The organism is Deinococcus betulae (assembly GCF_020166395.1).
Lineage (GTDB): Bacteria > Deinococcota > Deinococci > Deinococcales > Deinococcaceae > Deinococcus > Deinococcus betulae.
The window spans coordinates 57,672-173,014 of sequence record NZ_JAIQXU010000002.1 but is presented as its reverse complement, the minus strand read 5'-3'; the positions used below and the strand labels follow the sequence as shown (position 1 = coordinate 173,014).

The following is a 115,343-nucleotide window of genomic DNA, read 5'->3' as shown; positions in this document are numbered from 1 at the left end:
CCACACCGGGGCGCCAAACGAGGCCGCCACGTCGTGCACCCGCCGCGCTTCCAAGTGGCCGCCCACCCGCCCGACCTTGATGTTCACGAGGCGGCAGGCCCCGGTTTCCAGCGCCTTGCGGGCGTCCTGCGCGGTGGTGATGCACTCGTCCAGGCACAGCGGGGTCCGCATGAGGGCCTGAAGTTTGGCGTGGTCGCGTAGGTCGTTCCAGGCCAGCGGCTGCTCGATATAGTCCAGACCCAGCCCGTCCAGTTCCAGCAGCGTGTTGAGGTGCGCTGGCGTATAGGCGGCGTTCGCGTCTACCGTGACTGGCATGTCGGGTAAGGCGGCCTTCACGGCCCGCACGACCTCAACGTCCCAGCCGGGCTCAATCTTGAGCTTGATCCGCCTGTAGCCGCGCTCGGCGTGCGCGCGTGCTGTTTCGACCGTGGCCTGCACGCTCGGCTGAATCCCCAGTGAGACGCCGACCGGCACCGCGTCCCGCACGCCGCCCAGCAGGGCGGACAGCGGCCGCCCCAGGCTCCGGGCGTGCAGATCCCAGAAAGCCATCTCGGCGGTGGCCAGCGCCATGCGGTTGCCGCGCAGAAAAGAGAGGTGGCGCGTGAGTTCTTCGGGATTGACCCAGTCCCGGCCGAGCACCTCGGGCAGCACCGTTTCCCGCAGGAGGGCCAGTGCCCCCGACAGGGTTTCTTCGCGGTACTGCGGCCGGGCGTCCATCACCCCTTCGGCGGCGCCCTCCAGCCCCTCGCCGAACAGCCTGAGCAGCAGAAACGTCTTCTCGCTCACCACCCCGAAGCTGGTCCGGAAGGGTTGCAGCAGTGGCAGAGAAACGATGCGGAATTCAGCGCGGTCAAGCCTCACGGTCAACCTGGCCTGCGGGGACATCTACGGGCAACCATCGCAACTTGGGGCACAGGGACATGGGCAGCTCCTGGGGAAACCTAAGGCGGGAACAGTGGTGCAAACTGTAGAAGGTTTTGCAATACGGTACGCCTTTGCAGAAGCGTTTACAAGTGTTGACCTGAGTTCGGATGCCTGAAGGGCCTGTCAGGGTGCTGGTGAAACGCTGGTTGAGGCGACTCTGGGCGCAGTGAAGTGCTGTGGCAAGGGGTGGGCGGCAGAGGCGTGAGACGCTCTGCCAGTTCTTCCTCGCTCTGTCTGGGCATGCGAGCGGGCGCCGGGTTCACACTGCATCACCGTGCTGTGGGGGAGTGTTGGCTGGACCGGGGCGGCGTGACACGCGAAATACCCCGGAGCTGATAGCTCGGGTTGAAAGGTTTATTTACCCCCGGCGCCCGTCACCAAGACCTCCGCCGGACCTTCCGGAAAGCCGCGGTAAGGTGAGGCAGCCCCATTCTGGAGGACTGCCTTCAACGCCCTCAAGACGACCAAATCTTTCTTCAGTTAGGGGCTCTGTGCGCGGTCACCCGCTTCCCCTCAGGTCGTGGATGTTGAGGCCGACGAAGCAGCGCTCTGCGCCTGCTGATCTTCCAGTGCCTTGTAGGCGCAGACCGCTGCCAGGCCGGCGACTTCCAGGGGCACGCCGCTGACGCTCAGGTCCACATCTTTGCCCTCAAACCGGCCGCCAATCCGGCCCTGCAGGCGCGCGCCGTCCTGAGTCAGGACCACATCCTTGCCGTCCAGACGGCCAGAAAACCGGCCGTGGACCTGGCCACTGCCAATCTGAAGATGCACGTCGTCCCCATCAAGGCGGCCGCCCAGACGCACATGAACCGCCTGGGGGGTCACCTCTCCGTCAGCATCGAAGCCCGCGAAGGTGCCGCCAATGCGGCCATCTACGTCACCTGCGCGCACTGTCAGGTGAATGTCCTTGCCTTCAAAGCGCCCACCAATGCGGCCCGAAAGACGCTGACCGTCCCAGTCGGCATGCAGGTCGTAGCCATTGGTCAGGCCGCCGATGCGTCCGTGCAGTTCACTCATGCGTGTGGGTACGCGGCCTGGGGCCCGCGGGTTGCGTGGCGGCCAGTGCCACACCTGCCACGCACAGCCCCAGCCCGGCCAGCGACCACAGGCTCAGCCGCTCGCCGTACAGCACAAAGGCTTCCAGAACGGCCAGGGGCGGCACCAGATAGAACAGACTCCCCACCTGCGCGGCTGGGAGATCGCGCAGCAGGCGCATGAGCAGCAGGATGGCGCCCACCGACAGCACCAGCACCAGCCAGGTCAGTGACAGGATAAATTCCGTGTTCCAGTGAATGGTGCCGCCGCCCTGGGCCAGCAGGATCAGCCCCGTCAGCAGGGCGCTGGCAAGGTACTGCACCGTAGTTCCGCCCAGGAGCGGCATCCCGGCTCCGTACCGGCGCTGGTACAGCGTGCCCGCCGTGGTGCAGGCCAGGGCGATGCCCGCCGCCAGTAGCGCGCCGGCGCTGAGGCTCCCGGTGCCCACCGGTCGGCCCACGACCACCAGCAGCACACCGACAAACCCCAGGCCCAGCCCGCTCCATTGCCGCGCCGTGACCACTTCGCCCAGCACCGGCGCCGACAGCAGCGCCGTCAGCAGGGGTTGCAGGCCCACCAGCACACTGGTAACGCCCGCTGGCAGCCCTAGATGGATGGCCACCGTGACGCCGCCCAAGTAGCCGGCGTGCAGCAGCAGGCCCGTGACCGCCGCGCGCCGGGCCTGGGCCGGCGTGGGCCAGGGGGCCCGCAGCGCAGCGGTCAGCAGCGCCATCAGCAGGGCCGCGAGCACGAACCGCACGCTCAGAAACGCAAATGGGTCGGCGTTGCGGGCCGCGCCCTTGGTGCCCAGAAAGCCGGTGCTCCACAGCAGCACGAACACCAGTGGCGCTGCGCCCAGGAGGGCCGTCTTCAGGCGCGGGGCTGAGTTCACAGCCGCCCGGCGATGGCCTGCACGGTGCGCCAGTTGCGGACGGTACACGGCACCCCCAGCACACGGGTCAGCACGGCCTGGGACAACCGCAGGTTCCGCGTACCTTCGGGCACCGTCTGGTACACCTGCGCGCCTATCAGGGCCCAGCGTTCGGGGGTCACGTCGCGCGCCTGTAAGGTGGCCACGGCGTCCGGTTGGGGCCCACGTGCCAGAAACGCCACGCTGACCGGCTCCGTCAGCAGGTCGGCGGGACAGTGCTGCGCGGCCTGCCGCCAGTCTTCGGCCGTTCGCAGGGTCACGGGAATGGTGAAGCCGAAGTGGGCGCCCAGAGCCGCTTCCAGGTTCTGGCCCAGGTGGGGGTCCGGATCGGCGTCGAACAGCGCGTTGCCACTCTGAATGTAGGTCTGCACGCCGGTCAGGCCCAACGTACCCAGGAGGGTACGCAGTTCGGCCATGCTGACCTTGCGGGTCTGGCCTAGATTCACGGCGTGCAGCAGGGCGACAAACCTCATGCCTGAGGTTGTATCAGGTTGTCGAAGGCAGCTTCGGCCATGACCGGGTACACAGCACCAGCCGGTAGCCGTCGGGGTCCTGTACCGTGACGCTCCACTCGTCCCAGTAGGGATTCAGAGCGGCCACGCGCTGACCTCCACACTGCTCCAGGCACTGAATGACCTCCGCTGGCACGGGCCCATCCAGGTACAGCACCAGCAGATCCTCGGCGGTCGGGGTGGGCGTCACAGTCTGGCCGCGTGCGTGCGTCAATTCTAGATGCCAGACTGCGCCCGGCAGACCCAGCATGAGCAGGTCGGCAAACCCGTCTCCTTGGCTCTGCCACAGCACCTGGAGGCCCAGGCCGTCCTGATAGAAGTGCTGTGCGGCGGCCAGATTCCGGCTGGGCCGCGCCAGCCGCAGGTGAAGGGTAGGCGACAGGGCAACAGAGTGGCTCACAGTTGACCATCGGAAACAAGCTGGAAGTTCGCAGAATGAGCGGTCCAGCCTTGCGGCGACGTGCGTGGGCCACGCTTGAAGCGGCTCGGTGCCCATTTGACGAGGAAAATCATCCAGCGTTCTGCCGGATGACTTCCGAATGGGGACAGGAGGTGCAAGGTGGATTCCGGTCGTGGCGTGGTCCCCTCGGGTCTGGCCCACGGCAGATGTATGAGGCCGTGCCTGGCCTGGGAAGGCGGCCCAGGGCCGTTCAGGCGCAGGCGCCGCAGAGAGGCTGTCGCCGCAGGAACAGAAAGGGTCATGCCTCTACCCTAGAACCTCAAGTACACTTGAGGTCAAGAGGTGACCTGCTTTGACTGTACTCACCCCAGCTGAAGTGTCGGCCCGCAGCGGCCTGGCCGTGAGCGCGCTGCACCACTACGAACGCGAGGGGCTGATTGCCAGCACGCGCACGGGTGGTGGCCAGCGGCGCTATGCCCGCGACACCCTGCGCCGCCTGGCGTTTATTCGTGCGGCGGCGCGGGTGGGGGTGTCGCTGGCCGAGATTCGCGCGGCTCTGGCCACCCTGCCCGGCGGGCGCGTGCCCACGGCGGCCGACTGGGAGGTGCTGGCGGCGCGCTGGCAGGCCGAACTGGACGAACGCATCGCCGCACTTCAGCGCCTGCGCAGCGACCTGAGCAGCTGCATTTCCTGCGGGTGTCTGTCGCTGGACACCTGCGCGCTGCACAACCCTGGTGACGACTACGCCCGCGCACACCCGTCAGGCAACCGCCTGCTGGGCCGAAACGAAAGCGGCGCTGAGGTCAGGCGCCGGGCAAGCGCACCGTAAATTCTGCGCCGCCCTCTGGATGGTTGCGGGCGTCCAGCTGCCCACCCTGAGCGTCGGTCAGGGCGCGGGCAATCGCCAGGCCCAGGCCGCTGCTGGCGCGGCCCTGTGGGTCCCGGGTGCGGCTTGCGTCGGCGCGGTAAAAGCGCTCGAAGGCGCGCGACAGGGCGCTGGGGGAAAATCCGGGGCCGTGGTCGCGCACGCTCAGTAGCCCCTGCCCGCCTTGAAGGGCTGCCCGAAGTTCCACCGGGCCCGGCGCGGCATAACGCAGGGCATTGTCCAGCAGGTTCTGAAGGGTCTGGCGCAGCCGGTCGGGGTCAGCCTGCACGGGCACAGGGCCGCCCGTTTGAACAGTGAGGGTGACGCCCACGTCAGCCGCCTGGCGGGCGTAGGTGTCGGCAAGCGTACGCAGCACTTCACCGGCGTCAACCACCTCTGGCTTCAGGGTCAGGGCGCCGCTTTCAGCCAGGGACAGCAGGCGCAGGTCCGTGACCAGCCGGGCCAGCAGCAGCACCTCGCCGTGCAGCCGCGCCAGGGCGGCGCTGTCCACGGGCTGCACGCCGTCCTGCATCGCCTCAATCTCTGAACGCAGCACGGCCAGCGGGGTGCGCAGGTCGTGGGCAATGTCGGCCACCAGCCCGCGCCGCCACGCTTCCTGCCGCGCCAGGCTCAGGGTGAGGTCATTAAAGGCCCGCGTCACGGCCCCCACCTCGTCCTGCCGGGGGGGCATGGGCAGGGCCACGTCCCGCGCGCCAGCCTGAAGACGCTGCGCGGCGTCGGCCAGGCGGCGCAGCGGCCAGGTGAGTTGCCGCGTCACCAGCGCCGCCACCACGGTGGAGAGCAGCGTGCTCACCAGCGCTGCCCGCACCGCGCCGCCCATGATGGTGTGCCCGGCATTGCGGACCAGCAGGTCCCATTCGGCGGTGGTCAGGGGCGCGGCGGTGTCGGGCCGGAAGTCGGCCAGCACGCGCAGGGTGGTGCCGACCGTCATACTGGTGGTCAGGACCACGGCCAGCAGCGCAGTCAGGGCAAAGGCCCGGCCCAGCCGCGCCCGCAGGCCCCAGGGCCGGCGCCCCTTGCGCCCCAGGCGGCGCTGGAAGCTGGGGGGCAGACCGGAGGAACGGCGGCGCATTACCCCGCGCCTCCGGTCTGCCACTGTAAGGTTGCCGGTGCCGTGCATCCCCCGGTGCCCTTGCTCAGGCCAGCCATAAGCGGTAGCCCACGCCACGCACAGTGTCGAGCAGCCCGGCGTCGGCCCCAAATTTGCGCCGCAGATTCTTGACGTGGGCGTCGACTGTGCGCTCATCGGTGCCGCGCTCCAGTCCCCCCAGCGCCGCCAGAAGCTCGGCGCGTGAGCGCACCACGCCCGCTTCCCGCGCTAGCAGGGCCAGCAGCCGGACCTCGGCGGCGGTCACGTCCAGGTCGGTGCCGTGCAGGGTGACCCGGAAGGCGGCGGGGTCCACGGTCAGCGGGCCCGCGTGCAGGGTGCCGCTCATGTCGGTGGCCGCGCTCGCCCGGCGCAGCACCGCTTTGACACGCGCCACCACCTCGCGCGGGCTGTACGGTTTGACCACATAATCGTCGGCGCCAATGCCCAGGCCCAGCAGGCGGTCAATTTCCTCGTCTCGTGCGGTGAGCATGATGATCGGCACGTTCGATTCGGCGCGCACCCGCCGCGCCACCTCCAGCCCATCCAGTTCCGGCAGCATCAGGTCCAGCAGAATCAGCGCTGGGCGGGCCGCGCGCCACAGTTCCAGTGCGCGGCGCCCGGTGGCAGCCCTTTCGGTGTGGAAGCCCTCGCGGCGCAGATAGCCGTCCAGAATGTCGGCCAGACGCGCCTCGTCTTCCACGATCAGAATCGTGCTCATCAGGAGTCCTATTGTTCACCAGAGCCGGGCAGCCTGCGGCGGGGCGTGACGAGCTGAACTGGGTGCTGCGTCCTGTCCGTCTCGCCGGCCTCCGCCGTCAGAGTTTCAGATCTCCCTCGGCCTCAGGTTGCCCGGACTGGCCAGGCTTGTGCTCACCGCTCAGGGTACGGCGCAGGGCCTCATACTCGTCGGCGTTGATCTCGCCTTTGGCGTAGCGCTCGCGGGCAATCTGCTGCGCCTGATCGGTCACGAAGCGGCTTCGGCCCTGGCGGAAGGTCTCGCGCAGGTGGCGAACCTCCTCGGGCATCTGGCCGGGGCCACCAAAGCGGTGCAGGCGTCGGCGCCTCAAAAAGAGAAAAGCGCCTATCCCCAGGGCCACCAGCAGGAAGCCGGGTGGGCCGTCGTGGCGTGGCACCGACAGGGGGCCATACCCGTAGGGCACACTTTGCAGGGGGAGGTAGGTCTGAGGAACAGCCTGAGCGGGGGCGTTGTTGACAAAAATATCCATTGAGAGAGCTCCTTTCGCGGGGCCAGGTGGCCTTCTCGCGTGCTCAGAAGGTACGGTCAGCGCCGTGAAGGGCGCGGGGAGCCTGTGTGAACTGGGCGTGAATGCGGACCCCGCTCTGGAGGAAGGCTCGCTGGTTCTGTCAACTGAACGCCAGAGCAAGCCGCGCTGAATTTGGTGTCACGTGGAAGGGTGTGGGCAATGGCGAGCTACAACAGTCTGCCTGGAGCGGCCCATTCGCGGCGTACCTCAGGCGAGTCATGAAGCGCACGGCGAAGATTGACCTTGCACATGTCACTTCCTGGTCATTCCCAGCCTGTCAGGCTCTGGGCATGACCGATCTCTCTTCCCTGCTGGCGGCTCTCCCTTCCCTCCGTACACCCCGCCTTCTTCTGCGGCCCCTCGGCCCCTCCTACCTCAATCAGGTCATGGCCAGCTTGCAAGACCCTGAAGCCATGCGGTTAACAGGGACGGCCACTCAGTTCACCGCCGACCAGGTGTCGCAGTTTCTGACCGCAGTTCAGGGTGCGGAGAACCGCGCCGACTGGGCCATTCTGCGGCTCTCTGACGGCCTTTACCTGGGAGAAGCCGTGCTGAACGATCTAGATGCGGGGAACCGCAGCATGAATTTTCGCATCGGCCTGAGTAGTTCTGAAGTCTTTGGTCAGGGCTACGGCAGCGAAGCGACGCAGGCGGTGGTGCGCTACGGGTTTGACCACCTGGACCTTCACCGCATCAGCCTCGGGGTCTACGCCTTTAACCCGCGTGCGCGCCGGGTGTATCACAAATGCGGCTTTATAGATGAAGGGTTGGAACGTCAGGCCCTGCACTGGGAGGGGGTCTGGGTGGACCAGCACCGAATGGCCCGGCTGGCCACTGACCCGGCGGGCGAGATGGAGAGCATGCCCTACGAGGTGGTTTCCGAAGATTAAGAGTGTGGGGTGATGGGGCGCGGCGTTTCGCCCAAGCCCCTCTTAAGCCGCGTTGTAACAAGTTGCCGACTCAAGATCAAAGCGGCCAAGGCTCACCCTCGGCCGCTTTCAAGACTGTTGCCAGAACAATGCTGGGCAGCCCTTCTGCTCAACTGCCCTGGCAGAAGCAGTTCGCATCCTGTTGGTTAAATCGAAGGCAGACCAGTCAACAGACTCGAATCTGTTTCCAAGCTATCTGGCCAGACCTACCCTGGCTCAAGGCTATCTCGGTGGTTGTAAACACTCCCCGAGTGAGCTGGTCAGCCTCCGTCAAATGAAACCAGACAGCAGAGTGGGAAACTCTGCTGCCGCAATTTCGGCAAGCTGTGCAACGCCATGCGTATGAAGGCCGGTCCAGAGCAGAGGCCCTAAGCATCGACTCTGGACTGGCCTCAACCTCCCAAGTCCTTACAGGCAGGCCGTTACTTCAAAGCACTCACGTCAAACAGCAGGGTGTGGCTGTAGCCTTCCTGAAAGACGAGAGTCTGCAGAGGGGTGCCGTCCGGCACTTCAAACACGTAGCGCGCCCGGTACTCTGCGCCAGGAGCAAGTTTCAGGCCTGGTCCCCCCTCGCCTCTGGCTTTAAGGACCGTGAGGTAGCGCAGCCGCTCTCCGTCGGCGTCCAGAATTTCGGGCATCAGGGTTTGCAAACCCAGGTAGCGCTCCTGCGGCGCTTGGTTCTTGAGCACCACGGTGGCCACAACGTAGCGGTGTCCACTGCGTGGAGCGCGGCCATCCAGCACTTCGGTGCTGAGGGCCGTCGTTTCCAGCCGCAGGTCAAAGCTCTCCAGGGGGTAGTTCTGGCCCACCTTGGCCGGCACGGCCCCCAACGCGCTGGCCCCACTGGCATCGGCAGGATCGGCGTAAGGCGCGGCCAGTGGGTTAGTCACCCGGCGCAGATCGTAGCGCAGCACGCCAGTGCCGGCTTCGTGTTCCACGATCAGCTTGGGCACCACGCCCGCTGCGGGCACCATGATGGCCGTCACGAACTCCAGAACCTGAGAAGGCTTGAGCTGCAAACCCACCAGTTCGCCGGTGGAAGCCAGGCCCACGCTGCGCACCGAGGGGCGGTTGATGTTCTGGGCGTCGACCGCCGTGAAGGTGAAGGACCGTGAGTCAAAGTACACGTCTTTCTTCTGGGGATTGGCCACGCGGAAGGTCAGGACCAGCAACTTTTGATCGGCCTTCGGGGTAAAGACCTCGTTCCCAACGATCACGCGCGAGACGCTAAAAGTGGCCTTTGTCAGGGTGAAATTGAGCGGACTGCTCTTGCCGAGGGTATAGGGCTGCTGGAGCGTCGCGTTCAGGCCCGCCAGCGGCACTGTCCCCTGTACGGCCGGTTTCTGTGTCGTCGGCGCCGCCGCGGCCTGGGCCGATTGACATGGATTCAGGAGGGCGAGGGTCAGCAGGGTCGTCCAGATCACCTTGTTCATGAGGCGACAGTAGAGGTGAGAGAGTGACACACCAGTGACAGGGGAGGGCCGTGCAGCTGTGCGGGGCCCGTTCCTGCTGACAGAGCCCAGGTCGGGCGATGTCACTCAGGCGTCACGCTGCTTTTCCTACCGTCGGAGCATGTGGCTTTCAGGTTTCCGATTTCTCTGTCTAGGCACTCTTCTGTCCTGCTGGGCGCACGGCGCTGGTCTGGCCGGTGCTGATCACGACGGCAACGGCATTCGGGATGATGTCGATGCGTATATCGCAGAACATACGCCAGCGGCGTCGCCTGAGCGGCAGGCTGTTCAGGACTACGCGCGCAGTCTTCAGCGTCTGGTGACAGGACAGCCACCTCAGGTTTCGCTGGACAGCAGCCCGGTGCTCTCTCTGGTTCGCAGTGGCAACAAGAACTGGGCGGAGTGGACACGGGAGGTAAGAAGTCGGACGGTGAATACAGGCGCGCGACTGGACGCTTATGCCGCAGCTGTGCAAAAGGCCGGGCCGCAGTTTCTTCCGCTCTACCCGATCAGCGAAGACGACTGCGCCAGCGGGCAGTGCACGCTTGTGATCTTCCAGAACGGGATTCTGACCACTGAGGAAACGGCGCTGAAGAGCATGCTGGCCCTGCGGCGGCTTCTGGGAGAGACGGCGGGGCCACAGCGCCTCCTGTACGCGCTGAACTACAACCCCACCGAAGGGCTCCTGGACCTTGTGGAGGTCTTCCGGCAGAAATTTGGCGAGCATGATCTGGGCGCCGCCCTGTTCGCCGGCACCTACGGAGAACCGGCGGCACTTTCAGCGGTCGCTACTTCCCTTCTGGAGGCGAAACTCAGGGCTCAGACCACAGATCAGCTGCCCACCACAGTCGGCGGCTGGATGACCGCCCTGACCAATCCAGGCAGCCTGCTCCCCAAAGCCAGACCTGTCCTGCCCACAGTTGACGAGGTCGCTGACATGACGCGGCAGTACGTTGAAGCCTACCTGGGGTCTCTCGTTCAGACGACGCTGCGCCTGAAGGACCGCGCAGCGAACTCCACGTACATGGACGACAATGCTCGGCAGTTGACCGACGGTGTCGAGGCTTATCTCCGCCGGGGTCTGCGCGTCGTGCTGGTCGCGCACAGTCAGGGCAATCTGTACGCCGAGGTGGTGAACCGTGAACTTGAGCGGCGCGGTGTGCCGACCCAGCACTTTGCGGTGGCTGGAATTGCTGTTCCCAATGGGCATTCCCCGGCGAATGGCCCATACGTGTCAACGCAGGCAGACCTCGTGATTGGCGCTCTTCGCCTCATTTTTCCTGTGCTGGCGGCCAACGACCACACTGTGCCGGCGGCTCAACCTGGAAGCGCATTTCTGGGGCACGCTTTTGTGGATGTGTACACCAGTCCGGGCTCGGCCGTCTCAAAGCGGGTCGCCGACGTGGTGCTACAGGCCATCGATCAGGTGAGTCGGCCATGAATCCTCTTGGTCACGTCACTTTGCGGTTGTAATCGCAACGTCACTTGGGTTTTCCTGTGGAGGCGCAGGCCGGGACGTTGGGAAGCCGGAGCGGCCTGCTGCAGCTTTTTGGGCTGGTCCTGACACCCTCCCAACGACCAAAACCCCAAGATGGCATTTGCATGACAGCGGCCAGCTGTGCGCCTGGGGCAAAGTTGGGCGAGGTCACACGGTCTGGAAAGCTGCACCATCAGTAGCTCCTGACGCTCCCCAACTGGGCACAACATGCGAAAAGCCCGCCGGGGACGCTCTTTTGAAGGCTGAGTTGCTGAGTCGCCGTGGCTGGGTCGTTCCCGATTTGACCTCTGCTGAGGGCATCATCCCCATGCCACCACTCAATTTCTAAAGTCTTTTTCAAGAGGAAGCCCCAGCGGCTTCTGAAGGAGGAAGACCCATGTTCCGATCACTGACTGTTACTTCTCTGCTGCTGTCTCTGGTTCTCGGCGCCTGCTCGACATCACCCGCAGGTGGAGGCGTGGTGCCGCCCGACCCGGTGCCCCTGCCGGGTGACCCCGGCCCCATACCCAACCCCACCCCTGGCCCTGATCCCACGCCTGGTCCCAACCCCACACCCGGTGATCCCGTTCCGCCGCCTCCCGGCGACACCACGGCACAGGGCTTCATCACGGGCCGGATTGTCAACCAGTATGGGCAGCCTGTGGTCAATGCAGAGGTGGTGGCCGACAACACGCTGGCCTATAACAGCAACCTCATTACCCACACGGATGCTGATGGCCGCTACAAGATCAGCGTGAACGGCATGCCCACCACCTTCAAAGTCAGCGCCAAAATCACGCTGAACTACCCGCCCTATAACCCGCAAGTGGATCTGGTGCCCGACGGCGAGACGGTGGTGCCTGGCAACGTGGGCGGCGTCGTAAACTTCACGCTCAAGCCTGGGACTTCTCAGTACGGCAACCTGGGCATGATTCAGGTAGAAAACGGCGCTGGGTACTTCGTCGATCTGTCCAAGGTCGAACTGACGGTCAACTCGGTTGGGACGCTGGCCGACGGCAGCAGCGGCGTGTCGTTCAAGGTCAAGCCAACCCACCTGTGGAGCTGGTACGTCATCAACGTGATGTACGGCACCTATACGGTCACCGCCACCGAAAACGGCGTCCCCCTGGACGTCCGCAAGAAGTTTGACGGCGGAGAGCTGTACGAATGGCACAGCAGCTTTACTGGCGGCTTTACCAAGGACATGTGGGCCCCCAACCCGGTCATGAACCTTCAGCTCCGGCCGCACAACGACGATCCCACTCCCTGAACTGCGCCCGCCCCCAGCCCCTCTCTAAGCCTTGAAGGCCCAGCCTCTCTCACGCCGCACCAGAACGTGGGAAAAGGGTGGGCCTCCGCCTGCATCCCAGGAGCTATTCACATGTCTATTCGTTCCGTGCTGGCCAGCGTGCTGGTTCCGCCCACCGCTTCGCGTTACCTGGGGCCGATGATCCTCCGGTCAGCTGTGCCCCTGCTGCTGTCTCTGGGGTCTGCGCAGGCGTCGCCTGACCTTTACGGTCAATTCTGGGGCGACGCCCTGCCCCTCCCACCTGCGGCCCAGCAGCGCGAGCAACTAGACCGCGACCGTCTGTGGGTCTGCCCGGTGGTCACGGGGGCCGACGTGCAGGCGGCGCTGAACCCGGCGGTTCAGACCTTGCAGGAGACCCTCGCCGGCATGGCCAAGGATGACCCCGCGAGGGTGGCCTTGCAGCAGACCCTTAATCAGCTCAAAGCCTCCGGCCAGAACGTCCCGCCGCCGGCAGCGCCCCGGCCCAGCGCAGCGCCCTTGACCCTGGCCCAGGCCCTGAAGAACACGCAGACCTGGCTGGGTCAGCATGAGGCGGCGGGGGTCCGGGCCCTGGCGGCCAGTCAAGAGGGGAAGTCGGCAGGGCGGGCGAGCGCCTTTGCGCTGCAGGCTACCCTTGCGGGTCGCCCGGAAGCGGCGCTGGCAGGCCTGCTGACGGCCCACACCCTGGAGCCCAAGAACGCCGATACCCTGGTCAACCTGGCCGGGGCGCTGGTCACGGTGAATCTACCCGCCGAGGCCCTGGCCGTACTGGCGCAGGCCGAGCGGCAAGGCATTGCGCCTGGCGGGGCCATGGGAATTTCGGTGCAGGCGGTCGCGCTGAACAACCGGGGCGGCGCCCTGGTCAAGCTGGGGCGATTTGCCGAGGCTGACAAGGTGCTGCGTCAGGCCCTGGCCCTGCAGCCCACCCTGACGGAAGCGGGCCAGTTGCTGGCCCACGCTCTGCTGTGTCAGGGCAAAACCGCCGACGCGGTGCAGGTGATGCGCCGCAGTGCGCGCCGCGCCCCAGGCACGGGTGCAGGCCAGGAACTGCCGACCTCGTCAGGCCCTGGGCCTTCAACCAGCCAGCCCACGCCGGCCAGTGCTGGGCAGATCGAGAGCCGCCGGCCAGCCCGCCAGGTCTTCGACATGACGCGTGGCCAGAGCATCACGCTCCCTGACCTGAAGATTGCGCAGACCCCGGCCCAGGCGGTGCAGCTGCTGGACCGTTACGTAGCGCTTGACGAGGAACTGAGTGAGCGGGGACTGGCGCTGGTTCGGCGGCAGGAAGCGGTCGAGCTGCAACTGCGCAACCGGGGGGAAGCTCTGCCGGCGACCCAGGCGAGACAGAAGGCGATCTGGTTAGCGCTCATCGCCTCGCGCGCCGAGCCAGAGCTGCGGGCGCTGGACACCCGTCAGGACCGCACAGGGGACGAGGTGGCCCGCATCTGGGGCGACTTCTGGCACTGCGAAGGCGGCTGCTCCATTGCCGTCATCATCGACAAAGCCCACGGCGACGAAGAGGTCTTTCGCAGCCTGTGTGTGCCCCAGTTGCAGGGCGCCCATGAACGCTGGCGCAGCGCTATGCACGCCTATGCCCATGACCTCGCCGCTGCGGCCAAGGCGGACTACCTCTACGAAACGGCCCTGGCTGCCAATTACAGCGACCCTCTGTGGCATCAGCGCGCGGCGCTGCAGGCAGAAATTGAGGCCACGGGCCGGTTTGGCATGCTGGTCAATGCCGCCCGGCTCTGGGCGCATGACGTCAAAAGTTTTGAGAGTGGTTGTGTCGAAGGCTCTGGTGGAGCGGCTGACTCGGTGCCAGTGGCCGCACCCCTAAAGGTGCCGCCGCCAGACGTGTGTAAGCCCCTGGTGGGCCTCTTCACCACATCGGTGTCGCTGGGCGTGGTGGATGCGGGCTTCAGCTGCGATAAGGTCTCGCTGAAAGTGGCGCCTTCTGGCCTGCTGACCTCCTTTGTCAAAGCAGAGCTGGATATGTCGGCCGAGAAGTGGAAAACGACGGTGATCATCGGCCTTCAAGGCGGCGGCAGCCTGAAGGAGGTGGCTGGACTTGGGGTCAAGGCGGCGGTGGGGGCCTATGTGTCCGCCACGCGCGACGGGATCAAGGATTACGGCATGGTCGGCGAAGTCAAATCGTCTATCGGCATCAATGTTGGGGAAAAGCTGCCCATCGGCCAGGTCAAGATTGGCGAGAGCGCGAAGGCCATTAATGCCCGCTGGAGTTTCGTGACTGGCGAAACCATCTTCGATGTAGGGCATTGATCGGGGCCGCGTTTGGCGTGCTGGAATGCAGGTGAAATCCAAGTCAGGGCACGAGGATGGTCCTCTCCTGCCCTGACTTCTGTTGTTAGTTTTGCTTCTCCTGTCTCTCAAACGGAAGGGTGTCGGTTCACGTACGCCTGGCCCGGTGTTTGCCTTTTTCCCGCTGCCCCTAATCAGTTCACCAGTGTTAAACCGCTGCCAACAAAGTCCCCCAAGCGGTTGTAAGCAACTATTGAGCAGCTGTTCATCAGAGCTGCCCCCTGTGCTGAAAGGCATCTCAGCAGGCCTTCTAGCGTTTAGCGCTGACTTCTCGAAAACAGTAGGAAAAGGCGTCAGCAAAGCTCATCAAGGCTGATCAGTCCCCTGGGCGTAGCGCCCTTTCATCCAGTTACCGTCTCAACTGCACAAAGCGCCCAACCGTCGGGCTGGGCGCTCTGTGAATTATGCGGGTCAGGCGGGGACAGACAGTGCCGCTTGCTCTGTTCGGTGCTGGCGTGCGGCGCGGCTCACGCGCAGGAGGGTGCCGGGCGAGACCAGTGCAGACGGCGGCCGAAGCAGGTGGGCCACCTCAAACAGCGCCGTGGCCAGGCTGGAATCGTGAAGGCTGGCGCGCTGGAAGTGGCCCATGTACCAGTTCATCGCCTTGATGAGCGCTGGCCGTGGCCCCGGCACCTCGGGGTAGGCCAGGTCGGCGTTGGCCGCCATAGACCACGCCAGCTCCACAATGCGGCGGGCCGCCTTGAAATAGGTCAGCCCTAGCGGCGTACTGCCCCTTCTGCCGGCCAGCACACGCTCAAGAGCCAGGGCTTCCAGCGCGGCCACCGTCATCCCCTGGCCGTACACCGGATTAAAGCTGCACCACGCGTCGCCCACGACCAGCAGGCCCGCCGGAAAACGGGTCAGCCGCTCGTAGTGTCGGCGGACATTGGCTTTGAAGGTATAGGTCGAAAAGCCACTGAGCGGCCGGGCAGTGGACAGGAAGGCATGAAACTCAGGAGCAGCCAGGCCGGCAGCAAACGACAGAAAGCCGGCCTCATCCTGCGGTGGGTGGTGGCCCAGCCAGCCGCCTTGCATCACCAGCCAGCGGTCGCCCTCGACGGCTGCCGCCGAGCCCAGCGTGTACTCGTGGGGCGGCTGAGGCAGCACCGCAAAGGCGTTGGCGCCGCCCAGGTCACCGGGCTGCCGAGCATATTCACGGGTCACGTAGCGCAGGTTGATGGGCAGCTGCGTCTCGGCCGGCGCCGCGAAGCCATGGCTCTCCAGCCAGGCCGGGGTGCGCGACCCACGCCCAGTGGCGTCCACGACCAGCTGGGCCGGAAGCTGAAGTTCCTCCCCGCTGCCCGTTTGACACTGAACACCGACGGTGGCCTGCCCGTCGGCGCTGAGGGTATACCCCAGGAAGCTCAGGCCGTCACAGAGCGTGACATTCGGGAGCGCCAGCACCCGGCGGCGAATCGTAGCTTCCAGCAGCGGGCGGCTGAGGCACAGCAGCCCAATGCCACTGTGAACGCGGGGGCGCCGCACGCCCCCCTGGACGGTGACGGTGTCTCCAATCAGGTCGCTGCTGACGGCGCCGGCCTGGGTCAATTCGGCTTCCAGGCCGGGGAACAGGTCCGCCATTGCCCGCAGGCCGCCGGCGAGGAGCCCGTGGGTGTGTTGGCCCTGAGGGACCCCCTTGCGGGCGCCGACTTGGTCGGTCAATAGGTCGCGCTCAATGAGGGTCACCTGGTCAAAATGACTGGAAAGAACGCGGGCGCTGAGCAGGCCAGCCACACTGGCCCCCACCACCACGGCGTGGGTTGGTGTATTCATAAGAACCTCCTGGGAGAGCCCCAGTGGGATGCGAAGAGGCGAGAGGTGACAGCCATCCTCCGCTGGACTGGCGGCGAGAAAGCGCCACCACCGAGGCTCAAGCGCCACTCAGGGGTTTGTCTCTGACTGGCTCTGGGCGCGGCTTTCAGTTCGTGGGTTTCAGGGTGATGTCGGCGTTTTTGACCGGAGCCATGACGGTATCGTCGCTGTCGTTCAGGAGGCCCAGCAGGTCGCCGTCACTCACGTCGCCGTCGCCGTCCTGATCCAGCCACGCCACCAGGCGGTATTCGAGGCCCGGCGAAAGGTTGTTCAGAACGTAACTCACCTGCTGTCCGGACCCCTTGACAGTCACAAAACGGGTGAAGCCTTCGTCGCAGTCCTCGCCGCCGTGGCCTGCCGGCACACAGGCGAACACTACGGCGCCCTTCAGGTCGGTGTCGGCCCGCAGCGTGCCGGAAATGGTCGGGCCCCCGGACGAACTGGAACTGGCCGTGCTGGAGCTGGCGGCCGAGCTGTTGGCTGATGGGCGGGCATCGGGCACCGTGGCTGTCTCGGGGTGCCGGATTTCGACGTTCAGGGCGGGATTGGGCGCCCACATGTCCTTGATGAAGTCGCCGGTGAAGCTGCTGCCCCACTCGCGCAGAATGGTGCCGTCGCCCTTCTGGCGCACCTCCAGCGGCTGACCATTTTCAGTGGCCGTGACCTTGTAGGTGCCGTACATGACGTTCACCACGAACCAGCCGGCCAGATGCACCGGCCGGACCACCAGTGGTTTTCCGCTGCTGCCGTCGGCCAACTTGCCCACAGGTGTGAGGGTCAGCACCACCTTGTTGTAATCGACCAGGCTGGAGACGCCAACACCCATCTGCACAGTCACGAGGCCCAGATTGCCGTAGGGCGTGGACGTGTCGGGTTTCAGGACGAAGTCTACGACCCCGCCGACATTGCCCGGCACCACAGCCTGTCCTTTGGCACTCAGCGAGATTGGAATCTGGGCGCCTTTGTATTTCAGGGTCGTTTTCGCACTGACCTTAAAGGTGGTGGGCATGCCATTGACGCTGATCTTGTAGTGGCCCTGGGCGTCGGTGCGGGTGATCAGATTGCTGTTGTAACCCAGCGTGTTGTCGGCCACCACCTCGACGTTGGGCAGTGGCGCGCCGGCCTGGTTGACCACGGTGCCAGTAATAAAGCCCCGGACGGCCTGGGTGGCGTGGGCGGACGTGCACAGGCCGAGCGTGAGGGCCGACGCGAAGATGGAGCGGGTTAGGATTCGGTTCATAGGGAAGCCTCCTGGGCCGGCGCCCGGAAGGGCTGTTCGGCTGACCCCTGCACCTTAGGCCTGGGTGGATGACAGCGGCGTGATGGGCTTTTCCGCCGTTTCACACGGCCTGATGATGGGGATTGGCGCGGCGAGTCCCGGCAGAGGCGTCTTTGGCGCGGCTGGGCCCCTGGAAGCGGCGCTTGCTGGGCGCCATCATCGGCGTGTCATCCGCCAGTCCTTGCCGGGCGAATCTTGCCTTCTCAACCTTCAAGGGCTTATTGCAGCCTGGTCCCACTGATCGCACCTGGCCCGCGCCGCCCCTCGTCCCAGAGCCGAAGAAACGCAGAAAGCCCTTCGGTAACCGGCCCCTCTCATTCGTTTCGTTCTCTGCGCTTCCCTGAACTGTTCCGGAGCGTGTTGTGGCGCTCTGTGGTGACTGCATACGGATTCCAGCTGTTTCGTTGACCCATCGGGAAAGAACCGATGTGTAACACCCACCCCTCGAACCCGCTTTTGCTCCTTCTCGCTCTTCTGCGAAGCTCTCCGAGTCTGCTGCGCCGCTTTGTCAGTCCGCTCGGCGTTCATCGTTAATGGAAGCGATCCGGCGTACGGATCACTGACAATCTTCCGGGACCACGGGGCACGATCCCGTATCATCGGGGCATGTCTGTAAGGATGGACGCGCCCTGGCAGCTGGCTTTGCTGGGCCGGCCCCAGGTCACTCGCCCTGATGGCCAGAAAGCCGAGTGTCCGCCGCGCCTGCTGCTCATTCTCGCCTTTGTGGCTCTGGAGGGCCGGACGGCACGGGCGCGGCTGGCGTCCATGATGTGGCCGGACGTTCTGGAAAGCGTGGCCCGCAACAACCTCGTCCACGCCCTGCGCCGCATTCAGGCGATCAGCGGGGCAGGCCTGCTCTTGGTGGGCAGGGACATTGACCTGGCGCCGGGCGTTCAGCTGGACGTGGGGCCCCTGCTGCACCCGGAGCCTGGCCAAGACCCACCCACCTTCGCATCAGCCCTGACCCTGCTGGACGGTCTGGATTTTGAACTCGGCGCCGACCTCGTGGCCTGGATTGAGGTGTGGCGTGAGCGGCTGATGCAGCTGGCGGTGGAGCAGGTGCGCCGGGCCGTAACCCGCGAGCAGGAGCAGGGTGATCTGCGGCGCGCGCTGGAATGGGCTGAACTCTGGCTGCACACCGATCCTGTGTCAGAGGACGCCTACCGGACGCTGATGCGGCTGCATTACCTCAATGGCGACCGGGCAGCGGCCCTGCGAACGTACCAGCGCTGCGTGACCGCCATTGAGCGGGAATTCGGCAGCGCCCCCTCGGCCGAAACGCACCGCCTGGCCGAAGAACTTGGTCGCCTGGCGCCTGCCCCGCCCGGAGACGCTTTGCCGTCGCCGCTGCCCCTGTCGGTGTCCCGCCCCCCGGTGCTGATTGGCCGGGAAGAGGCCTGGGCGCGCATGGAAGCGGCCTGGGCCAAGGGGCAGATTATCTTTATTTCTGGCGAGCCCGGCGTGGGCAAAAGCCGACTGCTTCAGGATTTCGTGCAGGCCAAAGGTTCACATGTGTGGCTGGACGGCCGTCCCGGCGACCTGACGGTGCCGTACAGCACCCTTTCGCGCATCCTGCGCACCTACCTGCGGGCCGCGCCCGACGTTGAGCTGCCGGGTTATGTTCAGCAGGAGCTGTCCCGGCTGCTGCCCGAATGCGCCGGTCCCGGCGGCCCACCCCCGCCGATCGTGGATGAGGAGGCGCGCCTGAGGTTCTATACCGCCATGGGGGACGCCATCGTCCTGACGACCCAGGGCGCGTCGGTGATCGTTCAGGACGACTGGCAGTACTGCGACAAGGCGACCTCGGACTTCGGGGCGGCGTTTGCCTCCCGCACCTATCCGCTGGCCGAAGGCCAGACCGGGCCGCCGGGCATTGTCGCCTTCCGGGCCGGCGAGCTGCCTCTGCCCCAGAAAACCATGTTGCAGGGAGTGGTTCAGGGCGGTCAGGCCATTCATATCGAACTGGGCCCCCTGGATGAGGCCGACACTCGGCGGCTGGTGCACAGCCTGGGTGTGCCGGAATTGGAACCGCGCATCGCGGCTATCACGCAACTGGCAGGAGGTTATCCCCAGTTTGTGCAGGAGGCGGTGCGGTATCTGCTGGAGGCCGGTGCCGACGATGCAGGCCCCCTGCCGCTGCCCCCCCTGATTCAGGAGGTGCTGATGCGCCGCCTGGAGCAGCTGTCCGAACGGGCCCTGCATGTGGCCCGCGCCGCAAGCGTGTTGCAACAGGATTTCACGGTAGACCTGATTGGCGAGATGCTGGGCCTGCCCTTGCTGGACGTGGCGGCCGCCTGGGAAGAACTGGAAGGGCGGCAGATTATGCAGGGGGAACGGTTTAGCCACGACCTCCTGCTTCAGGCGGTGGCGGCAGGTATTCCGGCCAGCATTCGCCGGTTGCTGCACCGCAGCGCGGCCCGCACCCTGGAGCGTCATCATGGCAGCGCGCCGCGCATTGCCGGGCACTGGGCTTCCGGGGAGTCGCCCACACAGGCGTCGGCGTGGTTTATCCAGGCGGCCGCCGCCGCCCGCGCTGCGTTCCGGCTGGATGAGGCCGAGGGCTTCGAGTGGCAGGCGCAGCAAACCGCCTCGGCGGCGCGCACTGTCGGCCCGGCAACTGCCTGATCTAGAGAGATTTGGAGGCCGCCTGAGAGATGCCCTCAGCACTGAGCAGGCAGGCCAGGCGGCGCAGCAGACCCAGTGACTGCCACCGCCAGCGGCTGAATCGAAGTGAAGAGGGGTTCACGGAATCCCGCTGTCAGGCTGAAACTGAACCCCAGCGGGTCTCGCTCTAGGGGAGGCCGGGGGAGGGAGCGGTGGCCGACCGACGGGCCTGTCCTGGACCATGCCGTTCTCCCGCTCTTTGAGGCGGTGCTGGCGGCCAAGCCTGACCTCATCATCATGTACTCGTTGGCCGGGCTCCCCGACTCGAAGGCGAATTACGCGGCCCTCAGCAAAATTGTCCCTACCCCGGCCTTCGATTTCGACGCGACGGACGCGGGGTGGCGCCCAGCCCTGAAAAAACTCGGCCGTGTCTTTGGCCGCACCCAGACGGCTGAGCGCTCTATCCAGACCTTTGACCGCCGGGTCACCGAACTGCGCGGCAAGCTCGCCCCTGTCCTGGCCCGGCCCAACACGGCGCTGCTGGTCATGTTCGAGCCGACCAGCGTCATGGCCCTGGGCGAGAAGTTCAGCTTCTCGGGGACGCTGCGGCAACTGGGCCTGAAACTGAGCGTGCCAGCCGGGATGGACGCCAACACCGTGTTCAAGGTGGTCATCCCCGAGGCGCTGCTGACCCTCAAGGCCGACCGGGTGGTGTTGCTGCGCGCCAAAACGGGTGGTCAGCTCGTTCCGCGCAACATGACTGACACCCTGCTGGCGCAGGCCAAATTGCCAGTCAACACTTATCCCCTGGACCCGCAGGAGGCGTCCACCGGTCCCCTGACAGACCTGAAGCGGCTTGAAGCCCTGGCCAAGATTCTCAGGTGAAAAGGAGAGGGGAGGGTGTGACCCGCCCTCAGGAATAAGGCAGGAGGAGCACTTCTGAATCAAGCTGGCCTGTGGTGCGGGCCAGCTTGACTGCTGTTGAACGCAAGCCCGGCAGCGCGGCTCTTTGATGACACAGCCGCTGAAAAAGTGCTGTCGGTCGCACAGTGCAACTTCGTACCCTGTATGTGTGCCGGACGCCTTCACCAGAAGCTGAAACGAGGGCGTGTGCTCAGGGCCAATCTCAGTTTTCCCGGAGGGGCCTCCAGCTCGACATCCCGGAGAGCTGTTCGGCGTACCGTGGGCGGAGCAGGGCTTACCACTAGCTTCTCAAGAACTGGGCCACTGGCTGCTCCTTGCACCAAAGGCCACACGAAGGAGACAACGATGACGACCGAGGGCAAAGTTATCCTCATCACGGGAACGTCCAGCGGCGTGGGCCTTCACACCGCCCTTGAACTGGCAGCGGCGGGTCACCACGTCTACGCCACCATGCGAAATCCAGAACGTGCCGGGACGCTGCGCCAGTTGACAGAGGAGCAGGGGGTGACGGTCCATATCCGCACGCTCGACGTGCAGCAAGACGATTCTGTGCGGGCCTGTGTCCAGGGCATTGTTGCCGAGACCGGGCGGCTGGACGTGCTGGTCAACAACGCTGGGGCCGGCCTGGTGCGCGCCACCGAACAGGCGAGTGACGAGGACGTGCAGCAGGTGCTGGACCTCAACCTGCTGGGTGTCATCCGCTGTGTGCGCGCGGTGCTGCCTGTCATGCGGTCGGCTGGACGTGGGCAAATCGTCAACGTGACTTCGGTGGGTGGGCTGGTGGGGCAGCCGCTGAACGACCTGTACTGCGCCGCAAAGTTTGCCGTCGAAGGCCTGAGCGAAAGCCTGGCGTCCTATCTGGAGCCGTATTTCGGTATCCGGGTGCAGGTTGTCGAGCCTGGCGCCATCGCCACCAATTTTCTGACCACAGTGCTGGCCGGACTGGAAGAATCGCCGGGGCCACTGGACGAGGTGTACCGGCCAGTGCTGGACGATTACCTGGCCCCGATGGTGACGCTAATGGAGCAGGCGCGGGCGGGCGGCGGGCCGGTGGCCGTGGGGCAGACGCCGCAGGAGGTCGCGCAGGTGATTGCGCGGGTGGTGTCAGGGGAGATCACCGCCTTTCGGACCCGGACCTCGGCGTCCGGCGAGGCCTTTACGGCGCTCAAGACCTCGGGCGACCCCACGGGCGACGCGCTGCTGACGCTGGTGCGGCAGCGGTTTCTGAACCGCTAATGGACTGAAGGCTGGCTGCCAGGCCCGCGCCCTTCACAGGAGGAAAGCCTATTTCTTTCGCTGTTTAGAGGCGAGTTGGTCGGTGGATGCAGAGTGGAGGGCCGGACGCTCAACTTGGCAGGCGGTAAGAGCCTCCACTGGAAGAGTCGGCCAACATCCTTCCGAGCCCTCCAAGAATGGGCGTAAGCTCGTGCTGTTCCGATCTAGAAAGAGTGAGCCTCTGACGCTCTGCCGCTTGGCTCAACACCCGAGCCAACCAAAGACATTACAGAGTCGCTCCCTTTCGATCTCAGCACAAGCGCCGAATCACCTGACCGCGCTGGCCCGGTGCTAGACTTTTTCGACCTGAGTCAGGGGAAGTCCGGTGACTGCGCTCCACGCACATTCCGGCACTGTCGCGCAACGGTAATGGAGGCTTTGCCTCTTAAGTCCGAATGCCTCTCAGGGACGCGGAGCCTACTTGGCTCTGCACCTCTCGCCAAAAGAGGGCCACGACATGAGCCTTGCCTGACCCTTTCCAGTGTTCTCGCATTCCGCTCTGGCCCCGGCTGGAGCGGAGTGTTGCGTCTTCCGCTCTAAAGCCTTTCACCAGACGCGCGGGACCTAAGGAGAACTGGGTGTTCAGACCTCAATTCAGGGGGCGGCAGGTGGTGGCCCTGAGCGGCGCCGCCGCGCTGCTGCTCGGCTCGCAGGCGCAGGCCATGCACATCATGGAAGGCTTTCTTCCCAGGGAATGGGCCCTGGCGTGGTTTGTCATCACCGTGCCCTTTTTTGTTCTGGGTTTGCGGCGGCTGCGGCAGATGATGCGCGACCATCCCGAGAAAAAGCTGCTGCTCGCGCTGGCCGGGGCATTCGTCTTTCTGCTCTCGGCGCTGAAACTGCCCTCGGTGACGGGGTCCTGCTCGCACCCGACCGGGGTGGGCCTGGGCGCCATTCTTTTTGGTCCGCTGCCGATGGTGGTGCTAGGGGTCATTGTGCTGCTGTTTCAGGCGCTGCTGCTGGCGCACGGCGGCCTGACCACGCTGGGCGCCAACGCTTTTTCGATGGCGGTGGCTGGGCCTTTCGTGGCCTACGCGGTCTGGCGCGTCCTGCAGCGGGCAGGGGCGAACCGCAATGTCAGCATCTTTACCGCTGCGGCGCTGGCCGACCTGCTGACCTACGTGGTGACCTCTGTGCAGCTGGGCCTGGTGTTTCCTGACCCGGCAGGTGGCGTAGCGGCGTCCACCCTGAAATTCCTGGGCATCTTCGCGCTGACGCAGATCCCGATTGCCATTGCCGAGGGGCTGCTGACCGTGCTGGTGCTGGATAAAGTCGTTGAATTCGAGGGCGAGGGGGCTGTTCGTGAAGCCCTCAGCTAACCTGACCCCACTGGGCCGACTGGCCATCGTGCTGTGTATTGCCGCCCTGGTGATCCTGCCGCTCGTGTTCCTGAAAGGCGCCGAATTTGGCGGCGCCGATGGGCAGGCCGAGGCAGCCATCACGCAGATTGACAAGACCTACAAACCGTGGGCCTCTCCCCTCATTGAGCCGGCCAGCGGCGAGATTGAGTCGCTGCTCTTTGCCTTGCAGGCAGCGCTGGGAGCAGGTGTCATTTTTTACTACCTCGGGTATCAGCAGGGGCGCCGGAGGGGGCGCGGCAGTGAAGCGCCGGAAGTGCGGGACGCCGAGTTGTGACGCTCCATGTTTGAGCTTGACCAGTATGCCCAGACCAACCGCCTCGCGCCCTTGCCGGCGGCCTGGAAGGTGGGCGCCGGGCTGGGGGCGCTGCTGGTCGTCATTTCGCTGGACTCGCCCGCCGTGCACGCCCTGGTGCTGCTGGTCATGGCCACCCTGACGGTCGGTGCGGCGGGTATTCCGCTGCGGCCCTACCTGCGGCTGTACACCATTCCGGCATCGTTCATCGCGCTGAGCCTGCTGACCGTCGCGCTCAGCGTCACGCGCTCGCCAGAGCCGCTGCTGTGGGCGGTGCCGCTGGGCGGGGGGTTTGTCGGCCTGAGTGAATCGGGCGTGGACGCCGCGCTGCTGCTCTTTACGCGCAGTCTCTCGGGCATCAGCACCACGTACTTCATTGCGCTGACCACGCCCGTCTACCAGTGGGCCGGGCTGCTGCACCGCCTGAAGGTGCCGCGTGAATTTACTGAACTGACCATCCTGGTTTACCGCTTCGTAACCATCTTTGCCGAGGAACTGGACACCATGCGGCAGGCGAGCGACCTGAAATTTGGGCAGCGGAACCCCAGGGTCATGATCCGTTCGGCGGCGGCGCTGGCAGGCCTGCTGTTCACCCGTGTCATGAACAGTTACGGGGGCTGGCAGCGGGCCCTGGACCTCAAGCTCTACCGGGGAGAGTTTCACCTGTAATGCGGATTCCGCTTCATTGCAGCACAGCAAAGAAAGGCGCCGTCTGCGCTTCCATATCGCAAAATCCGCATCTTTCCCTTCTCGCTCCGCTCGGATTTCATCGAGCAGAACGCTCGATTCGATCGGAGTCCGTATGAGTGCCCCACTTCTGTCCACCCACGACCTGAGCTACACCTACCGCGACGGCACCCAGGCGCTGCGGGGCGTGAGTCTGGATTTCGGCCTGGGGGCTGTGACGGCCCTGATCGGGGCGAACGGCGCCGGCAAAAGCACCCTGTTTCTGAATCTGCTGGGCCTCCTGAAACCCAGCGGCGGCCAGGTGCGCTTTCAGGGGCAGCCGCTGGGCTACAAAAAAAGCGCGCTGGACGCCTACCGCCAGCGCGTGACGCTGGTTGTTCAGGACCCGGACCGGCAGATTTTCTACGCCCGCGTGGCCGACGACGTGGCCTTTGCTCTGCGCAACCTGGGCCTGCCCGACGCCGAGATTCAGGAGCGGGTGGAGGGGGCCCTGCGCGCTACCGGCACTGAGGCCCTGCGCCACAAAGCTGTGCATTCCCTCTCCTACGGCCAGAAAAAGCGCGTGGCGCTGGCCGGGGCCCTGGCGCTGCGCCCGGACGTGCTGCTGCTCGACGAGCCCACCGCCGGCCTGGACCCCGCCATGACAGAGGACATGATTGACCTGCTGGGGCGGCTGCGGGATGGCGGCACACGCCTGATCGTGTCCTCGCACGACATAGACTTTATCTATGCCGTGTCTGACCACGTCTTTCTGCTGGGGCGCGGTGAGGTGCAGGCCAGCGGCGCCCCAGCGGAGGTGTTCCGTGACGCGGCCCTGCTGCGCGGCTGTCATCTGCGTCAGCCGTGGCTGGTGGCCCTGCACAGCCAGACCGGCCTGCCGCTGTTCCCGACGCCAGAAGCCTTGTTCGCTCACCTGAAAGGAGGGCGGCTGTGACGTCCAAATCTTCTCCCCGTTCGCCGGGCTCGCGGCAGCGCGTCACCCGCGCCGATGGGCGCACCATCAATGTGGTCCGGAAGCGCGGCCACCTGAGTTACTGCTTTCATGGATGCTGCTGCGGCCGCACCGACCGGGGCTATGCGGCCGCGCCGGTAGACACCTACAAAGAGGAGTGGACACGCCGCAAGCTGCGCCATCAGGTGCACCTCACGAAAAGCGGCTGTCTGGGACCCTGTCCCCTGAGCAACGTGGCGCATCTGGTCTTTGACGGCCAGGACGTGTGGTTTCACTCGGTCAACGACCCGTGGCTGGTGGTGGCAATCTTCGACTACATCAGCGCCATGCTGGAGGCGGACGGCGCCCTGCCCGTGCCGCCGGAACTGGTGGAGTACACTTTCAACTACTACACCTGGGACGCCGCCAGTGGCCAAGGTGTGGGCCAGCCGCAGGCGGCCGCACCCCTGACGCCCGGTGACCTGCACGGCTTTGCGCTGCTCAGCCATGCCGACACCGACCTGCTGAACTTGCGGGCAGCCAAAGACATCCTGCCAGACGACTTTGGCCCGGTGACCGGCGCCCTGCTGGGGGGCATCCGTAGCGACGCGCAGATGGCCAGCCTGCTGGGTGGGGCCGTGGGCAAGGCCGAGGTGGTGGTCGCCCGCCTGCACGGCCAGATCAGGAATATGCCGGGCATGGACTTGCTGCTCTCGCACGCCCGCCGGGCTGGCCAGACCCTGCTGCTGGTCAGTGGCGCCAACGAGCCGGACGCCGAACTGGCCCGGTTGTCTCTGGCGCCGGCGCACACGCTGGACACGGCGCTGGGCTACCTGGCGGCCAGCGGCTGGCAGAACACCCGCGAACTGCTTCTGTCGCTCTCGGACACCCTGCGGATGACCGGGTACGGCGCCCAGCCGCCCCTGGCCCTGCCGGAACACGGCGTGTACCACCCCCAACTGCCTGAGAACGCCACCCTGGCCGACTGGGAGCGCTGGCACGACCCCCAGCGTCCGGCCATTGGTGTCCTCTTTTACCGCGCGCATGCGCTGAGCGGCAACACCGCCTTTATCGACACGCTCATTGAGGCGCTGGACGAGGCGGGTGCGGATGCCCTGCCAGTCTTCACCACGTCCCTGAAAGACGTGGACGGCGCCGGGAACCCCAAAGCCTTCGCGCTGTTTCAGGCTACAGATGACCAGCAGTTGGGGCGGCCCCTCATTTCCGCCCTCATTACTACCCTTTCTTTTGCCATGGCCGACGTGAACGCGGGCGGGATCACTGCGGCGGGGGACAACGTCTCGGCGCTGGCCCGGCTGGGGGTGCCGGTGGTGCAGGGCGTGACGCTGGGCGGCGGACGCGGCCCCTGGGAGACCAGCTCACGCGGCCTGAACCCTCTGGATACCGCCATGAACGTCGCCATTCCCGAGTTTGACGGGCGCATTATCTCGGTGCCTTTTGCGTTCAAGGAGCAGGAGGGCGAGGTCCGGCGGCAGGTGGCCGACCCGGAGCGCACCGCGCGGCTGGCCGGAACGGCCCTCCGGCTGGCCCGCCTGCGGCACAAGGCCAACTTCGAGAAGCGGCTGGCGTTTATTTTTACCAATTCCTCCAGTAAGGCGTCGCAGGTGGGCAACGCGGTGGGGCTGGACTCGGCGGCGTCGCTGCTGCGGGTGCTGCGCGCCCTGAAGGCTGATGGCTACGACGTGGGCGACTTGCCAGCACAGTCCGATGACCTGATGCACGACCTGATCGAGCGGAGCAACTACGACCAGACTGTGATGACGCCAGGGCAACTGGCCCGGGCCGCCGTCAGGATTCCGGCGGCGCAGTACGGGGCCTGGTTTGCTGAGCTGCCCGCCTCTCAGCAGCGGCGCGTGACCGAGCAATGGGGCAAGGCGCCGGGCGAGGCATACGTGCATGAGGGCCAGCTTTGCCTGGCGGGCCTGACTTTCGGGAAGATGTTCGTGGCGCTGCAACCCCCGCGTGGGTACGGCATGGACGCCGACGCCATCTACCACACGCCGGACCTGCCGCCTACCCACCACTACCACGCCCTGTACCGCTGGCTGCGGGAGCCGGAAGTGCTGGGCGGCTTTGGCGCCGACGCCCTGATTCATGTCGGCAAGCACGGCACGCTGGAGTGGCTGCCTGGCAAGGGCGTGGGGCTCTCTGAAACCTGTTTTCCAGACAGCCTGCTGGGCGACCTGCCGCTGTTCTACCCGTTTGTCATCAACGACCCCGGAGAAGGCACCCAGGCCAAACGCCGCGCCCACGCCACCATTCTCGACCACCTGCCCCCGCCTCTGACGCGCGCAGATACTTACGGCCCCCTGGCCGAACTCGCCCGGCTGGTGGACGAGTACTACCAGCTCGAACTGCTTGACCCCAGCAAGCTGCCGCTCCTCCAGGGCCAGATCTGGGACCTGGTGCAGCAGGCCAACCTGGGCACCGACCTGGGCACCATGCTGCGCCGCGACCACGGTGACCACGTCCACGAGTGGGACGAAACCGAGACCGAGGATGGCGTGCCCACCACCATCGCCGAGATGAGTGGGTCGGACGTGGCGCACCTGCTGGAAGACATTGACGGCTATCTGTGCGAGCTGGGTGCGGCGCAGATCCGGGACGGTCTGCACACGCTGGGGCTGGCCCCCCAGGGCGAGCAGCGCCCGGAGATGCTGCGGGCGCTGACCCGCCTGGCCAACGCCGAGGTGCCGGGCCTGCACGCCGGTCTGGCCGACCTTCTTGGCCTTGACCTCACCGAGTTGCTGGGAAGTCCCGGTCAGCGCCGCCAGGCGGACACGGCGCTGAACAACCTGGCCGGTCAGCCGGTGCAGACGAACGCAGATGCGCTGGAGCTGCTGGACGAACTCGGCCTGCATCTGTACCAGACCTTGCAGGACCGGCACTTTGACCCGGCGGCCATTCCAGAGGTCCTGGCTCTGACCCTGGGCGTGCGGGAGGGCTACGGCACGGTGCCGCGTACGCTGGACTACGCCTGCCGTGACCTGAACCGCCACCTTGACCGCACCGAGGAGGAAATCACCAACCTCCTGCTGGGCCTTGCCGGGCGCTATGTGCCCGCCGGGCCCAGCGGGGCACCGTCACGCGGTCAGGCGCATATCCTGCCCACCGGCCGCAACTTCTATGCCGTGGACCCGCGTGCGGTGCCTTCGCAGGCGGCCTGGGCGGTGGGCCAGAATCTGGCGCGCGAAGTGCTGGAGCGCCACCGGCAGGAAACCGGCGGGGCGTACCCGGAACACGTCGCCATCAGTGTGTGGGGCACCAGCAACATGCGCACGCAGGGAGACGACATCGCCCAGATCTTTGCGCTGCTGGGTGTGCGCCCCCTGTGGCACCCGCAAAGCCGCCGGCTGGAGGGCGCCGAACTCATTGCCCTGGAGGACCTGGGCCGCCCGCGCATTGACGTGACCGTGCGGATCAGTGGGTTTTTCCGGGACGCTTTCCCGCACCTGATTCACCTGCTGGACGAGGCTTTTCGGCTGGCCATGCACGCCGACGAGGACCCAGACCAGAACTTTCCGCGCCGGCACTACCTGGCCGAACTGGAAGGCCGCCTCCTGGACCTGCCCCCAGAAGAAGCCGAGGCGCGCGCCACGTACCGCGTGTTTGGCAGTGCGCCCGGCACCTATGGGGCGGGCATTCTCGACCTCATTCAGGAGGGCAACTGGCAAACCGACGCCGACTTTGTCAGGGTGTTCGTGAACTGGGGCGGATACGCCTACACCGCCGCCGAACAGGGGGCCGACGCCCGCGAGGACTTCCGCGCCCGCCTGGCACAGACGCAGCTGGTGCTGCACAACCAGGACAACCGCGAACACGACATTTTTGACAGCGACGATTACCTGCAGTTTTTCGGCGGCATGATGGCGTCGGTGCGGCACCTCAGCGGCGTGCAGCCGCGCGGCTACTTTGGGGACAGCGCCAACCCCGAGCGGGCGCGGGTGCGCGACCTGAAAGAAGAGGCGCTGCGTGTCTACCGCAGCCGTGTGGTGAATCCCAAATGGCTTGACGGGATTCGCCGGCACGGCTACAAAGGCGGGCTGGAGCAGACGGCCACTGTGGACTACCTGTTTGGCTTTGACGCCACCGCTGACCTCGCCCACGACTTCATGTATGAGGGCGTCGCCCAGGCCTACGCGCTGGACCCCGAGAATCAGGATTTCCTGCGTCAGAGCAACCCGTGGGCGCTGAACGCCATCGCCAGTCGCCTGCTGGAAGCCGAGGGGCGCGGCATGTGGCGCCCGCAGCCCGAGACGCTCTTGGCCTTGCAGAGCCTGCTGGCCGAGAGTGAAGGGCTGCTGGAGGAACGCGGTGAACGTGCCCGCTGATCCCTTGACCCGCTGGCGCGACCTGGTGCTCTCGGCGCGGTCGGAGCGCTACAGGCCCGACCGCGACCTCGCTTTCTGGCAGGCCAAGGCCGCCGACTACGACCACACCCAGCCGGCGCTGCCCAACACGGTGAGCTGGCTGCGGGGCGACCTGCACAGGACCTGGAGCCTGCTGGACGTGGGCGCGGGCACGGGCCGCCTGCTGCTGCCGCTGGTGGGGGCGGTGGCCCAGGCGACTGCCCTGGACTACTCGCCGGACATGCTGGCCCAGCTGCGGGCCAGGGGGGCACCGCCCCACCTGAGGACCGTGTGCTGTTCTCTGGAGGAGGCGCCCGACCAGGTTCCGGTCCATGACGCCGTTCTGGCGGCCTGGTCGCTGGCGTATCAGCCCGAACTGCGCCCGGCCCTGGAAACCCTGCGGCGTCTGAGCCGCCACGCGCTGTATCTGCTCGAAGACGACGGCGTGGGCAGTCCACACGTGCAACTGCGCCGCGCACTGGCCGGCACCCCTAAGCCGGGCCGGGCGCGGTTGCTGCGGGAAGCGCTTGAGGCCCTGGGCTGGCCTGTGACAGCGCAGGCCATCACAGAGAGTCGGGAGTTGACGTTTACGACCACGGCTGAGATGTTGACCTTCGCCCGCCTGCCGCTTTCTGAGGCCCAGAGTCTGGCCGCCCTCAAGCCGTATCTGCGTCAGGAAGCTGGGGGATGGCGCTACTGCTGGACCTTCGAGATCACCGTGCTCCGGGTGGCCTGCGGGGCGCCGGCATGACGGCCTACCCCCTCTGTGCGGTGGCGCACCAGCCTCACCTGCTACTGGCGCTGTCACTGGTGGCCGTCTGCCCGGCCCTCGGCGGGGTCCTGATTCGGGGTGACAAGGGGTCAGCCAAGAGCACGGCGGCGCGGGGGCTGGCGGCCCTGCTGCCGGGCGGCGGCCCCTTCGTGAACCTGCCGCTGGGCGCCACCGAGGACCGCGTGGTCGGTACCCTGGACCTGGACGCTGCCCTGAGGGGCGCGGCGCGGCTCAAGCCGGGTTTAATGGCGCAGGCCCACGGCGGGCTGCTGTATATCGATGAAGTCAACCTGCTGCCCGACCATCTGGTAGACGTGCTGCTGGACGCCGCTGCCATGGGTGTGGTGCGGGTGCAGCGCGACAGCCTCAGCGCCGAGCAGCCGGCCCGCTTTGCGCTGGTGGGCAGCATGAACCCCGAGGAGGGGCAGCTGCGCCCACAGTTTCTGGACCGCTTTGGGCTGTGCGTGGATGTTCTGGCCCCCCGCGAGCCCGAGCAGCGGGCAGAGATTCTGCGCCGCCGCATGGCCTTTGAGACGGACCCTCAGGGGTTTCAGGCGCAGTGGGCCGGGGAAGAAGAGCGGCTGGCCACTCAGCTGCGGCGGGCCCGCGAGGCCTGGGCACAGGTGAAGGTGCCAGACGACCTGCTGAGCCAGCTGTCGGCGGTGGTGCTGCGTGCTGGGGTCGCCAGCTTGCGGGCTGATCTGGTGCTGCACCGCGCCGCCCGCGCCCACGCGGCACTCCAGGGGCGCCTGACCGTGCAGTGGGCCGACGTGGAGGTGGTGGCCCCCCTGGTGCTGAACCACCGCGCCGCCGTTCCGCCGCCCCCGCCATCTCCCCCTGCGCCGCCCAGTGAGGACCCGTCGCCACCCCCGCCGGACCCGGCTCAGGCTCCTCCAGACGCCGCGCCCGAGGACATCTTCGCGCCTGCGCCCGCCGCGCCCATCACACTGCATCACACGGCGCTGGGCCGTCAGCCAGCCGGAGCGCAGCCAGGCCGGGTAGTCCGCACGGTGGCGGACCCACAGGCCGGTCGGCTGCACCTGCCGGCCACCCTGCGCAGCGCCCTGCAACGGGGGGCGCCGGGTGACTTTCACCTGACCCGCGAGGACTTTCACGCGCCGGTCTTAGAGGTGCAGTCGGGCCGCCGGGTGCTGTTTGTGGCAGATGCCAGCGGCAGCGTGGGGGCTGCCGGCCGCATGGGCGCCCTGAAAGGGGCCATGCTGGCGCTGCTGGCCGGCGGCGGTGGGCGTGACCGGGCCGCGCTGGTGACGTTCCGGGGCAGTGGGGCCGACCTGCGGCTGGACTGGACGGCCGACCGTCAGGAGGCCGAAGACGCGGTGCGCTCGGTCCCCACGGGCGGGCGCACGCCCCTGGCCCACGCGCTGCACCTGGCCGGCACCGTCCTGCGTGCCCAGCCGGGTGCGGAACTGGTGGTGTTCACCGACGGGCGGGCCAATGTGCCGCTTCACCCTGGCAGCGACGCCTGGACAGACGCGCTGGAGCAGGCCCAGAGCCTCAGAGGTCACCCCTGCACAGTGGTCAACACCGAGAGCGGCCACGTCCGCCTCAGCCGCGCCGCGCAGCTGGCCCAGGCTCTGGGCGGGGCAGTTCAGGACCTGCACCCGGTTTGACAGTGCTGTTGCCCACTGGCCTGTCGAGGGGCCGGCGGGCGAGTCAATGTGGTCACCTGCGGAGGCTGAGGCGGGCGCCCCGCCTGCAAGCGGTCCCCATGTGCGGCCAGGGTGCCTGCTCGGAATCACTACACTGAAGCAGGAGAGAGGCTGGCGAGGCCATATGCGCGCCGCCAGCGCTCTGAAGGAGAGCACATGACCGTACTTCTCAAGGGGCAGCGCCTGGCCCTGGGTGCCCAGGGTCAGGGCCTGACCTTGACCCTGCACGCGGCACTGGACCACCCAGACGTTGACCTCAGTCTGTTCGCGCTGAATGACGCCCGCACCATCGTGGATGACCAGTACCTTGTCTTTTTCAATCAGCCCGCTTCACCGCGCGGGGAAGTGCGTATGACCGCCGCGCCTGGAGACGTGCAGTTCACGCTGAACCTCGACCAGCTGCCAGAGTGGATCTCACGCCTGGTGCTGTGTGCCACAAGCGACTCGCAGCCGATTGGCCGCCTGCGGCGCGGCCAGGTGACGATCACGCCGTCGGTGGGGGACCCTCAGCAGTTCATGCTGACCCCCGGCGGCGCTGAGTTGGCCGTCATGCTGGTGGAGATCTACCGGCACCAGGGGGCGTGGCGCGTCGCGGCGGTAGAACAGGGCTTTAACGGCGGCATGGCGGCGCTGGTGAGGTCCTTTGGTGGAGAGGTGGCCGAGGAAGAACCGGCCCCGCCACCGCTGGCCACTGTATTTCCGCCCGCGCCTCCGGCGGTGCCAGCGCCCGCCAGCAAGGTTGACCTGCGCAAACAGCAGGTTGGTGTGGTGCTGACCCGGACAGGGATCAGCGGCCTCAGGGCGCGGGTCATGGTCGTGATGGACGCTTCTGGCAGCATGGGGAAGCTCTACAGCCGCGGCACAGTTCAGGAGACGCTCGAACGGCTGATTCCTGTTGCGGCCCGTCTGGACGACAACAATGCCATGGAGTTCTGGTATTACGCCAGCCGGTTTGCGCGCATGGGCGACCTCGACGAGGACAGTGTGCTGGGTGTGGCGGGCACGCAGATGCCTCAGCTGATGGGCGTCGTGCCCGCCGTGAAGCAGATCGGCTACGGCAACAATGAGCCCCCGGTGATGCAGGACGTGCTAGGGGTGCACCGGGAAGCCGCCGCAGAGGACCGTGCCGCGCGCCTACCTGTTCTGCCGACCCTGGTGCTGTTCGTCACAGACGGCGGCATTGACAGCGGCACCAGCCGGAAGATCGAGAAGATTCTCAAGAGCACCGCCTCCGAGGCGCTGTTCTGGCAGTTTGTCGGCCTGGGCCAGGCAGATTACGGGGTGCTGGCCAGGCTCGATACCTTGCAGGGACGGGTACTCGACAACTCCGGGTTCTTCGCCGCCGACGACATTGACCAGTTGGACGACGAGCAGCTCTACAGTCAGCTGCTCAGTGAATTTGCGGCCTGGTGGAAGAAATGGGAAACGTTGGGTTTGAGTGCGCCGCCCGCCGCCCGTACCCCGGCGCCGGCAGCAGCTGCGCCTGCAAGTCAGGTCAGCCTGAAGAAAAACGCCAGCGTGAACATCGAAAAAGGCAAGAAAATTACGATCACTCTGCAGTGGGCCGGTCAGGGCGACCTGGATCTCTACGCTTTTTATGTCCTTAAAGATGGAACCACGGGCAAGGTGTACTACCGCGAGCAGGGCGCGTCCAGGAGGCCCCCGTACATCACGCTTTCGGGCGACAGCCGAAAAGCAGGTCAGGAAACGGCGGTGATTCACCGGCCGGACGAACTGGCCCATGTGGTGTTCGCGGCGTACAGCGCCGTGTCAAACGGGGCAGGGTCGTTTGCCAGCTACAAGCCCATGACCATCTTCACGGATGATCTCGGCCAGGAGGTCACGGCGCCGGTGCTGGGCCGCAACCACTTCTCGTTCTGGGTGGCCCTGTCGGCCATCGACCTGACGGGCGCGCAGGCAAAGATCAGTCATCTGGAGCGCTACTCCAGCTTCGGCACGGAGCGCAGCCCAGTGCTACACGCTTCAGGGAAACTGGAGATGAATAAGGGCGTCATCGAGTTCAAGGGACGGTGAGGATGGTCTCGCGCGTCGTCGCTGCGCAAACCGGAGCGGCCAGTTCACCCTCAACCGCTTGGCAGACCAATGGAGGAAGTCAGCGAAAGAGGCCGCCGCGCTGACGGAATGAAGGGGCGTTGCTGACGATCCAACGAACCTGGCGGTTGCGGCTCAGCCTGCATGGCCAGTCGCCCGCTGCACTGCGGCTGAGGTTGCTCTGGCCGTGAAGTAGGCCTTCTCCCTCGCCGTCGTGTAAAACAGGCGGCGTGAAGCGTGGGTTCTGGCTGCATAGGTTCTGGACACAGTGGCGGGCGGCTCAGCTGGCCATCACCTTTCTGTCGGTCATTCCTCTGCCCGACCCAGGGAACGTGGGCGCCCAGGAGTTCCGGCGGGCCAGCGCCTATTACCCGCTGGTGGGGTATCTGGTGGGGGGTGCCGCCGCCCTGGTGCTGTGGCTGCCCCTCCCGCTGCCGGCGAACGTGCAGGCGGCGCTGGCCGTCTGGGCCTGGCTGGCGGTCACTGGCCTGATGCACTTTGACGGCCTGGTGGACAGCGCCGACGCGCTGCTGGCGCCGCGTTCGCCGGAACGGCGCCTGGAAATCATGCACGACGTGCATGTCGGGGCGTTTGGGCTGGCCACGGGGGTACTGGCCCTGCTGCTGCTGTGGAGTCTGCTGGGTGCGGGTCTGCCCGCCTACGCCGCTGTGGTGGCGGCGGTGCTGGGCCGCGCGGTGATGTGGGGCGTCATGAACGCTTTCCCGGTGGCGGGCAGCAGTCGCCTGGGCGGGCAGTCGCGCGGCGGCGCAGGCTGGGTGCCGTTGCTGCTGACCGTGCCGGTGCTGCTGCTCCCCGGAGGCTGGCAGGCCGCGCTGGCAGCGGGCGCCGGTGGCTGGCTGGCGGCCCGGTTTGCGGCCGGGCGCCTGGGAGGTGGGCTGAGCGGCGACATCTACGGCCTGGTGGTGGTGGCCGCCGAACTGGGGGCGCTGGGGGCCTATGCCTGGGGCCGGGCGTGACCCTGCGGCTGCATCTGGTGCGGCACGCGCCCACGGCCCGCAACCGCGAGGGCCGCTATCCACTGGCACACGATGACGCCCCCCTCTCCGCCGCCGGAGAGGCACTGGCGCGGTCTCTGAAGTTGCGCGGCGCTGTGAATGAGGGAGCGACCGTGTTCGCGTCCCCGCGCTTGCGGGCGCGGCAGACAGCGGCGCTGGCCGGCTTTCCTCACGCCGCCCCCGCTCCCGAGCTGACCGAAGCGCAGTTTGGGGTGATGGCTGGCCTGACCTGGGCTGAGCTGGAAGCCCGCCACGGGTCCGCGCCACGCACCTGGATAGAGGCCCTGGCCGACCCTGATTCGGGCAGCGGCCCACCGGGGGGCGAGACGGGGCGCGCCTTTCACGCGCGGGTGCGGCACTGGCTGGACGCCCTGCCCAGCAGCGGCGAGGTGTTGGCCTTTGCCCATGCGGGCAGCTTGCAAGCCGCTCTGCGAGTCACCCTGGGCCTGAACGCGGTGGTCACGCCGCCGGGCACGCGGGTCACCCTGGACCGGGGCGAGGTGGATGGCGGCGAGGCAGCGTGGTGGCTGGTCGCGCTGGTGCCGCCCGAAGCACCGTAACCGCATGCGCTGCGCCGGCTGAGATAACTTCCACACATCAGCATGGAATTTGTGCGCCTGGAACCCGCTGGACTTCTGCGCGCCTCGTACAGCCTCCAATGGAATCAAGTGGCCTTGAAAAGCGTCGCAGCAGCCTCGAAGAGCTTCACAAAAGGGCGAGAACAACGGCCGATTTCGCCGCGTGGAGGCGCAGACGGCGCCCTTCTGCGCTGTGCGGTCATGACGCAGAACCCGTACCGCTCGGCTTCAACCGTCTTCGCAAGCTGTGGTCTCGGAATCCGTCTGATAGGCTCGGGGCACCTGAGCCAGGGGAAGTCCGGTGAAGGTCTGCTCTCCGAGCGGCCCAGTCCGGCGCTGTCGCGCAGCGGTAATCAGGTGCGGAATACACTTTTCGCCTGTCAGCCCGAATGCCTCTCAGGGACGTCTCGCCTCACGGCGGGGCACCTCTCGCTGTCAGAGGGCCGCAGTTACGCATGAACGCGACCTGCTTTCCGGCCCCAGGCCCTGGCGGGTTTTTCTGTTTCGTGCGCCCGCACAGGTGGCCTGTTTTCGCCCCGCACGCCGGAGCTTTTCATGCCCCACCTACGTTCCCCTGTCCCTACCCCTGCTCGCTGGAGCCTGAATCTAACGGCTGTGCTGGCCGCGGCAACCCTGTCGGGCGCGTCGGCCACCAGATATCCGCTAACGGTCACCGACGATCTGGGACGCACGGTCACCCTGCGCGCCGAGCCCCGGCGAATCATCTCGATGCTGCCCAGCCACACCGAGACCCTGGAGGCCATTGGGGCCGCCGACAAGCTGATTGCAGTGGACCTCTACAGCAACGCCCCCAAGGCGCTCGTTGACCGCTTGCCTAAGGTGGGCAGCGCCTATCAGCCCAACCTCGAAGCCATCGCGGCCCTGAAACCCGACCTCGTCCTGGCCGACGAATCCAGCGGCTCGCGCCTGACCGAGAAACTGGCGGCGGCGGGCCTGACGGTCTACGGCGGCACCGCCCAGACCTATAAGGAAGTCTTCGAGAAGATCGCCACTCTGGGCAAACTCACCAACCGCGAGGTCAACGCCACCCGCCTGGTCACCCGCATGCGCAGTGACCTGAATGGCCTGCAGCAACTGGTGATCGGCCGCCCCAAGGTCAGCACCTACTACGAGGTTGACCCCTCGCCCTATTCGGTGGGCCCCAACTCCTTTATTGGGGTGCTGATTAGCCAGGCGGGCGGCCAGACCATCGTGCCCGCGCGGCTGGGTAACTTTCCCAAACTGGACCCGGAACTGATTGTCAAAAGTGATCCGCAGGTCATGGTAGGCCTGACCCTCGACGAAGCCCGCCGGCGCCCCGGCTGGAGCAGCCTGCGCGCCGTGTCCTCTGGTCAGGTGTTTAACCCCACGCCCGAAGAGCGTGACGCCCTCAGCCGCCCCGGCCCGAACCTCGTCACCGCGCTGCGCAGCCTGATTCGCTGGCTGCACCCCGAGGCGCTGAAATGACGGGCGATTCTATGCCCGGCGAGTCCACCCAGGAACGCCGCGAGCGGGCCATGCGCGAGCTGACCGAGCAGCGCGACGCCTACCGCAAGAAAGAGGGGGTGAGCAAGGGGCGGCGCGGCCTGATTATCGTGAACACCGGCAAGGGCAAGGGCAAGACCACCGCCGCGCTGGGCCTGATGATGCGGGCGCACGGCCGTGGCCTGCGCGTCAAGATGTTCCAGTTCCTGAAGCACGACACTGCAAAATTTGGAGAGCACCGCACGTTGGACGCGCTCCAGCTGCCCTATCAGGGGCTGGGCGACGGCTGGACCTGGCGGTCACGCGACCTCGAAAACAGCGCGGAGCTGGCGGCGCACGGCTGGACCCTCGCCAGGGAAGCGGTGCTGTCGGGCGACTACGACCTGATCGTTCTGGACGAGTTCACCTATCCCCTGAAATACGGCTGGGTGGAGTGGGCCGAGGTGGAAGCTGCGCTGCGGGCCCGCGACCCCCGGCTGCATGTGGTGATTACCGGCCGGGGCGCCTTGCCAGAGCTGATAGCCCTGGCCGATACGGTGAGCGAGATTCAGCCGGTCAAGCATGCTTACGCCGCAGGGATTGGCGGGCAACTGGGCATCGAGTACTGACTGTGGGCCTGGCGACCTGTGAGACCCCATGAGGCGGCTGGTGATTGCGGCGCCGCACTCCGGCAGTGGCAAAACCACCGTCACGGCGCTGCTGTGCCTGGCGCTGCGCGGACGTGGCCTCACGGTTCAGCCGTATAAATTTGGCCCCGACTACCTGGACCCGACCCACCTGAGCCGCGCGGCGGGACGGCAGGCACGCAACCTCGACACGTTTCTGCTGTCACAGACGCGCATGAAAGCCCTGTTCCAGCGGTCAGCGGCGGGGGCGGACTTTGCGCTGATCGAGGGCGTTATGGGCCTGTACGACGGCCGTGACCCGCACAGCGATGAACACAGCACGGCCGACCTGGCCAGTCAGCTGGACGCCCCAGTGGTGCTCGTGATTGACGCAGGCGGCATGGCGCGCACCGTGGCGGCCCTCGCGGCAGGCCTGCGCGACTTCCGGCCAGGGCTCCGGGTGGCGGGGGTCATCCTGAACCGGGTGGGCGGCGCCCGGCACGCCGAGCTGTGCGAGGTGGCCCTGACCCAGGTGGGGCTGCCGGTCCTGGGTCACGTCTCCCGCGACGCGCACCTGGAGTTGCCCGCACGCCACCTGGGCCTCCTGAGTGCCGAGCAAGCCCACTGGGATGAGGCCGCCGCCCTGAGCGCTGTAGCCCACCTGCGGCTGGACGACCTGTGGGAAGCGGCCGGTGTCAGCCCCAGCGGCGACGAGGGACATGTCAGCACGCCAGCCCTGACCTTTCCCACGTCGCGCGTTCGCATCGCCTACGCGCTGGACGAGGCCTTTCATTTTTACTACCCGGACGCGCTGGATGAACTGAGGCTGGCCGGCGCAGAACTGGTGCCGTTCAGCCCTCTGCGGGATGCTGGCCTGCCGCCGGGCAGCTCGGGGCTGCTGCTGGGCGGCGGCTACCCCGAAGTGCACGCCGCCGGGCTGAGTGCCAACGTCGCCATGCGGCAAAGTGTGCGCGCTTTTGCCGACGCTGGGTTCCCAGTCGTGGCGGAATGCGGCGGCCTGATGTACCTCGCCGAGCACCTGGAGACCGAGGGGGAGACGTGGCCGATGTGCGGGGTGGTGCCCTACCGCACCCGCATGGCGTCCTCGCTGACCCTGGGTTACCGTGACGCGCAGGTCCTGCAGGAGTCTCCGCTGTGCCCGGCCGGCGCGGGCGTGCGCGGCCACGAATTCCACTACTCGCACCTGACCCACCCGCCGACCCATCCCGCCTACCAGTTTGCTGGCCGGGGCGGCGAAGAGGTGACCGAGGGGTACGCGCGGGGCAACGTGCTCGCCAGTTACCTCCACCTGCATTACGCGGCGGACCCCGCCATGGCGCGGCGGTTGGTCCAGCGCTGCGCAGAGGCCGCGAGATGAGCCGCCCCGCGCTGCTGCTGGCCCTGGCGCTTGACGCCCTGGGCGAGCCGCCCGCCGCGCTGCATCCGGTCGTCTGGATGGGCCGCTTTCTGAAGCGGACGCGCCGGACCTGGACGGCCACCACCCCACGGGGACAGCTGGAGGAAGGCGCACGGTCCTGGCTGGGCGGCGCGCTGCTGACCGGCGCAGTGGCGACGCTGGGGACGGCACTGCCCTGGCCACTGCAAGGGGTGCTCCTCAAGCCGCTGCTGGCGCGGAAGGCGCTGTTTGACGCAGCACAGGAGGTGCAGCGCGCCCTCCAGGGCGGCGACCTGCCCGAAGCCCGGCGACTGCTGGCGTGGCACCTTGTTAGCCGGGAAACCAGCGGCCTCACGGCCAGTGAGGTGGCGGGAGCCTGCATCGAAAGCCTGGCCGAGAACCTGTCGGACAGTGTGGTGGCCCCCCTGTTGGCCTACCGCGTAGGCGGCCTGCCCCTGGCAGCGGTGTACCGCTATGCCAACACCGCCGACGCCATGTGGGGCTACCGCACGCCCGACCTGGAAGACGCCGGCAAGGCGGCGGCGCGGGCCGACGATCTGCTGAACCTCCTGCCGGCACGTCTGACGGCCCTGTGTACCCTGGCGGCGGCTGGTGGGCGCGGCTGGCGCGTGTGGGCCGCCGACCGCCGCGCGCCCCTCAGTCCCAACGCCGGGCACCCCATGAGCGCTTTTGCCGGGGCGCTGGGCCTGCGCCTGGACAAATGGGATGCGGTGGGGCAACCGCTGTACGTGCTGAACGGGGCGGGTCGCCCTCCGCACCACAGCGATATTGCCCACGCCCTAGTGCTGGCGCGCGGCAGCCTGATGCTGGCCACGGCCGCGCTGCTGCTCTGGCCGGCGCACCAACGCAGGCGCCCGGTGACCCGGTGACCCGCCTGACCCAGGCCCCCCTACCGCCGCTGCTGCCCCGCGCGGCGCACGGTGGCCCCGGGCAGGTGCCGTTCAGCGGGCTGGATTTCAGCGTCAACAGCAATCCGTTTGGCCCCAATCCTGCCCTGCTCCAGGCGGTCAGGGACGCCGACCACGCCCAGTACCCCGACCCCACCTACTTTGTGGTGCGCGCGGCGCTGGCGGCCTGGCACGGCACCACGCCTACGCAGGTGGCCCTTAGCACCGGGGCCTCCGACCTGCTTCACCGCTGCGTGCGGGCGCTGGTCCCCCCAGGGGCGGCGGTGCTGAGCCTGCACGCGCCTTTCGGGGAGCTGGCGCGGGCGGTGGCGCTGGCGCGGTCCCCGCTGTCTGTGCTGGACGACCTGACCCGGCCGTGGCCAGCAGACACGGCGCTGCTCTATGTGGGGCAGCCGCACAATCCCACCGGGCGCACCCTGCCGGCTTCGGCCTGGCCTCTGGTGCTGCGCCGCGCCGAGGAGCAGGGCACGCTGATTGTGGTGGACGAAGCCTACGCCCCCTTCACGGCATTGGACCCCCCCCCCGCCCACCCACAGGTGCTCCGGCTGCTGTCCCCCGGCAAGGCGCATGGCCTAGTGGGCGCGCGGCCCGCCTACGCGCTGGCCAGTGCCGCCCTGTGTGCCCGGCTCGACAACCTGGCCCCGGCCTGGCACCTGAGCGCCGGAACAGCTGCCCTGCTGGAACGGCTGCCGGGCGCCTCGGCCTTTCTGGACGAGACTCTGCCGCAGGTGCAGGCGGGCGCCGCCCAGTTGGCGGGCCAGCTGCGGGCCCTCGGTGAGGTCGAGCATCACGGCACACCGTTTCTGACCCTCAGGGTAGGGGAGGCCGCGGCGGTCACCAGCCAGTTGTGGGCACGCGGCATCAAGGTTCGTGACTGCGCCAGCTACGGCCTGCCGGACTGCATCCGGGTCAGCACCGGCCGTCCCGAGCAGAACGCGGCGCTGGTGGCGGCGCTCAGGGCCGTGCTGGCCCCGGCAGAGTCCTCGCAAGCGCTGGGAGGGGAGACACATGAGTAAACGTCCAGGCCGCGCGCTGATGGTGCAGGGCTGCACCAGCAATGCCGGAAAATCGTATCTGTGCGCGGCGCTGTGCCGCGCGCTGGCCAATGAGGGTTACCGGGTCGCGCCGTTCAAGGCCCAGAACATGAGCAACAACGCCGGGGTGACGCCGCACGGTCAGGCCGGCGGAGGCCTGGAGATGGGCCGCGCCCAGCTGGTCCAGGCCCGCGCCGCGCGGGTGGTGCCCGACGTGCGCATGAACCCGGTGCTGCTCAAGCCGGAAGCCGATACCCGCAGTCAGGTGGTGCTGCTTGGGCGGGTGGAGCCTGAAATCACCGCCCTGCCCTGGCGTGAGCGCAAGCCCCGCCTGTGGCCCTTCGTGCAGCAGGCGCTTCACAGCCTGCTGGCCGAATACGACTTGGTCGTCATTGAGGGGGCGGGCAGTCCCGCCGAAGTGAACCTGAGAAGCAGCGACATCGTGAATATGCGGGTGGCGCTTGAGGCCCAGGCCAGCGTGCTGCTGGCCGCCGACATTGACCGGGGCGGCGCGTTCGCGCATCTGCTGGGCACCTGGCACTGCCTGACCCCTGAGGAACGCACGCTCCTCAAGGGCTTTATCCTCAACCGCTTCCGGGGAGACGCCCGGCTGCTCGCGCCCGCGCCCGAGTGGCTTCAGGCGCAGACCGGCGTGCCCACCCTGGGCGTGGTGCCGTGGCTGCACATCCCGCTCCCCGAGGAAGATGGGGTGGCGCTGGACCGGTCTGGCGTGGCCTTGGACCCGTCCGCAGGCTTCGTGGCGATCGCCCGCCTGCCGCGCGTGTCTAATCTCGACGAGTTTGCGCCGCTGGGCGAGCGGGCGCGCTGGGTGTCCACCCCAGCCGAGCTGGAAGGGGCGCGGGCGGTCATTCTCCCTGGCAGCAAAAGCACGGCAGCCGACCTGCGGTGGCTGCGGGAAAGCGGTCTGGCGGCGGCCACCACGCGCCTCGCCGGGCAGGGGCTGCCCGTGTTTGGCGTGTGCGGGGGGCTTCAGATGCTCGGCCAGACCCTGAGCGATCCCCTGGGTGTAGAGGGCGGCGCCTCTGTACCGGGCCTGGGCCTGCTGGACCTGCACACCGACTTCGCTCTTGACAAGACCACCCTGAACACAGACATCACCGACCCCGAAACGGGGTACGCCCTGAGCGGCTACGAGATTCACCACGGGCAGACTCGCAGCGGGCCGCAGGTGCAGGAATTAGTGCCTGGGCGGCTGTGGCGTCAGGGGAACGTGCGCGGCACCTACCTGCACGGCCTGCTGGAAAACCCGGCCTATCTGGAGCGCTTTCTCGGCTGGGCTGGGCTGCCCGCGCCGCGTGAACTCGACAGCCTTGACGCGCGCCTGGACGCCATCGCCGCTCAGGTCAAAGCCAGCATGGACTGGGATTTTGTGCGGGGGCTGCTGTGATTGAGGCAGACACTCGGCCGGGCCGCCTCATCTTCGTGACGGGCGGCGCGCGCAGTGGCAAAAGCCGTTTTGCCGAAGGACTGGCGGCCGGGTCAGGTCTGCCCGTCACCTACCTGGCCACTGCTCAGGCCCTGGACGGCGAGATGGCTGACCGCATTGCCCGCCACCGCGCCGACCGCCCCGCCGGGTGGCTGACTGTCGAGGAGCCGGTGCACCTGAGAGCAGCCCTTCAAGACGTCCAGACGCCTGTGGTGCTGATTGATTGCCTGAGCCTGTGGGTCAGCAACTTGCTGCTGGCCGACTGGACCGAGGACCACCTGGCCAGCGCCACGGCGGACCTGCTGGACGCCGCCCTGAGCCGCCCCGGCCTGAGCATCGTGGTGACCAACGAGGTGGGCCTCGGGATCGTGCCCGACAATGCGCTGGCCCGGCGCTACCGCGATGTGCTGGGCCGCGCCAATCAGGCCTGCGCGGCCAGCAGTCATGAAGCCTGGCTGCTGGTCAGCGGCCTTCCCCTGAAACTGAGAGGTTGAGTATGACTGCCGATTATCCCCATACCGCTGGCGCGCTGCGTGACCTGATTGACCACCTTCCCGACCCCTGCCCCGACGCTCTGGCGCGGGCCGCCGAACGCCAGGACCAGCTCACCAAGCCGCGCGGTGCCCTGGGCGACCTGGAAGCGCTGGCCATCCGGCTGGCCGGGGTGTTTGGCACGGAGCGCCCGCACGCCCAGGGGGCCGCCGTCATCGTGGCCGCCGGCGACCACGGCGTGACCTGCGAGGGTGTGAGCGCCTATCCGCCAGAGGTGACCCCCGCCATGCTCGCCAATTTCCTGGCCGAAACGGAAGCTGGTCCGGGGGGCGCGGCCGTCAACGCCCTTGCCCGCGCCACTGGTACGCGCGTATACGTCATGGACGCAGGCGTCAATGCCGATTTGCCGGACCATCCGGGCCTCATCCGGGCCGCCCTGCGGCGCGGCAGCCGCAACCTGCGGGTGGAAAGCGCCATGACCGAAGAGGAAACCCGGCAGCTGATTCTGGCCGGAGCGCGCGTCGCCCGGCAGGCCATTGAGGACGGCGCGGACTTTCTTATTCCCGGAGAGATGGGGATTGGCAACACCACACCGGCTGCCGCCATCACAGCCCGGATGCTGGGGGCTGCGCCGGAAGCTGTGACTGGGCGCGGGACGGGCGTGGATGACGAGCGCCTGAGTCATAAGGTGGCCGTGGTGCGCGCCGCCCTTGAGCGCAGCCCGGTGACGGACCCGCTGGCCGTGCTGGCCGAATTTGGTGGCTACGAGATTGCCGCCATGCTCGGGATGATGCTGCAAGCCGCGCGCGAGCGGCGCGCCGTGATTCTGGACGGCTTTGTAGAGGGCAGCGCGGCCCTGATTGGCGTAGCGCTCAATCCGAAACTGCGCCACTTTCTTTTTCCGGCTGGCGAGTGTGCCGAACGCGGCCACCGCGCCCAGCTGGACCACCTTGGTCTCAAACCCATGTTTAACCTGGGCCTGCGGCTCGGTGAGGGAACGGGTGGCGTGCTAGCCGTTCCTCTGCTGCGCGGCGCCGCCGCCACCCTGCGCGAGATGCGAACCTTTGAGGAGGCCGGCATTGCTGCGGGGTAGGTCTGGGGGCTGATTTTTGAGTTTGAGCAGGTCGGTGGAGCAGATCAGTGAGTGTATGGCGGTGCTGATCCAGCCCTCGAAATCTGGTGAGATCGTTGGTCTTGGTGAGAGTCGGTAGTGCTGAGCTGAACGTCTCGCTGACGGCGCGAGACGGCAGGAGCGTGTTCTGGGTGAAGTGCATGGATTCCGCCTTTTTTCGGGACAGGGGCTAACTCTGCGCCCGGCAGCGGTGCTGCCTCTCTCTGGAGCTTTATAGGGCCGTCTCGCTGCGGTGACCAAGTTCAGCCTGAGCGCCAGCGGTCCCCCTCAAGGCTGCTGGCGCCGCTGCCGCTTTCGGTCACTCATTTCATTCGTCTGAGAAACGGTTGAGGGGATTTTCCTTTCAATCGCTTTGGCTGCCGCTTTCAGATGACCGAGGTCCCCCCTAATGGGTGCATCGGTCACTTTGCGCGCAGAAGACAGGACCAGCGTGTCAAAGTGACGCTTGACTTTCAGCTGTTCTCCGTTCTGCACCAGCGCCGATGTGGCTCCGGGGACACTGTTTTGCCGGTTGTTTCCCGCCGCCCGCCGCTTCCCGGAGTCACCTGCCTGCCGTGAATCTCGCCCTGCTGCATAGCCTCTTTGTCAACCTCAGCGTGCTGGTCACGTTTTCTTTTCTGCTGAGCCTGACCTACCGTGCCTGGCCGCCGCCGCCCGGCTGGCAGCTCAAGTCCCTGCGCCTGGGCCTGACCGTGCTGACCACCACCGTGCTGTATCTGATGGCCACGCCCGAAGCGTCGGGCGCCCGCATCGAGCTGAGCCTGGTGCCCGTGGCCCTGATGACGCTGCGCTATGGAGGCTGGCTGGGGGTGCTGGTGGGCCTGCCGTCGTCCCTGCTGCCGCTGGCTGGCCCCGCCCACGACGCCCTGCCCAGCGTCCTCAATTTGCTAGCGGTGGTGGGGCTGACTCACGCTCTGCGCTGGACCCTGAATATGGAAGATGCCAAGGGGTCTTTGCAGCGCTACGGCTGGGCGGTGGGCCTGATCTTTCTGCCTATCGAGTGGCCCCGGCTGCTTCTGGACGACGCCGAGACCCTGATGCGCGTGTATCTGCCCGCACTGGCCTTTCATCTGGTGGGCTTCTGGCTGTGCGCCACCATGATTACCAGCCGTGTGGCCCTACTGCAAAGCCGCGACCAGTTCCGGCTTCAGGCGCTGCAAGACGCCCTGTGTGGTCTGCCCAACCGCCGCCAATTCGAGCTGGACCTGCCTCTGACTGAGCCCGGCGACGCCCTGCTCCTGATTGATCTGGACCATTTCAAGCGCGTGAACGATGAGTTTGGGCATCCGGTGGGCGATGAGGTGCTGGCGGCTGTCGGGCGCGTGCTGGCCGACACCCTGCGGGGCCGGGACCGCGCCTACCGCTACGGCGGCGAGGAATTTGCCGTGATTCTGCGGCGGGTGCCGGGTGACCAGCTGCCGCAGATTGCAGGGCGCCTGCGCGCGGCGGTGTCGGCCCTTCAGTTTGCGCCGCCGCTGGGGGGCGTGACCGTGTCGGTGGGCGGGGCGTCCTTTGGGCCGTGGTCCAGCACGCGCACGCTGTGGCAGGCTGACGAGGCGCTCTATCACGTAAAACAGTCGGGGCGCAACGGCGTGCGGATTGCGGCCCCCACCGCAGGGCTGCCGCCCGCCGAGGAGCTGGAGGCCTGGCTGCGTCAGTCGCCGGGAGCAGTGAGTGGGGATGGATAGTGGCGAGCGCCTGCCGGGCCGTCCTGTTTGAAGATGAGCTTCAGGGATTTGCCACCCGCTGAACGCTGTGGTTGAGGGATTTGCTAGAACCGGCTGTCCTGTTCAGTGCTGTCTCACACGCTTTTTGAGCGTTGCCACTGAGGTCCAGCGCGGCTGAACTCACGATATCCCCGGCAGACAGCCGCCACACAGGCGCTGGCGGTAGCCCCCTTTTTGCAACGCTCGTTAAGATGTTCCCTCATTTGGCGCGCCCTTTCTGGTCTCACCATAAGGATGTTCCCGTCCCTGTTCGCCAGCCTCTTCTTTCGCGTTGTCTTGAAATACTGACGCCTGTCCTGGTCTGATTCAGCTGCCCAGCTCTATCCGTCTTTCCCGCGCCTTCCGGCGCTGCTGAACAGGATGGTGGCTTTCTTGTTCCGTTGCTTCCCGCCCAGGGCGACCGCCGTGGGTTCTGGCTTTTCAAACGCTCTGCGTTCCAGGCCCGTGAAGGGCGAGGCGCGCGCCTCTGGCGCCCCCCGGCTATGAGGTCACCTGGCCGCTCGGCCGCCCGGTCACTCCGGATTCAGGTGCTGGGGCTGCTGGCGCTGCTGTTCGTGCCCGCTGCCCTGGCTTCACTGGTCCTGGTGCCCAATGTCGTCAGCGCCCGCTTTGAAGCCATCGAGCGGGAGCAGTTGCGGCAGGCCACCCAGATTGCCAGCGCCAACTTGCAGGCCGAGGGGCGCCGGGTGGGGCTGTTTGTGCTGAATTTCAGCCTCTGGAGTGAAACATTTGACTTCGCCGCTGGGCGGAATCCAGAGTACCTCGCCGCCAATCTAGTGCCGGGGACCTTCAAGGGTGGCCGGGTGGATTACTGGGGCATTCAGGACGCGGCGGGCCGTTTGCGCTCGGCCGCAACGTTTGAAAGGGAGCGGGTGGTGCCGGCCACCGCGCTGGTCACGGCGCTGTTTGGGCAGTTGCCCCGGCCGCTGCCCGCCGAGGGCGCCGAGGGGGTGGCGCAGCTGGGGGGCCGGGCCTACGTGGTCGCCGCCCGGCCCATCACACGGGACGATGGAAGCGGCAACGGCGGCGCGATGCTGCTGGCCCGCGAGCTGACGCCCGCCGTCCTGAGCGGCCTGATGTACGGCGAAACGGCCTTCCGGGTGCGGCTGACCGCCCAGCCGCCGGCCTCTCCTCAGTTGCGGCTGGAGGCGGCCGAGGGGGTGGCCCTGAGTGCCCTGCCGGCCCCTAAAGGCCCAGCCCAGCTGGCACTGCAGGTCGCGGTGTCCCGCGCCGTGTCGCAGGCGGGACAGGCCACCATCGCGTACTTGCGCCTGGTGACGATTCTGACGGCGCTGCTGCTGGCGGCCGGGCTCCTGCTGTTTCTGAACCGGCGGGTGCTGGGCGTGCTGGAAGGCTACGGGCGCGACACCCAGCGCATTGCAGGCGACCCCACGCACCGCCTGGCCAGCCATGACCGCACCGAACTGGGGCTCCTGGCCGGGACCATCAACGAGCTGCTGGACCACCTGCAGACCCGTGAGGCGCAGCTGCGGGCCCGCGCTCACCACGACGACCTGACGGGCGCCCTGACCCCAGCCGGACTGCTGGAAGAGCTGGGCGAGGTGCCCCACGCCCGCTGCATCCTGCTGGTCGAGGTCATGCGGCTGCAAGAACTCAGTGGGCTGTACGGCGACGGCTTCGTGGATACCCTGCTGGCCGCCCTGGCCGACCGGATGCGGGCGGCCGGGCCGCAGTACCTGGTGGCGCGGCTGTCCACCACCACCCTGGCGCTGGTCTCGCGCGGGCCAAGCGACTTCAAGCCGGCGGCGCTGCTGGCCCGCCTGGCCCAGCCGTTTCCCGTACAGGACGGCGAGGTCTCGGTCAACTTCACGGCGGGCTACGCCGAGGCCCCGGACGCCCTGCCCGCGCCGGCCCTGCTGCGTCACGCGAACATTGCCCTTCAGCACGCGCTGGATGTGCACGAGCCACTGGGCCTGTTCACCGATGAACTGCTGCGGCGCAGCCAGGAAGCCCACCAACTGGAAATGCAGCTGGCCGGTGCGGCGACGCGTGGCGAGCTGTCGGTGGTGTATCAACCTGTGGCCGAAGTCGCCACGGGGCGCTGGAGTGCCATGGAAGCGCTGCTGCGCTGGACGCACCCCACGCTAGGGCCGGTGTCGCCCGCCACGTTTATTCCGCTGGCTGAACGCAGTGGCCAGATCTACGCGCTGGGCGACTGGGCGCTGCGCGCCGCTGTGCAGGAGGTGCAGGCGGTCCGTGCCCAGTGGCCCCAGGTGCGTGTCAACGTGAATGTCAGCCCGGTGCAGCTCCTGATGCCAGACTTTGCTGCCCACGTCCTCAGTACGCTGGACGACTTGAAAGCCCCCGCCGACATCCTGACTGTGGAGGTCACCGAGTCCACGGTCATGCAGAACCTCGACCTGGCCTGTGTTCACCTCGCCCGCCTGCGCAGCGCAGGCATTCGGGTGGCGCTGGACGATTTTGGCAGTGGGCATTCCAGCCTGTCGCTGCTCAGCGAACTCCCCTTGGATACCGTCAAACTGGACCGCTCTTTCCTGAGGGCCACCGCCGAGAACGCGGGGCGGCAAGCGCTGCTGCGCAGCACCGTGGGCCTGGCGCGCGACCTGGGGCTTCAGGTGGTGGCCGAGGGGGTTGAAGACCAGGCCATGCTCGACTGGCTGGGCAGCCTCTCGTGCGACTACGTTCAGGGCTACTACATTGCCCGGCCGCAGCCGCTGGCGACCCTGTTGCCGCAGCGGCCAGGGGCAGCGCGTCAGCACCCTACCCCCACCGCGCCATAGACAGGCGTCAGCCAGGGGCTTGAAAGAAAGCTGTGCGAAAGAGGGGGTAAGCTGGGGGGCATGACACAGGTGGTGCCGGCTCAAGCGTCCTCCGCTCATTACGGTGCGTCGGGCCTGGCCGATATCTGCCCGGTGCTGCTCCACAACGATGAGCAGCTGTACCGTCTGGGCCAGTCGCTGGCCGTCCTGTTCGCCCATCAGGGATCGTCGCAGCGTGTGCGTATCCTGATTCTCAAAGATGACCCGACCAACCCGCTGGCGCTGCAGGGCGACCGCCTGATGCGCCCCGGCGCCACGCTGGGCCTGAAAGCCGAACTGCGTCACCAGCAGCACCTTCAGGCGCGCTGCTCGGCCGCCCTGGGCGCGGACCCCACTCCGGTGGACCTGCTGACCCGCGACAATCAGGTGTTCGAGCTGGTGAACGGTGAGGAGCAGTCACGGGTGTCCAGCGCCGCGCTGGCCCTGGCAGCCGCCATTGACAGCGCCAGCCGCGCACCCGCCGCCAAGCCGGTGTCTGGTCTGGGCCGCCTGTTCCGCAAGCCCCAGGATGACGCGCCCCTGAGCAGTGATAAGGGCGCCGCACAGCGCACCCTGGAAGAACTGCGGGAGGCGGTGAAGGGACTGCGCGTGACCCCCTTTGCGACCCTGACCCTGGAGTGGGACGACGTTCCCGACCTGAGCTAAAGGTAAAAGAGAGGCACGCGCTGAATTGAACGTTCAGCGCGCGCCTCTTTTGAAGGTCAGCGGCTCTGGGTATCAGCGGCGTCGCGCAGGGCGTCGCCCAAGAAGTTGAACGCCAGCACCGACACCACAATCAGCACGCCCGGCAGCAGCAGCCACGGGTACAGGCTGAGGGTTTCGAAGTTCTGTGCGTCCTTGAGCAGCAGGCCCCAGCTGGTCATGGGTTCCTTGATGCCCAGGCCCAGAAAACTCAGGGCGCTTTCGCCCAGGATGTAGCCGGGCAGGGCCAGCGTGGCCGTGACAATCAGGAAAGAGGACAGGTTGGGCATGATGTGGCGCAGAATCACGCGCAGGTCGCTGGAGCCCAGAGCGCGGGCTGCCTGCACATAGTCCACCCCGCGCGCCCCAAGCACCTGCCCGCGCACCACGCGCGCCAGTCCCGCCCAGCCAATCAGGGCCAGCACCGCCACGATGCCCAGGTAAACCCAGGTGGAGGGCCACCGGGCCGGAATGATGGTGGACAGCGCCAGCAGAATCGGTAAGCGGGGAAACGACAGCAGCACCTCCACCAGCCGCTGAATCAGGCCGTCCACCCAGCCGCCGTAATAGCCACTGACGCCGCCCAGGACGATGCCGATGGCAAACGAGATCAGAATGCCGATGAGGCCCACGGTCAGCGACACCTGCGACCCCACCAGCATCCGCGAGAACAGGTCGCGGCCGAACTTATCGCTGCCCAGCGGAAAGTAGGTGCCGTCCTTGACGCCGAACAGGTGCCACTGGCTGCGAAAGACGCCCAGGAATGAATACCCGAACTCGGCCGGGTCGTCGCCGCGCACGAAGAACAGAATGGGTAGAGGCCGGGTGCGGTCCTCGCTGAAGGTGCTGGCAAAGGTCACGGGGTCGCGGGTTTTCTTGAAGCCGTAGACGAAGGGGCGCGTGACTCTGCCCTCGTGGACGAGATGCACCGCCTGGGGCCGCTGATAGGGCGCCTCCTCGTGCTGCGCCGTGATGGAATACGGCGCCAGAAACCCCGCCAGCAGCGCCACCAGATACAGCGCGCCCAGCACCCAGGCGCTCAGGACACCGGCGCGGCTGCGGCGAAAGCGGCGCAGGGCCAGCGCCAGAGGGGTCTGACGGCGTGCCGGGGCCGGCGGCGCCGTGGGGGAGGGCTGGGCGGTCATACGGATGCCCTCCATAGCCAGGCTATTGGGAAAAGAACCAGAGGGTCTTCCAATGCCCGAAATCCACCCTCTTTTCCTCTCTGCTGTACGGCGCTTCGCGGCCTTCCAGTCGAATGAAATTCCATTTGGAGTTCGGCGGTCATCGCAACCCCCATCACTCGAACCTCACGCGGGGGTCGGCCCAGGCCAGCGCCAGGTCGGAGAGCAGGTTGCCCAGCAGCAGCAGCAGCGCGCTGAACATCAGCAGGGTCATGGCCACGAACTGGTCCTTGTTCAGCAGGCTGTCGTACAGAAAGGGGCCGATGGTGGGCAGGTTCAGCACGATGCTGGCGATGATGGTGCCCGAAATCAGGCTGGGCAGGCTCAGGCCCGCCAGGCTAATCAGTGGGTTGACTGCGTTGCGCACCGCGTGGCCCCACAGCACCCGCCGCCCGGCCAGCCCCTTGGCCTGCGCCGTGCGGACGTAGTCCTGGTGCAGCACGTCCAGCAGCGAGGCCCGCATCTGGCGCATCAGGCCCGCCACACCCTCCAGCCCAATGGCAATCATCGGAATCCACAGGTGCGACAGCAGGTCCAGCACCCGCGCGCCGCTCCAGAGAGCGTCAATGTAGTCCGGGCTGAAGAGGCCGCCCACATTGGTCCCGCCCGTCCTCAGGACCAGGGCAATCAGCAGCAGCGCCACCAGAAAATCCGGTGTGGCCAGGCTGATATACCCCAGGAGATTCAGCAGCGTGGAGCGCCGGCGGTGGCGGTGAATGGCCGTGTAGATGCCCAGCGGCACTGCGACCACCCACGACACCACCAGCGTCAGGACCGCCAGAAACACCGTCCAGCCCAGCCGCTCCCAGATGAGACTGCCCACTGGCCGGCCGTTGGCAAACGAGTACCCAAAATCGCCTTCGGTGACGATGCCGCGCACCCAGTGCAGATACTGCGCCCACAGCGGCTGATCCAGGCCCAGCTGCCGGGTCATGGCCTGCAAGGATTCGGGGGTGACGCGCGGGTCTTCCTTGAACTGGTCCAGAAAGCTGCCCGGCTGCAACTGAATCACCACAAAACACACGGCGCTGATGAGCAGCAGCGTAGGAACCATGCCGAGCAGGCGGCGCAGGGCGTAGGTCAGCATATGAAGGGAAGTGGGAAGGAGGGAGTGGGGAGTGGGAAAAGCACAGAGGTCAAAGCAGGGCTCCTTTCAGTGGGGGGGAAAACAGGTGGGAAGCAGAGCACCTTCCTCCACTTCCCACGCACCATCCCCTCCTTACTTCTGGTAAATCAGGGGCACCGGGTTGTAGCCCGGAATGACCCCGAGGTTGTACATGTAGTTGCCGTATTTGTTGCTGACGGCCCCGATGTTCTCGGGCTTGGCAATCGGGGTGACCGGCAGATTCTGGGCAAACAGGAGTTGCCAGCGCGTGTACAGGGCCTTGCGGGCGCTGGCGCTGGGTTCCACGGCGGCCTTGTTGAAGATCTCGTAGATTTCCTTCTCCCAGGCGGCCATTCTGGCCGTGTTGGCGGGGTCGCCGTCCTTGGCCGGTTGCGGCGCGCGGTGCCAGTAGTACAGGCTGCCGCCGGGCTGCCAGATGGGGCGGCGCAGTTCGGGGTCAGGCTGGTCGCCAAAGGCGTGCAGAATCATTTCCCAGTCGCCGCTCTGACCGGTGGCGAGCAGGCGGCTGGAGAGAATGCCTTTCAGGTTCACCTTCACGCCCACCTTGGCAAAGTCGCTTTGCAAGATGGTGGCGATTGGGGGGTACACGGCGCTGTCGGTGCCGTAGGTCAGGTCCAGTTCCAGCGGCTGCCCGTTTGGGAGCAGGCGGACACCCGCCGCATTCTTTTTGCTCAGGCCCATCGCGTCCAGGGCCGACCCCACGGCCGCCAGGTCAAAGTCGCCCAGCTGGCGGGTGGTGTTCGTGTAAAACGCCTTGTTGGCGGGGGCCACGCCGTGCCCAGGCAGGCTGGCCAGGCCGTTGTACACGGCGTCAATGATGCGCTCCCGGTTCACGGCGCCCTGCATGGCGCGGCGGAACCGCACGTCGCTCAGGACCTTGGCCAGCGCCGCGTTCTTGGCGTCAAAGTTGTAGGCCACGAAGGGCGGGCTGCCAAACAGCGCCGTGGAACGCATGACCTTGAACGGCGCGCCCGCCACTTCCTTCTGCTTCAGGTCGGGAAATTGCGCCCCGCTGATGTTGAGCTGGTCCAGGTTGCCGGCCAGAAACTGCGCCACCTGCGCCTGTGGATCGCGGATAATCAGGAAATCCAGGCTGTTCAGGTAAGGCAGCTTGGTCCCGGCAGCGTCCACCTTCCAGTAGTTCGGGTTGCGCGTCAGGGTGACCTTCTGGCCGGCGGTGTAGGTGGCCAGCTTGAAAGGGCCTGTGCCCACAACCTCGCTTTCGGCCACGTTGGTGGGCCACGCCCCGTTGATGTCGGCGGGCTTGGCGCCGTTCTCCTGGCCGTATTTCGCCAGCTTGTGCTGCGGCATGATGAAGTAGCGCTGCTGCAGCAAGAAAGCGGGCGCGGGCTGCGGCAGGGTAAAGCGCACCGTCATGGCGTCCACCTTGCTGATGGTGACGTTCTGGCCTCCCAGTTTGAAGTTGCCAGGGTCGCCCGCGCGGGCTTCGGGGTTCATGATCATGTTCTTGTAGGTAAACACCACGTCGTCGGCGTTGAAGGCCTGGCCGTCGCTCCATTTCACGCCGCTGCGCAGCTTGAAGGTGTAGACCTTGCCGTCCGGGCTGATCGTCCAGCTTTCCGCCAGGGCCGGCTCGATTTTGTAAGTCGCCAGGTTAAATTCCACCAGCCCGTCGAACAGTTGCTGGGAAATCAGGCCCAGGTTGTTGTCAATGACGCCGTAATAAAAGAGGCTCTGGGGGCTGTCCCCCAGCGGCAGGGTGTAACTGCCGCCCGCCTTGCCGTTCACGACGCCCAGCGCGCCGTAGCCACTGACCTTCTTGGGGGCAGCGGAGGCCGCGCCGAGCAGAGCGAGAGAAACCAGGGCCAGCGTGCGGGAGACAAACATGGGAAACCTCCGGGAGGCGGCGGGGATGAGGCGGCGAACAGCTTGAGACACACCAGCCTAATACCACCCCAGGACCACTTGCAACCTCTGGCCAAAGTGGACTGAAAGTGGTACGGTTGTCCCTGATGCTCGCCTCTCCTCACCTCTGGGCCATGCCCCTGGACGCGGCCAGCGCCACGCCGGTGTACGTGCAGGTGGCGCAGGGGCTGACGCAGCGCATCGAAAGTGGGCAACTGCGCGCGGGCAGCGCCCTGCCGGCCGAACGCGAGCTGGCCGCCGGGCTGGGCGTCTCGCGGGTGACCGTGCGGCAGGCCCTGGCGCTGCTCTCGCAGCAGGGCTTGCTGACCCGGCGGCACGGCAGCGGCACCTTCGTCACGCCGCCGCCGCGCCCCGGCGACTTGCCCAGCCGCACGCTGGGGCTGCTGTCGTCGTTTTCCGAGGACGTGCGCTCGCGCGGGCAGCTGCCCGGCGCCCGGGTGCTGAGTTTCGAGCGAGTCCGGCCCGGCGCCCAGGAAGCCATGAGCCTGGCCCTGTCGCCCGGTGAACTGGTCTACCGCCTGCGCCGCCTGCGCACCGCTGATGGCGAGGCCCTGGCGGTGGAGGACTCCACCCTGCCCGCCGCGCTGGTGGGCGACCTGGCCCCAGAAGACGTGCAGGACGCCAGTCTGTACGCGCTGCTCTCTGGGCGCGGCCTGAGCCCTGCGCGGGCCATTCGCCACCTACGCGCCGTGAACGCCGATCTGACGCTGGCGCCGCTGCTGGGCGTGCCGGTGGGCGCGGCGCTGCTCACCACAGACCGGGTGTCGTGGCTCTCGGGCGGCCAGCCGATTGAGTACGCCCGCGCCCACTACCGGGGGGACCGCTACGACTTCGTGATGGAACTTCAGGGCGGGGCCTGACCGTGCCGGCGTTGACTGGGCGGCTTCTGTCTGGGCGGGCGCCGCGCGTGCTGGGCCTGATGAGCGGCACGAGTGCCGACGGCATTGACGCCGCGCTGCTGGAGTTGCCCGGCTGGCCCGCCCTGGGCGAAGGAGGAGGCGACCTTCCTGACCTGACGGGAGCGGCCCCACGCGGGCGGGTGCTGGCCCACACCTTCACCCCGTTCCCTCCCGATTTGCGCGCGGCGGTGCTGCGGGCCGGGCAGAACGAGGGCACTCCCGCTGAGCTGACACAGCTGCACTGGGCGCTGGGCGAGGCTTTCGCCCAGGCGGCGGCGCCGCTGGCTGGGGACGCCGACCTGGTGGCCAGCCACGGCCAGACGGTGCAGCACCACCCCCGCCCAGAAGCGGCGCGGGGCTGGACCCGGCCTGCCACCCTGCAACTGGGCGAGGCCGCCGTGATGGCCGCCCGCACGGGAAAACCGGTGGTGGCTGACTTTCGCCCTGCCGATCTGGCGGCAGGAGGGGTGGGCGCCCCTCTGGTGCCATTTGCCGACTGGGCGCTGCTGGCCGAGGCAGGTATAAACCGTGCTCTGCACAATCTGGGTGGCGTCAGCAACCTGACCTTTCTGCCGGGCGCAGACCCAGCGGGCGTGCTGGCCTTTGACACAGGCCCGGCCAATTGCCTGCTGGACGAAGTAGCGGCCCTGGCCGGACAGACCCACGACGAGGGCGGCGCGCTGGCCCTGGCCGGCACCGTTCATGAGGTCACCCTGGCCGCCTGGCTGGCCCATCCCGAACTGGCTGCCCCACCGCCCAAAGCCACCGGGCGCGAGGTCTGGACCCTCTCCCAGTTGCCCCGGCCAGCTTCTCTGAGTCTGCCCGACCTGGCGGCCACCGCCGTGGCCCTGACCGCCCGCACGGTGGGGGACGCCTACCGCCGCTGGGTGCTGCCGCGCGGGCTGGACGAGGTGGTCGTGGCGGGCGGCGGCGCGCGCAATCCGGCCCTGCTGGCGGCCCTGCGCGCCGAACTGCCTGTGCCGCTGCGCACCTTTGCCGACCTGGGCTGGACCGATCACGGCTTCACAGACGCCACGCGCGAGGCCGCCGCGTTTGCCTTTCTTGGTTATGCCCATGCGCAGGGCTGGCCCAACACGCTGCCGCACACGACAGGCGCCGCCCAGGCCGTCAGCGCTGGCAAATGGACCCCCGCCCCCCTGACCCCCGGAGCGCCCTCATGAGCGACGCGCTGACCCCACCCGAGTCCAGCCGCCCCACTCCCCAGCTTCAGCCTCCTGACTTCCGGCCAACAGAGGCGGTGCATCCAGGGCACACCAACCTGGACCAGCTGGAGCTGCCGGCGCTGATGCAGGCCCTGGCCGACGACCAGCTGGGCGCGGTGCAGGCGGCCCGCGCCGCCGCGCCGCAGCTGGCCCGCGCCGCCGAGGCGGCACTACCGGGTTTAGAACGTGGCGGGCGGCTGCTGTATGCCGGTGCGGGCACCAGCGGCCGCCTGGGCGTGCTGGACGCCTCGGAGTTGCCGCCGACCTTTTCCTGGCCAGAGGCGCGCGCGGTGGCTGTGATTGCGGGCGGTGAGCGCGCCATTCGGCACGCGACCGAGGGCGCTGAAGACGACGAGGCGGCGGGCGAACGTGACCTGCTGGCCCTGTGCCCTGGCCCTGACGACGTGTTGATTGCGGTGGCGGCCAGCGGCACGACCCCCTGGGTACTGGGGGCGCTGCGGGCGGCGCGCGGCGCCGGCACCCTCACCATTGGGCTGGCCAACAACCCCGGCACCCCGCTGCTGGCGGCCGCCGACTGCCCGGTGCTGCTGGACACCGGCCCCGAACTGATCAGCGGCTCGACGCGCCTGAAGGCCGGCACCGCGCAGAAAATTGCCCTGAATACCCTGTCCAGCGCCCTGATGGTGCAGCTGGGCAAGGTCTACGGCAACCTGATGGTGGACCTGCGCGCCAGCAATGCCAAACTTGAGGCCCGCGCCCTGCGGCTGGTCATGCACGGAGCCGGCGCCGACGAGGCCAGCGCCCGCGCCGCCCTGAGTGAAGCAGGCGGTCAGGTCAAGCTCGCCCTAGTCAGTCTGCGGCTGGGTGTGCCTGTCGCCGAGGCCGGGCGCCTGCTGGACCAGGCGAATGGTCACGCGCGCCTGGCCCTGGGAGAAGAGTGATTCCGGTCACCACCCGCCGCCTGCTGGAGCGGGCCGTGAGCACCTCCGGCGGGCCTTCGGGCGCTGCACTGGGGGTGGTCAATGCGGCGGGCGAGCGTGAGACGCTGGTGCTGGGCCTAGCCCAGCGAGCACCAGAGCCCGTGGCCCTGGCCGCCAGCTTCTGGTGGGACCTCGCCAGCCTGACCAAGCCCCTGTTGACCGCCCGCGAGGTGCTGCGCGCCCTGGAAGAAGGCCTGCTGGACCTGGATGACCCACTGGGCGCCCATCTGCCGGACCTGGCCTGGATGCAGGACACGCCGCTGCGGGGCCGCACCCTCCGCCAGCTGCTGTGCCACACGTCCGGCCTGGGGGCCTGGGCCAAGCTGTACACCTGGGGCGACGCAGCGACCATCCGCGCCCGCTTTGTGCAGGAGCCGTGGCCGGTGGGCGAGGCCGGCCCGGTGGTCTACTCTGACCTGGGGTACGGCCTGCTGGGCCGCGTGCTGGAACGCCTCCGGGGCACTCCGCTGCGCGCCTTTACCCTGGACAGTGGCCTGACCTTTGCCCCCGACCCGGCGCAGACCGTGGCCACCGAGCACTGCCTGTGGCGAGAACGGCTGCTGCGCGGTGAGACCCACGACGAGAACGCGGCGGCCCTGGGCGGCGTGGCCGGGCACGCTGGGCTGTTTGGCACACTGGCCGGTGTGCTGACCCAGGTAGAGCAGTTGCTGTGCGGTGGCTGGTTATCGCCCGCCGCGCAGGCATTAGCACTGCGCCCAGCCGCCTCAGAACGCACCCTGGCCTTCGTTCAGGCTAGCCCCGGCTGGAGCGGTGGCAGCCTGTGCAGCCCGCAGGCGGTGGGGCACACCGGCTTTACTGGCACGGGCCTGTGGGTAGACCCCAGCGCTGGCCTGGCCTGGGTGCTGCTGACCAACCGCGTGCACCCGACCCGGCACAGCGGCTACGACATTCAGGGGCTGCGGCAAGCGGTGGGCAATACCTTGCTGGCTGGGCAGGGCCATCTGGATTGATTGTCAGTCCAACTGTAGGCACCTTTTCTAGCCCTATAGCCGCCGGTTTAACTGGTCGTCTCTGCTTCTTGTGCATTTCTTGGAGGGCGCCAGAAGAATTCCTGCTCCTGGTAGACCCGCACAAAACCTGCGCGCTCGACATTTCGCAGACTCGCTTCGTTCGAGAGGTCCACTTCTGTCGTGGCGACGGTGCAGCCCAGGGCCGCCGCGTCGGCCAGGCGGCGCTGCAAGAGGGCGGCCTGTAGCCCCTGCTGGCGGTGGTCAGGGTGCGTGATCGCTCCGGAGAGGTAGGCGAGCTGGCCCGCCACTGTCAGCTCGGCGGTGGCAATCAGCTGAGTGCCCGCCCAGACGCCGTAACGCGTGCTGTGCGGCCCTGCAGGGCGGCTCATGAACGCCAACACCTCGGCTGGCGCGCCGTCGCCCAGCATCAGGCGTCCAACGGCCTCGCCCTGCTCACCGGTCAGTGGCTGGACAGCTACAGCGGGCTGGCTCAAAGGTATGTCCGGCCCAGACAGAGGACGGGCCAGGACCCAATGAGAAGACCAAGGCGACAGGCCAGCGCCCAGGAGTTGCTCAGGCAGGTCCGCCGGCTCGGCGAAGGGCGTGACGATCACCACGAAGGGCAGGGCGGCGTCCCGAAAAAAGCTCAGTAATTGCGCCAGCGCTTCAGGTGTCGCTGGTTCCAGTGTCCCCAGATTTACGATGGTGTTGGCCCCCAGCCATGGGGCGTTGCGCGCGTAGAGGGCCGCCGCGTGTCCGACCTCAAAGGCGCCCAGGCCAAAGGCTTGCCGAGCCGCAGCGTCCCCGTGCAGGTGGTGCGCGGCGCGCTGCTGCCCCAAGGCTGTTCGGGCCAGGGCCAGCTCTCTGGGACTCAGAGGCGTCATGCTGCCGGTCCTGTCGGGAATGGAAGCGAGGAGAAGAAGGTCAGGTGGGTCGGGCGCATGTTGCGTTCTCCTTGGAGCTTATGGTGGTGGTAAGTTGTTCCAGCGAGGCCGCTCATTCAAGGCTGAGGGGCCACCCAGTGATCGGACGGCAGGCCAAGTTGATGAAAGAGGTCGGCCCGGTTGTACATATCCGTCACCTCTTGAATCTTGCCATCTCGCAGGTGAAACAGAGAGGTGGCCAGCACGGAAAACGACCGACCGTCCAGGTCACCGAAGCCCGTGGGGGTGCCGCTGAAGATCCACTGCGCCGCAGCGCGGTCGCCTACCTGAAAAGCGTCGAGAACCGTGACGTGGGTGTCGGGGATACTCTTGACTGTCAGGTCGAGCCAGTGCGCCACCCCGTCCCGGCCTACGTTTCTGGCCTGGAAGGCGAAGTCCTGATACACCCCTTGCTCGGTCATCAGGGCGGCCAGGCCTGTGGCGTCGGCGGTATTCCAGGCTTCGGCCCACTGCTGAACGATCAGGGGAACAGGCCGGTCCGTGGCTGTAGGCAGGGTGACTCTGGTTGGTGCGGGGGCAGCGGAAGTAGGCGCGTCGTGTTGGGTGAACATAGGGAGTCTCCTTGAAAGGGAATGAGGGGTTAACGGTGGGCCGATGAGGGTCCAGGGGCGGTTACGGTGTCAGCACCACTTTGCCCATGACGGTGCGGGACTCGGCCAATTCCATGGCCTGCCCAATGGCACTGAGGGGAAAGCGGGCGGCCACCTGAGGGGTGAGGACGCCCTGAGCCAGCAGCGCCAGCACCTGCCGCAAATCCGCTTGCTGGTGGGCGCGGAAAGTTGCTGGGGCAAGCTGTTTGCCGCCCCAGAAGTCATAGAAGGTGGCGCGGCGACCGTTGGGCAGCAGCGTCCAGGCAGCGATCTGGCCGAGCATCTTGATGAACAGCTGCAGCACTGAGCGCTCCGAGTTCACCTCGGCGGCCATCCCGTAGGCGACCAGCGTGCCGCCTCTGGCCAGCAGGCTAAAGGAGCAGCGGGCGCTGGCCAGGCCCAGATGATCAAAGGCCGCGTCCACTCCACCGGGCGCCAGCACGCGCACCTGCGCGGCCAGGTCTGCGGCCTGATAGTCCAGCGGTTCGACACCCAGCTCGCGGAGCGCGCCGTGATGCCGGGGCGACGCCGTGCCAATAACCCGGAGGCCAGCGTGGCGGGCAAGCTGCACCAGAATGCTGCCCACCCCGCCGTTCGCACCGTGCACCAGAATCGTTTGGCCCGCCTGGACGCGGGCGCTCCGGTGCAGCATTTGCCAGGCGGTCAGGCCGTTAACAATGACAGTTTCGGCGTCCACAGCATCAACAGTGGCGGGCACAGGCACCAGGTCCGCCGCCGTGACCAGGGCGTGCGTGGTCCAGCCGCCGGTTTTGGTTGCGGCGGCCACCCGCAGGCCGACCAACGCCGGGTCAACGGCGGGCCCGACCTCAAGCACCGTTCCGACTAGGTCATAGCCAGGCACGAAAGGAAATTTGGGCTGCCCAGGGTAGCGGCCCCGCCGCATCTGCTGTTCGGCAAAGGAAATGCCACTGGCTTCCACGTGCACCAGCGCCTGCCCAGTCCCTGGCCGAGTCACAGGGCGCTGGTGCAGTTGAAAGCCAGAAGGGGCCACTAAACCGGGCAAGATCACATCGGTCGCCTGAACTTGAAACATACAAACCTCCTTTGTTTATAAGTGATTGGTCACTCACCAGAAGAGCTAAAAAAAGCCTTTCCCTAGAAATGTCGAATGCCTTTGGTCAGGAGCTGGGCCCACGGCGCGGCGTTTCCATCAAGTTCAGCCACCACGATGAGATGGCAAAGCTGGCCGTAAGCCATGAACCGCTGCACGGCCTCGCCCGAGGCCCCAGAACGGGTCTGCACAAAGCGGACAATCTGTTCCAGGCCCGCACGGAGCGCCGCGGCAATCTCAGGGACGCCCGCTGCGGACTGGGCATGAACCTGCAGCATCAGGAGCGAACGGTCCGTAATCAGGTGGGCATAGGCTTGGCCCATCGCGTCCAGAATGGCGTCGGGTGTTTGTGCGGTCGCCCCCTGAGCGCCGTGGTCGAGGGCGTCTTGAATCAGCTGGAAACAGCGGGAGAGGGCGGCGACGAACACGTCTTCTTTTCGGGGAAAGAGTTTGAAAACGTAGGCGGTAGAAATCTTGGCGTCCTGGGCGACGGCACTGACGGGGGTGCCCAGGTATCCCGAACGCGCAAAGACGGTGATGGCACTCTGAATGACAACTTCACGCCGGGCCTCAGCGGTGGAGAGGGAAGATATCTGAGGCATAGAGTGAGTGTACAATCACTCACCACAAGCTGTCAACTGGAGTGATGTGGCAGGGTATGAGTAGCGCGCCCAACCCTTTAGAAGTAGGTAGGGCTTATCTGGCATCCAGCCCTCACCAGAGGCGGTTGCCAAGCCTTGCTGACCGTCGAAGCACATCTCATCATTCTGTTTTGAGAGAACTCTGTCAGAGGCTCGGGCCTATTCTTGGTCTCCGTCTCTTCGACATTAAACGTTCTGGTGAACCCAATATCCCTATGCTTGGCGACTCTTACGACAATCTACCGGCCCTTCAGGATCAAGTGGACGCCCTGAATAACGAAGCGGAAAACGCGCTGTCTTCGTCTATTGAGCAGGCGATGGCACAGGCCCTTGAAGCGTCACGCCGCGCGCAGTTGGCGCCCTATCCAGCAGGGGCCGCCCGCGCGCAGATGCTGATGGGCTATGCCTGGATGCTGCGTGGGGAATTTAGGCAGGCCATCACGACGTTTGAAGACAGCATTGACCAGGCCACCCGGCTGCATCTGCCTGCACTCGCCGCGCGCAGTCTGAATGGGCTGGCCGTTACCCACGCCCGGATGGGCCACTACGGTCAGGCCGCCGAGTACCACTTCCGGGCGCTGCAAATAGTTCAGATGTCAGAAGACAGTGTTGGCCAGGCGCGCAGCCTCAACAACATCGGCAACCTCTACATGGACCTGAGAGAACACGATCAGGCTCTCAAATACCATTCGGAGGCTTTGCTGCTGGCCAGCCGCGCACAGGTGCCGGCGTTGGTCTCGGTAATTTCTATCAATATGGCCATTGATTACCATGATCTTGGCCGCTTTGAAGAAGCGCTGGCGCTGAACCACACGTCGTTGGCGCAGGCTCGGCAGGCTGGGTTCCGCCATCACGAGTGCCTGATCCTGACCAATATGGCGGCCAACTGCTTTCAGTTGGGAGACCTTGACGCCGCGCTGTCCTACGCCCAGGACAGCATTGGGCTGTCGGAGGAACTGGGGGAACGGGAGAATCTGTCTGAGGCCCTGACCACGCGCGGGCAGATTCTGATGCGGCTCGGTCAGTTGCCCGAAGCGGAACACAGTGTGCGTCAGGCACTGGAGGCGGCACAGGCTCTGAAAAAGCGGCGGGTCGCGGCGCTCAGTGAGCTGTCTAAGGTGCTGGAAGCCCAGGGGGCTTTTGAAGCGGCTCTGGGCTACGCCCGCGAGTACGAACAGGAGGTTGGCGAGCTGAATGCCGATATTCAGCGTCACAAAACGCAGGTGCTGAGCGCACAGCTGAAAGTCGAGCGCTTCGAATACCAGGCTACCCAGGAACAGCTGCGCGCCGATGAATTGGCACAGGCCAACGCCGCGCTTCAGCAGGCGCAGGCCCGGCTGGCGTACCAGGCGCAGCACGACCCGCTAACCGGGCTTCTCAACCGCACAGCCTTTGAAGCGGCGCTGCATGACGCCCTGAGCAGTCAAAAGCCTGTGGGTGTGCTGTTTATAGATCTGGACCACTTCAAGCAGGTGAATGACACGCTGGGCCATCCGGTGGGCGACGCCCTGCTGGTACAGGTGGCGCAGCGGCTGGTGAGCTGCATTCGGGAAGAGGATCTGGTGGCGCGGCAGGGGGGCGACGAATTTACCGTTCTGCTGTCACTGCACACCTACGACGAAGCCGAACTGGTGGCGACCCGCATCCTCGACACCCTTAGCCTGCCGCTGTATCTCGCCGGGCGGCAGTTGATTCTCACCGCCTCTATCGGCCTGGCGCTGGCCCCACAGGACGGCACAGATGTCACCACCTTGCAGAAAAACGCCGACCTGGCGATGTACCTGGCCAAGAAAGAGCGGGGCAATGTTCAGCGCTTTCAGTCTGCCCTGAGCGAAGCGGCCATTCGGCGCCTGAATCTGGAACAGGACCTGCGCCAAGCCCTGCCCAACGGCGAACTGGAGCTGTATTACCAGCCGGTCGTGACCAGCGGGGCGCAGCAGCCTGTGGCGGTTGAGGCCCTGATCCGCTGGAATCATCCTGCGATGGGGCTGCTGCCCCCCGACCAGTTCATTCCGCTGGCCGAGGAAAATGACCTTATCTTTTCCCTGGGGGCCTGGGTGCTTCAGGAAGCCTGCCGGCAGCTCAGTGTCTGGCGCCGCTTCTGGCCTGAACTGCGCGTCAGCATCAACGTTTCGTCGCGGCAGTTTACGCAGACTGACTTTGCCAGTTCGGTTGTTCAGGCGCTGGCGGCCCATCACTTACCGGCCAGCGCCCTTGAACTTGAAGTCACGGAAACAGCCACGCTGGACACCGAGAGCCTGGGGGATTATGCGGCCCTGATGGCGGCGGGGTTGCAGTTGGCGGTGGATGACTTCGGCACGGGCTATTCCAGCATCGTGCGACTGTTCGAGCTGCCTGTGGGCATCCTAAAAATTGACCGTTCCCTGGTGGCCGCGCTGATTCCCAGTCAGGACCGGCGACGTTCAACCCTGCCCCTCATCCGCTCTTTCGTGACTTACGCCCGTGAATCGGGGCTGCAAGTCACGGCTGAAGGTGTGGAAACACAGGAGCAGCTAGAGGTGCTGAAACAGGCAGGCTGTGACCTGATTCAGGGCTTCCTGATCGCACGGCCGGCGTCTGCGGCGCAGACCGAACGCTGGCTCCGGCAGACGACGGAGCGAGAGTACGATCCGCAGGCTTAAGCCGGACTCTGTTTGCGACTCCGATTTGGGACGCCTTGTCATGTCCGGCCGGCGCCGTTCGCGCGGCGCGGACAGAAGCTGCCTTAAGGGCCAGTTCAAGGGCACTCCGATGTGGCATGATAGAGGGCCGCCGATTGTGGCCGCGCCGCTTCTGCTGGCCCGGTCATGCTCCGCAAGGAGACGACCAGGCGCCCAGGACGGTTCATGACTCAGACTCAAAATAAACCCCGGCGTTCGCCGGTTGCCTCTTCTTCTGACCCCAAGACGCCCCTCTCACGCGACTGGCGCACGCTGCTGGGTGACCGCACCCCCACGCCCGTGCAGGCGCAGGCCATTCCAGCGCTGCTGGAAGGCCGCGACGTGATTACCACGGCGCGCACCGGCAGCGGCAAGACACTGGCCTTTCTGATTCCGGCGGCGGCCCGGGGGTGGGGCCTGAAAGAAACCCGTGGCCTGCGCCCCGAGGTGCTGGTGGTCACGCCCACCCGCGAACTGGCGGTGCAAATCCGGGATGTGGCCCGCGAACTGGGCATGACGGCTGGCCGAATTACCGGCGGTATCACCCCCACCCAGACGCGCCGTGAAGCCAGCGGTAAGGGCCTGATTGCCGGGACGCCAGGCCGCCTGAAAGACCTGATTACGCGCGGCGAGCTGAGCCTGGCTGGCCTGAAGTATGTGGTGCTGGACGAGGCCGACGAACTGCTGTCCCTGGGGTTCCTGCGGGACGTGGGGGATATTCTGGGCGCGGCGCAGCGCCAAAGCCAGGGCGACTTGCAGCTGGCGATGGCCTCGGCCACCTTCCCGGCCGAGATTCGCGCAGTGGCCGAGCGGTTCATGACCCGGCCCGCGCGCATTGACATTGCTCCGGCCGGCGAAACGGCGGCCCCGCAGCAGGACGTGCTGGGCGGCGCCACCGGCGCGACGCACGTGCTGGTCAACACCGAGGCCACTGACTTGCTGCCCCTGGCCGCCGGCCAGATTCAGGAGGCGCTGCGCGAGCCGGGCGGCTGCGTGGTGGTCTTCTGCCGCACCAAGTTTCTGGTCAAGCGCCGTGCCGAGCGCCTGAGCGCCTTGCTGGACGGCGAACTCGTCAGTCCGCTGGAAGGCAACATGGATCAGAAGAAGCGCGAGCGCACCATGACCCAGCTGCGCGAAGGCGAGTCGCGCGTGCTGGTGGCCACCGATATCGCTGGCCGCGGCATCGACCTGCCTGAGGTGCGTCTGGTGATTCACCTGGATATTGCCGCCACTGCTGAAGACCACGTTCACCGCTCTGGCCGCACGGCGCGCGCGGGACGGTCCGGGACCAACCTCGTGCTGCTGATCCCCGAGCAACGCGCCCTATGGCAGAGCATTCGCCGCCGTCTGCCTGACGCCCTCCATCCCCCGCTGACTCCCGACGAAGGGCGGATTGACAAGGCCATTCAGGAAAAACGGGGCCAGGGCCGGGGTCAAGGGGGCGCATCTGCTGGCCGCGGCGCGCCCCAGGGCAGCCGTCAGAGCAGTTCGGCGGGACAGGGGCAGCCCAGAGGCAGTGCGGGTCAGGCCACCCCTCATGCCTCCAGGTCGGGGTCGGCCCGGCCTCAGCAGGCCAGTGGTGGCCGCGCTTCCACGTCCCGCTCACAGGACAGCACGCCCGGCACGGGCGCAGGCCGCGTCGGCCCTCAACGCCCCAAACGGCGCGGTGGTCGGTAAAGCCAGAGCGCAAATGAAGTAGAAGCCAGTTACCATACCGGGCAGGCCGCCTGAAGTTCAGACGGCCTGCTGTCATTTTTGTTGACCAGAACAGAAGACGCTTGAAGGCAGCCACCAGCATTGTCAGTGGCTCTTGACCGAGTGGAGCTGGGGCAGGCGCCTATGCCGCTTCGCTTCAGCACACAGTTCTGGCCACTGATAGTGGGTTTCGAGGGAGAGGTGGCACTTTGCCGCCATCACGAAGATGGAAAACTGCTGAGAGTTTGGTGCTGTTGCAGATTCCTCGCTGACTTTAATGCAGGCTGCGGTTGCTGCTGGTGCGGCTGCCTCAATCAACAGGCGACTGCAAGCTTCTCCTCTACGCTGATGGGACCAGGTCGTCTTGGAGAAGCTCAGGTAGACATCGAGCTGGGTAATACCCCTGAACACTAGGGAAGCCAGAACTTGCCGTGCTGCCCAGCCGTTGATCTCTGGGTTGAGCCTCTTCACCGCCTCAAGAGCATCGCGGTGTTTCCCACCCAGGATCATTCTGGTTGTCCTCAATTGGCGTATTTCAGCAAAAAAACGTTCGGTGGGACGGGATGGCCAAAAATGTAGCCCTGGCCCAGTGGGCACGCCAGCTGGGTCAGCTGCTCGCGCTGCTTGATGGTTTCAATGCCTTCGCCCACCACCGTGATGCCCAGCCGCTGCCCCAGCGTGACGATGGCCTCGCCCACAGCCTGTGACCTCGCCGTTTCACCCAGGCGCCGCACAAAGGAGCGGTCCAGTTTGAGCTGCTGAATACAGAGGTCCTGCATCTGGCTCAGGCTGGAATACCCGGTGCCAAAGTCGTCCAGGGCGACCCGAATCCCCAGGGCCGACAACGCCTGAGACAGCACCAGCGCGTCCTGCGGCGACGCCAGCATGATGGACTCGTTGACATCCAGCACCAGGCGGCCTGGCGAAAAGCCTGTTTCACGGAGAATCCGCTGCACATGCGTCAGGAAGTTCGGGTCCTGCCACTGTTTGACCGAGATATTCACCGTCAGGTCCCATGAGGCCAGCCCCAGCTGCTCCCACTGCACCAGCTGTTCGCAGGCCGTGCGCAGCACCCAGGTGCCCAGTTCATGAATCAGATGGCTCTCTTCGGCAATAGGCACGAATTCCAGAGGGGAAATCCAGCTGCCGTCTGCCTGGGGCCAGCGGGCCAGGGCTTCAAGCCCCACCACCCGTCCACTCTGGAGGTCCACCTGCGGCTGATAGTGCAGCGTCAGCTGGCCGTCCCGGATGGCCTGGGTTAATCGGGCGCGCAGGTCAAGTCGGCGCTGCGCCCCGAGGGTCATGGCCCGGCTGTAAAACTGGTACTGCGCCTTGCCAGCCGCTTTGGCGGCGTACATGGCGGTGTCGGCGGCCTGCAGGAGGTCACTGGCCTGAAGTTCCGGGTCCTGCTCCTCTGGATTGAGACTGTTGGCCGGGTAGATGGCAATGCCCACACTGGCCGACAGCTCAATGGTCCGTTCGCCAATCTGAAACGGCTGTTTGAGGCAGCTCAGGAGCTTCTGGGCCACGCCCGCCGCGTCAAAGGGTTCGGCCAGCTTGGGCAGAAGAATCACAAATTCGTCGCCCCCAAACCGGGCCACCGTGTCGTCACGGCGGATACAGGCGCACAGCCGCCGCCCCGCCTCCTTGAGCAGCTCATCGCCGACGCTGTGGCCCAGCGAATCGTTGACGGTCTTGAAGCCGTCCAGATCAAGAATCATGAAGCCTACCGAGTCGCCGGACCGCTGCGACTGATGAAAGGCCAGCTGGGCGCGGTCCAGCAGCCGCAGGCGATTGGGCAGGCCCGTTAGGGGGTCGTGGTGAGCCAGGTAGGCGCTGCGGTGCTGGGCCGCCTGCCACCGCCGGACCATCAGGCGCAGCTCCAGAGAGTCGATCACGATGGCGGCCAGTTCCCTGAGGAACTGCTGTTCGGCCGCCGTGAAGACGCGCTGCCTGGTGTCGTACACAGCCAGCGCCCCAATCCGGTGGCCATCGCGCGTAATGAGTGGGGCGCCCGCATAGGACCGCACTTTGCCGTGCCTCATCAGGCCTTCCTGCTTGAGGTCCGGGTGGCCTTCCAGGTCGGCCACGGTATAGACCTCACTGCTCGTCACGGCCTGAGAGCAGCAGGTGTGGGCACGGTCAAGTTCCTGAACCGGCGTGCCCTGCGTGGATTTGGCCCAGATGCGGTTCAGGTCCACCAGATTGATGAAGACTACAGGCACGTTTAGAAAGAGCTGGGCAAAGCGGGTGATGTGGTCAAACTCGGCCTCGGGCGGCGTGTCCAGAATCTGATAGCGGTGCAGAGCTTCCAGGCGACTCACTTCACTCTCAGGGCCGGAAGAATCCATAACACTTTATGCGCCCTACAGCGCCCCCGTACATGAGAAAAAAGACTAAAGCAGAGTAAGCCAGACATCGAAAAGCCCGTATTTTCTTCTCTGAACTGAGACATTATGTCGCTCTATACAAGTGGCCTTCTCTCTTTCGGCCAATAAAATCACTCAGTATTGAGGCTTTTTGCCGGTTACCTGGCACTTTGACAGGCAAGAAGAGTGGCTGTAAGTAAAATTGCAGAGCTTATTTCGTGCGACTGTGCACAACAGCTACTCAGCACAGCCGCTCAATCTGGACGACTGTTGATCAGCCCTTTTTGGCTTGTGCCGTCTATTTGTTTCCAGGGGAGACGTTTACATTGGCTTCAATCTTATAGGACTCAAATGCGGCTCACACAGAACTGAGCGTCTGGCAAAGCGGGTGCTATAGGACAAGTCGCCAGGGCCATAGAGACCGTGGACGGCCCGCACATCCCAAGAGAGGTGCTCCCATGAAAGCAGTGGTATTTGCTGGAGGCTTAGGTACTCGCATTAGTGAAGAGAGCACCGTCCGGCCCAAACCCATGATCGAGGTGGGTGGCCGGCCCATTCTGTGGCACATCATGAAAATCTATGCCTCTCATGGCATCACCGATTTCGTGGTGTTATGCGGCTACAAACAGTACATGATCAAGGAGTATTTCGCCAACTACTTCCTGCACATGTCCGACGTGACGTTCGATATGCGCACGAATACGCCGCACATTCACCACGCACACGCCGAACCGTGGCGCGTGACCTTGGTCGATACCGGCGAAGAGACCATGACTGGTGGGCGCCTCAAGCGCGCCCGGCCTTACCTGGAAGACGACACCTTTTGCCTGACCTACGGCGACGGTGTGGGCAACGTGGACATCGCCTCGACCATTGAGTTTCACCGGCGCCACCAGCGCCTGGCCACCATGACGGTGGTGCAGCCCCCTGGCCGCTTTGGGGCCGTGGCGATGGAAGAAGGCTTTACCGTCCGCAGCTTTCAGGAAAAACCCACAGGCGACGGTGCCTGGATTAACGGCGGCTTTTTTGTGCTGGAACCAGGGGTGCTGGATTACATCGAGGGCGACGACACGACCTGGGAAGCCGAGCCGCTGCGGCACCTGGCGCGCGACGGTCAGCTGGGGGCCTACCGGCACGGGGGGTTCTGGCAGCCGATGGATACCCTGCGCGACAAACATGTGCTGGAAGAAATGTGGCGGGGGCAGCAGGCACCCTGGAAGGTCTGGTAGCCGCGTGCGCTACGACTATGCAGTGGTGGGCGGCGGCATCGTGGGCCTGGCGACCGCCCGCGCGCTGGGCAGGCAGCACCCTGGGGCCAGCATCGTACTGCTGGAAAAGGAAGACGGGCCCGCGCAGCACCAGACAGGCCGTAACTCAGGGGTCATTCATTCCGGCATCTATTACACGCCGGGCAGCCTCAAAGCGCAGATGTGCGCGGCTGGTGTGCAGTCCATGACCGCGTTCTGCGAGGAGCAGGGGATTGCCTACGAGCAGTGCGGCAAGGTCATCGTGGCCACCGCGCCCGAGGAGCTGCCGCAGCTGGAGCGGCTGTACCAGCGTGGCCTGGACAATGGGCTGAAAGTGCAGCTGCTCAGTGCCGAAGAGGTCAGGGCCTATGAGCCGCACGTTCAGGCCCTGAAGGGCATTCGCGTACCGTCCACCGGCATCGTCAGCTACCGGCAAGTCAGTGCGGCGCTGGTGGACCTGCTCCGGGACAGCGGCGCCGAGGTGCGCTTTGGCGTGAAGGTCGAGCGCCTCACGGCCTCGGCCGATGGCTACGACATCGGTACGTCGGCGGGCGACTTCGCGGCGCGCGTGCTCGTCAACTGTGCGGGTCTGCATAGCGACCGGGTGGCGCGGCTGGCCGGGACCGACCCACGCAGCAGCATCGTGCCGTTCCGGGGCGAATACTACGAACTGCGGCCAGAACGCCGCTCGTTGGTGCGCGGCCTGATCTACCCGGTTCCCAACCCGGACTTCCCTTTCCTGGGGGTGCATTTTACCCGCATGATTGACGGCTCTGTGCATGCCGGGCCTAACGCCGTGCTGGCGTTTGGGCGCGAAGGTTACCGCAAGCTCGACCTCAACTTGCAGGACTTGCGGGAGGTGCTGGCCAATCCTGGTTTCCGGGCGCTGGCCCGCAAGCATCTGCGCGAGGGCGCCAAGGAAATGCTGCGGTCATGGTCCAAAGCCACCTTTGTCCGTAGCCTCCAGCGGCTGATTCCCGATGTGACGGCCGCCGACATCGTGCCGTGTGCGGCGGGAATCCGGGCCCAGGCCCTGGCGCCGGACGGCAAGCTCGTGGACGACTTTCTGCTGATTGACGGCCCCAATGCCCTGCATGTGTGTAACGCCCCTTCGCCGGCCGCCACATCGAGTCTGGAAATCGGCCGGGCCATCGCGGCGCGGGTGCCTGGGGTCGCCCACCGCCGCAGCTTCTCGCTGACCCGCCAAGGAGTCCCCGCATGAAGGTTCTGATTACGGGCACAGAAGGGTATCTCGGCGCCATCGTGGCGCCCGCCGTCATGCGCGCCGGCATGGACGTGACAGCCGTGGACACTGGGTATTACCGCAGCGGCTGGCTGTACCACGGGGTGGACCAGACGGCGCCCACGCAGTTTAAGGACATTCGGCAGGTCACCCCGCAGGACTTTGAGGGCGTGGACGCCGTGGTCCACATGGCCGAACTGTCCAACGACCCGCTGGGACAGCTGCTGCCCCACATCACCTACGACATCAACCATGTGGGCTCTTTGCGGCTGGCGCGCCTGGCCAAAGCGGCCGGGGTGCGGCGCTTTGTCTACATGTCCTCGTGCAGCGTGTATGGGGTGGCCACGGGCGACGACGTGACCGAACGCTCGGCCGTCAATCCGCAGACGGCGTATGCCAACTGCAAGGTGCTGGTCGAACGCGACCTGCGCGAACTGGCTGACGACCGCTTTTCGCCCACCTACCTGCGCAACGCCACCGCGTTTGGCGCCTCGCCCCGGATGCGCTTTGACATCGTGCTGAACAACCTCGCCGGTCTGGCGTGGACCAGCCGTGAAATCCGCATGACCTCCGACGGTACCCCCTGGCGGCCCCTGGTGCACGCCAACGATATTGCCCGCGCCATCGTCTGTGCCCTTCAGGCCCCTCTGGAGGCGGTGCACAACGAGGTCTTTAACGTGGGCGACACGGCCCAGAATTACCGGGTCCGCGACATCGCGCAGATTGTGGCCAGCGCTTTTCCAGGCTGTGACCTGAGCTTTGGCGACAGCGGCGGAGACAACCGCAGTTACCGGGTGTCATTCGAGAAAATCAGCCGGCAGCTGCCGGGCTTTTCCTGTCAGTGGAATGCCGAGCGCGGCGCGGCGCAGCTGGCCGCCCTCTTTGCCCGCATTGACCTGACCAGGGCCGAATTTGAATCCCGTGGCTACACCCGGCTGAAGCAGCTGGAATACCTGCTGTCCACGGGGCAGATTGACCAGGATTTCTTCTGGACCGAGCCCTTTAGCCCCGCCGAGCCTCCGGCGCCTGTTCCGGTGCCCGTTTCTGTTCAGGCCCTTGTGGAGCAGGGACCATGAAGTTCACCGAGACGCGTCTGCCGGGCGCCTTCACCGTGGACATTGAGGTGCGCGAGGATGAGCGCGGCCTCTTTGCCCGCACGTTCTGTCAACATGAATTTGCGGCGCACAGCCTGAAGGTGGAGGTCGCCCAGTGCAACCTGAGCGTCAACCACCTCGCCGGCACCCTGCGCGGCCTGCACTATCAGCAGGCGCCTGTGGCCGAGACCAAACTGGTGCGCTGCACGCGCGGGGCGGTGCTGGACGTGATCGTGGATCTCCGTCCCGACTCGCCCACCTATCTGCACCACATTGCCGTGGAACTGAGTGAACACAACCGCCGCGCCCTGTACGTCCCGGAACTGTTTGCCCACGGGTATCAGGCGCTGACCGACGGCGCAGAAGTGACCTATCAGGTGGGTGAGTTCTATACGCCGGGCGCCGAACAGGGCCTGCGCTACGACGACCCCCGGCTGGGTATCGCCTGGCCGCTGGCGGTCACGGCCATCTCTGCGAAAGACGCCGCGTGGCCGCTGCTGGCCGCTGAGGCGGTGCTCTCGTGATTCTGGTGGACCGCGCGTTGCAGGCGCGCGAGGCCGCCGGCACGCCCGTCCGGGTGGGCATGATTGGGGCCGGGTTTATGGGGCGCGGGGTCGCCAACCAGATTGTCAATTCGGTGCCGGGGATGCGGCTGGTGGCGATTTCTAACCGCACGCTGGCCGGTGCCCGGCGGGCCTACGCCGAGGCCGGTGTGGAGGAGGTCCGGGAGGTCACGGGGCAGGCGGCCCTGGAAGACGCCATTCGCGCCGGGCGCCCAGTGGTGACCGAGGACGCCCGGCTGCTGTGCCGTGCGGAAGGCATTGACTGCCTGATTGACGTGACCGGCGACGTGGAATTTGGTGCTCAGGTCACCGTCGAGGCCATTGCACACCACAAGCACATGGTCACCATGAACGCGGAACTGGACGCGACTGTGGGGCCGCTGCTGAAAGTGATGGCCGAGCGCGCGGGCGTGATTTTTACGGCGGCCGACGGCGATCAGCCGGGCGTGCAGATGAATCTCTACCGCTTCGTGCGCAGCCTGGGTCTCACGCCGCTGCTGTGCGGCAACATCAAGGGCCTGCAAGACCCCTACCGGACCCCGACCACCCAGCAGGCCTTTGCCGAGCGCTGGGGCCAGAATCCCTACATGGTCACGAGCTTTGCCGATGGCACCAAGATTTCCTTTGAGCAGGCGATTGTGGCCAACGGCACGGGGCTGCGCGTCTCGCAGCGCGGTATGCGGGGCCTGGATTTTCCGGGTCACGTGGATGACCTCAAGGCCCTGTACGACGTGGACGAGCTGCGGGCCTGCGGCGGGGTCGTGGATTACGTGGTGGGCGCGCGGCCCGGTCCAGGGGTCTTTGTATACGCGGCCCACGACGACCCCAGACAGCGCCACTACCTCAACCTCTACAAGCTGGGTGAGGGACCGCTGTACAGCTTTTACACGCCCTACCACCTGTGCCATTTCGAGGTGCCGCTGTCGGCGGCGCGTGTGGTGCTGTTCGGGGACGCGGTCTTGCAGGCACTGGGCGGGCCCGTCGTGGACGTGGTCACGACCGCCAAGCGCGCCCTGAAAGCCGGCGAAACCATTGACGGCCTGGGCGGCTACATGACCTATGGCCAGTGCGAGAACGCGGACGTGACGGCCGCGCAGCGCCTATTGCCAATGGGCCTGGCGGCTGGCGCCCGACTGCGGCGGGACCTGCCCCAGGACCATGTACTCACCTACGACGACGTGGTGCTGCCTCCTGACCAGCTCGCCGGGCGCCTGCGGGCTGAACAGGACGCGCTGTTTGCCCCGGTGTCTGCCGCGCCGTCCCTCTGAGAGCGGGAGAGGAAAAGGCGTTTTCTCTTACAGGGGCTTTGAAGAGTCTGCGGTCCCTCCTAACTAAAACCGCAGTGAAGCAGACCCAGGCCAGAGCCTGATTACCGGCCCAGAGGGAGATCCATGAAAGACGTGACTGTGACCTCTGGCTTCTCTGCTCAGCCGGCGCCACATGTGCCCATCACCAATTCACGTGTGGTTCTGCGCCTGCGTGGCCCTGCCCTGATTCGCGTGCTCTCGCTGACGGCGGCGGTGCTGGTTGGCCTCGGGTTCTGGGGCATCTACAGCGTGACCTACTTGCCCGATTATTTTGCGCGCGACCTGATCGTGTCGCTGACCTACCTGAATGGCGAAACCAACCTCGCCTCTCTGTTCTCGACGCTGCTCCTGCTGCTGGTGGCGGCGGTGCTGGGTATCATTGCCCTGGCCAAGGCGGCCACCCACGACGCCTACCGCCGGGTCTGGACGGGCCTGGCCCTGCTGTTCGTCTTTCTGGGAATTGATGAGGGAGTCAGTCTACATGAGCTGCTGATTGAACCGGTACACCGGCTAGTCAAGGTGGAAGGCGTGCTGTACTACGCCTGGGTGGTGCCTTACGGTCTGCTGGCCCTGGCGGTTATGGTCGCCTGCGCGCGGTTCCTGCGTCATCTGCCCCAGGCGGTGCGCAGGGGCATGCTGCTGAGCGGCGCTTTGTACATCAGCGGCGCCCTGGGCCTGGAACTGGCCGAAGGGTACGTGCATACCCTGATGGGCGGGCACACCTTCATCATGGAGGTGCTGATCACCGCCGAGGAAGCCCTGGAAATGGCGGGAAGCATTCTCTTTCTGGCCACCCTGCTGCGGTATCTGCGGCTCGGGCTGCCGGGCCTTGAACTGCGTCTCAGCCAGCAGCCGGATTGATTATCGGCGGGTGTTGCGCCAACACCTTCCAATCTCCTTGGGGACGGCCTTGACGGCGGAAGCCAGAGCCCCCCCGGTGTAAATGGCTCTAGGCCTGTATGCCAAGGGTGCCTAGCGGGGCAGGAGTCTAAGAAGACGACCCATGACGCCCTCAGTCACCACAGAGTATCTCCAGGGCATCATCGCGCTGCCCTGAAAGCGGCTTTCTGGATGCACTTTCTTCAGATACTTACACTTAGCCTACAGACCCTGGCAGCAGCGCAGCAAGGCGCTGTGGATGAACAAGGGCCTCTATAAATTAGAGGCCCCTGTCTCCCACCCCTGCACCGCATTACCCCTCTGGGACGAGGCCTTTCGCCTCTGGCCCTATCCTCCGCTTCTCAAGGGGTGCGGCACTCGGGGCTGTTGTAGAAGTTGCAGTCGCGGCCTACGGCGCCCGCCACCGCCTTCTGCACCGCCGCTCCAAAGGTATTGCGGCTGACGGTGACGGCCGGGTTGCCGTTGTCGGCGTACACGGCCGTTTCGACGTGATCAAAGCGGTTGTTCTCAATCCGGGTGCGGCCAAATCCCCGGTCAATCAGCACGCCCACCGCTGGGCCGTCAAAGAGGTTGTCGGCGATAGAGACGCCGTTGCTGCCCACGATGACCGCGCTGCGGGCCCAGGGCAGCCGGCCAGTGACGGTGTTGCCGCGCAGCACGACGTTATCGGCTTCAATGCGGATGCCGCGCCGGGTGTCCCGGACCTGATTGCCCTCAATCAGGATGTTGCGGGATGGGGGACCATTGCCCCAGGTGTTGACCTTGATGGCGTCTTCCGAATACACCTCTGGCTGACCGCCAGTGCCTTCAATGCGGTTGCCCCGAATCTGGCCGCCGTTGACCGAGTGCATCAGGATGTAGGCCGAGCCGTCGGGCGCCCAGCTGCGCCGGGCCCGCACGGTGTTGTTTTCAATAACCGCCCCCTCTACGGTGGCCGTGGCGCCGGTGTAGGGCATAACCTTGATGCCGTCTTTGCCAAACACGTCCACCGTGTTGTTGCGGTAAACCACGTGATGAACGCCTTCCGTTTTGGTGGCCGTGTTCGAGATGTTGTTCAGGACATTGCCCTCGGCCAGAAAATCGTCGCCGATGGTGGCGAAAAACCCCAGGCCCGCCAGAGCCTTGCCGGCCGGGTCGCCCAGCCCGATCACGGTGTTGTTCAGCCAGCGCTGATGCACGGTGCGGTGCGACCAGCCGCCTGCGCCGCCCGCCCGCTCCAGCACGTTGCCGCGCAGGGTCACCGTGTCGGTGTCCTCGACCCCGATCCCGTTGGTGGGAGCGTCCAGAATATGCAGGCCGGTCAGGGTGATGTTGCGGCCTTGCGCCACCCGGATGCCGTCAATCACGGTGGCGTACGGGTTGGCGCCCGGCACACGCTGACCCACGACCTTGAGGTCGCGCACCGTGACGCCCACGGGCCGGTCAAAATGCAGCATGCCCTCAACCTTGCCGCGCTGGTAGTCCGGCGCCGCCCGGATGGTGGCCCCCGGCGCGCCCCGCACGGTCTGGTCCTTGAAGCCGGAAAACACCACAGGGCCCCGGATCAGGTATGTCCCGGCCGGGAACACCAGGTCGCGCCCCGCCGCCTGACTGGCCGCCCGGTTGAGGGCGGCGGTGTCATCGGTGGTGCCGTCGCCCCGAGCGCCAAAAGCTGTGACGCTGACGGTGGGCCGCTGCGGCGCGGCTTGCGCCAGCACACCTGCCGGCGCGGTGTCCGTCGCCAGCGGCGGGGTCAGGGAACCGGACGGCGCCTCCGCCCGCTGCACCAGGCCGGCGCCCAGCAGCAGGCTGGCCCCCAATCCCACCAGCGGCGCGGCGTTCATGCTGGGTTCCGGTGAGCAGCGGTGGCGCCTGCGCCGGTTCTCAGGGCGCGGGCGTAGGCTTCCAGGAGCTTAGGGGCCTGGTGGTCCCAGGCCAGGGCGTCCTGCATCCGGGCCTGGCCGATGCGGCCCATCTCGGCCCGGCGGGCTGGGTCGGCCAGGAGGGCCAGCAGCTGGCGGGTCAACTCCTCCTCGTCGTTGGGCCGCGCGTAGACAGCGGCGTCGCCGGCCGACTGCCGGCCTTCGGTGAGGTCAAACTGCACGGTCGCTTTGCCCAGGGCCATGTATTCCAGCACCTTGTTCATGGTGCACACGTCGCTGTAGGCCGTCTGGGGGTCAGGCGCCACACATACGTCGCAGGCGCTGAGGCGCTGAATCAGTTCGGTCTGGTCGGTCAGCATGCCGGTAAATTCCACGTAGGGGTCCAGCTTCATGCGGGTACACAGCTGCTTCAGAGGCTCCAGGGAAGGCCCGCCGCCAATAATCATGAACCGGACATCGGTGCGGCCCTGGGCCACCACCCGCTGGGCCACCCGCAGCAGGATGTCCAGCCCGTCCTGAGAGCCCAGCACCCCCACGTAACCCACCACATTGGCAAAGCCCGCCCGGAAGTGCTCGCCGCCTGACTGCGGCGCAAACCGCTTCAGGCGGGGCCCGCTGCGCACCACGAATACGTCCGCCGGGGCTTTGCGCCCACGGGTCAGGGCGAAGCCGCGCAGAGATTCGTTGGTGGCAATCACCACGTCCGCCAGGGCGTAGGTCAGGCGCTCAGCGAGTTTGAGCACCTGGTACACGGCGCCGCGCCGGCCAAACTTGGCCTCGTACATTTCCAGGGTCGCGTCGTGGTGGTCGAAAATCAGTGGTGTCCCGAACAGCGCTTTAAAGGGTGCGGCCACCAGAAATAGCAGGTCCGGCGGGTTGCAGATATGAATCACGTCAAAGCCGCGTTCACGCCGAATCCGCCAGGCCAGCCGGGTTTCATGCCACAGCGCCGCCAGATATTCGCGCACGAAGGTCAGGCTGCCCTCTCCCTCGGGCGGCAGGGGATGCCGGTAGATGGCTACCCCCTCCAGCAGTTCAAAGGGCAGGTCCTGGCCGCGCCCCATAGGGCAGATCACCGAGACTTCATAGCCTGCCGCCCGCAGCGTGGTCGCTTCCATCCAGACCCGGCGGTCCACAGGCACCGGCAGATTTTCCACGATGATCAGCACCCGCCGGCCGGCGGGGCTGGCCCCGTGCTGGGCGCTTCCTCCGACTGCCGCGTCAGTCATGGGCCCCCCGAGGTGCCGTGCGGGTCAGGGTCCGGTACAGCGTGTCGAGGCTGTGCCAGGTGCGCTGAATGTCAAAGGTCTGCCGGGCGCGGGCGTACGCCGCTGCGCCGTACTGCTGGCGGACCTCTGGCTGGTTCAGCAGGTCGTTCAGAGCGCTGCACAGGGCGTCCGGGTCGCCCGGAGGCACCAGCCGGCCGCTGACCCCGTCTTCAATCAGGTCGGGAATGCCGCCCACCCTGGTAGACAGCAGCGCGAGGCCGCGCGCCATGCCTTCAAGCAGCGCCAGCGGCTGGCCTTCAAAGTGCGAGGGCAGCGCCAGGATGTCGGCAGCGTCCAGTGCGGCCGCGACCCCAGCCGGGTCCAGCCAGCCTCGGAAGGCCACGCTGTCCCCCAGGTCCAGTTCGTTCACCAGCCTGTCCAGTTCGGGCCGCAGGGGACCGTCCCCCACAAAGGTCAGCCGCGCGCCGGGTGGACGCTGGCAGCGGGCCCAGGCGCGCAGCAGCCCCACCGGGTCTTTGCGCTCTATCAGCACCCCCACAAACAGCACCTGGGGAGCAGCATGCTGGGCCAGCACGCGCGGCTGCGGCGCCAGAGCGACCCCATTGGCCGCGACCATGACCCGGGCCCCCGGGGCCACCCGAGTAACGGCGGCCCCCAGGGCCGGCGAGAGGGTCACCACCCGGTCAGCCCGGCGCAGCGTGGCGCGCACCAGGGCGCGGGCCAGCGGCGGGCAGCGGCTGTAAAAATCCTCGAACTCGCCCGCATGCAGGTGCAGCACCGCTGGCACCCGGAACAGCCCGCGCGCCGCCCACAGCAGCAGGGCCTTGCGCACAAAGCTGCCATACGCCGCCGAGTGCAGGTGAATCAGGGCGGGCCTGGCGGTCAGGCAGCGCCAGACCAGGGCGCCGGCGCCGCGAGCAAACAGCGCCAGGCGCCGGGTCGCCGACCCGTCGTCATGGGTGACGAGGCGGCGGATGTGCCAGTCGGCAAACAGAGAGGTGGCTTCCAGCGCCTGGGTGTAGCCGTGGATGCCGCCGCGCGCCGCCGTGGCAATCCAGAGGGTCTGGGGCGCGCCCATCCGGGTGCCTGCCCGGCGCTGACGGGCAAGGGGCGCGGCGCCTTTGGGCCAGAGGTCCTGGGTCATGCGGGCACCAGCTGTGGCCGCGCCGCGCCCAGCCACAGTTCCAGGCACAGGGCCGTCCAGGCCAGCTTGGCGCCGCCGGTGGTCGCCAGCGCCTGGGGTGAGAGAAGCTGTTCAAGGTCCGCCGCGCCCAGCCACTGGCGCAGCCGGGCGCCCGGCGCGAGCAGGTGGTCGTGGGTCATGGCCCGCAGGCCGGGGTCGCCCCGCAGCCACTCGCCCAGCGGCAGCCGAAACCCGCTCTTGGGCCGTTCCAGCACCTGCCGGGGCAGACGGCGGGCAAAGGCGCGGCGCACCGGCATCTTGCCGCGCAGGCCACTGAGTTTCTGGCTGTCCGGCAGCGCCACCGCCCACGGGGTCAGCGCAAGGTCCAGCATGGGCACCCGCTGCTCAATGGACGCCTGCATGGTCGTGTAGTCGCCCCGGTGCAGCAGGTTGTTGGGCAGCCAGGCGTCCAGGTCCAGCACCTGCATGCGCTGGAGGTCGCTCCAGCCGGAAGGGTAACCGGCCAGGCGGTCTTCCACCCACGTCAGGGCCCGGCCGGGCTGCGCGCCGCCGGCCAGCAGGGCCGATACCAGGCCGGGCGGCGCGGCGTCGTTTTCAAACCAACGCATCCACCGCACGGCGCGCCGCGACTCGGCCAAGGCGTCGGCGGCGATGCCCAGGCGGCCGCGCCGGCCCAGGGGTGTGCGGGCCAGTTTCATGGCGGGCCCCAGCAGCCCGGCGTAGCGGTCTGCGGCGTATTTTGGGTAGCCGGCAAAAGCTTCGTCGCCCCCCTCACCGGACAGTACCACCCGGACATCATTGGCGGCGGCCAGCGACAGTTTGAGCATGGCCACGTCGGCCGGGTCGGCAAAAGGGCCGTTGCGGCTGCCGGACAGGACAGGCGCCAGGTCGGCAAAATCGGCCGGTCCCACCTCGACCTCGTGCAGCTCGGCGCCAATTGCCGCCGCGACGGCGCGGGCGTGGGGCAGCTCGCTGACCTCGCTCTGGGCGCCCCGGAAGCCCACCGAATAGGCCCGCAGCGGCCCGGCGCAGTCCACCGACAGGCGCTGGGCCACGACACTGGAATCCAGGCCGCCACTCAGAAAGCAGCCCAGCGGCACGTCGGCAATAGTGTGGTGCGCCACGCTGTCGGCCACCCGCGCCTCAACCTCGTCGGGCGTGACGGCGCCGGTGCTCTGGCGGCAGCGCTCGATTTCCTCACTGAGGCTGACAAAGCGCACCTGACGGACCATATCCAGCCGGTCATCCACCAGCAGGGCGGTGCCGGGCTCCAGCCGCTGCACTCCCTGATACAGGGTGTGGGTGCCAAACGCATAGCGGTGGGCCAGCGTTTCGAGGACCGAGGTCAGGTCCAGTTCGGGGTCCAGGCCTGCCAGCGACAGCAGCGCCCCGACCTCCGACGCAAAATGCAGGTGCCGGGCCGTCTGGGTCCAGAACAGGGGCTTGATGCCAAACGGGTCGCGTGCCAGGACCGTGCAGCGGCGCCGGTGGTCATACAGCGCGAAGGCGTACATGCCCCGCAACCGGGCAAAGCCGGGCACGCCCCATTCGAGGTAGGCGGCCAAAATAACCTCGGTGTCGGACTGGGTGGCAAAGTGGTGGCCTGCCCCCTCCAGTTCACGGCGCAGGGTCCCGTAGTTATAGATTTCGCCGTTAAAGACGATGGTGCTTAGCCCCTGCACGTCGCTCATGGGCTGGGCGCCGCTGGACAGGTCAATGATGCTCAGGCGGGTGTGCCCCAGCACGGCGGTGCCCAGCGCGCGGCTGTGCTGGGCGTCGGGGCCCCGGTGCTGCAGTGGGCGCAGGTCCAGCGGCGAGGGCAGAACGTCACAGTCAGCAATGGTGCCGAGAATCCCACACATGTCAGTCTCCTCCTGCGCGCAGCTGTGGGCCCAGGGCTTCTGCGAACAGTGCGCCAAAGGCGGCGGCCATCTGCGGCACCGAAAACAGCTCTTCGGCCCGCGTGCGGCCGGCCTGCCCCAGCCGCAGGGCGCCCTGCGGGTCCTGCGCTATAGCTTGCAGGCAGCTAGCAAAGGCGTCCAGGTCGCCGTCCTGCACCAGATAACCCGTCTCGCCGTGAACCACGAGTTCACGGGGGCCAAAGTCAATGTCAAAGGCCACGGTGGGGAGGCTGCACGCCATCGCTTCGACGAGCACATTGGCAAAGCCTTCGGTGTGCGAGGTCAGGACAAACACGTCCCGCTCCTGCAAAAAAGCCAGCGGTTCCGCGACGTACCCCAGAAACCGGACCGTGTTCTCAAGGCCCAGGTCCCGCGCCTGCCGCTCCAGGACCGCCCGCTCGGGGCCTTCACCGGCCACGTCAAGCTGGAACTTGACCCCGGTGTGCCGCAGCCGGCCAGCAATGGCCAGCAGGCGCTCAAAGCCCTTGTCCGGCACCAGTCGGCCCATCGCGGCGACGCGCAGAGGCGAACTGGGCGCGCGCCGCGCCGCCGGAGCCGGCAAGGGCGTCGAATTGTAGATCACGCGGCCCCGCTGCGCCGGCGTACCCAGGCGCACAAACTGGTCGTGAAGGCCCTGGGTAGGCGCCACCCAGCGGTCGGCCTGGCCCACCACCCAGCGGCGCAGCCAGCGTTTGGCCCGGCCACGGTCAATGTGACTGTGCAGCGAGTTTTCCTCGTTGGCGACATGCACAAACTCCAGTCGCCGGCGGGGCAGGGTGCCGACCGCCACCCCCGCATACCACAGCCGCGAATACACGATGTCGGGCCTGGACGCCTTGATGTGCTGCTGGAGGCGCCGGCGCGCCTGCCAGAGGTTGCGGACAGCGTGCCAGGCGCCCATAGGCTGGTCCAGGGCGGGCGCTATGCCCAGGTCGGTCCAGGGCAGGCCCGCCTGCGCCAGCCGCTCGCCAAGGGCGTTTTGCTGGGGCACGGTGAACAGGGTGACCAGTTCGCAGTGGTAGTCGCTGGCTGGCAGGTTAAGTAGTAGGTGAACGAGCTGCATCTCGGCGCCGCCGGGCCACAGCGAGGGCAGAACGGCGAGAACCTTAAGGGGACGGTGGGGGCGGGACTGCCGGGAAGTGTGCGGCGCGGTCAGACGCGGTCCCCCAGACACACCGGGTAAAGAGGTCAGCTGCGTCATAGCACTCCTGTAGAACCTTGAGGCAGTTCGTGCAGACCAGGCATCAAAAAAACAGAGGATGTCGCTGCTGAGTCCGCTGGCAGGGCATCCGTCCCCATTGTGAGTGCCTGGGATTGAGGCTGTGAGATGAGCGACTGGTGCCCAGCTCTGACAAGCAGTTGCTCAGGGAGATATCTGAAGTCAACCTGACTTTTCTTCAGATTCTTCAGGCTTCACAACTTGGTCCAAGTAGAGCTGTCTCATCAGTCAACTTTGTAATTTCAAGCTCTTGAATGAGATAGGCCGCGATTTCCTTAGAAGTGACCCCGGTGTTTCATGAGTAACAGCTGACCAGAAGGTGACCAGCTGTTATTCACTTGCCCAGTCCTTCTAACCTACATAAATCGCAGGGCGACCTTCACCTTTATCTTCATTTTTCGCTTCGGCCGCGTGATTACCGCAAACAAAGATTACGAGCAGCACAGGAATGCAGGTGGGCAAGCTCATAGGGGGGCACATGAACATCACCATCGTTGGAACGGGGTATGTGGGGCTGGGCACCGCCATTATGCTGGCGTACCTGGGCTATCAGGTGACGGGTCTGGACAGTGACGAGGGAAAAATCAGCAGCCTGAAGGCCGGCGCCCTGCCCATCTACGAGCCGGGGCTGGACGACCTGCTGCAGGCGGCCAGTCCCAACCTGCGCTGGACCACCCAGTACAGCGACGCTATTCCAGAGGCCGATTTCATCTTTGTCTGTGTGGGCACGCCGCCGCTGCCCGACGGCCATCCCAATCTTCAGTATCTGGAAGGGGCCGTGCGCAGCATTGCGCAGCACCTCGACGGCAAGCCGCAGATTATCGTCAACAAAAGTACCGTTCCTATCGGCACAGGCGACTGGGTGCTGCGTATTCTAGAAGAACACGCCGCGCTGTACGCCACCAGCCACTACGAGGTGGTCTCTAACCCCGAATTTCTGCGCGAGGGCACCGCGCTGGGCGACAGCCTCTACCCGGACCGCATTGTGCTGGGTGGCAGCAGCTGGGCCACCGGGCAGATGCGGACCCTCTACGCCCCCCTCATCGAGCAGAGTTTTGAAGCGCCGGCCCATGTGCCCCGGCCCAGAGGCTATGAACGCCCAGCGGTGGTAGAAACCACACTGACCAGTGCCGAGATGATCAAATACTCCGCCAACGCCTTTCTGGCCCTCAAGATCAGTTACGCCAACGAGATCGCTGGCCTGTGTGAATGCGTGGGGGCCGATATTCACGAGGTGGCGGCCGGCATCGGGCTAGACCACCGCATCGGCACGCGGTTTCTGGCGGCGGGCGCCGGCTGGGGCGGCAGCTGCTTTGGCAAGGACACCAGCGCCCTGATTACTACTGGCCAGGACTACGGCTATAGCATGCCGATTCTGCGCGCCGCCATGACGGTCAACGAGCGCCAGCGCAGTCTGGTCATCGAAAAACTGCAAAAGCATGTGCGCCTCCTGAAAGGCAAACGGGTGGCCGTGCTGGGCATGGCCTTCAAGCCTGACACCGACGACCTGCGTGACGCGCCCGCCCACGATTTCATCCTGCGGCTGGGCCGGCTGGGCGCCACCGTGGTCGCCTACGACCCGGTGGCGATGCCCCGCGCCCGCCGCGAATGGACCCACTTGCACTATGTCGAGGCGGTCTCGGCGTCGGCGGCGCTGGCCGGCGCTGACGCGGTCATCGTCGCCACAGAATGGAGCGAATTCCGCAGCCTGAACTGGGAAGAAGTGCTGGCCACCATGCGGGGGCGCGTGGTGATTGACGCCCGCAACATCATCCGCGAGCCGCTCGCCGCCCCTGCTGTTCTGGAACAGATTGGCCGGGAGCAGCCCCAGTCGGCTTTCCTGCCGGCGTCCGGGCTGGCGGCCGTCAAAGTGGGCGCATGAGACTGCTGCTGACCGGCAGCGCCGGGTTTATCGGCAGTCACCTGGCGGCCTCTTTGCTGACATCTGGCGCTCAGGTGATCGGGGTGGACAACTACCTGAGCGGTCAGCCCGCCCACACCGAAGCGCTGAAGCGGCATCCCGGTTTCACCTTCTTTGAAGCCGATGTCAGTCAGGGGCTGCCGCTGGTGGCTGGCCCCCTGGACTGGGTGCTGCATTTTGCCTCGCCGGCCAGTCCGCCCCACTATCAGCAGTTTCCGGTCGAGACCCTGATGGTCGGCGCCCAGGGCACGCAGCACGCCCTGAACCTGGCCCGCCGTCAGGGCGCCCGCTTTCTGCTGGCTTCCACGTCCGAGGTCTACGGCGACCCCCTGGTTCACCCGCAGCCCGAAACCTACTGGGGCCACGTGAATCCCAATGGCCTGCGCAGCTGCTACGACGAGGCCAAGCGCTACGCCGAGGCCATCACCATGGCCTATCACCGGGCTCACGGCCTGGACACCCGCATCGTCCGCATTTTCAATACCTACGGCCCCCACATGCGAGCCGATGACGGCCGGGTGGTGACCAATTTCATTCACCAAGCGCTGGCCGGCGAGGCCCTGACGGTGCAGGGCGACGGCCAGCAAACCCGCAGTTTCCAGTATGTCAGCGACCTGATTCGCGGCGTAAGGCGCCTGATGGACGTGACCTATCACGGCCCGGTCAATCTGGGCGGCACAGACGCCATCACCATGCAGCGGTTTGCTGAGGTGGTGCGCGCGGCCATCAATCCAGGGCTGCCGATCCGCTTTGTGCCGCTGGCGGCCGACGATCCCCGCCAGCGCCAGCCGGACATCACCCTGGCCCGCACGCTGCTGGGCTGGGCCCCAGAGGTCAGTCTGGATGAGGGCCTAAAACGCACCATTGCCTCTTTCCGGCAGCAGGCCAGCCCGGCTGGGCCGCTGCCCGCCGCTGACCTGCCGCTGCACCACCCCGCCACCTGACCCATAGCTCTATAAGCCCCCGGACCAGTCACCCTTCAGGGTGCCCTGGACCCTGCCCTTTGCCGCCAGGAGGCCCCCCCCGTGCTGACCATCCGCGCTGAACGAGTTCTGCCGCAGGCTGCCCAGTCTTTGGCCCTGCTGTATTTGCGCCGCCGAGTGCTGAACGGCACCATGCTGCTGGCCGGTGACCTGCTGGCCCTGGAAGTCTCTTTGCGCCTGGCGGGCAGTCTGCGCCGCCTGCTATTCGGCGAACTGTTTTTGCCTTCCTGGAGCGGGCTGCTGGCCGCCACCTGGCTGCTGGGGGCTTACCTGAACAAGCTGCTGCCCAGCTGGGGCCTGGGGGTGGTGGAAGAAGTCCGGCGCATCATCGGGCTGGTGGCGCTGGTGTTCGGGGTCACGGTGCTCGCCATCGTGCTGGTGGGTCAGGTCAGCGATGTCAGCCGGCTGGTGCTGATTCTGGGCGCTCTGCTCGCCTGTCCCCTGGTGCTGCTGGCGCGCTTTGCCGTGCGGCACCTGCTGATGCGGGCGCGGCTGTGGGGCGTGCCCACTGTGGTCTACGGTGCCCACGAAGGGGTCATCGCGGCCCTGCAGGCCACGCCAGGCCTGGGCTACCTGCCCGTCGGTGTCTTTGACGACGTGTCGTCGGGCCGCGTGCTGGGGGTGCCGGTGCTGGGCCACCTGCAGGAGCTGGACCTGGGGCGGCCGGTGGCGCCGGTGGCCATCGTGGCCCTCCCGCAACTTCAGCGCGACGAATTTACCCTGCTCATAGAAGGCACCCTGCGCGCCTACCGCAAGGTGGTGGTGGTCTCGGCCATGGCAGACCTGCCGTCGCTCTGGGCGATGTCGGTGGACATGGGCGGCATCCTGGGCCTTGAACTCACACGCAACCTGCTGGACCCGGCGGCCCGGCTGCTCAAGCGGGCCTTTGACCTGACCAGCACGCTGGTGACGGCGCCGCTCTGGGTACCGCTGTGCCTGCTGCTGGCGGCGGGGCTGTGGCTGGAAACCCGGACCTCGCCCCTCTTTTTGCAGGAACGTATTGGAGAGCACGGGCGGCGCTTCTTCACCTGGAAATTCCGCACGATGGTGCCGTGCGCCGAGCAGGTCCTGCAGCGCCACCTGGCCGACAATGCCGCGCTGCGCGCCGAGTGGGAAGCCCACTTCAAGCTGCGCGTGGACCCCCGGATTACCCGTCTGGGCGGCCTGCTGAGGAAAACCAGCCTGGACGAACTGCCGCAGCTGGTGAACGTGTTGCGCGGCGACATGAGTCTGGTTGGCCCCCGGCCTCTGCCGGCCTACCACGAGGCGCAGCTCCTGCCCCGCACCCGGCAACTCAGAACCCAGGTGCAGCCGGGCATGACGGGACTGTGGCAGGTATCGGGCCGCTCGGCGGCTGGGAACGCAGGCATGGAACGCTGGGACCCCTATTACGTGCGCAACTGGTCGCTCTGGCTGGACCTCGTCATTCTGGCCCGGACCTTCCGGGTGGTGCTGCTGGGGTCTGGGGCGTACTGAAACAGTGGGCCAGGCAGGTTGGTATGGACTTGAGCGGGCACCCTTGCTCAGCGTATCGAGTGGAGCGTGGCCGGCCGAGTTCTGTGCCGGGCCGCGTCCAGATCAAGGTAAGCGGCAGCAAAATGACATCGGCCGCCAAGGCGGTGTCATGTCTGCTCCAGAGTGTTCATCCTCTACCGCTGCATACTCCACCTTGCTTCAGTGAGATGCCCTCTGTCCTGGGCAGCCCCCGCGTCTTCTCGGCCGCCTGTTTCTGAGGATGTGGGGCCCTGGCAACGGTGACCCCCGAAAGACATGGACGGCCCTGAAGGTTAATCCAGACTGCCATCACAGCGCGGTCTCTAGAATGCCTCCAGCTATGTCCCTTCCTTCAGCCGCTGCCGCGACACCTTTTGATGTGCTGGTGGTGCTTCCTTCCGCTGATGGGACGGCAGCACTCGCGGCCATCTTGGCTGACCTGCCTACTGACCTGTCGGCTTCCGTGGTGATCGGGGCGTCCTTCGGTGGTCAGGCGGCACTTCTGGAAGAGTTGCAGCGCCACACCCCGCTGCCTATTCACTGGGCGCAACAGGGGACGGTACTTCAACCGGGGCACATCTATGTCAGCCCGCCACAGTTGATCTTGGAAGTGAAACCGGGTGGCCGCTGCGCCCTCACGCCGCCGGTGGGTGAACTGGCGTCAGAACGCCCGCTGGATCAGCTGCTGGCTTCCCTGGCGATCAGTTTCGGGGCGCGCACCCTGGGGGTCATGCTGGTGGGCCTGGAGGCCGACGGGAGGCTGGGCGCGCGTGCCTTGCGCGGCGCGGGGGGGCTGGTCGTGGCGCAGGGCCCAGGCTCGGCGGACACCCACCACGAGGGGGAGGCAGCGGCTCTGGTGCAGCCGTTGGAGGGGCTGGGCCGCACGGCGGCCGACCTCCTGACGGGTCAGCAGCCTCGTCCGCCGCTGACTGGGGAACGCCCGGTACCTGCCAGCGCCTCTGCGGCAGATGCCCTTCAGACAGTGCTTGAAGGAATTGATGACTTCTTCTACGCGCTGGACGCTGACTGGCGGTTCCTGTTCGCCAGCCGCTCTGCACTCGACCAGTGGGGCAAGCAGGGCGCTGACGTGCTCGGCCAGCCTTTCCTCTTGGCTTTTCCGCAGGCTGCCGGGAGCGCTGCCTATGAAGCGCACGAGCGCGTTATGCAGACCAGAACGCCGGAACGCCTGGAGACGGTGTCGCCAGTGCTGGGCCGCTGGATCGAGATTCATCTGATGCCAACCCCGCAGGGTGGCCTATCCGTCGCATTCAGAGATATCCAGGCGCGCAAGCAAGCAGAGCAGCGGCAGGCCTTCCTGCTCAAGCTCAGTGACGCCCTGCGTCCCCTGGCCGGCAGTGCCGAGATGGAGCGCACGGCCGTGCGGCTGCTGGGCCAGGAACTGGGCGCCAACCGGGTCTTTTACGCCACAGTAGACCCTGGTGGCGACTTCTGGAGCGTTCAGCACGACTACGCCGATGGGGTACCCAGCTGCGCGGGCCGCTTCCCCATATCCGATTTTCAGCGGGGGCGGCTGGCCCAGTGGCAGGCCGGGCAACTGTCCAGCGTGGCCGACAGCGACACTGACTCTACGCTCAGTGCAGCGGACCGGGCGGCTTACGCGGCGTTCGACACGCGGGCAGTGATTGGCGTGCCGCTGGTCAAGGGTGGCCGCTTTGCCGCGCTGCTGTCGGTCAATCAGACCAGACCGAGAGACTGGAGCGAGGCCGAGATCGCACTGACCCGTGAGGTCGCCGAGCGCACCTGGGTGGCTATCGAGCGCGCCCGCGCGGAGGAAGCACTGCACAGCAGTGAAGAGCAGCTGCGCGCCGTGCTTGATTCGATGGCCGAGGGCTTTGCGCTGCTCGGCGATGACTTCACGATTCTGGATGTCAACGAAGAAACGCTCCGGCTGGATGGCCGCCCGCGTGAGGAACTGATCGGCCGAACACACTGGGAAGTGTTTCCTGGCACCGAGAACTCGCCAGTTGGCGAGCTACTCAGGCGCGTGGCGCAGCAGCGCACGCCTGATTCTCTTGAGCACGAATACCGCTGGCCTGATAGGCAATCTCGGTGGCTTGAGATGCGCGCCTATCCCATGCAGGACACCGGCGTGGCGATTTTCTGGAGCGACGTGACTGACCGCAAGCGGGCAGAAGAGGCCATGCGGGCCTCGGAGGAAAAGTACCGCACCCTGTTCGAGTCAATTGACGAAGGGCTGTGCGTCATGGAACTCGTCCTTGATGAGTCCGGCCAGGTCGCTGACCTCTGCTACCGCGAAACAAACGCGGCGTTTGAGCACCAGACGGGCCTCCGCGCTGCCGTGGACAAACGGGCCAGCGAGCTGTTTCCACAGCTGGAGTCACATTGGCTGGAGGCGGTAACGCGGGTTTACCGCACCGGGGTTTCGGAGCGCACCGAGGGCTACAACGCCGACATGCGCCGCTGGATCACCACGCAGTACTCGCGGGTCGGGAGTCAGGGCAGCCCGTTTGTGGTGGCCGTCTTCAACGACATCACCGCACGCAAGGTTGCCGAAAAACGTCAGGTTTACTTGCTCGACCTGTCCGACGTCCTGCGGCCCCTGACCGAGCCGCTTCTCATCCAGCGCGAAGCCAGCCGGTTGCTCAGAACCCATCTGGGTGCCAGTCGGGTGGGCTACGGCGAGGCCAGTGGGGAAGGTGTGACGTACACCGTCATGGCCGAAGACGTTGCCGGTGGGCTTGACCCGTTGCTGGGTCAGACCTTCAGTTGGGCCGGTGTCGGTTCATCACGGCTTGAGGCGCTGCTTGAAGGGCGGCTCATCACATGCGAGGACGTTCAGGCAGCAGACGACCTCACCCCAGAGCAGAAAGAGGCTTTGGCCGCCGCCGGCTGCCGCGCCTTCATGGTCGCGCCGCTGATGAAGGCTGGCCGGCTGGCCGCCTGTTTCGTGGTGCATTTTGAGACTCCCCACAGCAGCGCCCCTGGTGCAACCATGCTGCTGGAAGAAACTGCCGAGCGCACCTGGACCGCTGCCCAACGCGCCCAGGTGGAAGAGGCCCTCACCGACTCGGAAAGCCGCCTGCGGGCCCTGGTTGAGCATCTGCCAGGAAGTGCAGTTTTTGTGGTGGACCAAGAGCTGCGGTACGTGCTGGCGCAGGGTGAAGCCCTGATAGCCGCTGGCGTGACCCCGGAAGATCTGGTCGGCCGCTCTGTCGCGCAGGCCATGCCCCCCGAACTGGTGGCCGACTACGAGATGCGCTACCGTCAGGCGCTGGCGGGCGAAAGTTTCGAGGTGGAACACACCGCGCATGGCCGCGCGTTCATTACCCGTGGGGTGCCGCTCAGAACTCCGTCAGGGCGCATCTCCGCGGCTCTGGCCGTTTCCTACGACATCACGGACCGTAAGCAGGCAGAGGAGGCGCTGCGCCAGAGCGAGGCGCGGCTGGCGGCCATCTTCGAGGTGCTGCCGGTAGGCGTTGGCTTTACCGATACGGCGGGCACGCTGCGGCTCAGCAACCAGGAACTGCACCGCTTCCTGCCCACAGGCCTTCTGCCTTCCCTGGACCCAGAGCGGCAGGCACGCTGGGCCGGGTTTAGTGCCGAGGGCCAGCGCGTGGAACCGCATAACTTTCCCGGCGCGCGGGCCCTGCGCGGCGAAAAGGTCGTGCCGGGGATTGACATGCTGTACACCCTGGACGACGGCTCGCATGTCTGGACGCAGGTCTCGGCGGTGCCGCTGCGGGACGCTGGGGGCCACATCACCGGGCAGGTGCATGTGGTGACGGACGTGAACGCCCTGAAACGCGCAGAAGAGGAGCTGCGCGCGCTCAACACAGGACTTGAAGAGCGCATAGAGGAGCGCACCCGCCGCCTCGCAGACCTCAATGCAGAACTGGGGGCGCTGATTACCCGCACGGCCCGGAACCTCGAAGCCCCGGTGGGCTACTTCAGCCAGTTTCTGGACCCTGGGCGCGCCGAGCAACTGCTGACCGACCTCTCCCCACAGGTGCTTTCGGCGCTTCAGGACGAGCTGGCGCGCCTCCGGGGCGTTGCGCAGGACCTGCGGCAACTCGCCCACCTGGAAGACCAGACCCTCAACCGGGAGTTGTTGCCACTGGGCGAGCTGTTTGCCGAGATGCAGGCCAAGGCGACCACAGCGCGCCGGACAGAGTGGCTGATTCAGCCCCTGCCTATCGTGCGGGCGGACCGGGCGCTGTTGACGCAGGCCCTGACGGTGCTGCTGACCTTCACGCTCAGTGAGACTCGGGGCGCGCGGTATATAGACGTCACCAGTCAGGAGGTTGAGGGTGAAGTGTGGGTCACGGTGCAGGACGACGGGGTAGGCCTGAGCGGCGAGGAAGCGGCCACCCTCTTTGACCTCGCGGTGCGCACCGAGCAGACAGTGCCACTGCTAGAGGGCGGTGGGCTGGTGCAGGTGCGGCGCATTCTGGCCCGGCACGGGGGCTGGGCGTGGGCCGAGTCCCGCCTGAATGGGGGCCGGATTGTCCTCGCCTTTCCACGCGACGAAACGGTGACTGATCTGGAGTCCCTCCTGCGGGGAGATTCTCCAGGGCCCTCATTGAACTGACGCAGAGGCTTTCCCAGGGTTCCGGCCTAATCTCCTCTGGGTTCCTTAGGCCAGGCGAACCAGAACGTGGCCCCCTGCTCGACCTTCCCCTCGCCCCAGGCCCGGCCCCCAAAGCGTTCACACAGGCGCCGCACCACCGCCAGGCCCACCCCTGCGCCTTCGTACAGCTCTGCCGGGTGTAACCGCCCGAACAGCTCAAAGGCTTTCTCCTTCTGGCGCATGTTGAAGCCGACGCCGTTGTCCTCAAGGCCAATCCAATAGTCTTTTTCTGTTTCCTTTACCAAGAACCGGAGCTGGGCTTGTGGCCGCGTCCGGGTGAACTTCAGGGCATTGGCAAGGTACTCGTGGAAAATAATCTGAAAGACCTGATGGTCACCTTGAAGGGTCGGCAGCGGCACGCGGGACAGTTGGATCACCCGGTCGCTCTGGAGCGGTTCCAACTCTTTGAGGACTTCCCGGAGCACCCGGTTGAGGTCGATAGGGCGCAGTCGCGCCCGGATCATCCGGGCCTGCATGTAACCCTTCAGAGAGGTCAGTAGCCCCTGGGTGTGCTGCACCGCTGTGGCGACATGGCTCAGTGAATGCAGGCGGTCGTCCGGTTCCGTTTGTCGCTCCAGTAAGGTCAGGAAGTTTTGCGCCCGGGTCAGGGTGGTGCCAAGTTCACGCTCGGCGGCCAGCGTCACGTCTCTGAATTCATCGCCAAGCTGTTTTAACCGGACGGTCTGGCGGCGCAGCTCGTGTTCCATGCCCTGAGTGATGGCGAGCAGAGACTGGTGCGCCGCCTTGAACGCCGTGACATCGGTGGCGCTGAGATGACACAGGCGCACTCCATCTGCACGAACGTACAGACTGGCGACCAGAACCATGTCCAGTGGTTGGCTGTTTGGCCCAGCGAAGCACACCTCACGGCGGTGTGTGCTGAGGCCGCTCAGGACACGACTCAGCAGCGACGTGAGGGCAGCTTGGCTGTCTGGCACCAGCGCGTTAAGCAGCGGGCGCCCCAGCAGCAGCGCGGGGATTGACCCCAGTAGCGCGGCACCCTGAGTGTTGACCTCCACGATGCGGCCCTGGTCATTGAGTAGAAAGGCTGGGTGAGGCGCGTCTTGAAAGAGAGTTCTGACGTGTGCCGCCTCGACCTGGAGAGCCTGTACCTGCGCCTCAAGTGCCCGGAGCTGCATGTCCGTTGTGGGCAGCAAGGAGAGAGGTGCAGACGAATCGTAGGTCATAACGTCACCTGGGGCCAGCGAAGGGGAAGAAGGGAAGCAGAAGGGGCTACGCCGAACTCTGTAGGAAGAACTACACATTACGCGATAGAGGGTGTGAGGGTCAGCATGCGGCACCTCATGGCCGGCCACAGAGAGAAGTGGACCTCACAAAACCGGGGCGTCGTCATGACGCCCCGGGAGGTTCGGGTAGCTTCAAACGTGAACGGACGCATGGCCTGCTTTGAATCGAATTGTGCGCCTGTACTGTCAGAAGCCCTGCGTCTTGCGAGTGGGCGCTTAACAGTGGTTTCACACAGCTAGGCTTATTTCGATTCTGGAGATCTCGTTGGAGCCAGCTGCTAAGAATGAGAGGGCGGCGGCTATTTCCCCCTCTACTGTCGCCGAGATCAGGCGCTAGGGGAGCGCGCCAAGATGAGTTCAAGGCCTGAAAGCTGAGGTTGTCTCCTTGAAATTGATAAAGAAGAGTTAAGAAAAGGCAGGCGCTTATAGGACAGCCTGCGGCAATCTCTGCTTTGAGCTGGTAGAGGGTCTTGCCGCGACACTGAAGCCAGTTCCACCAGACGGAATAGAGAGACATCGAAGAACGTGGCTTCGGTGCCCCGGTGCTTTCTGCATGCGAGAGCGTTGCAGGCGACATCCATTCGAAGGGCCTGCAAGGCCTTTCGCGGGCGCCTGGGTCCAGAAGTGGCGACCTCTTAACCTGGGCCGAACCGGTCATGGATTCTCCACCTTTCCTACAGCGACTGCCGGTCTACCACCGTGGTGGGCACGACTTCAAAGGTATCCGGCCCTTGGCTGCTGCGGGGCGCCAGCGTCATGTCGGCCACCAGCTGAGACAGCGCGTCCATGTCATAAGCGACGGTGGTCAGCACAGGCTGGAGATAGCTCAGGAGAGGCTCGATGTTGTCGTAGCCCACCAGGCCGACCTCACGGCCCAGCACCCAGTCAGGCCGCTCGGTTTCCAGGGTGTGCAGCAGCAGCCGGGCTGTGAGGTCTGACAGACCCAGCACCGCCACCCGTTGCCGGCGTTCGCCGACCCAGAAGTCCAGTTCGGCCATCAGCTCTTCGGTAATGGCAGTGCCTCGCCGTGCCCGGCGCACCTCAAGCGCGCCCGGCGTGACGGCAAGCTGCTCGAACAGATCTGCCGCCTGGTGTAGGGCCCGCTGACGCAGGGTCGAGACCGTCTGCGCGTGGTTATGCTCCGGGTTGACCCACATCCGCAGTTCCGGCCTTGGCCCGAAATGGCTGTTCAGCACACGGGCCAGGCCTTCTAACCGGGCGCCGGGAAACCAGTGATCGGGGCTGAAATACCCCAGATGCAGCAGGTCGTAGCCACTGTCCAGTGCGCGCTGAATCAAATGTTCAGACGCACTCACCCAGTCCGGAGCCACGCTGGGCAGTCCTTCATGCCGGCCGATGAGCACCGCTTGACGGCCAGTGGCGGCCAGCAACGTCGCCTGATGCCGGGTGTGCCGGCCCTCCCACAGCACCACACTGCTCGTGACGCCGGACTGCGCTAGTTCCGGCAGGGCGCGGCCGCTGGTAATGGGTGTAATGACAGGGTGGCGCTCGCGCTGTAGGAACGTCCTCATCAGGTACAGGAGCATCTGCGCGTGGTAGGGGTTAAACAGCTGCTCGATATCCACACACAGCGCGACAATCGGGCTGCCGTGGCTGCGCCGGGCCTGGGCCACCAGGTCGGGGGTATAGCCTAGCCGGTCCGCCTCGTCTTCGATGCGGCGCAGCAGGTCGGGCCGCACCAGATGCCGCGCGTCCGGCCGGTAGGCGCGGTTCACGGTGGCGACCGAGGTATTGGCGGCCATCGCCACGCGGTCACGCGCACTGATGGTGTAGCGCAGCGCCAGGGCACTGGCCCTGACCTGCTCTATGGTCTCAGCAGGCATGGTGCCCCGAAGCGCCAGCGCCTCACGCACCTGATGGGTAGAGAGGCCAGCGTGCTGGGCGATGCGCTCAACGTCTCGGTTGGAAATCGACTTTTTCATGCGGCCCCTCCGGCTCTGCGCAGGCAGAGAGCCTTGGTGTTGCCCCTGAATGTTCGCCTTGCGTCTGTTGCCCAAAGCGGCCAGTGGCCAGCAGAGGTACTGCCGTGACGTTCAGCCTGGCTTACGTCATCTCAACCACGGAAGGTTGTGGACATCAGTTAGGCATACCGAAGCCGCAACGTCAATTCTGTCCATGAAGTTTCTCACCTTGTGTAAAAGATGAATAAACTCTCTATAGTCGCGCTTAGCTAATTGGTAGTCAGATTCGAGAAATGATGTTTCAAACGTGAATCTTCCCTTCTCGCTTACCTAAAAATGATCATCATTTTGGGCAGTTGAACTGTCTGAATAATGAGCAAAACTGGCCTCACCTTCTTAAAAGATTCCTGCGTTCAGTCATCCTGAGCGACTGCTTCTCAGTGCGGTCACCTCTCATCATGAGCGGTATCTCATTTGTCTCGTCTCAGCGCCGGGCCCGTGGTCCAGGCGCTGTGATCCAAGGAGGACGTATGAACCAAAGGAACGGAGCGCTACTTACCGTGCTGGTGATGGGTTCAGTGGCGGCCGCCGCGCCGCTGACGGGCGACGCGCAGAGTCTGGTCATGCGTCTGGCTCGGGCCGGGGACGTGTCCATGACAGGTGTGCGTTGGACCGAAGACGGCACCACCAAGGTCGTGTCACGCGCGTTCAACGCCCAAAAATACTGCCTGACAGAGCCGACCCTGAATCTGCTCCAGCGTCAGCCCACCAACGTGGGGGTGCAGGCCATGGTGTTTCTGGAATTCCGCTGCGTCAACCGCATTCAGGGCAAGGTCCTCACGCCAGAACTGGCCCTCGCGTTCCTGCGCAGTGTGGGCTATACGGTCAGTGGCTCCAATCTGCTGACCAACCTGCTCAATAACCCGCCAGCCGCCAACGCCCTGGCCGCCGCCAGTCAGACTGCGGTGACGCCCATGACCCCCCGCAACTGAGGTGACGCTGCCCCGACCCCTTGCCCTGGTCACGGCTGGCCTGATGCTGACCGGAACGGCCGCGCTATGTAGCGTGGCCGTTCAAGGTTATCTGGCCAGTCGGGCGCGCGACCAGGCCGAAGCCCTGCGCCAGAACGGTGAGTACGACCAGGCCTGGAGCATTCTGGAAGCGGCGCTGCGGCGCACGCCTGCCTCGGCCGAGCTATGGGCGGAACTGGGGCAGACTTACCGCGCCGCCTGGTTTTTTCGCCTGAAGCCCGAGCTGCTGACCTCGGCCCTGACAGCCTACGAGCGGGCGTCGGCCCTGAACCCCCTGAGCGCCACGGCACCCGCAGAACTGGCCCGCACCCTGGCCCTCTCTGGGGCCTATCGTCAGGCCAATCAGGCGTACTTGCGCGCGCTGGTCAACGATCCCCGGAATCCAGGGCTGCTGGTGGACCGCGCCCAGACCCTGGAAAAGCTGGGGCAACCCTCGGCGGCCCTCAGGGTCTACCGGGCCGCCGCCCACATCAAGCCCAATGAGTATTCACAGGCCGCCGAGGAGCGGCTCAGGAGCGGCCCGTGACCACCCTGAATCCCAGCCTGCCCCGCGTCCTCGAATGGGCCTCTCTGGCGGCCCTGTGCGCTTTCGTGGCCTGGGGGCCGCTGGCCCAGGGCAGCGCCTTTTCTGGTGGCCGGGCAGGTCTGACAGTGCTGGGCCTGCTGGCCGGCGGCTTTTACCTGGCTGCCTTGACCCTTTCGCCGGCCTCTGGTCAGGTCTGGCGCTCCTCCTGGACCCTGTGCCTCTGGACCCTGCTGGCCTGGGTGGGCCTGAGCGTGCTGCGCGCGCCTGCCAATGCCGTTCAGCAGGGCCTGTTGCTGGCCAGTGTCCTGCTCGCGGCCTATGCGGCGCGCGGCCTGCTGGTCTCAGCGCGGCGGCGCCAGGCCTTTGGCCTCTGGCTGATGGCGGTGGTGGCGGTCATGGCGGCTTACGTGGCCGTTCAGCATCTGGGGGGCGGCTGGACCTTGCAGGTTGACCCGGCCACCCTCAGCGGCACCTACTACCACCCCAGTCATTACACCGGTTTCGTGACGCTGGCCCTGCCGGTATGCGTCTGGGCGCTGGCGCAGGGCCCGCAGTGGTGGCTGCGCGGCGCCGGCTTGGTGGCGGGCCTTGTTCTGACCGCTTCCCTGCTGCTGACCAATTCCTCCAGTCTTCCCACCGCGCTGCTGGCCGGCGCCTTGGCGGCTGTTTTGGCCGTGTGGCGGCGCCAGCGCCGCTGGGGTCAGCTGGCCGCTGCCGCCCTGCTGCTGGGGGTGGGCGCCAGCACCCTGCTGCTGGCCACCCCCCAGGGGCGTCAGGCGCTGGACCGGGCGATGGGGGGCATTCAGACCAAAAGTGTGGACCGCTTTCTGATCGAGCGGGGCAAGCTCTGGGCCATGGACGCGCAGGCCGCGCAGGCGGCGCCTGTCACCGGGGTGGGGCCCGGCAACTTTGTCGCCTTTATTCCCCGCTTCCGGCCAGCCCAGGCCGAAGGGCCCAATGACCTCGCCTTCAACTTCGTGAATTACGCCCACAACGACTACTATCAGCTCGCCATCGAGCTGGGCTGGACCGGCTTGGCCCTATACGTGCTGCTGCTGATCCTGACCCTGGCCGCCGCGCCCCTTCAGGACGCCCTGGGTGCCTCGCTGCTGGCGGGCGTGGCGGCCCTATGGCTGTCGGGAATCTGGGACGCCCACGCCACCGTCGTGCCCGGCACCATGGCCTGGGCCTGGGTGGCGTACGGGCTGGTGGCGGCGCGGGCCGTCAGGGTCGCCAGGTCACACGCCGTTCCCGCCGAGCCAGTCCCTGAGCCGCGCCGCCGTCGGCCAGGCGGGGCCACACCGGACCCAGGCCTCCTGACCCTCGGGCCCGCCGCAGGAGGAAAGGCGCATGAATGACCGGACCGCACCAGATGTCATTGACCTGACCCGTTCGCTTCAGGTGCTCAAGCGGTCGGCCTGGGTGATCGCGCTGTCGGCCGCTGTGGTGGGCGTGTCCACCTACGCCTATTTCAAGCAGCAGACGCCTCTTTACAAGGCCAGCACCATGATCGTTTCGACCGGCAACCAGACCGGCAACCAGACGGTCAACCAGACCCTGGTCAGCGCGCCGCCGCTGCCGTCCGGCGCCCTGCAAGGGGCGCTGCTGAATTTGAATGTGCTGCGTACCATCAACGCCGGGCTTCAGAAGGTAACGGGTCTGACCCCCGAGGCGCGCGCCGCCCTCCAGCGCAAGCTGCTCAACGAGGCCGCCGCTGGCCGGTCCAGCACCGTGCGGGCGGCGGGCGACGTGGACATGTACGGCAACGGTATTTACACCATTAGTGCCCGGCACCCCAACCCCCGCGTGGCGGCGCAGCTGGCCAATCTAGCCACCAGCGCCCTGATTACCTGGGACGCCCAGCGCGGCCTCGTGAAGGTCAGCTCGGCCCGTGAGGCACTGGAAGTCCAGCTGAGCGACACTGAAACGCGGCTGGCACGGCTGGGGCCAGTGGGCACAACCCCCACCCGCGAGCAGCTGACCCTGCTGAACCAGCAGTCCGTGCGCACCAATGACCTGAACAACCTGCGCGCCCTGGAACGGGCTGTGGTGGGGTCGCTGGCCCTGGTGGCCCAGGCGGTCACGCCCCTGAAACCGGTGTCGCCTCAGCCTGCGCGCAACGCGGCGGTGGCGGGTCTGTTCGCCCTGCTGGCGGCCACGGCCCTGATTCTGCTGCGGTCCTCGCTGTCGCGGACCGTGTCCTCGGACATTGACCTGCGCGGCATGCACCTGCGGCTGCTGGGCGAGGTGCCCCGGCTGCGCGTGGTGAAAAAAGGCCAGTCGGTGCTCACCATGATGCACAAGGGCAAAGGCGCCGACAGCGTGACCTTTCTGGCCAGCAACATCCGCGGCCGCCTGGGTCAGCAGCCCAAAACCGTGATGGTGACCTCGCTGCTGCCCGGCGACGGTAAATCCACGCTGGTGGCCGGCCTGGCCGGCAGCTTTGCGGCGGGTGGCCTGCGCACCCTGCTGATCGAGGCGGACGTGCGGCACCCAACCCAGCGCGCCCTCTGGGGCCTGGCGGCCGAAACCGCCAGCTGGGTCAACCTGCCCCAGGCCGCGCCGTTTCCCGGCGAGGAAGCCCGCGCCCTTCAGGCCGCGCTGCGTAACCCCGAGGCCGCTCAGGCCCGGCGCCTGACTGACCACCTGCACCTGGTGGTCACGGCGCCCCACGAGGGCGGCGCCACCCGGCTGCCCACCGAGGCCTTTCGCGCCGCCCTGCACACCTGGTCTCAGGGCTACGACGTGGTGCTGGTGGACGCGCCGCCGGCCCTGGCCATTTCTGACCCCCTGGAGCTGGCCTCAATGGTCAGCGGCGTCCTGATTGTGCTGGAGCCGGGCAAGGCCAACATGTCGGGCGTGCAGCGGCTGCTGGACACCCTGGAACTGGCCAGCGCCAGCGTGATCGGAGTGGCGTTTAATAAGATTGATCCCCGTCATATGGCCACCGCCTATGGGTACGGCTACGGCTACCATCCCAGTGGGCTGCCAGCGGAACATGCATGACTGCGACCCCGCCTGAGGCAGGCCGCCGCACCCCGCGCAATATTGCGGCCCTGTACGGGGTGCAACTGGCCACCTACCTGCTGCCGCTGCTGACGGTGCCGTTTCTGGCCCGGACCCTGGGGCCTCAGGCCTGGGGGGCATTGGCGATTGCCCAGGCGTTTGCCGGCGTGGTCTGTCTGCTGGTGGATTACGGCTTTGACCTCTCCGCTACCCGCGAGGTGGCGCGGGCGCAGGACCAGCCGGGGCGCCGGGCCGAGCTGCTGTCGGGGGTGCTGGGCGCCCGGCTGCTGATGACCCTGGGCGTGGCAGGGCTGACCCTGCTGGCCCAGGCGACGGTGCCGGCCCTGCACCAGCCGCTGCTGCTCTGGGCCGCCGTCGCCTGGGGCGCCGCGCAGGCGTTCAGTCTGCTGTGGTACTTCCAGGGCCTAGAGCGCCTGACCCGCGTGGCCAGCCTGGACATCGCCGCCAAGGTGGCGGTGACCGCCGGCATCCTGCTGCTGATTCGGCGGCCAGCGGACGCCTGGCTGGTACCGGCCCTGACCGCCGGCGCCACCCTGCTGGCCAATGCCTACGCCCTGCATCTGGCCCACCGCGACACGCCGTTTTTGAGGCCCACCTGGCGCCGGAGTTGGGGGACCCTGCGCCTGGGCTGGCCCCTGTTTCTGTTCCGAGGGTCGGCGGCTTTTTACAGCACCGCCAGCGCTTTTTTGCTGGGCCTGTTCGTGCCGGCCAGCCTGGTGGGGGCTTACGCCGGGGCCGAGCGCATTGTCCGGGCAGTGCAAGGCCTCCTGACGCCCCTGAACCGCGCGCTGTATCCCCGGTTTGCCCAGGCGGCCGAAGCCGGGCCAGCGCCGCTTCAGGCCCTGCTGCCCAGGGGCCTGTGGCTGATGGGCGGCGTGGGCGCCCTCATGAGCGCTGGCACCTGGCTGACGGCCCCGCTGCTGGTGGCCCTGCTGCTGGGGCCAGGCTTTGAGGCGGCGGTGCCGGTGCTGCGTGCGCTGGCCCCCTTGCCTCTGGTCATCGGCGTGAATATGGTGTTTGGGCTGTTCTGGCTGGTGCCCCTGGGCCATGACCGCGCCTTTAACCTCACGGTGGCCGGGGGGGCGCTGCTCAACGCCGCGCTGATTGTGGCGCTGGTACCGGGCGGCGGCCCACTGGGGATGGCCGAGGCGGTGCTGCTCACCGAACTGCTGGTGGGGGCGGCGCTGTACCTTCAGCACCGGCAGACTCTGCGGCCTGCGGCGGCTGGCCGGCCGGCCAAGGCCTGAGATGCAGCTGCGCCGCCGCGACGTGGACCTGTGGGTTCATGCGGGCCTGTTCAGCCTGTATCTGGGCACCCTGTCGGTGTTTGGGGTCACGCGCCGGCTGGACCCCTCTCTGGGCAGCGCGGCGCAGCTGGGCCTGCTTCTGCTGACCTGGAGCCTTCTGGTGTTCGCCGTCTGGCGCTCGAAGCGGGTGCCCCTGGGGGGCGTCGTGCTCCTGGCCCTGCTGCCCTACCTGCACATGCTCTATTTCTCGGCCACCGGTGAATCGGCGGGCGGCGCCTTTTCCTACCTGTACAAGTTCAGTGGCTTTCTCATGGCGCCTTACCTGTGGGTGTGGGCGCGCTTCCGCGACGACGCTCAGATCGAGCGCACACTGATGCTGGTGGCGTCGCTGCTGGCGGCGCGCGCGGTGCTGAGTTTCGCCGTGCCGGGCCTGGCCATCACCTCCGGCGGCTTTGCCGATGACTTCACCGTCTACGAGTGGGTTGGGCCGCTGCCGCGCATCTTTTATCCGGGGATGCCGCTGGTGTTTTTTGGCCTGATGGTCTCGTTGCGTAACCTCTTTCTGGCCGCTGACCGGCAAACCACCCTGGAACTGGTCCGGTCGGTGCTGTTCGCGGCGGCGCTGGCCGTCAATCTGTCGCGCGGCATCATGATGTTCGCCGTCGTGGTGACGGCGCTGCTGCTGCTGGTGAAATTCACGAGCAGTCGCGTGGCCGCCGGGCGCAAGGGCCGTCTGGTGCTCATGTCGCTGCTGGCCCTGACCGGCCTGACCCTGGTGGTGGTGGCCACGCCGCTGTCAGACACGGTGGCCCAGGTGGCGTCTGGCTTCAGTAACCAGGAGCGCTTCAGCCTGGACCAGGGCAACCTCGACTGGCGCGTGGAGCAGATGCGCGCCGCCTACCGCATGGTCGAGACGCCCGAGGAGCAGGCACTGGGGGTCGGGACCAACACCTTTATTCCCGAAAGCATCGAGCATCCCGTGCCCGGCGAGGTCACCAACGAGCTGCATTACTCCTACGACTCGGTGCGCTGGACCTTTGGCGCCGCCGGTCTGGCCCTGCTGGTGGGCTTTGCCCTGCTTCAGCCTCTGCTCCGGGTGCTGGTGACTCGGCCTGCCTCACCCCTGGTGCTTCCGGTGGTCATGACCGGCAGTTTTATCGCCCTGGTGGGTCTGTACACCGTGGTCTTTACCACCACTGACTGGAGCTTCGTCCTCAGTGTATGTGGCGCCCTTCTCAACGCGCGCTGTGACGCCTGGCGCGCCGCGCCGTCTCCGGTCCGTTCTGAACCCCTGACCTTTCCCGTTCCCTCCCAAGGAGTGCCCCATGACTGATTCTGCTTCGCCTGCCCCTGGTGTTCAGCCGGCCGCCCCGCCCCTGGTGGGCACCGTGGTCATCAACTACAACGGGTGGGGGCATACCGACACCTGCCTGCGGTCTCTGGCGGCGCTGGACTACCCACGCGCCGACGTGGTGCTGGTGGACAACGGCTCGACCGACGACTCGGTGGCCCAGTTGCGGGCGCGGTATCCAGACCTGCCCATCCTTCAGATTCCGGCGAATGTGGGCTTTACCGCCGCCAATAACGTGGGCACCCGTGAGGCGCTGCGGCGCGGCGCAGACCACGTGTGGTTTCTCAACAACGACACGGCGGTGGACCCTGGGGCGCTGTCGGCGCTGGTCGAGGTGGCGGCCGGGCACCCGGGGCTGGGCGCCGTGGCGTCGGTGCTGTACTCCATGCGTGAGCCGGAGCAGGTGCAGGGCTGGGGCGGGGGGTGGATTGACCTCTGGCGGGGCCGCGCCGAGCTGTTTCAGGCCCCGGTGCCCTGGGCGCAGCTTGATTTTCTGTCCGGGACCAGCCTGCTGGTGCGCCGCCGCGCGCTGGAAGAGGTGGGGCTGCTGGACGAGCGGTATTTCATGTACTGGGAAGACGCCGATTTCAGTCTGCGGCTGCGGCGCGCGGGGTGGGGCCTGGGCGTGGCGGCGGCGGCCCGGACCTGGCACCTGGGCGCGGCCTCCATGGGTCTGAGCACCCTGACCCACAAGAGTCTGGACTGGGAACTGAATTTCACCAAAAGCGGGGTCCGGTTTTTTCGCCGTCACGCGCCGGTGCCGCTGTTGCCGCTGCTGGCCGGGCCGGGCCTGTACCTGCTCAAGCGGATGCTGCGCGGCCAGTGGTCCCGGGCGGCGGCGGTGGCCCGCGGCGGCTGGCTCGCCTTTCACCGCGCCGCGCAGTAAAGGAGAACGCCATGTACCGACTTATTGGTATTGATACAGAAGGCGCCGCTGACTTCCGAACGGCCCGTGGCCGCAACCTCTCGGTGTACCGCGCGCTGGATAGTCACGCGCAGATTGTTGACCGTTTCACGCCGGCCCTGACGAGCTGGTCACAGTATGCCAACTACGCCCTGAGTTTCCGGCCACACCCCCGTCACTGGAAAGGCGTGGCCAACCTCAACCCCCGCACCTTCCGGGCGCAGAGCGCGCTGGCCCTGCGGCGCCTGAAGGCCCAGCGCCCTGACTTTGATGTCGCGCTCCAGATTTTTGGCATGTTCTCGGTGGCGGGCCACGGGTTTCCTGTGGCGCTGTACCTCGACAACACCATGGCGCTGACCCTGCAGCACTATCCGCAGTGGAATCCCATGAGCCGCCGCGAACGGCAGGACTGGCTGCTGCTGGAACAGGACGCCTATCACGCGGCCGACCTGCTGTTCACCATGTCAGAGGCGGTCCGGCAGTCCGTGATTGACGACTACGGCGTGCCGGCGCAGAAGGTGGTCGCTGTGGGCGCCGGCGCCAATTTCACGCTCGACGAGGTGGGCAAGCAGGAGTACGGTCAGCAGACGGCCCTGTTCGTGGCCTACGAATTCGGGCGCAATGGCGGCGACACCCTGCTTGAAGCGTGGCGCCTGGTCCGTCAGCAGTTGCCTGAAGCGAAGCTGCAAATCGTGGGCCCCAGGCAGCGGGTGGTGCCGCCGGGCACTCCAGGGGTGGAGTGGTTTGGGCCTGTCAAAGACCGGGGCCAGCTGCGTCAGCTCTTCCAGGACGCGACGCTGTTTGTCCTGCCCAGCATCTTCAATCCGTTTCCGCACGTGCTGCGCGAGGCCATGGCCATGAGCCTTCCCTGCGTCAGCACCGCCCACGCCGCCATTCCCGAAATCGTGACGGACGGCCTGAACGGCTCGCTGGTGCCGGTGGGCGACCCGGACGCCCTGGCCCAGACGCTGTTTGCCCTGCTGTCCCAGCCGGCCCTGGCCCGGCGCTACGGCCAGGCTGGCCGGGACACCGTCGCTCAGGCCATGTCCTGGGCACAGGTCGGGGAGGCCATGACCCCTGGCCTGGCGGCGCTGGCCGCCCGTTCCTGATGTGTCTTCACTTCGGGCGGAGGAACTAGGCAGAGAGCAGGTCTCGGGTCCGGCAGGAAGACACCTGTTCTAGTCCTGTATGTTCGGAAAGCCATTAGTCAGAGGTCCTACCTCGTCTATAGCAAAGCCGCCGCTCCTTTTCGGAAACGGCGGCCTCGTTATGAACGGGGTCTGGACTTCGTTGCTGGATGCAGGCAGATGAAGGCCGTCTTACTGGCAGGTGCTGGCGACGCCGCTGCCAGAGTTGCCGCTACAGGTGTTGCCGCTGCCCGCCACGATGACCGCCTTGGACACCGAGCTGAACGAGTTGGTCGTGAAGGTGTTGTTGTTGTTCCCGCCGTTGGCGGCGTAGATGCCCGTCCCCATGCTGCTGAAGGTGTTGCCGCTGAATGTGGTGCCGGACACCCCCCGGTCGAACATCACGCCGACCGACCCGGCAGAGGAGAAGGTGTTGCCCGTAAATTTATTGCCGGTGGCGTTCTGGTTAAAGATGACGCTGTGCTGGGCGCTGCCCTGGAAGGTATTGCCCGAGACGGTGTTGTTGTTGCCCATCAGGCGCAGGCCGACGTAGGAGTTGCTGGCCTTGTTGTTGGTGACCACGATGTCGCGGGGCACTGGGCCGCTGCCGTGGGCCTGCAGGCGGATGGCGTCTTCGTAGCCGTACGGAGGCTGCTTGCCGCCAGCATTGGCCCCGAAGGTCCCGTAAGTGGTGTTGCCACTCACGCGCCCTCCAATCACACTGCTGATTTGCAGTGCGGTCGAGCCGTACACGTCGGCGCCCGAGAACCCGCGCACGGTGTTGTTCTCAATGACACCGTTCGACACCTGGCTCACGCCCTTCTCGGGCAGCGGCATGATCTTGATGCCGTCGCGGGCAAAGCCCTCCACCGTATTGCCCCGGAAGGTCACGTTCGAGGTGCCTTCGGTCTTCATAGCGGTGTTGCCAAATCCTGCCGAGAGGTTACCTTCAATTAGGTAGGTGTCACCCAGCTGCCCCAGCAGGCCAATGCCCGCCGTCAGGTTGGAAGAGCCGTGACCCGTCACGCGGTTGCCGCGCCAGGTCTGCTGCGTTGAGGCCGACCCGAAGACCCCGTGAAACTTCACCTGCGAGACGATGTTGTTGCTGACCGTGGTGCGGGTGGCGTTTTCCACGCCTACGCCGCAGCCGCCTAACTGGCTGATGGTGTTGCTGTCCACCACGGCGCCGCTGCCGCCGCTGACGCGGATGCCGTCCACCCAGCCGGTGCCCTCGCCGGCGCCGATGACCGTAAACCCGCTGACCTTTGTGGCTGTGGTGTTTACCAGATGCAGCAGTGCGGTGCCGCTGAAGCCGCCCCTGGCCTTGATGGTCGCGCCCTGACCCACAACGCTGATGTTGTTGGTGCCGTTAAAGGTCACCGCCTTGCTGACCAGATAGGTGCCAGCCGGGAAGCTCAGGGACTTGCCGCTGCTGGCGGCTTTTTGCAGCGCAGCGGTGTCGTCGGTCACGCCGTCACCCTTGGCGCCGTAAGTTTTCACGTCCACTGCGCCACTTGGCGTGGCGATGGGGGCCGGGGTGGGCGCCGGAACGGGAGTGGGTGCCGGTGCAGGCCCTTCGGCGTTGGGCGACGCTGGTGCCAGGGTCAGGTAGTCAATGTAGGCGTTGCGGTCTTGGCCGCCGCCGCTCAGGTCGTTGATAAACACCGTGCTGATGACGTCGCCTGCCTTGAGAGTCAGTTGCCCCAGGGCGGTGCCCGCGTAGGCCAGGCTGGTCACTTCCACACGCTTGACTTCGCTGCCGTTAACCCGCACGCTCAGCATCACGTTGCCCTGGTAGGCGGTCTGACGGGCCTGCAACGTGCCTGTAAAGATTCCAGCGGCCGGCGCACTGAAGGTCGCCGCGTTCCCGTTGCCCAGCAGCACCACAGTCTGCTGACCTTCGGCGTTGGCATCGTACTGCGTGCGCGCGCCTCCGGTGACTCCAGGCTGCACCTTGTTGCTCACGGCCGCTGCCTGCAGGGTCGCATCATCCGTCTCGGCAGTGTCTACGGTTGCATTCGTTTCTGCGGCCACCTCGGCGGCCTGACTCTGGTCAGCCGATGCGGTGGGCACAGAAGGAACTGGGGTGGTCGAGCCACACGCGGCCAGCAGCAGGGTGGCGCTCAGGGCGAGCAGGCGGATGGCAGGCAGGCGGGAAGCGGAAGCAGTGTAAGTCACAGAGATCTCCAGTGCGTCAGACAGCGCAAACATGTAGAGCTACATGTCAGAAAAGTGAGTGAGGGGGATGTGCGGCTTGCAGGGGCAAACCGCCGGTAACCTGACTGACCTGGTGTCTGTGCAGCCGGTCAGTTAAGCCTCCGAGAGCTTAGGGTCCTCCCGAAAAAGTCGTAATAAAGAATTTCACGTGATCCGTTTCTGACGTAACTGAAGGTCTGGCAAAATGCAGTGTGGGACTGCGTGGAGGCCTGTCTAGATAACATGGGTTCTATTGGATAACTGTTGATCAGAGGTGCTTCCAATGCCCCTTTTTTTGTGGTAAAGCCATGAGATTTCCCTGTTAAAGATGTGTTTAAGCAGCGCAGAGATGGGATTTGGCAGCTGCAAGGCCTAGAAATAAACAGCACACAGGGTTCTAAGGTCTCTGTATATAGGGAGGTTGCTCCCTCTTTGGCCCTGAGCCGCTGAAGGGTCGGCGCACTCTGATGGAGGGACGCCGACGTTTCAGCCGAGTGCCTTCGGCATGCCTCGCAGAAGAGGTAGACGGATTCCAAGCGTGACCTGAGCAAATTGCTGTTGTGTAGGAAGCACAGACGCAAGTCGTGTGAAGTCAGGCGGCTTTTGCTCTGGGTCCACACACAACCGCTTGGGCACTGCGCACAGGCTCTCTACCACTGGTCAGTCCAACGTGATCCTCAGTGGTGTTGACTGGAGCAGGACCGGAGTCAACCACCCACTCTGAGGGGCCAGTGACGATCACGGGACTGTGCTGAACACCTGCCGACAGAGGCCTCATAGCGATCACCGGAAGAGTTGAAGGGAGAGGACGTGTTGAAACCAGCCCTGGGCGTCAGAGGGGGTCACAGCGTCGAGGGCGAGGCGCAGAGCCTCAAGAACACCGTCCCGGGTCCTGGCGGCCAGGGCCCGCAGCGCCGCTTTGAGTTTGGAGAACATGGACTCAATGGGGTTGAGGTCTGGGGAGTACGGCGGCAGGTAAACCAGCAGGGCTCCGGCGGCTTCGACCAGTTCCCGGACCTCGGGGCGCAGGTGCGCCCCAAGATTGTCCAAGACGACCAGCTGTCCAGGACGCAGCACTGGGACGAGCACCTCTCGCACGTAGGTGACGAAGACGTGGCCGTTCACCCCGCCTTCAACTACCAGCGGGGCGGTCGGTCCAGCGAGGGTCAGGGCACACAACAGCGTGAGGATCTTCCCGCGGTTGCGCGGCACGGTGTCGGTGGCCCGTTGTCCCCGGGGACAACGGGCATGGGTGCGGGTCATATTCGTCTGAAAGCCGCTTTCGTTCAGATACAGCAAGTCGCTGGGCAGCACCTCGGCAAGATCAGCGACGAACTGCGCCCGCCATGCCTCATCGCGCTCACTGGCGGCCAGTGTCTTTTTTTCTCGTCAGTCTCAAGGTCTTGAACCGGCGAACCAGCGTGCTGGGCGACACTGCCGAATGGCCCTCACCCCACAAGGCCGCATGTTCGGCCAGCGTCAGGTCCGGGTACGCCCGGACCTGCGCCCGCAAGTCCTCGTGCTCTCCAGGTGGCAGGACACTCGGTGAGCGTCCTGGTCGAGGACGGGCGTGTAACCCCTGTCCCAATCGCTCCAGTCGCAGATAGCGCTCCACACTCGCCACACTCACACTGAACTGTCGGGCGGCTTGCGGCTGACTCATGCCCTGCTGTACGGCCCACACAATGCGCTCCCGTAAGTCCACGCTGTACGCTCGCCCTCGCATACTCCACCCTACACCCTCAATTCATCTGGCCACCGCTGTCAGTGTCCAATCCAGGTCGGGCTATCTGCTGGCCGCCAGGCCGCACTTAGGCAAAGTCGCGCTGCGGGGCACAGACGAAACAGCTTCCTCTGGCCTCTCCTCCAATTTCTGAGCCATTGAAGAAGGCGGCCATCTCCAGGCTCGTCGGACTACCGCCCCTTAGCCATCGCAGCGCAAGTCCACAGCCCCTGCCCTTAAGGCCCCTTCGGCAGCGTGAAGCCAAACGTTGCTCCTGCGTCCACGCGGCCTTCCGCCCAGACCTGCCCCCCGTGCCGCGTCACGATGCGCTTGATGGTCGCCAGCCCCACGCCCGTGCCTGCAAATTGATCCTGGGTGTGCAGGCGCTGGAACACCCCGAACAATTTCCCGGCATATTCCTGATCGAAGCCGACGCCCGTGTCCTGCACGAACACGGCCCATGCCTGCGGCTGTTCCTCAGCCCAGACCCGGATCTGGAGGGGCCGCGTCAGGGCCGCGAACTTCACGGCATTGCTCAGCAGATTGGTCAGCACCTGTTGCAGCGCGGCCGTGTCGGCCCGTACGGCGGGCAACGGCTCAATCTGCCAGTCCACCGGCTGCTCTGGGAATTCCAGCATGGCGTCTTGCTGCGCCTGCTGCACCAGCGTCTGAAGCGGCACGGGACGGAACAGCAGTTCCACCCGGCCAGCGCGGGACAGGGCCAGCATGGCGTCAATCATCTCGGTCATGCGGTCGGCCGCCTGCGACACTATGCCCAGGTGGCGCTGGGCCTTCTCGGTCTGGCCCTGCGTAAAGGTCTTCATGGCCAGCTCGGTAAAGCCCTTGACATGCCGCACCGGCGTGCGCAGGTCGTGGGACACGCTGTAGGTAAAGGCGTGGAGTTCTTCATTGGCAATCTGCAACTCGGTATTGGCCTGCTCCAGCGCCTCGATACTCTGCGCGCGTTCCAGCACCAGCCCCAGGCTGTAGATGGCCGTTTCCAGCACCGCCCTGTCCATCGGGGTCCAGACGCGCTGGTCAAACAGGCCAATCGCCAGCATCCCAATCGGCTGGCCGTGCAGCACCACCCGGAAGGCTGTGGCCGCATTCACATGCCGAATCATGTCAATGGGTGTATCGGCCCCTTGCGCGTAGTTGTCCTGGTAGTTGGGAATGCCAGTCAGCCAGGTGGAATGAAGGGCCGGAGCGTCCAGCGGCAGGCCGTAGTCATCAACCAGTTGCTGCAATTCGGGGTTGCCGATGTCGCCCACCTGCGACTTCAGTTCCCAGTGGTCGCTCGCCTGCTCCCAGTACAGGGCGTACCCTGGCGTCAGCAAAGAGAGCATGATCTCCTGGGCCCGGCGTACCAGGGCGTAGCGATTGGCTTCCCCCGCCAGGTCACGGGACATGACGGCGAACGCTTCGAGCGCTTCGCTGCGCTTCTCGGCGGCGTCGCGCTGTTCCTGCACCTGCCGCGCGACCGAAAGGCGGTCGTGAAGCAGCGTGAAGCTCCGGCCGAGGGCCAGCACCAGTTCACGTTGGGCGTCGGTCCAGGGGGCCTGCGTGGGCAGTCCCAGGCTCAGCAGCGCGGTGATGTTGCCACCTTGCACGACGGGATAGGCCGCTGCAGAGTAGTGGGCGGCGGTGTGGGCGGCCCCCTGCTCCTCTTCTTGCCAGCCGTCCAGAAAAACTGGCTGCCGCGTAGCGGTCATCTGAACCAGAATGGGGGTGTCTGCCGGCAGGCCACGCTGCAAGACCGTGAGCAGGTCCGGGGCGATGTCTGGGGTCCAGGCCAACGGCATCCAGGCCGCGCCTGCCCGCTCGTAAAAGAGGGCCGTAACGTCAGGAAGAATGACATGCAGCGTGGTCATGGCCAGGTGACCGAGTTCTTCAACGGTCTGGGTGCGGCCAGCCGCCTCGGTAAACGTGACAAATGCCCGTGAAGCGGCCTGTTCAGCCCGCAGCGCGGCCCGTTGCCGTTCCAGTTCGGTGGTGCGCTCGCTGAGTTGCTGGGACTGAACATGCAGGGTGGTGATGTCCCGCTGGGCGACCACGGCTCCGTTGGGGCGGCCGTCAGGCGTGAAGAGCGGCTGCCCATTGGCGACGACGTACCGGGGCGGGTGGTCAGGCCGGCAGATGGCGAATTCGACGTTCTGGACCTCTTCGCCCTGCCAGGCCCGGTAAAGCGGCACCTCGGCCAGGGTCAGGGGCCGGGAACAGTCCGCTAGGTAGAGGTTGTACTGGGAGGCCCACTGCTCGGGGTCAATCGGCTCGGCGTCCTGCCCATGCATCTCGGCGGCCAGGCCCGCAAAACGGACGAGGCGGCCCTGCGCATCGCACACGATGATGGCCTCACCCAGGCTGTTCAGCGTGGTGCTGAGAAAGGCCCGGTCCGCTTCAAGTTCCTGTGTGCGGGCCTGAAGTTGACGCCGGGCGCCCTCGCCGTCAAGGCGCTCCAGCAAGGTGGCCCGGTCCAGACCCAGCGCAGTCTGCGCGGCAATGGTACTCAGAAAGCGCTGCTCGTCGGCGGTGAACTGATGCGGTTCCCTGAAATCCAGAAGAAGAACACCCAGCACCTGCTCATCCAGCGAAAGAGGCAGGATGGCGGTCGCGGCAGCGGGCAGCCCGCCCGTCTGGTCTTCAAGGTGCGGATAGGCGTTCTTGAGGTCACCGGGATGCTCGAAGTACAGGGCCTGTCGCTGGATGATGGCGTCGCCAACTGGGGTGCCCGGGGTGAGTGGGCCGTCCTGCCAGAGGGTGCGGGCGGCCAGTCCCTGCGCGGCCCGCACCGTCAACTCCTGGGTCTTAGAATCAAGCAGAAGAACGGCGCCTGACATGGCCCCCAGCGCTGTGATCGTGGGGTTCAGAGCGGCTTCCAGAACAGCCGTCTGGGTGCGGGCCGCCGCCAGGGTTTCGGTGAGGTGCTGCAGGATGCGGGGCGTGGTGTCGGCAAAGGCCTCACTCATATCGCCAGCAGTATAGATCCAGCGCGTGCTGGCGCTGGTTTTGATGAGGGAAAAGGGTGTGGATGGCCGGAGAGACTGGGGTGGGCAGTGTCAACAAGAAGGCCGCGGCCAGAGGCCCCACTGAATCCTGGGTTGAACCGAAAAGAACGCAAGGTCTGGTGATGCGCTGCCGAAGAGCACTGCTCCTCATCTGCGTGAAAAGTTCTTGCTGCTAATGGAGAGGCTCGGAAACCCTGATCCAAAAAATGTGTGGTTCACCAGCCCTCAATGTCAGCAGCTTGCCGTGCCACTGAAGCAGCGCTCCACGGCGAGCCCGGAGCCGCCAGGGCCTTCTTTCGATGGCGATTCAAAGCTCAAGACGTTCAGAGGGCAGCTGTGCCTCTAGCCTCGGGATTCTGATGGCACCTTCCCCACAGGTGATGAGCAGCAGAGCAACCTCCGAAGCCAGGAATGAGCGCAAAGGGATCTTGAACTGACCTTGCCTGTGCCCCCGCGCCGGTCTCATCAGCGCCTGTACCACGCTACAGCACCCGCTCTGTTGTTCGCTTCAATTCCTTGGAGTTAGTGGCGTAACCGCCTGCTCGGTCATGGCCTGAAGCCAGTTGACGGGCAGGGGGTCATTCAGGATGACTTCCAGCTGCGCGGGCGTGGCGGAGGCGGTGCTGAGAATCACGGTGGGGATCTTCTGGGGCACCTGCACCAGGTCGGCGGCCGACTCCGGCACCTTGGAGACACTCGGCTGTGGCGTGGGCCGGGGCGCCGCAGCGGCGGCTGGTCTTGCCTGCACCGGGGGTGGGGCGGGCACTGGGGACACAGGGCTGCGGAGCTGCTGGGTCAGGTTGGCAATCACCTGTGGGTCAGACGGCGCATTTTGCAGGGCCAGCAGGGTGCGCGCGGGGACGGTTCTGCCGACAGTGGCCATCATCCGCGCCACGTCGGTTGTCCCAGTGGGCCGTTCCAGCACCGCCTCGGGAATGATGAACCCGGCCACGCGGGTCAGGCGCAGGATGACGGTCCTGGCCTCGCCAGTCATGGGCTTGGCCAGCGGAGTGTTGGGGGTGGCGGCCCGGACGCCCGCCTGGTTGACGTGAACAGCCGTTTTGGGGCGTGGCTCAGGGCGGGGCGTGCTGACCTTCACCCGGTCTGGTGACCGGTCCACCGCCCCCGAAGACACCAGCAGGGATACGCCAGGCGCGGACACACTGGCTGTGGTGTCCTGTGCGGTGTCGAGCTCTGGTGGCAAGGCCAGCAGCTGCGCGCGCAGTTCGGCCATCCCAGCCAGAGGTGGGCGCTGAACCGACGACAGTTTCTGAAATCCAATGAGTGCCCCAAGACCACCAAGACAGACCGTCAGCACAATTAGGCCGTCCGACAGGCCCCGCGCCAGGCCCGGCCGCACCGCCAGGCTATTGAGCAGCCGGGTCAGTGGGGAAGAGGGCAGAGCCGCCAGCGGCGGCGCGAGGTCTGGAAGCTGGGCTGAACCCAGTGAAGAGGGACTGACGTCGTGTTCCATGGTTGGCACCTTTAACAGCTGGCCCTGATGAGCGAGAAGCCTGGCAGGCAGTCAATCTCTGTTTCTTTAAGGTACGGCCTGCGCTGGTCTGGGTGAGCTGGTCAACGGTCATTCACTGCACCGACCAGACGCCGGGGGGTAGGGCTAGAGAGAATTAGGCCACCAAATCTGGGAAGCGCTAGAGCCTCTTCTGCCTCGTCCAGGGCTCTTTCTCGCAGCCCGCTGCGGTTGATGTATGAACAGAACAGCGGTGACCTCCTTAATTAGAGGCAGGCGGAACCACTGACCGCCGGGCGCCCCGTCGGCTCCACTGAATAGCCGGCTGTTCAACGGCGGAGTAAGCGAGGGTACACACAGGAAAAATCAGGATCAGCGCCAGCAGCAGCAACGGCACCAGGGCGAGGTGACGGCCCAGGCCGAACACCACCGCCAGCAGGATGACGCCGTGGTACAGGTACAGGCTGTAGGAGATGCGGCCCAGAAACTGCGGCGCGGGGTGCTGGGACAGCTGAATGACCCGTTGTGAGTGCGAAAACAGCAGCACCAGCATGAAGGCGCCGGGCAGGATCAGCAGATCCCCGATGCGGGACGCGATACCAAAGTGAACCATGAGCAGGTGGCCGTAGGTATAGCAGGCCAGCCCTCCAGCAATCAGCAGCAGTTTGCGCCAGATGGACAGGGCGCCGTACCAGCGGCCCAGAGTGGCGCTGCGCCGGGCCATCAGGGCGCCAGCAGCGAAGAAGATCAGGTAATGCAGAGAGTCGAGGTAAGGGGTGAGTAGGTACGCCAGCGCTGGTGACGTGTGGGCCAGGATGAGGGCCAGAACGTTGGCAAGGACGCTGAGGCACAGGCAGCCCGCCAGCACCCCGGCAGGTTTAAACCGCAGTACTGCAGCGTACAGCAGAGGGAAGATCAGGCTGATCTGCATTTCCTGCACCAGAGACCACAGCACGAAGTTGTACGGCTCGGTGTCTGGATTGCCAATCACCAGGACGTGGTGCAGCAAGGTGATGAAGTCCGGCGGCCGTTGCCACACGCTGTTGACCCAGCTGCCAAAGCCTGGGGCGTGGTGACCCCCAAGCAGCCCAACCAGCACCACACTGATCAGCACCGCCACGAGGTACGGCGGATACAGGCGCAGCAGCCGGCGCCGAACATAAACTGTGTACGGCATGGCCCGGCCACTGAGCATCAGGTACAGCACAAACCCGCTGAGGATAAAAAACACCAGTACGGATTCGGACCCGGCAAAAAAGACAAACAGGGGGGTCAGGCGAAGCGTTTGCAACGCTGTCTGTAGTCCTTGCTGATGAGAATCCAGACTTTGCTGTGCAATCAGTGAGAGATGAAAGAACACCACCGCTAAAGCGGCCAGGCCCCGGAGGGCATCAAGGGACGCAATATGGCGTGTGGGTGCGGCGCTGCCGTGTGATACCTGAAGGAGACGAGACATAAGATCACTCCTTAAAGTGGGGCTGCTGTGCCCTCATCTTGCCTCATAAATTCAGTTTTGTGGACATAGGATGAATGGCGACCGGTTGCTCAGGAGGGTCGTCTGCGACGATGAGAACAGGGAGTAGTGAGGGCGCCAAGGCATAGGGTTTGACTCTGGGAGTCCGCCGAATAGATGGGGAATAGCATCACCCACCAGCTGCTCATTAACCCCGTTCAGATATGGGGAGATAGGCTTTATAGGTCTGCACATCCCAGAGCTACAAAGGGTTTTATCCTGTGTTCTCCCAGTCAAAAGCGCTGCATTCACGAGCTTGGCTCGGGCTTCTGCGGACGTTGACGGCAAGGCTTCAGTACTTGGCTGCTCTCTACGAGCTCACACAGTCAGGTCTGCGCTCAGCCTGTCCGGGCCATGTGCCTTGTGAGGCTTGACGCGAGAAGTGGAACAGGAATCGGCGTTTAGACCCTGCACTTGACTGATTTTCCTCTTCTCACAGGGCATTTCCTCAATCAATTTGTGCGAGATACGCTTCGAGCGAGTCTGGATCACGCAGGCACCGGAGTTTGCCCCCAGCCACCTCCTCAGGCAGGGTGAAATCGTATCTACCGAGCATCTGAGCATGCTCGTGGAGCAGGGGGGACAGCCGCGCCACGTCGCCTTCGTCCTCAATCTTCCCTTTGCGTTGCAGCTCTGTCAGCGCCGCCTCTATATACCGGGTGTTCCACAATACGATGGCGTTCACTACCAGCCCCAGGGCCCCTAGCTGATCTTCCATGCCTTCGGGGTACTTGTGGCGAATCTCGCCCTTGCGTCCATGGAACACCGCCCGCGCCACGCTATGGCGCAGTTCACCCCGGTTCAGTTGCCGCAGAATCCGCTGCCGATACGCCTCATTATCCACGTATTGCAGCAGATACAGGGTCTTTTCAATCCGGCCCAACTCGGCCACAGCCTTCCCCAAGCCGGATAGACCGCCTCCCCGTCGCAAGGTGCGCATCACGCTTGTCGCTCCTATCTTGCCCAGCTTGAGTGATCCTGCGAGCCGTAACATGTCTTCCCAGTGCGTAGCGATCAACCGCTCATTCAGGCGGTGGCGGCCCAAGTCGTTGAGTGCCCCATAATCCGCTTCCCGGTCCAGTCGCCAGAAGCGCTGATCCGGCAGCTCGGCGAGCCGGGGACTGAACTTGTAGCCAAGCAGGGCGAACAGTCCGAACACGACGTCGCTGTACCCATGGTATCGGCCATGATTTCTCGAGGATCAAGGCGGGTCTGCTGTTCCAGCAGGCCCGCCAAAATGTACAAACCATCGCTCAAGGTGCCTGGTACGACGATACCGTGGAAGCCCGTGAATTGGTCACTGGTGAAGTTGTAGTACGTGACGCCACGCTGCGCGCCGAAGTACTTCCGATTCCAGCCCGCGTGAACCGTGCGAACCGGCACCACAAACCGTAGCCCGTCGGCGGACGCGACCTCCCCACATCTGGGCCAGGGGCGGATCCAGTTGCGCGTTCACCAGACGGGCATTCGCGGCCACCAGGGTATCCGCCCGCACATAGTTCTGCTGTACCCAGGAGAGCCGGGACAGGGTGAGGGCAGAAATCTCTGGCCGGGCCACGGCTTTCAGACCGATGTTGTACGCCTGAGCGAGTAAGACCGCGCAGATGGTCAGCGGGAAATCGAAATCACGGGCGGTCACGCGACCGTCGGCCACGTGGGTGAATGCATCAGCCATCCCAGTGAGCCGGTGAATTTCTATCAGCAGTTCGGCCAGATCGACGGTCGGTAGGCGGGCGGCCACCGCCGCCCGCAACCGTTTAGGCTCGCGGTATCTTCCAGCGGGTCACTGGTGGTCAGGGTCAAACGCGTATGCCCATCCTGGGTGGTGAGCTGCAACGACTCGTTGCCTGGGAGGCCCTGCGCCACGGCGCGGTAAGCTATATCTAATTCGGCACGCAGACGTTCTAATTCAGGCCCCGGTTCAGCCGAGCGGTTCAGAGCTCGCACCACATCGTCTCTGGCGGTCAGCCAGGCGTCCCCTTGAAGGAGCTCAGCCCGTGGGTCAGCATGGGCCACGCTCAAGGTGACGAAGACCTCACGGCGCCTGAGGGCGTGCTGAAGCCGTTCGAGTACACAGAGTGTGTAGGCCTGATGATTCACCTCACCGGACCTGGGAAAGACGCGTCTTTCCCAGGTTCGTGTCACCACCATGCGTGGTGCATCTGCCCAACGAGGTTTGGGCCGACCGCCCTGTTCTATGCGACCCAGAAAGGCCCAGGCATCCAGCAGGGGTTTGGCGCTGGGTGTCCCTTCAAATGTGATGCTGTGGAGCATTC

Annotated in this window: 88 protein-coding genes and 1 pseudogene (2 of these 89 cut by a window edge); 53 read left to right on the top strand and 36 right to left on the bottom strand. The window is 66.0% G+C overall.

The annotated features are described in order from the left end of the window. The 5 genes from menC to K7W42_RS03190 form a co-directional block, all read right to left on the bottom strand. Nucleotides 1–861 carry the 5' portion of an o-succinylbenzoate synthase gene (menC, locus tag K7W42_RS03210; RefSeq protein WP_224572220.1) on the bottom strand. Its footprint begins 279 nt before the window's first position, so 861 of the gene's 1,140 nt are visible here — the first part of the coding sequence; the start codon lies at nucleotides 859–861; its stop codon lies beyond the left edge, outside the window. Nucleotides 862–1,437: 576 nt separating this feature from the next. Beyond that, entirely contained in the window at nucleotides 1,438–1,941 is a 504-nt protein-coding gene (locus K7W42_RS03205) for a hypothetical protein (RefSeq protein ID WP_224572218.1), read from the bottom strand. Continuing rightward, entirely contained in the window at nucleotides 1,934–2,851 is a 918-nt protein-coding gene (locus tag K7W42_RS03200; RefSeq protein WP_224572216.1) for a DMT family transporter, read from the bottom strand. Before K7W42_RS03200 ends, K7W42_RS03205 begins: the two co-directional genes overlap by 8 nt. Then, nucleotides 2,848–3,363, bottom strand: coding sequence for a DUF1697 domain-containing protein (locus tag K7W42_RS03195; protein WP_224572214.1), 516 nt, complete (start codon nucleotides 3,361–3,363; stop codon nucleotides 2,848–2,850). The genes K7W42_RS03200 and K7W42_RS03195 overlap by 4 nt, the downstream gene beginning before the upstream one ends. 13 nt (nucleotides 3,364–3,376) lie before the next feature. Further along, entirely contained in the window at nucleotides 3,377–3,802 is a 426-nt protein-coding gene (locus K7W42_RS03190) for a VOC family protein (protein ID WP_224572212.1), read from the bottom strand. Between the two features lie 352 nt (nucleotides 3,803–4,154). Between K7W42_RS03190 and soxR the strand changes: the two genes are divergently transcribed. After that, nucleotides 4,155–4,631: a redox-sensitive transcriptional activator SoxR gene (soxR, locus tag K7W42_RS03185; protein ID WP_224572210.1), complete on the top strand. Its 477-nt coding sequence runs from the start codon at nucleotides 4,155–4,157 to the stop codon at nucleotides 4,629–4,631. Here soxR and K7W42_RS03180 read toward each other — a convergent pair. The 3 genes from K7W42_RS03180 to K7W42_RS03170 all read right to left on the bottom strand — a co-directional run bounded on the left by K7W42_RS03180 (nucleotide 4,606) and on the right by K7W42_RS03170 (nucleotide 7,004). Next, a complete protein-coding gene (locus K7W42_RS03180) occupies nucleotides 4,606–5,760 on the bottom strand; it encodes a sensor histidine kinase (protein ID WP_157459142.1) in 1,155 nt (384 codons plus the stop codon). The two genes, soxR and K7W42_RS03180, sit on opposite strands and share 26 nt — an antisense overlap. A gap of 64 nt (nucleotides 5,761–5,824) precedes the next feature. After that, nucleotides 5,825–6,496 (bottom strand): response regulator, encoded by a 672-nt coding sequence (locus K7W42_RS03175; protein WP_224572209.1) that lies wholly within the window; start codon nucleotides 6,494–6,496, stop codon nucleotides 5,825–5,827. Between the two features lie 97 nt (nucleotides 6,497–6,593). Next, nucleotides 6,594–7,004, bottom strand: a complete 411-nt coding sequence (locus K7W42_RS03170; RefSeq protein ID WP_224572206.1) for an SHOCT domain-containing protein — start codon at nucleotides 7,002–7,004, stop codon at nucleotides 6,594–6,596. 329 nt (nucleotides 7,005–7,333) lie between these two features. On the opposite strand from K7W42_RS03170, the gene K7W42_RS03165 reads away from it, so the two are divergent. Beyond that, the gene (locus K7W42_RS03165) at nucleotides 7,334–7,933 is read left to right on the top strand and encodes a GNAT family N-acetyltransferase (protein ID WP_224572204.1); all 600 of its coding nucleotides are present in this window, start codon (nucleotides 7,334–7,336) and stop codon (nucleotides 7,931–7,933) included. 461 nt (nucleotides 7,934–8,394) lie between these two features. On the opposite strand, the gene K7W42_RS03160 is transcribed toward K7W42_RS03165, so the two are convergent. After that, nucleotides 8,395–9,405: a DUF4352 domain-containing protein gene (locus K7W42_RS03160; RefSeq protein WP_224572202.1), complete on the bottom strand. Its 1,011-nt coding sequence runs from the start codon at nucleotides 9,403–9,405 to the stop codon at nucleotides 8,395–8,397. A 139-nt stretch (nucleotides 9,406–9,544) separates the two neighbouring features. On the opposite strand from K7W42_RS03160, the gene K7W42_RS03155 reads away from it, so the two are divergent. From K7W42_RS03155 to K7W42_RS03145, 3 genes are all read left to right on the top strand, one after another. Further along, nucleotides 9,545–10,864: a hypothetical protein gene (locus tag K7W42_RS03155; protein WP_224572200.1), complete on the top strand. Its 1,320-nt coding sequence runs from the start codon at nucleotides 9,545–9,547 to the stop codon at nucleotides 10,862–10,864. Nucleotides 10,865–11,297: 433 nt separating this feature from the next. Then, on the top strand, nucleotides 11,298–12,170 hold the full coding sequence (locus K7W42_RS03150; RefSeq protein ID WP_224572198.1) for a carboxypeptidase-like regulatory domain-containing protein: 873 nt from the start codon (nucleotides 11,298–11,300) through the stop codon (nucleotides 12,168–12,170). A 111-nt stretch (nucleotides 12,171–12,281) separates the two neighbouring features. Then, complete coding sequence (locus tag K7W42_RS03145; protein ID WP_224572196.1) at nucleotides 12,282–14,468, top strand: tetratricopeptide repeat protein; 2,187 nt, start codon at nucleotides 12,282–12,284, stop codon at nucleotides 14,466–14,468. 450 nt (nucleotides 14,469–14,918) lie between these two features. On the opposite strand, the gene K7W42_RS03140 is transcribed toward K7W42_RS03145, so the two are convergent. The 3 genes from K7W42_RS03140 to K7W42_RS03130 form a co-directional block, all read right to left on the bottom strand. Beyond that, nucleotides 14,919–16,280: an FAD-dependent oxidoreductase gene (locus K7W42_RS03140; RefSeq protein ID WP_224572193.1), complete on the bottom strand. Its 1,362-nt coding sequence runs from the start codon at nucleotides 16,278–16,280 to the stop codon at nucleotides 14,919–14,921. 145 nt (nucleotides 16,281–16,425) lie between these two features. Further along, entirely contained in the window at nucleotides 16,426–17,559 is a 1,134-nt protein-coding gene (locus K7W42_RS03135) for a carboxypeptidase-like regulatory domain-containing protein (RefSeq protein WP_224572191.1), read from the bottom strand. A gap of 100 nt (nucleotides 17,560–17,659) precedes the next feature. Continuing rightward, the gene (locus K7W42_RS03130; protein WP_224572189.1) at nucleotides 17,660–17,812 is read right to left on the bottom strand and encodes a hypothetical protein; all 153 of its coding nucleotides are present in this window, start codon (nucleotides 17,810–17,812) and stop codon (nucleotides 17,660–17,662) included. 392 nt (nucleotides 17,813–18,204) lie between these two features. Here K7W42_RS03130 and K7W42_RS03125 point away from each other — a divergent pair, with 392 nt between their 5' ends. From K7W42_RS03125 to K7W42_RS03010, 24 genes are all read left to right on the top strand, one after another. Further along, nucleotides 18,205–20,223: an ATP-binding protein gene (locus K7W42_RS03125; RefSeq protein ID WP_224572187.1), complete on the top strand. Its 2,019-nt coding sequence runs from the start codon at nucleotides 18,205–18,207 to the stop codon at nucleotides 20,221–20,223. A gap of 105 nt (nucleotides 20,224–20,328) precedes the next feature. Next, the gene (locus K7W42_RS03120) at nucleotides 20,329–21,087 is read left to right on the top strand and encodes an ABC transporter substrate-binding protein (RefSeq protein ID WP_224572185.1); all 759 of its coding nucleotides are present in this window, start codon (nucleotides 20,329–20,331) and stop codon (nucleotides 21,085–21,087) included. Between the two features lie 384 nt (nucleotides 21,088–21,471). Continuing rightward, nucleotides 21,472–22,362: an SDR family oxidoreductase gene (locus K7W42_RS03115; protein WP_224572183.1), complete on the top strand. Its 891-nt coding sequence runs from the start codon at nucleotides 21,472–21,474 to the stop codon at nucleotides 22,360–22,362. Between the two features lie 617 nt (nucleotides 22,363–22,979). Next, a complete protein-coding gene (locus tag K7W42_RS03110) occupies nucleotides 22,980–23,720 on the top strand; it encodes an energy-coupling factor ABC transporter permease (RefSeq protein ID WP_224572181.1) in 741 nt (246 codons plus the stop codon). Then, on the top strand, nucleotides 23,704–24,036 hold the full coding sequence (locus tag K7W42_RS03105) for an energy-coupling factor ABC transporter substrate-binding protein (RefSeq protein ID WP_224572179.1): 333 nt from the start codon (nucleotides 23,704–23,706) through the stop codon (nucleotides 24,034–24,036). Before K7W42_RS03110 ends, K7W42_RS03105 begins: the two co-directional genes overlap by 17 nt. Before the next feature lie 6 nt (nucleotides 24,037–24,042). Next, nucleotides 24,043–24,723 carry a cobalt ECF transporter T component CbiQ gene (gene cbiQ, locus K7W42_RS03100; protein ID WP_224572177.1) on the top strand — a complete coding sequence of 227 codons (681 nt, stop codon included), beginning with the start codon at nucleotides 24,043–24,045 and terminating at the stop codon, nucleotides 24,721–24,723. Nucleotides 24,724–24,856: 133 nt separating this feature from the next. After that, nucleotides 24,857–25,675, top strand: coding sequence for an energy-coupling factor ABC transporter ATP-binding protein (locus K7W42_RS03095; protein ID WP_224572175.1), 819 nt, complete (start codon nucleotides 24,857–24,859; stop codon nucleotides 25,673–25,675). After that, nucleotides 25,672–30,024 (top strand): cobaltochelatase subunit CobN, encoded by a 4,353-nt coding sequence (cobN, locus tag K7W42_RS03090; RefSeq protein WP_224572173.1) that lies wholly within the window; start codon nucleotides 25,672–25,674, stop codon nucleotides 30,022–30,024. Before K7W42_RS03095 ends, cobN begins: the two co-directional genes overlap by 4 nt. Next, the gene (locus K7W42_RS03085) at nucleotides 30,008–30,793 is read left to right on the top strand and encodes a class I SAM-dependent methyltransferase (RefSeq protein ID WP_224572171.1); all 786 of its coding nucleotides are present in this window, start codon (nucleotides 30,008–30,010) and stop codon (nucleotides 30,791–30,793) included. Before cobN ends, K7W42_RS03085 begins: the two co-directional genes overlap by 17 nt. Next, nucleotides 30,790–32,445 (top strand): VWA domain-containing protein, encoded by a 1,656-nt coding sequence (locus K7W42_RS03080; protein WP_224572168.1) that lies wholly within the window; start codon nucleotides 30,790–30,792, stop codon nucleotides 32,443–32,445. Before K7W42_RS03085 ends, K7W42_RS03080 begins: the two co-directional genes overlap by 4 nt. Before the next feature lie 195 nt (nucleotides 32,446–32,640). Next, the gene (locus K7W42_RS03075; protein ID WP_224572166.1) at nucleotides 32,641–34,518 is read left to right on the top strand and encodes a VWA domain-containing protein; all 1,878 of its coding nucleotides are present in this window, start codon (nucleotides 32,641–32,643) and stop codon (nucleotides 34,516–34,518) included. Between the two features lie 248 nt (nucleotides 34,519–34,766). Continuing rightward, nucleotides 34,767–35,513, top strand: coding sequence for an adenosylcobinamide-GDP ribazoletransferase (locus tag K7W42_RS03070; protein WP_224572164.1), 747 nt, complete (start codon nucleotides 34,767–34,769; stop codon nucleotides 35,511–35,513). Then, a complete protein-coding gene (locus K7W42_RS03065; RefSeq protein WP_224572162.1) occupies nucleotides 35,510–36,112 on the top strand; it encodes a histidine phosphatase family protein in 603 nt (200 codons plus the stop codon). Before K7W42_RS03070 ends, K7W42_RS03065 begins: the two co-directional genes overlap by 4 nt. Before the next feature lie 573 nt (nucleotides 36,113–36,685). Beyond that, nucleotides 36,686–37,597 carry an ABC transporter substrate-binding protein gene (locus K7W42_RS03060; RefSeq protein ID WP_224572160.1) on the top strand — a complete coding sequence of 304 codons (912 nt, stop codon included), beginning with the start codon at nucleotides 36,686–36,688 and terminating at the stop codon, nucleotides 37,595–37,597. After that, nucleotides 37,594–38,223: a cob(I)yrinic acid a,c-diamide adenosyltransferase gene (gene cobO / locus K7W42_RS03055; RefSeq protein ID WP_224572157.1), complete on the top strand. Its 630-nt coding sequence runs from the start codon at nucleotides 37,594–37,596 to the stop codon at nucleotides 38,221–38,223. Before K7W42_RS03060 ends, cobO begins: the two co-directional genes overlap by 4 nt. Nucleotides 38,224–38,251: 28 nt before the next feature. Further along, complete coding sequence (locus K7W42_RS03050; protein ID WP_224572154.1) at nucleotides 38,252–39,598, top strand: cobyrinic acid a,c-diamide synthase CobB; 1,347 nt, start codon at nucleotides 38,252–38,254, stop codon at nucleotides 39,596–39,598. Beyond that, a complete protein-coding gene (locus tag K7W42_RS03045; RefSeq protein WP_224572152.1) occupies nucleotides 39,595–40,506 on the top strand; it encodes a CobD/CbiB family cobalamin biosynthesis protein in 912 nt (303 codons plus the stop codon). The genes K7W42_RS03050 and K7W42_RS03045 overlap by 4 nt, the downstream gene beginning before the upstream one ends. After that, nucleotides 40,503–41,561 (top strand): pyridoxal phosphate-dependent aminotransferase, encoded by a 1,059-nt coding sequence (locus K7W42_RS03040; RefSeq protein ID WP_224572150.1) that lies wholly within the window; start codon nucleotides 40,503–40,505, stop codon nucleotides 41,559–41,561. Before K7W42_RS03045 ends, K7W42_RS03040 begins: the two co-directional genes overlap by 4 nt. A 19-nt stretch (nucleotides 41,562–41,580) precedes the next feature. After that, a complete protein-coding gene (locus K7W42_RS03035) occupies nucleotides 41,581–42,987 on the top strand; it encodes a cobyric acid synthase (protein WP_224572304.1) in 1,407 nt (468 codons plus the stop codon). Then, complete coding sequence (cobU, locus tag K7W42_RS03030; protein WP_224572148.1) at nucleotides 42,984–43,520, top strand: bifunctional adenosylcobinamide kinase/adenosylcobinamide-phosphate guanylyltransferase; 537 nt, start codon at nucleotides 42,984–42,986, stop codon at nucleotides 43,518–43,520. The genes K7W42_RS03035 and cobU overlap by 4 nt, the downstream gene beginning before the upstream one ends. 2 nt (nucleotides 43,521–43,522) lie before the next feature. Beyond that, the gene (gene cobT, locus K7W42_RS03025) at nucleotides 43,523–44,611 is read left to right on the top strand and encodes a nicotinate-nucleotide--dimethylbenzimidazole phosphoribosyltransferase (RefSeq protein ID WP_224572146.1); all 1,089 of its coding nucleotides are present in this window, start codon (nucleotides 43,523–43,525) and stop codon (nucleotides 44,609–44,611) included. A gap of 593 nt (nucleotides 44,612–45,204) precedes the next feature. Beyond that, the gene (locus K7W42_RS23180; protein WP_224572144.1) at nucleotides 45,205–46,338 is read left to right on the top strand and encodes a GGDEF domain-containing protein; all 1,134 of its coding nucleotides are present in this window, start codon (nucleotides 45,205–45,207) and stop codon (nucleotides 46,336–46,338) included. A gap of 521 nt (nucleotides 46,339–46,859) precedes the next feature. Further along, nucleotides 46,860–49,139: a putative bifunctional diguanylate cyclase/phosphodiesterase gene (locus tag K7W42_RS03015; protein WP_224572141.1), complete on the top strand. Its 2,280-nt coding sequence runs from the start codon at nucleotides 46,860–46,862 to the stop codon at nucleotides 49,137–49,139. Nucleotides 49,140–49,199: 60 nt separating this feature from the next. Then, a complete protein-coding gene (locus K7W42_RS03010; protein ID WP_224572139.1) occupies nucleotides 49,200–49,823 on the top strand; it encodes a hypothetical protein in 624 nt (207 codons plus the stop codon). Nucleotides 49,824–49,879: 56 nt separating this feature from the next. On the opposite strand, the gene K7W42_RS03005 is transcribed toward K7W42_RS03010, so the two are convergent. The 3 genes from K7W42_RS03005 to K7W42_RS02995 all read right to left on the bottom strand — a co-directional run bounded on the left by K7W42_RS03005 (nucleotide 49,880) and on the right by K7W42_RS02995 (nucleotide 54,017). Further along, nucleotides 49,880–51,004 carry an ABC transporter permease gene (locus K7W42_RS03005; protein ID WP_224572137.1) on the bottom strand — a complete coding sequence of 375 codons (1,125 nt, stop codon included), beginning with the start codon at nucleotides 51,002–51,004 and terminating at the stop codon, nucleotides 49,880–49,882. A gap of 154 nt (nucleotides 51,005–51,158) precedes the next feature. Next, complete coding sequence (locus tag K7W42_RS03000) at nucleotides 51,159–52,130, bottom strand: ABC transporter permease (RefSeq protein WP_224572135.1); 972 nt, start codon at nucleotides 52,128–52,130, stop codon at nucleotides 51,159–51,161. A 132-nt stretch (nucleotides 52,131–52,262) separates the two neighbouring features. Next, nucleotides 52,263–54,017 (bottom strand): ABC transporter substrate-binding protein, encoded by a 1,755-nt coding sequence (locus K7W42_RS02995; protein WP_224572132.1) that lies wholly within the window; start codon nucleotides 54,015–54,017, stop codon nucleotides 52,263–52,265. Between the two features lie 125 nt (nucleotides 54,018–54,142). Here K7W42_RS02995 and K7W42_RS02990 point away from each other — a divergent pair, with 125 nt between their 5' ends. Genes K7W42_RS02990 through K7W42_RS02975 form a run of 4 tightly spaced genes read left to right on the top strand, consistent with a single transcriptional unit; the run spans nucleotide 54,143 to nucleotide 58,090 of the window. Continuing rightward, nucleotides 54,143–54,916: a GntR family transcriptional regulator gene (locus tag K7W42_RS02990; RefSeq protein ID WP_224572130.1), complete on the top strand. Its 774-nt coding sequence runs from the start codon at nucleotides 54,143–54,145 to the stop codon at nucleotides 54,914–54,916. A 2-nt stretch (nucleotides 54,917–54,918) separates the two neighbouring features. Then, the gene (locus K7W42_RS02985) at nucleotides 54,919–56,136 is read left to right on the top strand and encodes an anhydro-N-acetylmuramic acid kinase (RefSeq protein ID WP_224572127.1); all 1,218 of its coding nucleotides are present in this window, start codon (nucleotides 54,919–54,921) and stop codon (nucleotides 56,134–56,136) included. Then, nucleotides 56,133–57,080, top strand: a complete 948-nt coding sequence (locus K7W42_RS02980; RefSeq protein WP_224572125.1) for an N-acetylmuramic acid 6-phosphate etherase — start codon at nucleotides 56,133–56,135, stop codon at nucleotides 57,078–57,080. Before K7W42_RS02985 ends, K7W42_RS02980 begins: the two co-directional genes overlap by 4 nt. Then, on the top strand, nucleotides 57,077–58,090 hold the full coding sequence (locus K7W42_RS02975) for a serine hydrolase domain-containing protein (protein ID WP_224572123.1): 1,014 nt from the start codon (nucleotides 57,077–57,079) through the stop codon (nucleotides 58,088–58,090). The genes K7W42_RS02980 and K7W42_RS02975 overlap by 4 nt, the downstream gene beginning before the upstream one ends. Before the next feature lie 47 nt (nucleotides 58,091–58,137). On the opposite strand, the gene K7W42_RS02970 is transcribed toward K7W42_RS02975, so the two are convergent. From K7W42_RS02970 to K7W42_RS02955, 4 genes are all read right to left on the bottom strand, one after another. Further along, a complete protein-coding gene (locus tag K7W42_RS02970) occupies nucleotides 58,138–58,974 on the bottom strand; it encodes a GNAT family N-acetyltransferase (RefSeq protein ID WP_224572121.1) in 837 nt (278 codons plus the stop codon). Nucleotides 58,975–59,090: 116 nt separating this feature from the next. Beyond that, the gene (locus tag K7W42_RS02965) at nucleotides 59,091–59,585 is read right to left on the bottom strand and encodes an ester cyclase (RefSeq protein WP_224572119.1); all 495 of its coding nucleotides are present in this window, start codon (nucleotides 59,583–59,585) and stop codon (nucleotides 59,091–59,093) included. A gap of 61 nt (nucleotides 59,586–59,646) precedes the next feature. After that, nucleotides 59,647–60,678 (bottom strand): medium chain dehydrogenase/reductase family protein, encoded by a 1,032-nt coding sequence (locus K7W42_RS02960; RefSeq protein ID WP_224572117.1) that lies wholly within the window; start codon nucleotides 60,676–60,678, stop codon nucleotides 59,647–59,649. A gap of 62 nt (nucleotides 60,679–60,740) precedes the next feature. Continuing rightward, the gene (locus K7W42_RS02955; RefSeq protein WP_224572114.1) at nucleotides 60,741–61,298 is read right to left on the bottom strand and encodes a TetR/AcrR family transcriptional regulator; all 558 of its coding nucleotides are present in this window, start codon (nucleotides 61,296–61,298) and stop codon (nucleotides 60,741–60,743) included. A gap of 254 nt (nucleotides 61,299–61,552) precedes the next feature. On the opposite strand from K7W42_RS02955, the gene K7W42_RS02950 reads away from it, so the two are divergent. Both K7W42_RS02950 and K7W42_RS02945 read left to right on the top strand, forming a co-directional pair. Further along, the gene (locus tag K7W42_RS02950) at nucleotides 61,553–63,979 is read left to right on the top strand and encodes an EAL domain-containing protein (RefSeq protein WP_224572112.1); all 2,427 of its coding nucleotides are present in this window, start codon (nucleotides 61,553–61,555) and stop codon (nucleotides 63,977–63,979) included. Nucleotides 63,980–64,183: 204 nt separating this feature from the next. Then, a complete protein-coding gene (locus K7W42_RS02945; protein WP_224572110.1) occupies nucleotides 64,184–65,674 on the top strand; it encodes a DEAD/DEAH box helicase in 1,491 nt (496 codons plus the stop codon). A gap of 123 nt (nucleotides 65,675–65,797) precedes the next feature. Here K7W42_RS02945 and K7W42_RS02940 read toward each other — a convergent pair whose 3' ends face one another. Both K7W42_RS02940 and K7W42_RS02935 read right to left on the bottom strand, forming a co-directional pair. Further along, on the bottom strand, nucleotides 65,798–66,202 hold the full coding sequence (locus K7W42_RS02940) for a hypothetical protein (RefSeq protein ID WP_224572108.1): 405 nt from the start codon (nucleotides 66,200–66,202) through the stop codon (nucleotides 65,798–65,800). 11 nt (nucleotides 66,203–66,213) lie between these two features. Then, nucleotides 66,214–68,016, bottom strand: coding sequence for a sensor domain-containing phosphodiesterase (locus K7W42_RS02935; RefSeq protein ID WP_224572106.1), 1,803 nt, complete (start codon nucleotides 68,014–68,016; stop codon nucleotides 66,214–66,216). A 503-nt stretch (nucleotides 68,017–68,519) separates the two neighbouring features. On the opposite strand from K7W42_RS02935, the gene rfbF reads away from it, so the two are divergent. The 6 genes from rfbF (at nucleotide 68,520) to K7W42_RS02905 (ending at nucleotide 74,376) form a co-directional block, all read left to right on the top strand. Further along, entirely contained in the window at nucleotides 68,520–69,290 is a 771-nt protein-coding gene (gene rfbF / locus K7W42_RS02930) for a glucose-1-phosphate cytidylyltransferase (protein ID WP_224572104.1), read from the top strand. A 4-nt stretch (nucleotides 69,291–69,294) separates the two neighbouring features. Then, nucleotides 69,295–70,530, top strand: a complete 1,236-nt coding sequence (gene lhgD / locus K7W42_RS02925) for an L-2-hydroxyglutarate dehydrogenase (protein WP_224572101.1) — start codon at nucleotides 69,295–69,297, stop codon at nucleotides 70,528–70,530. Then, nucleotides 70,527–71,627, top strand: a complete 1,101-nt coding sequence (locus tag K7W42_RS02920; RefSeq protein WP_224572099.1) for an NAD-dependent epimerase/dehydratase family protein — start codon at nucleotides 70,527–70,529, stop codon at nucleotides 71,625–71,627. The genes lhgD and K7W42_RS02920 overlap by 4 nt, the downstream gene beginning before the upstream one ends. Then, nucleotides 71,624–72,169: a dTDP-4-dehydrorhamnose 3,5-epimerase gene (gene rfbC, locus K7W42_RS02915; protein WP_224572096.1), complete on the top strand. Its 546-nt coding sequence runs from the start codon at nucleotides 71,624–71,626 to the stop codon at nucleotides 72,167–72,169. Before K7W42_RS02920 ends, rfbC begins: the two co-directional genes overlap by 4 nt. Continuing rightward, entirely contained in the window at nucleotides 72,166–73,476 is a 1,311-nt protein-coding gene (locus K7W42_RS02910; RefSeq protein WP_224572093.1) for an NAD(P)H-dependent oxidoreductase, read from the top strand. The genes rfbC and K7W42_RS02910 overlap by 4 nt, the downstream gene beginning before the upstream one ends. Before the next feature lie 123 nt (nucleotides 73,477–73,599). Beyond that, entirely contained in the window at nucleotides 73,600–74,376 is a 777-nt protein-coding gene (locus tag K7W42_RS02905) for a DUF8692 domain-containing protein (protein ID WP_224572090.1), read from the top strand. A gap of 380 nt (nucleotides 74,377–74,756) precedes the next feature. Here the strand turns inward: K7W42_RS02905 and K7W42_RS02900 are convergent, their stop codons facing one another. The 5 genes from K7W42_RS02900 to K7W42_RS02880 are packed head-to-tail and all read right to left on the bottom strand — an operon-like array spanning nucleotide 74,757 to nucleotide 81,752. After that, nucleotides 74,757–76,238, bottom strand: a complete 1,482-nt coding sequence (locus K7W42_RS02900; RefSeq protein WP_224572088.1) for a right-handed parallel beta-helix repeat-containing protein — start codon at nucleotides 76,236–76,238, stop codon at nucleotides 74,757–74,759. After that, a complete protein-coding gene (locus K7W42_RS02895) occupies nucleotides 76,235–77,506 on the bottom strand; it encodes a glycosyltransferase family 4 protein (protein WP_224572086.1) in 1,272 nt (423 codons plus the stop codon). The genes K7W42_RS02900 and K7W42_RS02895 overlap by 4 nt, the downstream gene beginning before the upstream one ends. Continuing rightward, on the bottom strand, nucleotides 77,499–78,650 hold the full coding sequence (locus K7W42_RS02890; protein WP_224572084.1) for a glycosyltransferase family 4 protein: 1,152 nt from the start codon (nucleotides 78,648–78,650) through the stop codon (nucleotides 77,499–77,501). The genes K7W42_RS02895 and K7W42_RS02890 overlap by 8 nt, the downstream gene beginning before the upstream one ends. Continuing rightward, nucleotides 78,647–80,512 (bottom strand): asparagine synthase (glutamine-hydrolyzing), encoded by a 1,866-nt coding sequence (gene asnB, locus K7W42_RS02885; RefSeq protein ID WP_224572083.1) that lies wholly within the window; start codon nucleotides 80,510–80,512, stop codon nucleotides 78,647–78,649. Before asnB ends, K7W42_RS02890 begins: the two co-directional genes overlap by 4 nt. Before the next feature lies 1 nt (nucleotide 80,513). Further along, nucleotides 80,514–81,752, bottom strand: coding sequence for a glycosyltransferase (locus tag K7W42_RS02880; RefSeq protein ID WP_224572082.1), 1,239 nt, complete (start codon nucleotides 81,750–81,752; stop codon nucleotides 80,514–80,516). Nucleotides 81,753–82,248: 496 nt separating this feature from the next. Between K7W42_RS02880 and K7W42_RS02875 the strand changes: the two genes are divergently transcribed. The 4 genes from K7W42_RS02875 to K7W42_RS02860 all read left to right on the top strand — a co-directional run bounded on the left by K7W42_RS02875 (nucleotide 82,249) and on the right by K7W42_RS02860 (nucleotide 90,738). Then, the gene (locus tag K7W42_RS02875) at nucleotides 82,249–83,652 is read left to right on the top strand and encodes a UDP-glucose dehydrogenase family protein (protein ID WP_224572081.1); all 1,404 of its coding nucleotides are present in this window, start codon (nucleotides 82,249–82,251) and stop codon (nucleotides 83,650–83,652) included. Then, the gene (locus K7W42_RS02870) at nucleotides 83,649–84,635 is read left to right on the top strand and encodes a UDP-glucuronic acid decarboxylase family protein (RefSeq protein WP_157459192.1); all 987 of its coding nucleotides are present in this window, start codon (nucleotides 83,649–83,651) and stop codon (nucleotides 84,633–84,635) included. Before K7W42_RS02875 ends, K7W42_RS02870 begins: the two co-directional genes overlap by 4 nt. 81 nt (nucleotides 84,636–84,716) lie before the next feature. After that, nucleotides 84,717–86,150: an exopolysaccharide biosynthesis polyprenyl glycosylphosphotransferase gene (locus K7W42_RS02865; RefSeq protein ID WP_224572080.1), complete on the top strand. Its 1,434-nt coding sequence runs from the start codon at nucleotides 84,717–84,719 to the stop codon at nucleotides 86,148–86,150. Between the two features lie 358 nt (nucleotides 86,151–86,508). Continuing rightward, a complete protein-coding gene (locus tag K7W42_RS02860; RefSeq protein ID WP_224572079.1) occupies nucleotides 86,509–90,738 on the top strand; it encodes a PAS domain S-box protein in 4,230 nt (1,409 codons plus the stop codon). Between the two features lie 26 nt (nucleotides 90,739–90,764). On the opposite strand, the gene K7W42_RS02855 is transcribed toward K7W42_RS02860, so the two are convergent. Both K7W42_RS02855 and K7W42_RS02850 read right to left on the bottom strand, forming a co-directional pair. Beyond that, entirely contained in the window at nucleotides 90,765–91,964 is a 1,200-nt protein-coding gene (locus K7W42_RS02855) for a sensor histidine kinase (protein ID WP_224572078.1), read from the bottom strand. A gap of 734 nt (nucleotides 91,965–92,698) precedes the next feature. Further along, on the bottom strand, nucleotides 92,699–93,967 hold the full coding sequence (locus K7W42_RS02850) for a substrate-binding domain-containing protein (RefSeq protein ID WP_224572077.1): 1,269 nt from the start codon (nucleotides 93,965–93,967) through the stop codon (nucleotides 92,699–92,701). A gap of 509 nt (nucleotides 93,968–94,476) precedes the next feature. Here K7W42_RS02850 and K7W42_RS02845 point away from each other — a divergent pair. From K7W42_RS02845 to K7W42_RS02810, 8 genes are read left to right on the top strand one after another with little or no spacing between them, the layout of a single operon-like run. Then, the gene (locus K7W42_RS02845) at nucleotides 94,477–94,938 is read left to right on the top strand and encodes a hypothetical protein (protein ID WP_224572075.1); all 462 of its coding nucleotides are present in this window, start codon (nucleotides 94,477–94,479) and stop codon (nucleotides 94,936–94,938) included. 1 nt (nucleotide 94,939) lies between these two features. Next, entirely contained in the window at nucleotides 94,940–95,503 is a 564-nt protein-coding gene (locus tag K7W42_RS02840; RefSeq protein ID WP_224572073.1) for a tetratricopeptide repeat protein, read from the top strand. Beyond that, a complete protein-coding gene (locus tag K7W42_RS02835; protein WP_224572071.1) occupies nucleotides 95,500–96,861 on the top strand; it encodes an O-antigen ligase family protein in 1,362 nt (453 codons plus the stop codon). The genes K7W42_RS02840 and K7W42_RS02835 overlap by 4 nt, the downstream gene beginning before the upstream one ends. After that, nucleotides 96,854–98,509 (top strand): tyrosine-protein kinase domain-containing protein, encoded by a 1,656-nt coding sequence (locus tag K7W42_RS02830; protein WP_224572069.1) that lies wholly within the window; start codon nucleotides 96,854–96,856, stop codon nucleotides 98,507–98,509. The genes K7W42_RS02835 and K7W42_RS02830 overlap by 8 nt, the downstream gene beginning before the upstream one ends. Then, nucleotides 98,506–99,777, top strand: a complete 1,272-nt coding sequence (locus K7W42_RS02825) for a flippase (RefSeq protein ID WP_224572067.1) — start codon at nucleotides 98,506–98,508, stop codon at nucleotides 99,775–99,777. The genes K7W42_RS02830 and K7W42_RS02825 overlap by 4 nt, the downstream gene beginning before the upstream one ends. Nucleotide 99,778: 1 nt before the next feature. Next, nucleotides 99,779–101,110: an O-antigen ligase family protein gene (locus K7W42_RS02820; protein WP_224572064.1), complete on the top strand. Its 1,332-nt coding sequence runs from the start codon at nucleotides 99,779–99,781 to the stop codon at nucleotides 101,108–101,110. Continuing rightward, nucleotides 101,103–102,014 carry a glycosyltransferase family 2 protein gene (locus tag K7W42_RS02815; protein ID WP_224572062.1) on the top strand — a complete coding sequence of 304 codons (912 nt, stop codon included), beginning with the start codon at nucleotides 101,103–101,105 and terminating at the stop codon, nucleotides 102,012–102,014. Before K7W42_RS02820 ends, K7W42_RS02815 begins: the two co-directional genes overlap by 8 nt. Nucleotides 102,015–102,025: 11 nt before the next feature. Beyond that, nucleotides 102,026–103,141 (top strand): glycosyltransferase family 4 protein, encoded by a 1,116-nt coding sequence (locus tag K7W42_RS02810; RefSeq protein ID WP_224572059.1) that lies wholly within the window; start codon nucleotides 102,026–102,028, stop codon nucleotides 103,139–103,141. Nucleotides 103,142–103,351: 210 nt separating this feature from the next. Here K7W42_RS02810 and K7W42_RS02805 read toward each other — a convergent pair whose 3' ends face one another. The 8 genes and pseudogenes from K7W42_RS02805 to K7W42_RS02770 all read right to left on the bottom strand — a co-directional run. Further along, the gene (locus K7W42_RS02805) at nucleotides 103,352–105,337 is read right to left on the bottom strand and encodes a right-handed parallel beta-helix repeat-containing protein (protein ID WP_224572058.1); all 1,986 of its coding nucleotides are present in this window, start codon (nucleotides 105,335–105,337) and stop codon (nucleotides 103,352–103,354) included. Between the two features lie 801 nt (nucleotides 105,338–106,138). Further along, on the bottom strand, nucleotides 106,139–106,669 hold the full coding sequence (locus tag K7W42_RS02800; RefSeq protein WP_369411307.1) for an IS630 family transposase: 531 nt from the start codon (nucleotides 106,667–106,669) through the stop codon (nucleotides 106,139–106,141). 46 nt (nucleotides 106,670–106,715) lie between these two features. Beyond that, on the bottom strand, nucleotides 106,716–107,081 hold the full coding sequence (locus K7W42_RS02795; protein WP_224572055.1) for an IS630 transposase-related protein: 366 nt from the start codon (nucleotides 107,079–107,081) through the stop codon (nucleotides 106,716–106,718). Between the two features lie 233 nt (nucleotides 107,082–107,314). Further along, nucleotides 107,315–110,044, bottom strand: coding sequence for an ATP-binding protein (locus K7W42_RS02790; protein WP_224572053.1), 2,730 nt, complete (start codon nucleotides 110,042–110,044; stop codon nucleotides 107,315–107,317). Between the two features lie 547 nt (nucleotides 110,045–110,591). Next, nucleotides 110,592–111,557, bottom strand: a complete 966-nt coding sequence (locus K7W42_RS02785) for a hypothetical protein (protein WP_224572051.1) — start codon at nucleotides 111,555–111,557, stop codon at nucleotides 110,592–110,594. A gap of 259 nt (nucleotides 111,558–111,816) precedes the next feature. Beyond that, complete coding sequence (locus tag K7W42_RS02780) at nucleotides 111,817–113,010, bottom strand: acyltransferase family protein (protein WP_224572049.1); 1,194 nt, start codon at nucleotides 113,008–113,010, stop codon at nucleotides 111,817–111,819. A 505-nt stretch (nucleotides 113,011–113,515) separates the two neighbouring features. Further along, a pseudogene (locus tag K7W42_RS02775) lies at nucleotides 113,516–114,742 on the bottom strand (Tn3 family transposase). Between the two features lie 23 nt (nucleotides 114,743–114,765). Then, a protein-coding gene (locus K7W42_RS02770; RefSeq protein WP_224572046.1) for a hypothetical protein crosses the window boundary here: on the bottom strand, nucleotides 114,766–115,343 show its 3' portion. Its footprint extends 556 nt past the window's final position; the window shows 578 of its 1,134 coding nt (coding positions 557–1,134); the start codon falls outside the window, past its right edge — the gene reads right to left on this strand; it ends in the stop codon at nucleotides 114,766–114,768.

What these genes read in the sequence shown, in the direction of transcription:
- K7W42_RS03205 (WP_224572218.1), bottom strand. Translation starts at nt 1,941, where the DNA reads ATGAGTGAACTGCACGGACGCATCGGCGGCCTGACCAATGGCTACGAC.
- K7W42_RS03195 (WP_224572214.1), bottom strand. Translation starts at nt 3,363, where the DNA reads ATGAGGTTTGTCGCCCTGCTGCACGCCGTGAATCTAGGCCAGACCCGC.
- K7W42_RS03180 (WP_157459142.1), bottom strand. Translation starts at nt 5,760, where the DNA reads ATGCGCCGCCGTTCCTCCGGTCTGCCCCCCAGCTTCCAGCGCCGCCTG.
- K7W42_RS03175 (WP_224572209.1), bottom strand. Translation starts at nt 6,496, where the DNA reads ATGAGCACGATTCTGATCGTGGAAGACGAGGCGCGTCTGGCCGACATT.
- K7W42_RS03170 (WP_224572206.1), bottom strand. Translation starts at nt 7,004, where the DNA reads ATGGATATTTTTGTCAACAACGCCCCCGCTCAGGCTGTTCCTCAGACC.
- K7W42_RS03165 (WP_224572204.1), top strand. Translation starts at nt 7,334, where the DNA reads ATGACCGATCTCTCTTCCCTGCTGGCGGCTCTCCCTTCCCTCCGTACA.
- K7W42_RS03160 (WP_224572202.1), bottom strand. Translation starts at nt 9,405, where the DNA reads ATGAACAAGGTGATCTGGACGACCCTGCTGACCCTCGCCCTCCTGAAT.
- K7W42_RS03155 (WP_224572200.1), top strand. Translation starts at nt 9,545, where the DNA reads ATGTGGCTTTCAGGTTTCCGATTTCTCTGTCTAGGCACTCTTCTGTCC.
- K7W42_RS03150 (WP_224572198.1), top strand. Translation starts at nt 11,298, where the DNA reads ATGTTCCGATCACTGACTGTTACTTCTCTGCTGCTGTCTCTGGTTCTC.
- K7W42_RS03145 (WP_224572196.1), top strand. Translation starts at nt 12,282, where the DNA reads ATGTCTATTCGTTCCGTGCTGGCCAGCGTGCTGGTTCCGCCCACCGCT.
- K7W42_RS03140 (WP_224572193.1), bottom strand. Translation starts at nt 16,280, where the DNA reads ATGAATACACCAACCCACGCCGTGGTGGTGGGGGCCAGTGTGGCTGGC.
- K7W42_RS03135 (WP_224572191.1), bottom strand. Translation starts at nt 17,559, where the DNA reads ATGAACCGAATCCTAACCCGCTCCATCTTCGCGTCGGCCCTCACGCTC.
- K7W42_RS03125 (WP_224572187.1), top strand. Translation starts at nt 18,205, where the DNA reads ATGTCTGTAAGGATGGACGCGCCCTGGCAGCTGGCTTTGCTGGGCCGG.
- K7W42_RS03115 (WP_224572183.1), top strand. Translation starts at nt 21,472, where the DNA reads ATGACGACCGAGGGCAAAGTTATCCTCATCACGGGAACGTCCAGCGGC.
- cbiQ (WP_224572177.1), top strand. Translation starts at nt 24,043, where the DNA reads ATGTTTGAGCTTGACCAGTATGCCCAGACCAACCGCCTCGCGCCCTTG.
- K7W42_RS03095 (WP_224572175.1), top strand. Translation starts at nt 24,857, where the DNA reads ATGAGTGCCCCACTTCTGTCCACCCACGACCTGAGCTACACCTACCGC.
- K7W42_RS03080 (WP_224572168.1), top strand. Translation starts at nt 30,790, where the DNA reads ATGACGGCCTACCCCCTCTGTGCGGTGGCGCACCAGCCTCACCTGCTA.
- K7W42_RS03075 (WP_224572166.1), top strand. Translation starts at nt 32,641, where the DNA reads ATGACCGTACTTCTCAAGGGGCAGCGCCTGGCCCTGGGTGCCCAGGGT.
- K7W42_RS03060 (WP_224572160.1), top strand. Translation starts at nt 36,686, where the DNA reads ATGCCCCACCTACGTTCCCCTGTCCCTACCCCTGCTCGCTGGAGCCTG.
- cobO (WP_224572157.1), top strand. Translation starts at nt 37,594, where the DNA reads ATGACGGGCGATTCTATGCCCGGCGAGTCCACCCAGGAACGCCGCGAG.
- K7W42_RS03050 (WP_224572154.1), top strand. Translation starts at nt 38,252, where the DNA reads ATGAGGCGGCTGGTGATTGCGGCGCCGCACTCCGGCAGTGGCAAAACC.
- K7W42_RS03045 (WP_224572152.1), top strand. Translation starts at nt 39,595, where the DNA reads ATGAGCCGCCCCGCGCTGCTGCTGGCCCTGGCGCTTGACGCCCTGGGC.
- K7W42_RS03035 (WP_224572304.1), top strand. Translation starts at nt 41,581, where the DNA reads ATGGTGCAGGGCTGCACCAGCAATGCCGGAAAATCGTATCTGTGCGCG.
- cobT (WP_224572146.1), top strand. Translation starts at nt 43,523, where the DNA reads ATGACTGCCGATTATCCCCATACCGCTGGCGCGCTGCGTGACCTGATT.
- K7W42_RS03015 (WP_224572141.1), top strand. Translation starts at nt 46,860, where the DNA reads ATGAGGTCACCTGGCCGCTCGGCCGCCCGGTCACTCCGGATTCAGGTG.
- K7W42_RS03010 (WP_224572139.1), top strand. Translation starts at nt 49,200, where the DNA reads ATGACACAGGTGGTGCCGGCTCAAGCGTCCTCCGCTCATTACGGTGCG.
- K7W42_RS03005 (WP_224572137.1), bottom strand. Translation starts at nt 51,004, where the DNA reads ATGACCGCCCAGCCCTCCCCCACGGCGCCGCCGGCCCCGGCACGCCGT.
- K7W42_RS03000 (WP_224572135.1), bottom strand. Translation starts at nt 52,130, where the DNA reads ATGCTGACCTACGCCCTGCGCCGCCTGCTCGGCATGGTTCCTACGCTG.
- K7W42_RS02995 (WP_224572132.1), bottom strand. Translation starts at nt 54,017, where the DNA reads ATGTTTGTCTCCCGCACGCTGGCCCTGGTTTCTCTCGCTCTGCTCGGC.
- K7W42_RS02990 (WP_224572130.1), top strand. Translation starts at nt 54,143, where the DNA reads ATGCTCGCCTCTCCTCACCTCTGGGCCATGCCCCTGGACGCGGCCAGC.
- K7W42_RS02980 (WP_224572125.1), top strand. Translation starts at nt 56,133, where the DNA reads ATGAGCGACGCGCTGACCCCACCCGAGTCCAGCCGCCCCACTCCCCAG.
- K7W42_RS02970 (WP_224572121.1), bottom strand. Translation starts at nt 58,974, where the DNA reads ATGACGCCTCTGAGTCCCAGAGAGCTGGCCCTGGCCCGAACAGCCTTG.
- K7W42_RS02965 (WP_224572119.1), bottom strand. Translation starts at nt 59,585, where the DNA reads ATGTTCACCCAACACGACGCGCCTACTTCCGCTGCCCCCGCACCAACC.
- K7W42_RS02960 (WP_224572117.1), bottom strand. Translation starts at nt 60,678, where the DNA reads ATGTTTCAAGTTCAGGCGACCGATGTGATCTTGCCCGGTTTAGTGGCC.
- K7W42_RS02955 (WP_224572114.1), bottom strand. Translation starts at nt 61,298, where the DNA reads ATGCCTCAGATATCTTCCCTCTCCACCGCTGAGGCCCGGCGTGAAGTT.
- K7W42_RS02950 (WP_224572112.1), top strand. Translation starts at nt 61,553, where the DNA reads ATGCTTGGCGACTCTTACGACAATCTACCGGCCCTTCAGGATCAAGTG.
- K7W42_RS02945 (WP_224572110.1), top strand. Translation starts at nt 64,184, where the DNA reads ATGACTCAGACTCAAAATAAACCCCGGCGTTCGCCGGTTGCCTCTTCT.
- K7W42_RS02940 (WP_224572108.1), bottom strand. Translation starts at nt 66,202, where the DNA reads ATGATCCTGGGTGGGAAACACCGCGATGCTCTTGAGGCGGTGAAGAGG.
- rfbF (WP_224572104.1), top strand. Translation starts at nt 68,520, where the DNA reads ATGAAAGCAGTGGTATTTGCTGGAGGCTTAGGTACTCGCATTAGTGAA.
- K7W42_RS02920 (WP_224572099.1), top strand. Translation starts at nt 70,527, where the DNA reads ATGAAGGTTCTGATTACGGGCACAGAAGGGTATCTCGGCGCCATCGTG.
- rfbC (WP_224572096.1), top strand. Translation starts at nt 71,624, where the DNA reads ATGAAGTTCACCGAGACGCGTCTGCCGGGCGCCTTCACCGTGGACATT.
- K7W42_RS02905 (WP_224572090.1), top strand. Translation starts at nt 73,600, where the DNA reads ATGAAAGACGTGACTGTGACCTCTGGCTTCTCTGCTCAGCCGGCGCCA.
- K7W42_RS02900 (WP_224572088.1), bottom strand. Translation starts at nt 76,238, where the DNA reads ATGAACGCCGCGCCGCTGGTGGGATTGGGGGCCAGCCTGCTGCTGGGC.
- K7W42_RS02895 (WP_224572086.1), bottom strand. Translation starts at nt 77,506, where the DNA reads ATGACTGACGCGGCAGTCGGAGGAAGCGCCCAGCACGGGGCCAGCCCC.
- K7W42_RS02890 (WP_224572084.1), bottom strand. Translation starts at nt 78,650, where the DNA reads ATGACCCAGGACCTCTGGCCCAAAGGCGCCGCGCCCCTTGCCCGTCAG.
- asnB (WP_224572083.1), bottom strand. Translation starts at nt 80,512, where the DNA reads ATGTGTGGGATTCTCGGCACCATTGCTGACTGTGACGTTCTGCCCTCG.
- K7W42_RS02880 (WP_224572082.1), bottom strand. Translation starts at nt 81,752, where the DNA reads ATGACGCAGCTGACCTCTTTACCCGGTGTGTCTGGGGGACCGCGTCTG.
- K7W42_RS02875 (WP_224572081.1), top strand. Translation starts at nt 82,249, where the DNA reads ATGAACATCACCATCGTTGGAACGGGGTATGTGGGGCTGGGCACCGCC.
- K7W42_RS02870 (WP_157459192.1), top strand. Translation starts at nt 83,649, where the DNA reads ATGAGACTGCTGCTGACCGGCAGCGCCGGGTTTATCGGCAGTCACCTG.
- K7W42_RS02860 (WP_224572079.1), top strand. Translation starts at nt 86,509, where the DNA reads ATGTCCCTTCCTTCAGCCGCTGCCGCGACACCTTTTGATGTGCTGGTG.
- K7W42_RS02855 (WP_224572078.1), bottom strand. Translation starts at nt 91,964, where the DNA reads ATGACCTACGATTCGTCTGCACCTCTCTCCTTGCTGCCCACAACGGAC.
- K7W42_RS02850 (WP_224572077.1), bottom strand. Translation starts at nt 93,967, where the DNA reads ATGAAAAAGTCGATTTCCAACCGAGACGTTGAGCGCATCGCCCAGCAC.
- K7W42_RS02845 (WP_224572075.1), top strand. Translation starts at nt 94,477, where the DNA reads ATGAACCAAAGGAACGGAGCGCTACTTACCGTGCTGGTGATGGGTTCA.
- K7W42_RS02830 (WP_224572069.1), top strand. Translation starts at nt 96,854, where the DNA reads ATGAATGACCGGACCGCACCAGATGTCATTGACCTGACCCGTTCGCTT.
- K7W42_RS02825 (WP_224572067.1), top strand. Translation starts at nt 98,506, where the DNA reads ATGACTGCGACCCCGCCTGAGGCAGGCCGCCGCACCCCGCGCAATATT.
- K7W42_RS02820 (WP_224572064.1), top strand. Translation starts at nt 99,779, where the DNA reads ATGCAGCTGCGCCGCCGCGACGTGGACCTGTGGGTTCATGCGGGCCTG.
- K7W42_RS02815 (WP_224572062.1), top strand. Translation starts at nt 101,103, where the DNA reads ATGACTGATTCTGCTTCGCCTGCCCCTGGTGTTCAGCCGGCCGCCCCG.
- K7W42_RS02810 (WP_224572059.1), top strand. Translation starts at nt 102,026, where the DNA reads ATGTACCGACTTATTGGTATTGATACAGAAGGCGCCGCTGACTTCCGA.
- K7W42_RS02795 (WP_224572055.1), bottom strand. Translation starts at nt 107,081, where the DNA reads ATGCGAGGGCGAGCGTACAGCGTGGACTTACGGGAGCGCATTGTGTGG.
- K7W42_RS02790 (WP_224572053.1), bottom strand. Translation starts at nt 110,044, where the DNA reads ATGAGTGAGGCCTTTGCCGACACCACGCCCCGCATCCTGCAGCACCTC.
- K7W42_RS02785 (WP_224572051.1), bottom strand. Translation starts at nt 111,557, where the DNA reads ATGGAACACGACGTCAGTCCCTCTTCACTGGGTTCAGCCCAGCTTCCA.
- K7W42_RS02780 (WP_224572049.1), bottom strand. Translation starts at nt 113,010, where the DNA reads ATGTCTCGTCTCCTTCAGGTATCACACGGCAGCGCCGCACCCACACGC.